This is a genomic window from Enterocloster bolteae (genome assembly GCF_002234575.2).
Classification (GTDB): domain Bacteria; phylum Bacillota; class Clostridia; order Lachnospirales; family Lachnospiraceae; genus Enterocloster; species Enterocloster bolteae.
This window is the reverse complement of the sequence record NZ_CP022464.2, coordinates 115,344-230,686: the sequence shown is the minus strand read 5'-3', so window position 1 is coordinate 230,686 and position 115,343 is coordinate 115,344. Positions and strand designations below refer to the sequence as shown.

At 47.1% G+C, this 115,343-nt stretch carries 104 protein-coding genes, 5 tRNA genes, 3 rRNA genes, 1 other RNA gene and 7 pseudogenes (2 of these 120 cut by a window edge); 48 read left to right on the top strand and 72 right to left on the bottom strand.

Features of this window, described 5'->3' with window-relative positions:
• The 6 genes from CGC65_RS01165 to CGC65_RS01140 all read left to right on the top strand — a co-directional run.
• Positions 1–7, top strand: the final stretch of a protein-coding gene (locus CGC65_RS01165) for a DUF6100 family protein (protein ID WP_022272114.1). The gene continues 671 nt to the left of window position 1, outside the view; only the last 7 of its 678 coding nucleotides appear in the window; the start codon falls outside the window, past its left edge; it ends in the stop codon at positions 5–7.
• Between the two features lie 124 nt (positions 8–131).
• On the top strand, positions 132–1,235 hold the full coding sequence (locus CGC65_RS01160) for a hypothetical protein (RefSeq protein ID WP_022272115.1): 1,104 nt from the start codon (positions 132–134) through the stop codon (positions 1,233–1,235).
• Positions 1,232–3,172 carry a VirD4-like conjugal transfer protein, CD1115 family gene (locus CGC65_RS01155; protein WP_039897521.1) on the top strand — a complete coding sequence of 647 codons (1,941 nt, stop codon included), beginning with the start codon at positions 1,232–1,234 and terminating at the stop codon, positions 3,170–3,172. Before CGC65_RS01160 ends, CGC65_RS01155 begins: the two co-directional genes overlap by 4 nt.
• 32 nt (positions 3,173–3,204) lie before the next feature.
• Positions 3,205–4,197 carry a S1 RNA-binding domain-containing protein gene (locus tag CGC65_RS01150; RefSeq protein ID WP_007037856.1) on the top strand — a complete coding sequence of 331 codons (993 nt, stop codon included), beginning with the start codon at positions 3,205–3,207 and terminating at the stop codon, positions 4,195–4,197.
• A 125-nt stretch (positions 4,198–4,322) separates the two neighbouring features.
• Positions 4,323–4,949, top strand: a complete 627-nt coding sequence (locus CGC65_RS01145) for a DUF6088 family protein (RefSeq protein ID WP_235622268.1) — start codon at positions 4,323–4,325, stop codon at positions 4,947–4,949.
• Positions 4,933–5,847, top strand: coding sequence for a nucleotidyl transferase AbiEii/AbiGii toxin family protein (locus tag CGC65_RS01140; protein ID WP_007037858.1), 915 nt, complete (start codon positions 4,933–4,935; stop codon positions 5,845–5,847). The genes CGC65_RS01145 and CGC65_RS01140 overlap by 17 nt, the downstream gene beginning before the upstream one ends.
• 65 nt (positions 5,848–5,912) lie before the next feature.
• On the opposite strand, the gene CGC65_RS01135 is transcribed toward CGC65_RS01140, so the two are convergent.
• Positions 5,913–6,671: a hypothetical protein gene (locus CGC65_RS01135; protein WP_007037859.1), complete on the bottom strand. Its 759-nt coding sequence runs from the start codon at positions 6,669–6,671 to the stop codon at positions 5,913–5,915.
• Between the two features lie 130 nt (positions 6,672–6,801).
• Between CGC65_RS01135 and CGC65_RS01130 the strand changes: the two genes are divergently transcribed.
• The 16 genes from CGC65_RS01130 (at position 6,802) to CGC65_RS01055 (ending at position 18,678) form a co-directional block, all read left to right on the top strand.
• Complete coding sequence (locus CGC65_RS01130) at positions 6,802–7,110, top strand: helix-turn-helix domain-containing protein (RefSeq protein ID WP_007037860.1); 309 nt, start codon at positions 6,802–6,804, stop codon at positions 7,108–7,110.
• A 261-nt stretch (positions 7,111–7,371) separates the two neighbouring features.
• Positions 7,372–7,776, top strand: a complete 405-nt coding sequence (locus CGC65_RS01125) for a DUF4320 family protein (RefSeq protein WP_007037861.1) — start codon at positions 7,372–7,374, stop codon at positions 7,774–7,776.
• A 10-nt stretch (positions 7,777–7,786) separates the two neighbouring features.
• On the top strand, positions 7,787–8,278 hold the full coding sequence (locus CGC65_RS01120; protein ID WP_007037862.1) for a hypothetical protein: 492 nt from the start codon (positions 7,787–7,789) through the stop codon (positions 8,276–8,278).
• 67 nt (positions 8,279–8,345) lie between these two features.
• A complete protein-coding gene (locus CGC65_RS01115) occupies positions 8,346–8,918 on the top strand; it encodes a DUF6550 family protein (RefSeq protein ID WP_007037863.1) in 573 nt (190 codons plus the stop codon).
• Positions 8,919–9,007: 89 nt separating this feature from the next.
• Entirely contained in the window at positions 9,008–10,699 is a 1,692-nt protein-coding gene (locus CGC65_RS01110; protein WP_007037864.1) for a DUF8193 domain-containing protein, read from the top strand.
• The gene (locus tag CGC65_RS01105) at positions 10,671–11,144 is read left to right on the top strand and encodes a prepilin peptidase (RefSeq protein WP_007037865.1); all 474 of its coding nucleotides are present in this window, start codon (positions 10,671–10,673) and stop codon (positions 11,142–11,144) included. The genes CGC65_RS01110 and CGC65_RS01105 overlap by 29 nt, the downstream gene beginning before the upstream one ends.
• A 134-nt stretch (positions 11,145–11,278) precedes the next feature.
• Entirely contained in the window at positions 11,279–12,145 is an 867-nt protein-coding gene (cpaB, locus tag CGC65_RS01100) for a Flp pilus assembly protein CpaB (RefSeq protein ID WP_007037867.1), read from the top strand.
• 4 nt (positions 12,146–12,149) lie between these two features.
• The gene (locus tag CGC65_RS01095; RefSeq protein WP_007037868.1) at positions 12,150–12,935 is read left to right on the top strand and encodes a hypothetical protein; all 786 of its coding nucleotides are present in this window, start codon (positions 12,150–12,152) and stop codon (positions 12,933–12,935) included.
• On the top strand, positions 12,928–14,292 hold the full coding sequence (locus CGC65_RS01090; RefSeq protein WP_007037869.1) for an ATPase, T2SS/T4P/T4SS family: 1,365 nt from the start codon (positions 12,928–12,930) through the stop codon (positions 14,290–14,292). The genes CGC65_RS01095 and CGC65_RS01090 overlap by 8 nt, the downstream gene beginning before the upstream one ends.
• A complete protein-coding gene (locus tag CGC65_RS01085; protein ID WP_007037870.1) occupies positions 14,292–15,212 on the top strand; it encodes a type II secretion system F family protein in 921 nt (306 codons plus the stop codon). The genes CGC65_RS01090 and CGC65_RS01085 overlap by 1 nt, the downstream gene beginning before the upstream one ends.
• Positions 15,213–15,221: 9 nt before the next feature.
• Positions 15,222–16,100, top strand: coding sequence for a hypothetical protein (locus CGC65_RS01080; RefSeq protein ID WP_007037871.1), 879 nt, complete (start codon positions 15,222–15,224; stop codon positions 16,098–16,100).
• A 186-nt stretch (positions 16,101–16,286) separates the two neighbouring features.
• Complete coding sequence (locus tag CGC65_RS01075; RefSeq protein WP_039897559.1) at positions 16,287–16,508, top strand: DUF6133 family protein; 222 nt, start codon at positions 16,287–16,289, stop codon at positions 16,506–16,508.
• Between the two features lie 81 nt (positions 16,509–16,589).
• On the top strand, positions 16,590–16,937 hold the full coding sequence (locus CGC65_RS01070) for a hypothetical protein (protein WP_007037874.1): 348 nt from the start codon (positions 16,590–16,592) through the stop codon (positions 16,935–16,937).
• Positions 16,938–17,078: 141 nt separating this feature from the next.
• Positions 17,079–17,483 (top strand): zinc-finger-containing protein, encoded by a 405-nt coding sequence (locus CGC65_RS01065; protein ID WP_007037876.1) that lies wholly within the window; start codon positions 17,079–17,081, stop codon positions 17,481–17,483.
• A 23-nt stretch (positions 17,484–17,506) separates the two neighbouring features.
• A complete protein-coding gene (locus CGC65_RS01060) occupies positions 17,507–18,064 on the top strand; it encodes a sigma-70 family RNA polymerase sigma factor (protein WP_227129227.1) in 558 nt (185 codons plus the stop codon).
• A gap of 23 nt (positions 18,065–18,087) precedes the next feature.
• Positions 18,088–18,678 carry a hypothetical protein gene (locus CGC65_RS01055; protein ID WP_007037879.1) on the top strand — a complete coding sequence of 197 codons (591 nt, stop codon included), beginning with the start codon at positions 18,088–18,090 and terminating at the stop codon, positions 18,676–18,678.
• Positions 18,679–18,738: 60 nt separating this feature from the next.
• Here CGC65_RS01055 and CGC65_RS01050 read toward each other — a convergent pair whose 3' ends face one another.
• Positions 18,739–19,785: a toll/interleukin-1 receptor domain-containing protein gene (locus CGC65_RS01050; RefSeq protein ID WP_007037880.1), complete on the bottom strand. Its 1,047-nt coding sequence runs from the start codon at positions 19,783–19,785 to the stop codon at positions 18,739–18,741.
• A gap of 310 nt (positions 19,786–20,095) precedes the next feature.
• Here CGC65_RS01050 and CGC65_RS01045 point away from each other — a divergent pair, with 310 nt between their 5' ends.
• From CGC65_RS01045 to CGC65_RS00990, 12 genes are all read left to right on the top strand, one after another.
• The gene (locus CGC65_RS01045; protein ID WP_039897526.1) at positions 20,096–20,518 is read left to right on the top strand and encodes a single-stranded DNA-binding protein; all 423 of its coding nucleotides are present in this window, start codon (positions 20,096–20,098) and stop codon (positions 20,516–20,518) included.
• 108 nt (positions 20,519–20,626) lie between these two features.
• Entirely contained in the window at positions 20,627–21,478 is an 852-nt protein-coding gene (locus CGC65_RS01040; protein ID WP_007037882.1) for a hypothetical protein, read from the top strand.
• Between the two features lie 26 nt (positions 21,479–21,504).
• Entirely contained in the window at positions 21,505–23,301 is a 1,797-nt protein-coding gene (locus CGC65_RS01035; RefSeq protein WP_007037883.1) for an AAA family ATPase, read from the top strand.
• A 19-nt stretch (positions 23,302–23,320) separates the two neighbouring features.
• Positions 23,321–23,584, top strand: coding sequence for a helix-turn-helix transcriptional regulator (locus tag CGC65_RS01030; protein WP_048928879.1), 264 nt, complete (start codon positions 23,321–23,323; stop codon positions 23,582–23,584).
• Positions 23,581–25,659: a vWA domain-containing protein gene (locus CGC65_RS01025; protein ID WP_007037885.1), complete on the top strand. Its 2,079-nt coding sequence runs from the start codon at positions 23,581–23,583 to the stop codon at positions 25,657–25,659. Before CGC65_RS01030 ends, CGC65_RS01025 begins: the two co-directional genes overlap by 4 nt.
• 37 nt (positions 25,660–25,696) lie before the next feature.
• Positions 25,697–26,359, top strand: coding sequence for a hypothetical protein (locus tag CGC65_RS01020; RefSeq protein WP_007037886.1), 663 nt, complete (start codon positions 25,697–25,699; stop codon positions 26,357–26,359).
• A 76-nt stretch (positions 26,360–26,435) separates the two neighbouring features.
• Positions 26,436–26,957: an AbrB/MazE/SpoVT family DNA-binding domain-containing protein gene (locus CGC65_RS01015; protein WP_050773535.1), complete on the top strand. Its 522-nt coding sequence runs from the start codon at positions 26,436–26,438 to the stop codon at positions 26,955–26,957.
• A 47-nt stretch (positions 26,958–27,004) separates the two neighbouring features.
• Complete coding sequence (locus tag CGC65_RS01010) at positions 27,005–27,271, top strand: hypothetical protein (RefSeq protein ID WP_039897527.1); 267 nt, start codon at positions 27,005–27,007, stop codon at positions 27,269–27,271.
• 44 nt (positions 27,272–27,315) lie between these two features.
• Entirely contained in the window at positions 27,316–27,810 is a 495-nt protein-coding gene (locus tag CGC65_RS01005) for a hypothetical protein (protein WP_048928880.1), read from the top strand.
• 333 nt (positions 27,811–28,143) lie between these two features.
• Positions 28,144–30,171, top strand: a complete 2,028-nt coding sequence (gene ligA / locus CGC65_RS01000) for an NAD-dependent DNA ligase LigA (RefSeq protein WP_048928881.1) — start codon at positions 28,144–28,146, stop codon at positions 30,169–30,171.
• Positions 30,172–30,317: 146 nt separating this feature from the next.
• Entirely contained in the window at positions 30,318–31,679 is a 1,362-nt protein-coding gene (locus tag CGC65_RS00995) for an ATP-binding protein (protein WP_007037891.1), read from the top strand.
• A 107-nt stretch (positions 31,680–31,786) separates the two neighbouring features.
• Entirely contained in the window at positions 31,787–32,122 is a 336-nt protein-coding gene (locus tag CGC65_RS00990) for a hypothetical protein (protein WP_007037892.1), read from the top strand.
• A 49-nt stretch (positions 32,123–32,171) separates the two neighbouring features.
• On the opposite strand, the gene CGC65_RS00985 is transcribed toward CGC65_RS00990, so the two are convergent.
• From CGC65_RS00985 to CGC65_RS00970, 4 genes are all read right to left on the bottom strand, one after another.
• The gene (locus CGC65_RS00985) at positions 32,172–32,396 is read right to left on the bottom strand and encodes a DUF5348 domain-containing protein (protein WP_007037893.1); all 225 of its coding nucleotides are present in this window, start codon (positions 32,394–32,396) and stop codon (positions 32,172–32,174) included.
• A 24-nt stretch (positions 32,397–32,420) separates the two neighbouring features.
• Entirely contained in the window at positions 32,421–33,053 is a 633-nt protein-coding gene (locus tag CGC65_RS00980; RefSeq protein WP_007037894.1) for a recombinase family protein, read from the bottom strand.
• A 186-nt stretch (positions 33,054–33,239) separates the two neighbouring features.
• Positions 33,240–33,425: a helix-turn-helix domain-containing protein gene (locus CGC65_RS00975; protein WP_007037895.1), complete on the bottom strand. Its 186-nt coding sequence runs from the start codon at positions 33,423–33,425 to the stop codon at positions 33,240–33,242.
• Positions 33,418–33,870: an RNA polymerase sigma factor gene (locus tag CGC65_RS00970; protein WP_039897531.1), complete on the bottom strand. Its 453-nt coding sequence runs from the start codon at positions 33,868–33,870 to the stop codon at positions 33,418–33,420. Before CGC65_RS00970 ends, CGC65_RS00975 begins: the two co-directional genes overlap by 8 nt.
• Before the next feature lie 437 nt (positions 33,871–34,307).
• Between CGC65_RS00970 and CGC65_RS00965 the strand changes: the two genes are divergently transcribed.
• On the top strand, positions 34,308–34,658 hold the full coding sequence (locus CGC65_RS00965) for a helix-turn-helix domain-containing protein (RefSeq protein ID WP_048928882.1): 351 nt from the start codon (positions 34,308–34,310) through the stop codon (positions 34,656–34,658).
• Positions 34,659–34,762: 104 nt separating this feature from the next.
• Here CGC65_RS00965 and CGC65_RS32765 read toward each other — a convergent pair.
• The 16 genes and pseudogenes from CGC65_RS32765 to CGC65_RS00880 form a co-directional block, all read right to left on the bottom strand.
• Positions 34,763–34,906 (bottom strand): annotated as a pseudogene (locus CGC65_RS32765) (IS110 family transposase); the annotation flags it as partial.
• Positions 34,894–35,640, bottom strand: a pseudogene (locus CGC65_RS00955) (reverse transcriptase domain-containing protein); the annotation flags it as partial. The pseudogenes CGC65_RS32765 and CGC65_RS00955, both read right to left, overlap by 13 nt.
• Before the next feature lie 89 nt (positions 35,641–35,729).
• Entirely contained in the window at positions 35,730–36,497 is a 768-nt protein-coding gene (locus CGC65_RS00950) for a ZIP family metal transporter (protein WP_007037899.1), read from the bottom strand.
• Between the two features lie 113 nt (positions 36,498–36,610).
• A pseudogene (locus tag CGC65_RS32370) lies at positions 36,611–36,817 on the bottom strand (ABC transporter ATP-binding protein); the annotation flags it as partial.
• Positions 36,818–37,139: 322 nt separating this feature from the next.
• Entirely contained in the window at positions 37,140–37,676 is a 537-nt protein-coding gene (locus tag CGC65_RS00940) for a DUF3592 domain-containing protein (protein ID WP_007037902.1), read from the bottom strand.
• Between the two features lie 247 nt (positions 37,677–37,923).
• On the bottom strand, positions 37,924–38,802 hold the full coding sequence (locus CGC65_RS00930; RefSeq protein WP_007037904.1) for a DUF3137 domain-containing protein: 879 nt from the start codon (positions 38,800–38,802) through the stop codon (positions 37,924–37,926).
• A 10-nt stretch (positions 38,803–38,812) separates the two neighbouring features.
• Positions 38,813–39,757, bottom strand: a complete 945-nt coding sequence (locus tag CGC65_RS00925) for a hypothetical protein (protein WP_007037905.1) — start codon at positions 39,755–39,757, stop codon at positions 38,813–38,815.
• A gap of 15 nt (positions 39,758–39,772) precedes the next feature.
• The gene (locus CGC65_RS00920) at positions 39,773–41,095 is read right to left on the bottom strand and encodes a hypothetical protein (protein WP_007037906.1); all 1,323 of its coding nucleotides are present in this window, start codon (positions 41,093–41,095) and stop codon (positions 39,773–39,775) included.
• An 18-nt stretch (positions 41,096–41,113) separates the two neighbouring features.
• Positions 41,114–41,920 (bottom strand): hypothetical protein, encoded by an 807-nt coding sequence (locus CGC65_RS00915; protein ID WP_007037907.1) that lies wholly within the window; start codon positions 41,918–41,920, stop codon positions 41,114–41,116.
• A gap of 15 nt (positions 41,921–41,935) precedes the next feature.
• A complete protein-coding gene (locus tag CGC65_RS00910; protein WP_144233044.1) occupies positions 41,936–42,871 on the bottom strand; it encodes a hypothetical protein in 936 nt (311 codons plus the stop codon).
• 28 nt (positions 42,872–42,899) lie between these two features.
• Entirely contained in the window at positions 42,900–43,820 is a 921-nt protein-coding gene (locus CGC65_RS00905; protein WP_007037910.1) for an LptM family lipoprotein, read from the bottom strand.
• 28 nt (positions 43,821–43,848) lie between these two features.
• Positions 43,849–44,619 carry a hypothetical protein gene (locus CGC65_RS00900; protein ID WP_039897534.1) on the bottom strand — a complete coding sequence of 257 codons (771 nt, stop codon included), beginning with the start codon at positions 44,617–44,619 and terminating at the stop codon, positions 43,849–43,851.
• 31 nt (positions 44,620–44,650) lie between these two features.
• Complete coding sequence (locus CGC65_RS00895) at positions 44,651–44,890, bottom strand: DUF2442 domain-containing protein (RefSeq protein WP_007037913.1); 240 nt, start codon at positions 44,888–44,890, stop codon at positions 44,651–44,653.
• 94 nt (positions 44,891–44,984) lie between these two features.
• Complete coding sequence (locus CGC65_RS00890; RefSeq protein ID WP_007037914.1) at positions 44,985–47,456, bottom strand: winged helix-turn-helix domain-containing protein; 2,472 nt, start codon at positions 47,454–47,456, stop codon at positions 44,985–44,987.
• Positions 47,457–47,700: 244 nt separating this feature from the next.
• Positions 47,701–48,960, bottom strand: a complete 1,260-nt coding sequence (locus CGC65_RS00885; RefSeq protein ID WP_235622269.1) for an ISAs1 family transposase — start codon at positions 48,958–48,960, stop codon at positions 47,701–47,703.
• Between the two features lie 25 nt (positions 48,961–48,985).
• A complete protein-coding gene (locus CGC65_RS00880; RefSeq protein ID WP_039897536.1) occupies positions 48,986–49,567 on the bottom strand; it encodes a hypothetical protein in 582 nt (193 codons plus the stop codon).
• A 269-nt stretch (positions 49,568–49,836) separates the two neighbouring features.
• Between CGC65_RS00880 and CGC65_RS00875 the strand changes: the two genes are divergently transcribed.
• The gene (locus tag CGC65_RS00875; protein ID WP_007037917.1) at positions 49,837–50,643 is read left to right on the top strand and encodes a LytTR family transcriptional regulator; all 807 of its coding nucleotides are present in this window, start codon (positions 49,837–49,839) and stop codon (positions 50,641–50,643) included.
• Between the two features lie 43 nt (positions 50,644–50,686).
• On the opposite strand, the pseudogene CGC65_RS00870 reads toward CGC65_RS00875, so the two are convergent.
• From CGC65_RS00870 to CGC65_RS00850, 5 genes and pseudogenes are all read right to left on the bottom strand, one after another.
• A pseudogene (locus tag CGC65_RS00870) lies at positions 50,687–51,760 on the bottom strand (DUF4368 domain-containing protein); the annotation flags it as partial.
• A 1-nt stretch (position 51,761) separates the two neighbouring features.
• Positions 51,762–52,300: pseudogene (locus CGC65_RS32365) on the bottom strand (CHC2 zinc finger domain-containing protein); the annotation flags it as partial.
• A 267-nt stretch (positions 52,301–52,567) separates the two neighbouring features.
• The gene (locus CGC65_RS00860; RefSeq protein ID WP_007037922.1) at positions 52,568–54,310 is read right to left on the bottom strand and encodes an ABC transporter ATP-binding protein; all 1,743 of its coding nucleotides are present in this window, start codon (positions 54,308–54,310) and stop codon (positions 52,568–52,570) included.
• The gene (locus CGC65_RS00855) at positions 54,311–56,113 is read right to left on the bottom strand and encodes an ABC transporter ATP-binding protein (protein WP_007037923.1); all 1,803 of its coding nucleotides are present in this window, start codon (positions 56,111–56,113) and stop codon (positions 54,311–54,313) included.
• A 135-nt stretch (positions 56,114–56,248) separates the two neighbouring features.
• Positions 56,249–56,866, bottom strand: coding sequence for a TetR/AcrR family transcriptional regulator (locus tag CGC65_RS00850; RefSeq protein WP_022272192.1), 618 nt, complete (start codon positions 56,864–56,866; stop codon positions 56,249–56,251).
• 297 nt (positions 56,867–57,163) lie between these two features.
• Here CGC65_RS00850 and CGC65_RS00845 point away from each other — a divergent pair, with 297 nt between their 5' ends.
• Positions 57,164–57,775 (top strand): class I SAM-dependent methyltransferase, encoded by a 612-nt coding sequence (locus tag CGC65_RS00845; RefSeq protein ID WP_007037925.1) that lies wholly within the window; start codon positions 57,164–57,166, stop codon positions 57,773–57,775.
• A gap of 470 nt (positions 57,776–58,245) precedes the next feature.
• Here the strand turns inward: CGC65_RS00845 and CGC65_RS00840 are convergent, their stop codons facing one another.
• From CGC65_RS00840 to CGC65_RS00805, 8 genes are all read right to left on the bottom strand, one after another.
• Positions 58,246–58,590, bottom strand: coding sequence for a heavy-metal-associated domain-containing protein (locus tag CGC65_RS00840; protein WP_007037926.1), 345 nt, complete (start codon positions 58,588–58,590; stop codon positions 58,246–58,248).
• Between the two features lie 36 nt (positions 58,591–58,626).
• Positions 58,627–58,917: a hypothetical protein gene (locus tag CGC65_RS00835; protein WP_007037927.1), complete on the bottom strand. Its 291-nt coding sequence runs from the start codon at positions 58,915–58,917 to the stop codon at positions 58,627–58,629.
• 96 nt (positions 58,918–59,013) lie between these two features.
• Positions 59,014–61,041 (bottom strand): heavy metal translocating P-type ATPase, encoded by a 2,028-nt coding sequence (locus tag CGC65_RS00830; protein ID WP_007037928.1) that lies wholly within the window; start codon positions 61,039–61,041, stop codon positions 59,014–59,016.
• Positions 61,042–61,163: 122 nt separating this feature from the next.
• On the bottom strand, positions 61,164–61,496 hold the full coding sequence (locus CGC65_RS00825; protein WP_007037929.1) for a DUF6110 family protein: 333 nt from the start codon (positions 61,494–61,496) through the stop codon (positions 61,164–61,166).
• 274 nt (positions 61,497–61,770) lie between these two features.
• A complete protein-coding gene (locus CGC65_RS00820) occupies positions 61,771–62,214 on the bottom strand; it encodes a Fur family transcriptional regulator (protein ID WP_050773536.1) in 444 nt (147 codons plus the stop codon).
• A 99-nt stretch (positions 62,215–62,313) separates the two neighbouring features.
• Positions 62,314–62,469: a FeoB-associated Cys-rich membrane protein gene (locus CGC65_RS00815; RefSeq protein WP_007037931.1), complete on the bottom strand. Its 156-nt coding sequence runs from the start codon at positions 62,467–62,469 to the stop codon at positions 62,314–62,316.
• Between the two features lie 18 nt (positions 62,470–62,487).
• Positions 62,488–64,476 (bottom strand): ferrous iron transporter B, encoded by a 1,989-nt coding sequence (feoB, locus tag CGC65_RS00810; protein WP_039897539.1) that lies wholly within the window; start codon positions 64,474–64,476, stop codon positions 62,488–62,490.
• 120 nt (positions 64,477–64,596) lie between these two features.
• The gene (locus CGC65_RS00805) at positions 64,597–64,809 is read right to left on the bottom strand and encodes a FeoA family protein (RefSeq protein ID WP_007037933.1); all 213 of its coding nucleotides are present in this window, start codon (positions 64,807–64,809) and stop codon (positions 64,597–64,599) included.
• Positions 64,810–65,040: 231 nt separating this feature from the next.
• Between CGC65_RS00805 and CGC65_RS00800 the strand changes: the two genes are divergently transcribed.
• Positions 65,041–65,406: a metal-dependent transcriptional regulator gene (locus tag CGC65_RS00800; protein WP_022272189.1), complete on the top strand. Its 366-nt coding sequence runs from the start codon at positions 65,041–65,043 to the stop codon at positions 65,404–65,406.
• Between the two features lie 38 nt (positions 65,407–65,444).
• Here CGC65_RS00800 and CGC65_RS00795 read toward each other — a convergent pair whose 3' ends face one another.
• The gene (locus tag CGC65_RS00795; RefSeq protein ID WP_007037935.1) at positions 65,445–65,996 is read right to left on the bottom strand and encodes a DUF3793 family protein; all 552 of its coding nucleotides are present in this window, start codon (positions 65,994–65,996) and stop codon (positions 65,445–65,447) included.
• A 22-nt stretch (positions 65,997–66,018) separates the two neighbouring features.
• A complete protein-coding gene (locus tag CGC65_RS00790; protein ID WP_007037936.1) occupies positions 66,019–66,450 on the bottom strand; it encodes a flavodoxin in 432 nt (143 codons plus the stop codon).
• Between the two features lie 581 nt (positions 66,451–67,031).
• Here CGC65_RS00790 and CGC65_RS00785 point away from each other — a divergent pair.
• Positions 67,032–67,238: pseudogene (locus tag CGC65_RS00785) on the top strand (IS110 family transposase); the annotation flags it as partial.
• Positions 67,239–67,271: 33 nt separating this feature from the next.
• A pseudogene (locus CGC65_RS32360) lies at positions 67,272–67,547 on the top strand (transposase); the annotation flags it as partial.
• Positions 67,548–67,728: 181 nt separating this feature from the next.
• Here the strand turns inward: CGC65_RS32360 and CGC65_RS00775 are convergent.
• The 9 genes from CGC65_RS00775 to CGC65_RS00735 form a co-directional block, all read right to left on the bottom strand.
• Positions 67,729–68,097, bottom strand: a complete 369-nt coding sequence (locus tag CGC65_RS00775; RefSeq protein ID WP_007037940.1) for a hypothetical protein — start codon at positions 68,095–68,097, stop codon at positions 67,729–67,731.
• 5 nt (positions 68,098–68,102) lie between these two features.
• Positions 68,103–69,020 (bottom strand): ParM/StbA family protein, encoded by a 918-nt coding sequence (locus CGC65_RS00770; protein WP_007037941.1) that lies wholly within the window; start codon positions 69,018–69,020, stop codon positions 68,103–68,105.
• Between the two features lie 85 nt (positions 69,021–69,105).
• Entirely contained in the window at positions 69,106–70,353 is a 1,248-nt protein-coding gene (locus tag CGC65_RS00765) for a CHC2 zinc finger domain-containing protein (protein WP_048928883.1), read from the bottom strand.
• Positions 70,354–70,420: 67 nt separating this feature from the next.
• Positions 70,421–71,440 carry a hypothetical protein gene (locus CGC65_RS00760; protein ID WP_007037943.1) on the bottom strand — a complete coding sequence of 340 codons (1,020 nt, stop codon included), beginning with the start codon at positions 71,438–71,440 and terminating at the stop codon, positions 70,421–70,423.
• A 73-nt stretch (positions 71,441–71,513) separates the two neighbouring features.
• Complete coding sequence (gene recD2, locus CGC65_RS00755) at positions 71,514–73,775, bottom strand: SF1B family DNA helicase RecD2 (protein ID WP_039897543.1); 2,262 nt, start codon at positions 73,773–73,775, stop codon at positions 71,514–71,516.
• On the bottom strand, positions 73,759–74,151 hold the full coding sequence (locus CGC65_RS00750; RefSeq protein WP_007037946.1) for a DUF7768 domain-containing protein: 393 nt from the start codon (positions 74,149–74,151) through the stop codon (positions 73,759–73,761). Before CGC65_RS00750 ends, recD2 begins: the two co-directional genes overlap by 17 nt.
• Positions 74,152–75,189 (bottom strand): YqaJ viral recombinase family nuclease, encoded by a 1,038-nt coding sequence (locus CGC65_RS00745; RefSeq protein ID WP_007037947.1) that lies wholly within the window; start codon positions 75,187–75,189, stop codon positions 74,152–74,154.
• Between the two features lie 85 nt (positions 75,190–75,274).
• Entirely contained in the window at positions 75,275–76,207 is a 933-nt protein-coding gene (locus CGC65_RS00740) for a DUF5688 family protein (RefSeq protein ID WP_007037948.1), read from the bottom strand.
• Between the two features lie 10 nt (positions 76,208–76,217).
• Positions 76,218–77,375, bottom strand: coding sequence for a hypothetical protein (locus tag CGC65_RS00735; RefSeq protein WP_007037949.1), 1,158 nt, complete (start codon positions 77,373–77,375; stop codon positions 76,218–76,220).
• Positions 77,376–77,924: 549 nt separating this feature from the next.
• Here CGC65_RS00735 and CGC65_RS00730 point away from each other — a divergent pair.
• Positions 77,925–78,200, top strand: a complete 276-nt coding sequence (locus CGC65_RS00730) for a helix-turn-helix domain-containing protein (RefSeq protein WP_227129233.1) — start codon at positions 77,925–77,927, stop codon at positions 78,198–78,200.
• A gap of 91 nt (positions 78,201–78,291) precedes the next feature.
• Positions 78,292–79,473: a tyrosine-type recombinase/integrase gene (locus tag CGC65_RS00725; protein WP_007037953.1), complete on the top strand. Its 1,182-nt coding sequence runs from the start codon at positions 78,292–78,294 to the stop codon at positions 79,471–79,473.
• 185 nt (positions 79,474–79,658) lie between these two features.
• Here CGC65_RS00725 and CGC65_RS00720 read toward each other — a convergent pair.
• The 24 genes from CGC65_RS00720 to CGC65_RS00605 form a co-directional block, all read right to left on the bottom strand.
• Positions 79,659–79,730 (bottom strand) — tRNA-Cys (locus CGC65_RS00720).
• Between the two features lie 93 nt (positions 79,731–79,823).
• Positions 79,824–79,895, bottom strand: a tRNA-Glu gene (locus CGC65_RS00715).
• A gap of 21 nt (positions 79,896–79,916) precedes the next feature.
• A tRNA-Asn gene (locus CGC65_RS00710) sits at positions 79,917–79,989 on the bottom strand.
• Between the two features lie 167 nt (positions 79,990–80,156).
• A 23S ribosomal RNA gene (locus CGC65_RS00705) occupies positions 80,157–83,048 on the bottom strand.
• Positions 83,049–83,314: 266 nt separating this feature from the next.
• Positions 83,315–83,387 (bottom strand) — tRNA-Ala (locus CGC65_RS00700).
• Positions 83,388–83,461: 74 nt separating this feature from the next.
• Positions 83,462–83,535 (bottom strand) — tRNA-Ile (locus tag CGC65_RS00695).
• Positions 83,536–83,542: 7 nt separating this feature from the next.
• Positions 83,543–83,660: ribosomal RNA gene (gene rrf, locus CGC65_RS00690) — 5S ribosomal RNA — on the bottom strand.
• A 65-nt stretch (positions 83,661–83,725) separates the two neighbouring features.
• Positions 83,726–85,257 (bottom strand): 16S ribosomal RNA (locus tag CGC65_RS00685).
• The 16S, 23S and 5S rRNA genes sit together here with 5 tRNA genes alongside, the layout of an rRNA operon.
• A gap of 576 nt (positions 85,258–85,833) precedes the next feature.
• Positions 85,834–86,556: a CvpA family protein gene (locus CGC65_RS00680; protein WP_007036336.1), complete on the bottom strand. Its 723-nt coding sequence runs from the start codon at positions 86,554–86,556 to the stop codon at positions 85,834–85,836.
• An 18-nt stretch (positions 86,557–86,574) separates the two neighbouring features.
• Entirely contained in the window at positions 86,575–87,402 is an 828-nt protein-coding gene (locus CGC65_RS00675; protein WP_002565853.1) for a Cof-type HAD-IIB family hydrolase, read from the bottom strand.
• Complete coding sequence (locus CGC65_RS00670; RefSeq protein ID WP_002565852.1) at positions 87,399–89,927, bottom strand: tetratricopeptide repeat protein; 2,529 nt, start codon at positions 89,925–89,927, stop codon at positions 87,399–87,401. The genes CGC65_RS00675 and CGC65_RS00670 overlap by 4 nt, the downstream gene beginning before the upstream one ends.
• Before the next feature lie 46 nt (positions 89,928–89,973).
• Positions 89,974–90,570 (bottom strand): recombination mediator RecR, encoded by a 597-nt coding sequence (gene recR / locus CGC65_RS00665; RefSeq protein ID WP_002565851.1) that lies wholly within the window; start codon positions 90,568–90,570, stop codon positions 89,974–89,976.
• Positions 90,570–90,926, bottom strand: a complete 357-nt coding sequence (locus tag CGC65_RS00660; RefSeq protein WP_002565850.1) for a YbaB/EbfC family nucleoid-associated protein — start codon at positions 90,924–90,926, stop codon at positions 90,570–90,572. The genes recR and CGC65_RS00660 overlap by 1 nt, the downstream gene beginning before the upstream one ends.
• 42 nt (positions 90,927–90,968) lie before the next feature.
• Entirely contained in the window at positions 90,969–92,651 is a 1,683-nt protein-coding gene (dnaX, locus tag CGC65_RS00655; protein WP_002565849.1) for a DNA polymerase III subunit gamma/tau, read from the bottom strand.
• Positions 92,652–92,728: 77 nt separating this feature from the next.
• Positions 92,729–93,808: a 6-phosphofructokinase gene (locus CGC65_RS00650; RefSeq protein WP_002565848.1), complete on the bottom strand. Its 1,080-nt coding sequence runs from the start codon at positions 93,806–93,808 to the stop codon at positions 92,729–92,731.
• A gap of 270 nt (positions 93,809–94,078) precedes the next feature.
• Positions 94,079–94,340, bottom strand: an RNA gene (gene ffs, locus CGC65_RS00645) — signal recognition particle sRNA large type.
• 107 nt (positions 94,341–94,447) lie between these two features.
• Positions 94,448–96,670: an alpha-galactosidase gene (locus CGC65_RS00640; RefSeq protein WP_002565847.1), complete on the bottom strand. Its 2,223-nt coding sequence runs from the start codon at positions 96,668–96,670 to the stop codon at positions 94,448–94,450.
• A gap of 17 nt (positions 96,671–96,687) precedes the next feature.
• Positions 96,688–98,400, bottom strand: a complete 1,713-nt coding sequence (locus CGC65_RS00635; RefSeq protein WP_002565846.1) for a glycoside hydrolase family 13 protein — start codon at positions 98,398–98,400, stop codon at positions 96,688–96,690.
• Positions 98,401–98,442: 42 nt separating this feature from the next.
• On the bottom strand, positions 98,443–101,727 hold the full coding sequence (locus CGC65_RS00630; protein WP_002565845.1) for an alpha-mannosidase: 3,285 nt from the start codon (positions 101,725–101,727) through the stop codon (positions 98,443–98,445).
• Positions 101,728–101,853: 126 nt separating this feature from the next.
• Positions 101,854–102,696, bottom strand: a complete 843-nt coding sequence (locus CGC65_RS00625; RefSeq protein ID WP_002565844.1) for a carbohydrate ABC transporter permease — start codon at positions 102,694–102,696, stop codon at positions 101,854–101,856.
• A 4-nt stretch (positions 102,697–102,700) separates the two neighbouring features.
• Complete coding sequence (locus tag CGC65_RS00620; protein ID WP_002565843.1) at positions 102,701–103,606, bottom strand: carbohydrate ABC transporter permease; 906 nt, start codon at positions 103,604–103,606, stop codon at positions 102,701–102,703.
• A gap of 150 nt (positions 103,607–103,756) precedes the next feature.
• A complete protein-coding gene (locus CGC65_RS00615) occupies positions 103,757–105,151 on the bottom strand; it encodes an ABC transporter substrate-binding protein (protein ID WP_002565842.1) in 1,395 nt (464 codons plus the stop codon).
• Between the two features lie 61 nt (positions 105,152–105,212).
• The gene (locus tag CGC65_RS00610) at positions 105,213–106,397 is read right to left on the bottom strand and encodes a trans-sulfuration enzyme family protein (RefSeq protein WP_002565841.1); all 1,185 of its coding nucleotides are present in this window, start codon (positions 106,395–106,397) and stop codon (positions 105,213–105,215) included.
• Between the two features lie 93 nt (positions 106,398–106,490).
• Positions 106,491–107,174, bottom strand: coding sequence for a FadR/GntR family transcriptional regulator (locus tag CGC65_RS00605; protein ID WP_002565840.1), 684 nt, complete (start codon positions 107,172–107,174; stop codon positions 106,491–106,493).
• A 319-nt stretch (positions 107,175–107,493) separates the two neighbouring features.
• Between CGC65_RS00605 and CGC65_RS00600 the strand changes: the two genes are divergently transcribed.
• The 5 genes from CGC65_RS00600 to CGC65_RS00580 all read left to right on the top strand — a co-directional run bounded on the left by CGC65_RS00600 (position 107,494) and on the right by CGC65_RS00580 (position 113,389).
• Positions 107,494–108,171, top strand: coding sequence for a Crp/Fnr family transcriptional regulator (locus CGC65_RS00600; protein ID WP_007036342.1), 678 nt, complete (start codon positions 107,494–107,496; stop codon positions 108,169–108,171).
• Positions 108,172–108,446: 275 nt separating this feature from the next.
• On the top strand, positions 108,447–109,853 hold the full coding sequence (locus CGC65_RS00595) for a YfcC family protein (protein WP_002565838.1): 1,407 nt from the start codon (positions 108,447–108,449) through the stop codon (positions 109,851–109,853).
• 37 nt (positions 109,854–109,890) lie between these two features.
• A complete protein-coding gene (locus tag CGC65_RS00590; protein WP_002565837.1) occupies positions 109,891–111,081 on the top strand; it encodes a M20 metallopeptidase family protein in 1,191 nt (396 codons plus the stop codon).
• An 18-nt stretch (positions 111,082–111,099) separates the two neighbouring features.
• On the top strand, positions 111,100–112,017 hold the full coding sequence (locus CGC65_RS00585; RefSeq protein WP_002565836.1) for a dihydrodipicolinate synthase family protein: 918 nt from the start codon (positions 111,100–111,102) through the stop codon (positions 112,015–112,017).
• A 16-nt stretch (positions 112,018–112,033) separates the two neighbouring features.
• Positions 112,034–113,389, top strand: a complete 1,356-nt coding sequence (locus tag CGC65_RS00580) for an FAD-dependent oxidoreductase (protein WP_002565835.1) — start codon at positions 112,034–112,036, stop codon at positions 113,387–113,389.
• A gap of 83 nt (positions 113,390–113,472) precedes the next feature.
• Here the strand turns inward: CGC65_RS00580 and tadA are convergent, their stop codons facing one another.
• Positions 113,473–114,207: a tRNA adenosine(34) deaminase TadA gene (gene tadA, locus CGC65_RS00575; RefSeq protein ID WP_002565834.1), complete on the bottom strand. Its 735-nt coding sequence runs from the start codon at positions 114,205–114,207 to the stop codon at positions 113,473–113,475.
• Positions 114,208–114,301: 94 nt separating this feature from the next.
• Between tadA and CGC65_RS00570 the strand changes: the two genes are divergently transcribed.
• Positions 114,302–115,000 (top strand): anaerobic ribonucleoside-triphosphate reductase activating protein, encoded by a 699-nt coding sequence (locus tag CGC65_RS00570; protein WP_002565833.1) that lies wholly within the window; start codon positions 114,302–114,304, stop codon positions 114,998–115,000.
• A gap of 198 nt (positions 115,001–115,198) precedes the next feature.
• Here the strand turns inward: CGC65_RS00570 and CGC65_RS00565 are convergent, their stop codons facing one another.
• Positions 115,199–115,343, bottom strand: partial view of a DUF6128 domain-containing protein gene (locus tag CGC65_RS00565; RefSeq protein ID WP_039896993.1) — the 3' end only. 2,447 nt of this gene lie beyond the right edge of the window; only the last 145 of its 2,592 coding nucleotides appear in the window; the start codon falls outside the window, past its right edge; the stop codon is at positions 115,199–115,201.

Below are 115,343 nucleotides of genomic sequence, written 5' to 3'. Positions count from 1 at the left end.
CGGCTGAAAGTTTCGACTCCGGTAAAATCTGTCACAGGATACATATAATCTACCATTTTCGGGCTAAAGAACGCTCGGGTTTTACCGGAGTTTCAGCCGAATATGGTTAAAACCAACAGGAGGTGATTACTTTGGATACTTCGACTGCCGCCTACCGGATCTTAGAAATAACTGCCATTTCCGGTGAACTTCCCTGCGATACCCTTTCTCGGATTCATATAGGAGAAAGCTATGGAGAGAAGTTAATCACGCGCCTTAAAGAAGACCGGCTCATCAAAACCCACTATAAAGATAAGCTGCGCGGATACCGACTGACTTCCAGAGGAAAGAAACTGCTCCTTGCCCAAAATCCGGAGCGTTTTTCCTTTTATCTGACTGGAAGCAGTGATACCAATCAGCCACGAAGCGACTACCCCAGAAGGCTACGGCTTCACCAGACTTCCCGTACTTACTGCCTGATGCTTGGTGCGGGAATCACTATATTCCGGGATAAAAAACCGGCTTTGTTTTCCGGAGTTCCGCCAGATGATACTCATATACTTCCTTTCCCTGTCTTTTATCAGTCCAGAGAGCTGAAGGAACTTGGTATGGAAACAACAAAGATTAACAACTCCAGAGCCATTGGAATCCTTTTAACCGAAAGTCTGATATTTCCAGTCTTCTATACAGGAAGTACTGTGATGAAATGGGAATATAAAACAGAGATTCGTCTGAAGGCTCTGCTCTCCCATCATATTACACAGGGGGTACTATCCGATCATTACTGCCACAAAATTCCTATCCACGCACTCTTCATCGGTAGCAATATGGAAACTGCTGTGAAACTGATGACCAGTACCGGTGGGGTCCGGCACAGCCTGTTTACGCTTGATACCAGTTTTGACTATTTCCACTTTATCCCTGACAGCCATGCCGGTGAAATTCTTTTAAAGATTTTGTGCAGCCCGACCATTGGCAGACAGCTGACTGTTCTGCTTCTTTCAGACTTAGAAACCGTTAATCCGTCCATTAGTATGGAACATGATGCAGTCCGAATGGGACAGCCGGTTCTTCTGGCTTATGATTTTGATATGCTGCGAATCTCCCGTTTTATCACCGCCCTTAAACTGCAAAGACAGACCGGACATCTCATCTGTTTTGACTTCCAGAAGGAGGCGCTGCTTCTCTACTGCGGAGATGCCGTAACCATCAGTACCATTGACCTTGCAAAATTTGAAAGGAGGTTTTTCTCATAGACAATAAAAAACACTGGATTTCACTCATTGCTCTCCCCATCCTGATTTTTACATTGCTCTATGCAGGCGGGTATCTGGCGCAGTTTCTGATCAACTACCAGAGCTGGTCAGCGGCAGGGAATACCCCTGGAAATGGAACCTCTCCGTCCTTTCCTTCCGGAACACTTTCTTCCTGCTTCTCTGCTCTTACCGTATTCCCGTACAGCTTATACGGAATCCTTTTATGCCTCATAAGCTTCGGACTGCTGGTGTCTATGGTGATGCGGATGGGATGGGGAAGCAAAGAAGTCCATGATACAGAGCGCAACCTGATCTATTCGGATAAAGGAACCTACGGAACCTCTGGCTTTATGACAGGCAGTGAACTGCATCAGGTGCTCATGCTGGTATCCGATATCAGAACCTGCGGAGGAACAATTCTTGGACGCATGGGAAACAAAGCAGTCTGTCTGCCGGAAGACACCCGCATGAATCGAAATGTTGCTGTATATGGTGCCAGTGGTTCCATGAAGAGCAGAGCTTATGCCAGAAATGTCATCTTCCAGTGTGTCTCCAGAAAATATAAAAACGGACAAGGGGAAAGTCTTATCATCAATGATCCAAAATCCGAACTATATGAAGATATGGCATCCTATTTGGAAGAAAACGGATATGTGGTCCGGGTCTTTAATCTGGTAAATCCGGAGCATTCGGACAGCTGGAACTGTCTGAAGGAAATCGAAGGTCAGGAAATCATGGCACAGCTCACAGCCGACGTTATCATCAAAAATACCGGATCCGGCAAAGGCGATCACTTCTGGGATAATGCGGAACTGAATCTGCTGAAAGCGCTGATTCTATATGTTGAACGCGGATTCCCGGAAGAGGGAAAGAATATGGGACAGGTTTACCAGCTCCTGACTATGTGTTCTGAAAAGGAGCTGAACGGTCTGTTTGATCTGCTTCCTGTCACGCATCCGGCAAAAGCCCCTTACAATATTTTCCGCCAGGCAAATGACACCGTAAGAACCGGAGTTATTATCGGTCTCGGCTCCCGCCTGCAGATTTTCCAGAATAAACTGATCCGGCAGATCACCAGCTACGATGAAATCAATCTGACCCGGCCCGGATACGAAAAATGTGCCTATTTCTGCGTTTCTTCTGACCAGGATTCTACCTTTGATTTTCTCTCATCGCTGTTTATGAGCTTTGTATTTATCAAGCTGGTTCGCTATGCAGACAAATATGGAGACAGCGGACGTCTTCCGGTTCCTGTACATATCCTGGCAGACGAGCTTGCCAATGGCGGCGTGATTCTGGATCTGACGAAAAAAATCAGTACCATCCGCAGCCGGGCTTTAAGTATCAGTGTCATGTTTCAGAACCTGCCCCAGATGCAGAACCGTTATCCGGATAATCAATGGCAGGAAATCATCGGGAACTGCGATACCCAGCTGTTTTTAGGCTGTACTGACGAACTGACTGCCCGTTTTATTTCCGACCGTTCCGGAGAAGTCAGTATCTCTGTCAACAGCCAGGCAAAGCAGCTGAATACCTGGCGTGTATCTAACTACACCCCGGAGTACAGAGAAACCAGCTCCGTCGGCAAACGAAAGCTTCTTACTCCTGATGAGGTACTGCGTCTTCCACTGGATCAGGCTCTTGTCATCCTGAGAGGCCAGAAAATACTGAAAGTGGAAAAATACGACTATACCTTGCACCCGGAAAGTAAAAAGCTGAAGCCCCGCAAGGCAGTGGAGCATATCCCGGCATGGCAGAGTAATTCCACTGAGGACGACAAAGACTTCATCCGTTCGCTGAAGCCACCTCCCTCGCCTTCCCGAAAAAGAGAGAAAAGCACCGCTCCGGATCAGTCCGGTAAAAAGCATTCATCCCCGAAACCAACCGACTCGGACTCTTTCTTTGTCGCAACTGACAAGGAATCCATTATGTCATAATCGCAAACCATTTAGAAAAGGAGATTTTAGCCATGGCAAATAAAGAAATGACTGCAGAACAGACTACTGCAGAAGTAAAAAAGGATACCATTGATGCTCCAGCTCTGGAGAAACGTTCTCTTACCGCATCCATTCTTACTATTGACTCTGACAGAGCTGTAGAAACTCAGGAAAATGTCGAGGATACCATCTGGCATGACCTGCAGAACGCATACCGTACAAAGAAAATCTTAACAGGACAGCTGGGCGGCATTGAACGCATGGAGGGCGGCGGAACCATTGCCATTGTCTATTACAAGAAATTCCGTGTGGCAATTCCTTTGACTGAAATGATGATCCATCTGCCAGAAGACGAATCCCATAACTACGGTGAGCTGTCACAGCGGCAGAATAAGATTCTTGGAAATATGCTTGGCTGTGAAATTGATTTTATTATCAAGGGTCTTGATAATAACAGCCGGAGTCTGGTAGCCAGCCGTAAAGATGCCATGCTGAAAAAGCGGCAGATCTTCTACCTGCCAGATGCAAATGGAAATTCCCGCGTCTGTGTGGATCGTGTTGTTCAGGCCCGCGTGGTCGCCGTCGCCGAAAAGGTAGTCCGGGTAGAAATCTTTGGTGTAGAAACCTCTATTCTGGCTCGCGACCTTTCCTGGGACTGGCTTGGCAACGCCAACGAGATGTTCCATGTAGGAGATCAGATTCTGGTCCGTATCCTGGATATCACTGCAGATGATCTGGAACACATCTCCGTCCGCGCTGATGTGAAGAGCGTCAATGGCGATACCAGCAAAGCAAACCTGAGCAAGTGTAAAATCCAGGGCAAATACGCCGGAACCATCACTGATATTCATAAAGGGACCGTCTTTGTCCGCCTCTCCATTGGAGTCAATGCCATCGCCCACAGCTGCTATGACAGCCGGACTCCCGGCAAAAAGGATGAGGTCAGCTTCGTCGTTACCAGAATTGATGAAGATCGGAATGTGGCCGTTGGATTGATTTCTCGAATTATTCGGCAGAATATTTAATAGTCATCCGCTCCCTCACCTCCATGTATAAATTCATACAAATCGGTCAAAAATAATCTTGTCATATTTATTGACCTTTTAAGTATAAATATAGTATTATGGAGGTGAAAGGAGTGGATGAATGTATGCTGAAAGAATATCTGGAAAAAACCTATGGACGCAATGAACCGATTTTCATCAATGAAATCCGTTTGGAAGGCGTGAATGACAATTCTCTTCGTCAGTCTTTTACCAGAATGGTCAAAGCTGGTGAGCTGGCTCACTTTGATACGGGTGTCTATTACCTTCCCAATTCATCACGCCTGCTGAAAAAAAGCTATCTGGATCCTATGAAAGTTATTATGCGCAAATATATTAAAAACTCCGATGAAACATATGGATACTTCTCTGGTGCTGCATTCGCCAACCAGCTGGGTCTGACATCTCAAATGCCTGCTGTTTTGGAAATTGTTTCGAACCGTGAAACCACCAAAGGACGGATTCTTACCGTTGGAACACAGAAATTACGCCTGAAATGCTCCACCATCCCAATTACTGATGAAAACGCAGGGTTACTCCAGTTTTTGAATGCCATTTCCCAGGCAGAAAAGTATTCTGAACTGACAGATGAAGAGACGGGACGTGTTTTAAGAAAGTATGCCAGACAGCAGAACTACTCCAGGAAGCTTTTATCTCTTGCGCTTCCTGCTCTGACAGGCAATACTGCTAAAAAATTGATTGAATGGGGAATTATCTATGAATTTGCATCGTGATCCGGAGGCATTTGCAGAACTGGTAACTGCTGCCTCCAGCGAATTACATATACCTGTTGGTATTATTGAGAAAGACTATTATGTGACACTTGCCCTCCGTGAACTGAATTCCAGAATCAAGGGCATGGTCTTTAAAGGAGGAACCTCTTTAACCAAGTGCTATCAGGTCTTAAACCGCTTTTCGGAAGACATTGATATCTCCTATGCTGCTTCTGAGGGTGTTCCTGGTGAAAGCAGAAAAAGGCAGCTAAAAAAGGCCGTTGTCTCCGCCATGGAAGCCCTGCAGTTTCCAATTATAAATCTGGACGATACACGCAGCCGGAGAAGCTACAACTGTTACCGGGCCACTTATCCCACTCGCTATGCACCTATAGCTGAATTGAAACCAGAATTAATGATTGAGACTTATATTGCCCTTTTGCCATTTCCCACTGTGACTCGAATGGCAGATAATTATATCCATCGTTTTTTAAAGGAAACTGACCAGGAGCATCTGGCTGAAGAATTTGATCTCATGCCCTTTTCTATCACAACACAGGCTATCGAGAGAACCCTGATTGATAAGGTTTTTGCTATTTGTGATTATTATCTTGCCGATAAGGTAGAGCGTCATTCCAGGCATCTCTACGATATTTATCAGATTCTGGATCATACCTCTCTGGATGAATCCCTGATTCCTTTGATTCAGGAGGTACGCCAGCTACGCAGCCCGCTTGCCATCTGTCCGTCTGCAAAAGAAGATGTCTGTATTCATGACATTTTGACTGAAATCATTGAAAAGGATATTTATAAGGCTGATTACGAAAATATTACCAGAAACCTTCTGTTTACAGATCTTCCTTATGAAACCGCAATGAAAGGTCTAAAAAATTTCTTGAATCAAGGATATTTTAAATAATCTATCATCCGAAATTAAGGCAGCCCCATATGCGGACTGCCTTACCGTTAATATTCCAGTTCCTATTACTCCCCAACAATCTTCACAAACAACTCCTGAAACGCTGTGTTCCGCGCCTCCATTGCCTTTGCAATCGCATACACTCCATTTGTCACATCATACTCTCCCAGAGATTCCTTTATCCCATCTCCGAAAACCGACAGCAGACTTTGAATATCCCTGTATTCTCTTACCAGGATTTCCAGTTCCGTCACCAGATCCAAAACCTCTATCGCTCCTTCTGTCTTATGAATCATCTCTGCAGCATCCGAAGCCCCAAGAACATATCCTGTATGCTTCATTCTCCCTCTTACCTGCAGTTCCACCTTCTGGAACTCTAGCAGCTTGTCCCTCACCACTTCAGCATCTGCATCTTCCAGCACTTCTTCCAGAATCGTATCTGCTCTTTTCTGCAGAGCCTGCAGCTCCTTATCCTTTTCTTCCTGCTTCTTTAGACGTTCTTCAATATCCCGTCCAGCTTTCATAATCCACGCTCCCAACTCCATCTGGCTTTCTGTCTTCCACAGACAGCTATATCCATTTGCAATCATGTAAATCCGGTAATATTTTTCACCTTCCATCTCCACATCATCCAGAGCATTCTCTATATCATCCTCATAGAAGGTAATCACTCGCTCCTGACCATAGAGGCAATATGTCACATCAATACAGTTTGTATCCCTGCAGCGGTCATAACTCTTTACCTCAGCTTCCGGAATCAGAACCTTCATCAATAGATGAACCTCCTGACTCGACATTTCTTCCGACATCCTCCTGTACTCCATCCCATTTCCTCCGTTTTTCTGAGCCAATTACTACAGTTAATTGTTAAAATTATACGATGTGCGGCATTATAATACAACAACTGATTAAAGTAAAATAAGCGAAGAACGATAGTAGAGAAGGAGGCATACCATGTTCGATATCAATGAAAGAATCATAGAACTTCGGATGGAACGTCACTGGTCGGAATATCAGCTTGCAGAGAAATCCGGAATCGGACAGTCCACCATCTCTTCCTGGACACGCACAAAATCTATGCCCACTGTCCCAAATCTGGAGAAAATCTGCAACGCTTTCGGAATCACACTTTCCCAGTTTTTTGCAGACAAAGAAGAACGCACGGTTTCTCTTTCCCCTGTACAGCAGGAAATGCTTCACAATTTTGACCGTTTGACGCCGGAACAACAGGAAAATCTGATCCGCTTTCTGTCATCCTTCTGATCTGCAGGCGCTCCTGATGATAGTTTCTCCGTTTTCTATACCATCATTCGGCATCTTTATCATTGGTACGAACATCCCTTAGATAATACAACAGAATTATGGCACAGTTCTGTCATAAAAGCCAGAATAACTGGCACTGTTTTGCAATTTACACGGTAAATCCTACATGATAAGATTGGTACTGTGAAAAGTTATAACACAGACTTAAAGCAGAGAAAGTTCCCTCTTTCCCTGCTTTTTTCTATTTCAAGGAGGTGTGCAATGTTAAAAAATGAAAAGGGAGAGGCTTCCTACATCAGCGTCTTTATATATATTCTGGTGGCAGTGATCCTGATTGCTTTTATTATCAATGTTTTCCGGATTATCAGCGCCAAACAGCAGATGGATCATGCTGCGGATCAGCTGGTAAAACAGATTCAGCTGGGAGGCAGCGTCAACGGTGAAACGGATGCACTCTTTGCGTTCCTTTCCGGTGAAATATCAGGTGCCGACCAGCTGGACTATCATGTGGAGTGCTCCGATTCCACAGACAAAATCCAAATTGGCAGCCCGTTCTATGTTACCGTTACCGGACGCTGCAGTCTGGGCGGCTTCTGGAATTTCCGCTTAATCAATATCACGATCCGGGCTACCGGGGCCGGTGTCAGTGAACATTACTGGAAGTAGGAGGGCACTTATGATAAAACGATTGTTCTGGGATGAACGGGGAGACCTGTCCTTTTTTACGATTTTCGTCATTCTATCCATCAATATGGTAATGGCTTTCCTGCTTTTATTTGCCACCATTCGGATTGAATGCATCAATATCCGCAACGCTGCAAAAATGGAGCTGAACAATGTCAGCGCCCGAATCTATGCGGATACCTTCCACTCTCAGCGTGAAGCCAATCTGGATTCCTATATGGGAGACCTATACTTCAGCTCTGCCTACCAAGACGCACTCCGGACAGATTTTATCCAGGGACTGACAGACCGAATCGTCCTGGAAAATGAAAACTACACGCTGTCAAATATCCGGCTGGATTTCAGTCAGCATGGAAATGACAGCGGAAAAATTGAATATATCTTTTCCTGCGATGCCCAGTTTCGCTTCCAAATGTTTGGCGAAGCGTTTCCTCCATTCTCCAGGCACATTACCCTGACCGGATCGCATAACACAAAATATTAAATTTTGTTGGCTTTTCTTTTATAGCAACGTATATAAGGAAAAAGAACCTCAGAAAGGAGACTTCTCAATGAACCATAAAAAAGGACTGGCAATCTTCCTAAGCATTGCCTGTGCAGCTATCCTGGGCAGTGTATTCCTATTGGGAAAAAGCCCTGAACATACCTTTACTCCTGAAGTAACAGAATCCGTCTCCAGTAACTCCTGGGAAGAAAGGAACTCTCAAACAGATTCCGGCCATGTCATGTCAAAGGAATCTGCGGATAAGACACTCCCGGAAGACAGCTCTGCAGAAGATCCTGTTCAGACAGTAATCTCAGAAGATACCGAACAGGTTATTACCGAACTGACCCCCATAGAGGATAAGGCTCAGGTGCAGGCGAACACAAAGCCAACAGCACCTCCTCCGGATGAAGAAAAGCAGGGGCGGCTTCCGAAATGTGATATGCTGCCAAATGCCCAGACTTCTGTTCCTGAATCCACCCCGGAAGAAAGCCCTCAGAAATCTTCCGAAAATGTTTCCCAGGGACAGGACGGACAGGTTTACGATCCTGTTTTCGGCTGGATTGCTCCATCCACTTCCCAGGGGCAGGTTATTGACAATGATGGAGATATCAATAAGCAGGTAGGAACGATGAACTGACATCCTGAAAGGACTTGGCTAAAATACCAGGTCCTTTTTTGCTGCTCGAAAACCTGTCACCACACAAATATTCAAACGAAAGGAGCACTATGAAACGATTCCTGCAAAAGGCAGTCTGTCTGATTCTGCTTTTTCTTCTTGCCCTCCCCGCCAAAGCCTATGCGTCAAACGGAAGCGGAAATATGGATGGCGGCGGATCCGGCATGGGCCAGGGAACTTCCACCAACTACTGGACACCTGGATATGATGGAGTCCGGATCACTGTGGTGGATGCATCCTCCGGCTCTGCTGTCAGTTCCCCAGTGGACTTTTCCAACAAAACCTTTAACAAACCGTTGGTCCACTTTGCCAAAAAGAATAAATTTCAGTATCTGGCCGGTGCTGCCCTTGAACCTGCCGGTGGTTCTTATGTATATCAGATTCCAGCTGTTGCCATGCCCTATATTATGACCAGCAACTCCAAGCCTGCCAATATCGAAAATACCAGAAAATATTTTTGTTCCGAATATGCAGCGCAGATGGTTGCCGATGCCACCGGTGTATCCTACGACAGTCTGATCAGCGGAAGCTATAAGCTGGTTGTGGAGCCAATCGGTTATTTTACCTTTAACGGTACCTTTTATGCAATGACCGCAACGGAAGGAGCGCTCTATAACCGGCTCTCCGGAGGAGCCCTGGCTAGCAAACTTCCCAGTACGGTCCACCGAAACCTTCCTCTGGCTCTTTTCCTGGAGACTCCTGATTTGGGAATACCAGCCTGGACCGGCAGTTCAACTGCCTATGTCAATGATGACCAAATCCTGTCTTCCCTGGGGATTGGAATTGTAAGCTATGAAGGTCTTCCCGAAATTGGTCTGGAAGCTCCTGACGTCACTTACCGGGTAAATACCGATGTCATCACCAGTATCACAGTAAATACAAACCGTGAAATCAATCCTGATAATCCAGCCAACGTAACCTTCCATATCAACGGCAGATCCTATACGGTAAACAACATTGTGATTCCAGAGGGCGGTTCCCAGATTGTCTGGGTTAAATGGCATACTCCCTCCGAACCCTGCCGGATTACGATCAGCGCATCCCTCCACAGAGCTACCACTGCAAAAACCAGCTTCATCGCAGATATTGTGGATCTGAATGAAAATATTCCGCCTGATCCCACTGCCACGGATACGAATCCTCGTTTTTCCGTTCCATCCATCCCCTCTAATCCGCAGAATACATCGGCAGCATGGAGTGTCTGGTACGCCTACTGGTTTCCTGACTGGGATTGGTGCGATCACGGTGATGAGGGCGGACATTGGGTAGACAATGGCTGGTGGGAATTTGATACTCACAATTATTCCGCTTCCCTTTCCGGAACCATGAATATTGCACCGGATGATATTGTTCCTACTGCACAGGGCGATACCATGAAAAGCGGGTACGGAATTAAGGAAATAGCATCTGCAAGGCTTACGATAAATGCCCCTGCAAGCCACTATGCTCCTGCTCAGACTGCAGTATCCTACTTTCCTGAATTCCAGTACCAGAATTACTGGCGGCTCTTAACCTGCAGCGGAGGAATGGCGGCTACCTTCCGATTTCAGCCCAATGAATTTTCCACCTACAACCGGCAGGTTCACTTCAGTCCCATATGGTTCCCGGATCATACCAGCTACACGGTCTATACCTATGTGATTGATGCATGGACCCCTGCAGGTATGCTGTCTTTAAACTTAAATGATTCCGTACAGATTGATGGGAGCTTATATGATGACTGGTATTCAAAACGTGAATAGCCTGGAAGCTGGCTATTATGCAGCCACTCTGATTTTTATTGGTTGGTTTGCTCTGTATGATTTCCGCCGCCACCTGGTCCGGAATCAGGCACTGGCTATCTTTTTCTTCTGGTGTCTTTTGTCCCTGCCGCTGACCGCATCGACCAGCCTGCTTCCTGTCAGTCTTCTGATCCTGCAGGCTGTTATGGGTTTTCTAAACGGCGGACTCATCTTATTGGCGGCAGCCTGGATTACCCATGGCGGGATTGGCGGCGGTGACATTAAGCTGGCGGCTCTCCTGGGACTGCTCTTTGGAACCCGTGGAGTCTGTCTGATCCTGTTTATTGCCGCCATATCGGCACTCGCTTTTGTTCTTCTAATCAGTGGCAGAAACCGTTCATCACCCCTGCGCCTGCCCTTTGTCCCATTTCTTTTTCTGGGTTCTGTGCTGTGGGTATTTTTATAGGAGAAAATCATATGCTGCTTTTTATCTCGTCCGGTCTTTTACTGGCCCTTTTCCTTGCCTTCCTTCTGGGTTCCGCCTTAATCGAACAGGCAAGAGCATTTTTAGATCAAAACCGCTAAAGGAGAGTATGAAACATGAGAATCAATAACCGATTTATCTATGGCATCATCAGCATTCTGCTTGCTGCTGTCATTGCCTTTGTTGCCATTCCTGTTGTAACCAAAAAGACCAGCAGCACTCTGGAAATTGTGCGTGTTGTAAATCCATTAGAACGGGGACAGCAGATTACTGCCCAGGACCTGGAGCTGATTGAAGTCGGCAGCTATAATCTGCCTGCCTCTGTTGCAATCCGTCTGGAAGATGTGACAGGTACTTATGCCGCCGCTTCCCTCATGCCCGGAGACTATATCCTGCCAAATAAGGTCAGTTCCTCTCCTCTGTCTTCCGATCCTGCGCTCTATTCCATTCCTGATGGTATGGTTGCCATATCTGTTACCACACAGACGCTGGCGACTGCTTTATCGGATAAACTTCAGTCTGGAGATATTATCCGCTTTTACCACTATAATGACGAGCATGAGCAGCTGAATCCCGTGGAAGACATTCCGGAACTTCGCTATGTAAAAGTTCTGTCCGTCACAGATTCCCAAGGACTTGATATTGACTACACGCAGCCCTTAGAGGAAGATGAGGAAAAACTTCAGACAGCCACCATAACCGTTCTGGCATCTCCTGAACAGGCTATGCTGCTGACCCGTTACGAAAATGAAGGAATCCTCCATGTAGCCTTAATCAGCCGGGGAAACGAAGCACTGGTAACAGAACTCCTTCAGCGTCAAACCGACATTCTGAATGAACTGTATCTTGTACCGGAAGAATCTTTATTTGAAACCAATGCGGAAGATTATATGGAGTCGGAAGAAAGCCCTTCCGAAGAAGAAACTGCCTTACCAGAGGAAAGCCAGGAAACCACATCGGAAGCTGACGAAAAGGAGGAATAACTATATGGCAAAAATCATTACTGTCTGGGGAAACCCAGGCTGTGGAAAATCCATGTTCTGCTGCATCTTGGCCAAAGTTCTTACCGCCGGCAAACAAAAGGCAATCATTATCAATGCAGATCCTGCCACTCCCATGCTTCCCGTCTGGATGCCTGATCGAATTCTGGAGCAGGACGCTTCTGTCGGAGGCGTCCTTTCCTCGCTGGACATCAACTCTGCCCTGATAGCGGAGCGTGTGGCTGTGCTCAAGGATTATCCTTTTATCGGAGTCATGGGATATGCCGCCGGAGAAACACCTTTCTCCTATCCTGAGCTGAAATATGACCGAATCAAACTTTTAATTTCAGAGGCTTCCCGACTCGTGGACTATATAATTCTGGACTGCAGTTCCAGCGTTGTGAATTTCTTCACTCCTACTGCAATTGAATCTGCCGATGTGGTTGTGCGAATCCTCACACCGGATCTGAGGGGCATTAACTACTTAAAGGCCCATAAACCGCTTCTGACAGATGCAAAGTTCCGTTATGATGAACATCTGACCTTTGCCGGACTTGCCCGCCCATTCCACGCACTGGATGAGATGGGCCATTTAATCGGAGGCTTCGACGGAATTCTTCCCTATGCCAAGGAAATTGAACGCTGCGGTACATCCGGAGAGATGTTCCGGGCTCTCGCATATTGTAACCAGCGCTACATCAATTCCATGAAACTGGTTCGCCAGCGGCTGGAAATTGGGGAAGCGTCACAGGAAGCAGATGCCGCGCAGGAGGAGGAAATCCTGAATGAATAGCCTGAATGAATTATTCTTTAATCACTCCGCTGCTGAGGGCATGACTTATGAGGATATTCTGGACGATGTGCAGAAATACTGTACTGCCAACCATGCGGATACCCTTTCTGGGGAAACCGATCCGGAGCAGGCAAAAAAGCTTCTCAAAGAATTCATTCTCCAATACCTGATAAAATGCAGCTATGGAGTAGAAGGAATGTCCTCCGCCGAATTATGCGAAAACCTCTACGAGGATATGGCAGGCTTCTCTTTCCTGAAAAAATGGATTTACCGGAAAGGTGTGGAGGAAGTAAATATCAATGCCTACAACGATATCGAGGTCATCACCAGCGGCGGACGCTCCATGAAGATTCCGGAGAAATTTCAGTCCCCACAGCATGCCATTGATGTCATCCGAAGGCTTTTAAGCACCTGCGGCATGGTGATTGATGACACGATGCCTTCCGTTATTGGATATCTGGACAAAAATATCCGAATCTCTGTAGACAAGACTCCCATTGTAGATGCCGATGTTGGAATCAACGCCTCCATCCGTATTGTAAACCAGCAGTCCATATCCAGAGAAAAGCTTATCGACTCCGGTTCTGCCACAGAAGAAATGCTGGATTTTCTGGTCTGCTGTATCCGCTATGGTGTCTCGGTCTGCATTGCAGGCTCCACCGGCTCCGGAAAGACCACGGTAATGAGCTGGCTTTTATCCATGGTTCCAGACAACCGCCGCCTGATTACCATTGAAGAGGGCAGCCGTGAATTTGACCTGGTAAAAAGAGATGCGGATGGTAAAATCCTGAATTCTGTTGTTCACCTGCTGACCAGACCCCATGAGAATCCGGCGCTTGATATCGACCAGGATATTCTTCTGGAACGTGTTCTCCGAAAACATCCCGATGTAATCGGTGTCGGAGAAATGCGCTCTGCCAAAGAAGCCTTATCCGTAGCAGAAAGCTCCAGAACCGGTCATACCGTTGTAACTACCATTCATTCCAATTCTGCGGAGGCAACCTACCGCCGTATGATGACACTGGCAAAACGGAAATACAATATGGCTGACGATATCCTGATGCAGATCATGGTAGAGGCATATCCCGTCGTAATCTTTACAAAACAGCTGGAAGACGGTTCCCGAAAAATCATGCAGATCATTGAAGGAGAGGACTATACAGACGGAAAACTTCAGTACCGTACTCTTTATCAGTACAATGTGGAAGATAACCGTACAATAGCCGGAAAAACACAGGTGTTCGGGGAACATAAGAAACTAAATCCTTTTACAGATAACCTGAAGAAACGGCTGCTGGATAACGGCATCTCCCAGCTGGAACTCAAAAAACTTATGGATGAAAGGAGGGAACCCTGATGCAATGGATACAGATCATCATTTTTGTGCTGCTCCTAAGCGGTTTTTTTACACTTTTCGATATCCGCTTCACAGATCTGTTGAACCTTCTTGCCGTTGGAAAAAAGAGTACCCTGAACGATGACATCGATGTACTGCTTGGTAAACCGGCCAAAGGCTTTTTCAACCGGGAAAGTGTGGAGATTGAACAGCTTCTGAAATCAACCGGCCGTGAAAACCGATTCACTATGGTTAAACGAATATCTGTCCTTTTGTTTTCTCTGGGAGCTGTGGTATCGCTCCTGCTAAACAACCCGTTCCTGATTCCGATTCTGGGTGCCGGCTTTGCACTGGCTCCGGTCTGGTATCTGCGTGCTACTGCATCTGTTTATAAGAAGCATTTGAACGAAGAACTGGAAACTGCCATCTCCGTGGTAACAACTTCCTATCTGCGAAGCGGAGACCTGATGAAAGCCGTAAAAGAGAATATCCCCTACTTAAATCCACCTGTAAAGGGAAACTTTGAGGCTTTTATTACAGAAGCAGAAATGCTGAATGCCAATATGATTTCTGCAATCAACTCACTGAAAATGAAGATTCCCAACCGGATTTTCCATGAATGGTGCAATACTCTGATTCAGTGTCAGTCTGACCGCAACATGATGAATACGCTTACCTTTACGGTTCAGAAATTCAGCGATATGCGGATTGTTCAGACAGAACTGGAAGCAATCATCAATGAACCAAAGCGTGAAGCATTTGCCATGATGTTTTTGGTTCTCTGCAATATCCCGCTTTTGTATGTCCTCAATCAGAACTGGTTTGAAACTCTGATTTTCACCCTTCCGGGCAAAATCACACTGGCAATCTGTGCTGCTGTCATCCTGTTTTCTTTTACCCGGATTATGCAGCTTAGCAAACCCATCGAATACAAAGGATAGGAGGCTCTTATGACAGGACTTTTGATTTTACTGGCAGCCATCTTCACTGGCTGTAGCTGCTACTACCTTTCCTGCGCTTTTGCGGACATTCCCACAGTACGCACCTCCAAAGCCATGATGACCACCAGAAAGCAGACCGGATCCGGCAGTGAAAAACTGTTCGATGTCTACCTTACCAGGATTGCCAGACTTCTGGCTCCCGTTATCCGCCTGGATCCGGTAAAACGCGGGAAGCTGCAGACCACACTGGAAATTGCAGAGCTCTCTCTGACACCGGAAGCTTATACCGCCAAAGCATTTTTAAGTGCCCTGGCAGTGGCATTTCTGTCCCTGCCGCTATTTCTCATCATGCCCTTACTGGGATTTCTGGTTCTTGGACTCTCCATACTGATGTGGTTCTCCACCTACTATGGAGCCTTTGATTATGTAAAAAAACGAAAGGTTCTCATTGAACAGGAGCTTCCGCGTCTGGCCGTCAGCATCCAGCAAAGCCTGGCAAATGACCGCGATGTACTGAAGCTCCTGGTTTCTTACCGTAGGATTGCTGGGCCGGAACTTGGCAAAGAGCTGGATACCACCATTGCCGATATGAAAACCGGCAACTACGAAAATGCTCTTCTACGGTTTCAAAACCGGATCGGCAGCACCATGCTGTCTGATATTGTCCGGGGCTTAATCGGAACCCTCAGAGGCGATGACCAGCAGATGTATTTCCGAATGCTTGCCTTCGATATGCGCCAGATGGAACAAAGCAATCTGAAGAAAGAGGCTGCCAAGCGTCCAAAACAGATGCAGAAGTATTCTATGATGATGCTGTTTTGTATCCTTCTGATCTATGTTGTTGTTCTGACCGTGGAGGTTATCAGCTCTCTGGACGCATTTTTCTGACATAGATGCTGCAGCCATCCGATTCAGAAAGGGGGGATGCCATAGTAAATGCTGCAGTTACCCCTGCCGTTTTTCAAAAATAGGGCAGAGAAAGGAGATGCCTATGAAAAATTTCTTTTGGATACCAACTGTTCTGTTGCTCAGCGGTATCACCACCATCACAATTTTAAAAAGGAGAAGATCATCATGAAAAAAGCAATTTATCGTTTTACATCACCGGCCCGCAATTTCTGCACCAAAGCCGGACAGTATCTGCGCAATCAGAGAGGCGATTTCTATATTTCTGACGGTGTAAAGATCATTATCGCTGTTGTTCTCGGGGCACTGCTTCTGGCTGCTCTTACTACCATTTTCAACGATACGGTTATCCCTCGTATCACTCAGGAAATTGAAGGCTTGTTCAGCTAAATCATTTGCCCGAACCGTTATCCACAAAGATGACAGTTCGGGCTTTCTCTTTTCCACATTTTATGAAAGGAAGATAGCTATTTGAAATCTCATCACGAAATCAGTATTCCATACGAAACTCTGGTACGCTTTCTGGAATCTGCAGAAGGAAACTACCGAAATGCCCTCTATATCCGCTGCAGCGCCTGCCGCTATCACAGAGAAGAACACTGTGGGGATTTTCTGTTCATTCCGGGACATGACTGTGTTCCGATTCTGTTCCCCCTTGCAGATGCCATGGATGTGATCGGACATATCGATCCTTCCGACTGTGCCGGAATCCTATCCAGCACCGCCTTTCTGCACCTTTATCACCAATGGCTGATTCTCCTGACAAATACGGATGAAATCTGTCCTTTTCATCAGATTCTCCATCTTACTAATTCATGACTGCCATATTATGGCAATTTGTTCTTAATAGGAACGGCTTTCACTTCCAGCCTACTACAAAAGAAAATCCCGTTCTTCTACAATAAAACCAGGCAATACACAAATATGCGTAAAACCATTTAAGGAAAGGAGGCCCGCCAAATGAAACGTAAATCTCAAACAATCTTCTGCCCCTATTGCGGAAAACCTGCCATACTTCGAAAGGCATCCGACATTTACAAAACGCACACCCTTGAAGAATATCTCTATGCCTGCAGTGATTACCCTGCCTGTGATGCTTATGTGGGTGTCCACAGAGGAACATTACTTCCAAAAGGGAGCCTCGCTAATAAAGAGCTTCGTCGGAAACGCATTGTGGCCCACCGTTATTTTGATTCTATCTGGAAGCACGGAATCCTGAATCGGAAAAATGCATATTTCTGGCTTCAGGATATCTTCGGACTCACCAGTGATCAGGCACATATCGGTCAGTTCTCTGATTATATGTGCGATCAGGTTATCTCTGCAAGTAAGCGGGTTCTGGAAAATAATAAAATTGCCTGTTAGGGCGGAAAGGAGACAGGATGAGTATGACATCTACTGTATCAAACACCGTTCATCCGGAAGAATATCTGCATCTGGTGGATACGGTTATCTCTCTTTATATCACACAACGCATAGATATTGCTGATATGGAATATGCCGATCTTTATCAGACCGGCTGCCTCGCTCTCTGCCATGCAGCTGCTACTTACGATCCGGAACGGGAAGCCAGCTTTTCCACTTATGCCTCCGTCGTAATCCGTAACCGGCTTTATGACTATTGCCGCCATGTAAACCATGTTCATTCCCAGCTCCTCTATCTGGATGCTCCGCTGGCAGATGACTCAGAGACGGCCTATGTTGATCAGCTGCAGGCACCCTCTGAATCTCCCGCAGAGCTGTTTCCTCTTCTTCAGATAATTCAGGAGGAATACAGCGGGATTGCTGCCAAGGGAGTCAATGCTCTTCTTTTACAGGCCAGTGGATACTCCAGTAAAGATATTGCCGCCATGTATCATGTAAAACCAAATCACATTTCCGCATGGATTTCGCGGGCCAGAAGCCGTCTGCAGAAAGATCCAAGGGTTCTGGCTTTTGCCCAGTAAAACCGGAAGGGAGTTGAATCAAAATGCTGACCTTATATACCGCTGTTGGAAAGCTGCAGATAAGAAAAAATTCTGCCGGAAAAGAATATCCTCTGGTAATGGTTGGGGAAAAAGAACGGACATTAACTCCGTATGAAATGCTGTTATGGTCTTCTCTATCCTGGAATATCCTGACTTTCGATGAAACACGGGCTTTATTCTATGAAAGAGAACAGGAAATGCATATCCTAAGCGATCTTGACTTTGAATATTACCTCAAGCGCCTAATATTTCGCGGGCTGGTAGTGTCCGGAACAGGATACTCCGGTATCAGCGCCCTGCACCAGCTTCTTGCACCGCTTTATGTTCACTCCTGCGCCGACAGACTTCTGGAGAAGCTGGCTGCTCTAGCAGACATGGTATGTCTTCAGCACTATCCCCTCCGCACTGCAGTCCGCATTTTCCGTAAGGAGAAGCTCACTGTGGAGGAAAAGCTGCTGATCGGGCGCTGCGGACCCAAGCGAATTGCTGCCTCTGAAATTCTGGAATATGGGGAGGCACCGGATCAGCATCGGATGGCGGCGGTGCTAGCCGGGGTGTATTTGAAGCGGCAGGTAATATTTGAGACTTTCTAATTCTTTTCAGAAATAATAAGTGCCAGATAATAGAAATCTCTAAGTCTGGCACTTGCTATTTTATCTTTCCAAGTATGGAGTTATATGATTCTTCCAAATATCTTTTACAACATCTTCTGTTGTCATTCCATTTTGCCTTCCACCCAAGGACATCATGGATGACAAGCATAGATTTCCGTTTATACATTTAGCACTATACATGCCATTCCATGAGTGATTTCCTCCTACCATAGAAAACGAATCATTTGAAAATCCTATATTCCATGCCCCAAAACTATTATCCAAGAAAATCTTTAATGACTTAATTGTTCTTCCATTTTTATAAAACTGGTAGTAATAATTTCTAGAATCTATCATCTCTGCCATAATTTGAAAACATCCATATTTTTCTTCTAATTGTTTACACAAATCAACCATTATTTCATTAATCTCATGAAAAGCTTTTGACATAAACTGATTAATTTCCAAATCTGTCGGTTCAGCATTATCTGCTCCCGCAAAAATTCCCATGGATTCAAATATTCTCTCAGAAACATGTTCTGCTCCGCTTTGCCTTTGAGATTTCCGGATAATATTCTTATCCGCTAAATGCTCTTCTATCGCTGTACAAACATCACTTATGGAAGGATTATTCATATCCGAAACCAGATCGAGAAAATCCGCTATATTAGCAGAAATATCCTGTCTTCTTTTCAAATCTTCGCCAAGTCTTCCAATATTCTGTATTCCGATTCCCTCTAAATCATGTTTCAGTTCTTCATATTCTGCCTGCCAATGCTTTACATAACTCGCGCGTATTGCTGGCTTGTAAATACCTGTATGCACAACTGCAGGAAATATTTTATCCTGATACTGCCTATCCCTCATTACTTCAAGAACCTCATACATACAGTTTGCGGATTTTAAATAAGCATCTGAAATCAACAATATCATATAATCCATTTTGGGAATTGACTGCATATACTGTTTGATACTTCCCCATTTCCTAATATCTAATTTATCACGATGCAGATTTATCTCAGGATCCTTTGCCAAATGCATCTCTATATCAGAAGCAATCTCCTCATCTGCCCAACAATACGACAAAAAAATTTCTACTCTACCCACTCTTGTACCTCACTTTTCAAGTTTATCGCACTTCATCCGTACTTGTTTAATATTAGCATATTTCTCACTTCTCGTCTACTTAATATAGACTTTTAAAATTGACAACCGCTATATCTTGTGGTAACATAATCTTGTAATTGATTTTTGTGACTGGCTGACTGCCACCACACGTTGTTTAAGTTGGAATGAAGTGTCAAAAGATACCATCTCTATAGATGGCATTTTTTTGGCACTTTTTTTATTTCCAAATATGCCTCTGGCATATCACAATCACGGCACACACGCTGATATCAGAAAGGAGACAAGAATTATGAACACCCCCGTAACAATCATTACCACAGGCCGCGTCACTGCAGATCTGGAGCTGAAGACCAGCCAGAACGGACGAAACACCAAATTTGTTCAGTTCAGCCTGGCTGTCAACAAAGGCTATGGTGAAAACAACCGCCCTAACTACTACAAATGCCTGCTCTTTGGAGAAGAAGCCCAGCGCATCATTGATGCCAAGGTAAAGAAAGGCAGTCTGATCCAGATTGTCGGAGACCTGGATCTGGAAGAGTTCAAGAAACGCGATGGCTCTGCCGGCTGGAGTGCCCGAGTCACATTGTTGTCCTGGAACTATGCTCCTACTAACCGCCCGAAGGAAGATAGCCTTCCCGAAGAAAATAATGCAAGAGACAACCAGTTTATCCCTACCGAAGACTGTGGTGAGAATGGCCTGCCGTTTAATTAAAAAAACGGTCACAAGAGGAATTGCAAAAAGCATATCCCGCTGATGCAGTTCCTCTTTTTATGTTCTGAATGAACTCACAATCCCCTAAACAACCGAAAGGAGTATTCCATGAAATCCTCTCTCTTTACAAAAGGCTTCAAAATCTTAATCGTCACTCTGCTTCTGCTGGCTGTACTATTTAACCGGTCTCTGGCTCAAAAACTTATGCTGGCCACAATCCTGATCTGGATGTTTATGGTCATTGTAAGGTTTTTGAAGCCAACGGTCAGAAAGCTGATAGAAAACTGGTACGCTGACAGACAATACCGAAGGAATATTACCCCCTTAGTTCTGTCTGCTCCCATGCCGGATGAAGCAATATCCTTTTCGCCGGTTCCGGAGCCAGAGCCTGCTTTCTCTGAAGCAGAACAGAAACGGATGCTTCAGCATATCAGTCTGCGGATTACAGAAAAAATCAAATCTGCATACCCGGATGCTACCTGGCGCTGGGCAGACTCTCCTGATCTGACTGCAATTCTGGACGGAAAAACCTTCCGGATACAGGTCGATGATATGGCGGCCTTCACTCATGCCGATATACGCTTTGACCGCTATGCAAGAATCCGGATCACACCTCTTTCAGTGGGAGAATTTGCTTCATCTGCTGATTCAGGAAAGAAAACACCCTCGGAAGAAGATACAAAAGAACCTGCAGTTGTTGATGTAATATCCTGGTATGAACTGATTGGCAGACAGATGCTGGAATCCGTTATTACAGACCTGAATGCCAACGGACACAGCCGCCTTTCTATCAAGGAAAACGGAGATATCATCATCACCCGAAACAAAAAAGAAGCGTTAAAAGGCACTCTGGATCAATTTCCTCCCAAGAACTACTGGAATGAATTCCTAAACCTTTTAGAAGAACAGGAACTGCATGGAAAGGTCGAAAAAGACCGCATCATCATTTCCTGGGTTTAAATTATCAATGAAAGGATGAAACACAAATGGCAAAAACACCGTTATTCCAAAACTGGAGCTGGAAACGCACACTTCCGGAACCCTTCGACAAAGAGGACGCTGTCAGCACTGCTTCCTATAGCAAATACTGTATCGGTTCTACCAAGAAAGCAACTCTGCATTCTGCAGCACTCAGTGCAATCCTTGCCTATATGGACATGGATACTGCAGTCACACCCGGCAGTACATCTGAATGTGCTTATGGTACACAGGGAGAAAAACTGGTTGCTGAATATCAGAGCCGTACCGGAGAAATTCACGCAGTCATCTTTAATAAGACCAATCGAAAATTTGTAGCAGGGCGCTTTGACATTGCTGATCCTTCTGCAAATACAAAGGTGTACAGCATCAAAGACAGCGGTAATACAGGAACTGCACTGTTCTTTGCGTTGCTTCCCCTTGCACTGAAGGATCTTGAATTCAAAGAACAATATGACAAGCTGGCCTCCTGCAAACAGGCAGGATATCCAGATATGGAAACAGCGGATGAAGCTGCTTACATTCTCTGCGACAACTTATACCGGAGAATTGAAAATGCTGATAATCTGGGAAATGACGGAATAAAAATCGTTGTGCCTCCAACAGGCAATATCCAGCAGATTACACCTCTGAACCTGACAAAGGGAACTTACTCCCCTACCAGTGTTCTGTTCGGCACCTTCCGCATTTTCAAGCCCGGCTCATCCGTAGCTGCATCCATTCACATTGACAAAGACCATTTTTCCGGCAAATATTCATTTTCCAGCCGAACCTTTTCCCCAAAAGAACAAATGCAGATCCCCAAACTGGAAGACTGGTACATCATTCCTCCGGAGGTAGACAGCATCTGTAAACACATACAATTAACCACTGCTGGAACCCAGCCTATGCGTAACTTTCTGCTGCGCGGACCTGCCGGAACCGGAAAAACAGAGGCTGCAAAAGCAATCGCTGCCGGACTGGGACTTCCTTACCTGTTTTATACCTGCTCTGCCAATACAGAGATTTTTGACCTGCTGGGACAAATGCTGCCGGATACGAATAGTTCCGCCTGCAGTCTTCCTGAAGAGTATCCATCCCTGATGGACATTCAGATGGATCCTCCCAGTGCTTTCTATAAGCTGACAGGGCAGTATCAGGAAGGTATCACCGATGGCGAAGTCTATGACAAACTGGTAGAAACCATCACACTGCGAGCAAAGCAGAAAGAAACCGACAGCAACCAAAATGGACAGCATTTCCGCTATGTGGAGACGCCCTTAATCGAGGCAATCCGTAAAGGCTATGTGATCGAAATTCAGGAGCCAACAGTTATCGCAAATCCCGGTGTCCTGGTCGGTTTAAACGGATTGCTGGACCGCTGCGCCAGCGTGGTTCTTCCCACCGGAGAAGTTGTCAGACGCCATCCTGATACGGTAGTCATTGTCACTACCAACATCAATTATGCCGGATGCCGTGACTTAAATCAGTCCATTATTTCAAGAATGAACCTGGTAATCGACCTGGATGAACCAGATATGGATACCCTGGTAAACAGAGTGACTAAGATTACTGGATGCACCGATACCAGTGTAGTTGCAGAAATGGCAAAAGCGGTGACAGAGATTTCCGAACATTGCCGTGAAACCATGATTAGCGATGGAAGCTGCGGTGTCCGGGAACTGATTTCCTGGGTCCAGTCCTATATGGTCAGTGGAAATGTTTTGGAGTCAGCCAGCTATACAGTACTCTCCTCTGCATCCAGTGATCCTGAAAACCGGGCAGAAATCTTCTCTACCTGTCTGGAAGGAAAATTTGCCGCATAAAAAGGAGGTGAACCAATACATGAATGATATTACAGAACAGGAAATGACCCGTTATTTTTCTAATAATCTGAGGTTGCTGAGAAATGGGCGCACACCGCCCATCTCTCAGCAACAGCTGGCAAACCAACTCCATGTGGATCGGGGACTGATTGCAAAATATGAATGCGGCTTGCTTTTACCGCCCGTTCATCTTGCCTTTCTCATCTCTCGCTACTTTAAAATCCCTATGGAGGCGCTTCTTGCAAAACCGCTCAGAACAACAAGAAAGGAAATCTGCACATGAGAACATCGCACCGCACAATCCGGAAGCTGATCCGGGAAGAACAGTCAAAAATTACAGACGAACAATTATTTTCCTCTCAGCAGTTCTCTGCCTATATGACAGACATTGTCGAGACTGCAACCAAACGATACCGCAGAAGAAGCAAGGTAAAAATGCACTGGGATCCTTTTTCCAATTCAGATGTTGCACATACCGATAACCGGCTGATCCATATCAATGCCGCGAATTTCCTTACCAGAAGTTTTCCCACCAGGAGTCTTCAGGCAGACAGCATCATCGGACTGGCCGGACATGAGGCAGGACATATCCTGTTTACGGACTTTACCATGCTTCAGATCCATATGCAGGCACTGGAGGCCGGAAGCTTTTATCCGGCAGAACCTGGGAATCTGACTATGCTTCAGTCCCTCAGCCTTCAACAGATAAAAAACTATTTTGAAGAAAAAGATGAAGCGGTGATTCAGGCTATCCGTCTGGTTACCCACAGTCTGGTAAATACGATGGAGGATCTCTACATAGAGGCCCGCATGATGGACGCCTTCCCCGGTTCCTTTAAAACAGGTATTCTGCTGAACAATTTAAGATTTTCAGAAGATATTCCCTCTGTCACAGATGAAATTGCAGAAGGGCATCATGAAGTATTCATCATTATAAATCTTCTGATTCAGTATGCAAAAAGCGGTGACTTAAACAATGCCGACGGCTACAAGGGGAAGTATCTGGATACATTATACGAATGCATCCCATTTCTGGATGATGCAGCCTATGACGAAGATGCCAAAGCCCGCTATCAGGCAGCCAATCAGATGCTGGTTCTTCTATGGCCTTATATGCCGTCTCTCATTGAACAGGTTCGGGAAGACCTGAAAAACAAAACGCATCATGCGGCTCAAGCTGCAGAAGAACAACTGGCTACGCCGCCCAAAACACTTTCTGGAACCAGCAAGCCGGTTCCATCCAAAACGCCATATAATCACACTCCATCTTCAGAAGATGAAGAAAGAGAACGCCTTCAATCTGCTCTTGATTACGAGACCGGGCGTATTGCTCTGGAGAAGACAGATGAGATATCAGAGGGCGACAGCGGCGGTACATCCTATGACCGCAACTTCTCCGGCTCCGGCTATGTGTCCCAGGCTGCAGAAGATATGCAGCGTATTGTCTCACAGTTGGCTGAGGAATCTGCAGCTATCCGCTACGAAGAAGAATTATCCGAAGAGCTCCAGGATGAATCCAACCGTATTTCCTACGGAAACATCCATAAAGGAATACATATCCATATCAACCGCATGGGATATGTACCGGAAGAATACCGAATCAGCTATCAGAAAGTATTTCCTGCCCTCCATCCTATTTCCAAACGACTGCAGAAGCAGGTTTCCCAGATACTGATCGATTCCAAAACCGGCGGCAAGTTAGACGGTCTCCCCTTTGGGCGGCGGATCAATGCCCGAAATGCAGTCAGAAATGACGGAAAACTTTTCTACAAAATCCGCCTTCCCCATGAACAGGGTGACATTGCTGTCTGCCTTCTGATTGATGAAAGCGGCTCCATGTCCAGTCGTGACCGAATCACCAAGGCCCGGTCTGCAGCCCTGATTATCCACGATTTCTGTGTGGCACTGGGGATTCCGATTGCCATCTATGGGCATACGGAAGATTATGACGTAGAGATTTATTCCTACGCAGAATACGATTCCCAGGACGGAAAGGATGCATACCGACTCATGGATATGTCTTCCCGCTGCGGAAACAGAGACGGCGCTGCCTTGCGTTTTGCTGCGGAACGTCTGATGACGCGGGCCGAAGATCTGAAGCTGCTGTTTTTGATTTCTGACGGGCAGCCGGCCGGTGACGGTTATTACGGTACTGCCGCAGAAGCAGATCTGCGCGGAATCAAGCAGGAATATTCCCGGAAAGGGATTCAGCTTTTTGCCGCCGCAATCGGAGATGACAAGCCTAATATTAAACGCATTTATGGAGATGGTTTTTTAGATATATCAGACCTAAACCGGCTTCCGGTTCATCTGGGAAACCTGATTATCCAATACATTAAGCAAAAACACACTGCCTGAGCCTTAGCTTTTTATGCGGTGTCAGAAAGGAGAATCTATGAGTGGACATATATCCGATCAAATTGTTGTCTACAAAAATGACAAAGTGCTGGTAGAATTACGGGACAAGCTGAAGGTTGCTTCTGTTGCCAACTATGCTCATATCCATGCAACCGGTGAACAGACTGGCAATGGAACCAAGCGTACTTCCCTTATCGGGATCCTGATGAAGGACTATTCAAAAGGAACCAAAGACCAGGCTGTTACTGTAACAGCCAATGTCTCCCCGGAAGAGATACGCTTCCTCTTCAGCCGTCTGAATGCAGGATTCCCTGCTGTTGATTTTAAACAGGAAAAAATATTCGGGGATCCGGACAATACTGGCCATTCACAGGTGACAAAGCTGCGGATTATCCGGGCGGAAAAAGACAGCCGGGGAAACCAGCGTAATAACCCCTGGTATATTGAGATAGAAAATGGAAAAGGCATCGCGGTTAAAAACTCAAAAGGCGGCACTTATATGAAGTCTAATTCCTTTTCCGGAAATGGGAAAGCATCTGCCAACTTAAATGATCTGGAGATGTTTCGACTTTTATGCAAGACCGTTTCCTATATCGATGCCTGGGAAAAAGCCATCGGTCCATCTCTCATCATACAAGCCAAAAATATAATTAAAAAGAACCAGGAAGATGCACAGAGACATAACACCTCTGCCGCATAATAAACACAAGGGAATGCCGACATCGGTGTTCCCTTTTCTTATAAAATCGCCTGCTTCAGGCGGGAATGGAGAAATAATGAATTCAGGAATGATAAGAAGAATTGATGATCTCGGGCGTATTGTTATCCCAAAAGAAATACGGAAAAACCTGCACATACAGGATGGGGAGCCTCTGGAAATCAATGTAATGGACCGGAGTATCATGCTTACCCCCTATTCACCGCTTCCGGCTCTGAGCATTCAATCGGATCTGTTTTTAAGGGTAATGGCAAAGGAATTAAAAACCGGAACAGCGATCTGCAGTTCCACTGCCATTCTCTCTTACCGGAATGTCAGTCTGTATCGGGACTGCAGCCTTTCTGACGAAATCCGCAGCCGGATACAGTCACAGCAGCAATATGAATACGATCCGGAAAAGCCTATTTATCTGGAAACAGCCCATATCTGTCCGGTAAACGCCTTGTATCTCATTGGGACACCGGCAAAGCCCATAGGTGCCGTGGTACTGATCCGCAAAAATGACATAGATCTCTTACCAGAGCAAAAATCCATTGCCCGGATTGCTGCCCAGATTTTAACAGAACTCACGAAGGACTAATCTCAAGCAATAATATTATCAAGAAAGAAACGATTGGAGGAACGACTATGTTTAGAATAAATAAAAGCAGACAGCTTGATCGAAGACCCCTTATTCCATCAAAAGGACATTTTTATGTGACCGGTTATTTAAGTTCTCCCGTCAGCAAAGGACAGCCTGCAGAATACATTTATAACGGAAATCGGATCCGAACTTCCACTGTTCTTCAGATTTTAAAAGCCAGTGATGAATTTATTACCTTTGAGACCTTAAATTCCATCTATACAATCAGTTATCTCAAAGTATCTGCAGAGAATCGTGTTCTTTGTGCCTAGAGGTACGGCAATCAAAAAATAGCTCTGCTGAAAAGGAGATGTCCATGATAGAAAAAGCAGTAAAATCCTGTTTGGAAACAGAAAAACAGCTGAAGGATCAGATGGCTACTCTGAAAAAGAATCGTGACAATGTCCCTCTTGATGTACTGAAAACCAAATATAAGAAAGGCTATACCGCACTCTGCGAGGATCTCCGTCTTTTGACAAGTGACTTTATCAAGTCCATCGTCCTCAAGGATATTGCCGTTATGCCAAAATACATGCCGGATGTAGTTCAGATCATTGAAACAACAGTTAAAGACTCTGGCCTATTAAAGGAGTGCTCCAAAGCAGTCTATCGGCAGCAGGATTTTGAGGAATTAAAAAGCTTGGCTGAACAGCTTCGGGAACTGGCGCTAAAGGCCCTGGATGAGTTTTACATGAAGCATATCGGACTTTACATTGCTCCGGAATGCCTGAAGGAGCCTTATCCGCCGCCATATTACTTAAACCTGGTAACCAATCAGTATTATGACGGAACCAGGTGGGCAAAAATCTAAGTCTATATATTGTATTTATCTTTTTCAAATAATCCATATATTGTATTTTTATTGACCTTTTCTATATCTTGTGGTATTATAATCTTGTTATTGATTTTGTGTTTTCAGAATTTGAGAAGGAACACACGCTGTTTAAGTTAGTACGAAGTCAGAATGCATTGAGATTTTTTTCTCATGTCTTCTGACTTTTTTATTTGCAGCCAGACTGCACGTTGCGGGAAAGAATGATTCTACTATGAATTCTTCTGTTCCCGCTTTTTTATGCGGCGGGAAAGGAGGAAGAATTATCTTTCAAACACATTCAATGACAATAAAAAAATAATGGAGGCGCATATGAAACAAAATCAAAATGAACATCTCTCCCAGGAGGCAATACGCATTCATCATCTGGTGAAACAGCTCAACCAGTACCGGCACGAATACTACAACATGAATGCTCCCAGTGTATCCGATGCAGTCTATGATTGTCTTTTCGATGAATTAGATGCATTAGAAAAACGAACCGGAATTATCCTGAGTAATTCTCCGACACAGACCGTCGGATATCAAGCTGTCAGTCAGTTAGACAAAGTACACCATCCGATACCACTGCTCTCTCTTGACAAAACAAAACAGATAACAGAAATCCATGATTTTATGAAAAAGCAGAAATCCCTTCTTATGCTGAAGCTGGATGGACTTACCATCAAGCTCACATATGAAAATGGCCGGCTCATTGAGGCTTCTACAAGAGGCGATGGCGATGAAGGAGAAATCGTTACCCACAATGCTTCGGCTTTCCGGAATATTCCTTTATCTATTCCTTACCAGAAACGTCTTGTTATAAGTGGAGAAGCATTTATCCACATTCATGACTTCGAACGGCTGCAAAATACCCTATTGGACAGCAATGGAAACCCTTACCGAAACGCCAGAAATCTGGCCGCCGGCTCTGCTCGCTGTCTGGATGCCAATATCTGCAAAGAACGTTCTGTTTCCTTCTATGCATTTCATGTTCTGGAAGGACTGGACGAATCTTCGGAGCTTTCAAAAAGCCGCGAAGCACGCCTTACAGCATTACATCCTCTGGGATTCGACATCTGTCCTTTTCTGGTACTTTCATCAGAAGCATCCCTTGAAACACTGAATGAAGCCATGGCAACGCTCCGTGATCTGGCTTCTGAACTGGATATTCCCATTGACGGCCTGGTTCTCCGATATGATGACCTGCCTTACTCTGTCGCCTGCGGGCGTACCGGACGTTTCTATAAAGACGGAAAAGCTTTTAAATTTGAAGATGATACATTTAAAACCATTTTTCGTTCGATTGAATGGCAGACTGGACGAACCGGAGAGATTGCTCCCGTGGCACTGTTTGATCCGATTGAAATTGACGGATCTACTGTATCCAGAGCAAGTCTGCATAATCTGACATTTATTCAAGATCTGGAACTCTATCCCGGATGTCGGATTCTGGTATCCAAACGAAATATGATTATTCCCCATATCGAAGAAAACTTAGATCGCGGCCACTATCAGGATATGACACCCAGAACATGCCCCTGCTGCGGCAGTCCTACCCGTATCTATTCCAGAAGTTCCGGTTCGGAACGGATTGTACAGACACTACACTGCGATAACCCAAACTGCAGCCAGCAGATTCTTCAGCGCTTTGTTCACTTCTGTGAAAAGAAAGCTATGAATATCATCGGTATTTCTGAAGCCACCTTAAAACAGTTTATTGACCTGGGCTTTCTGAAATGCTTTCAGGATATTTATCACCTGGATCGCTTTTCAGATCAAATTGCTGATATGGACGGATTCGGTAAAAAATCCTATGAACGGCTCTGGAACTCCATTAACGAAAGCCGCAATACCACCTTTGTCCGTTATCTGGTTGCCATGGATATTCCCATGATCGGCAGAACTGCCAGCCGGAAACTGGAACAATACTTTCACGGAAATCTTTTGGAACTGGAGCTTGCAGCTATGAGCCGATTTGACTTTACCTGCCTGGAAGACTTTGGTGAAACTATGAGCAGCAATATTATCGAATGGTTCCATGACCGTGAAAATCTTACCTTATGGAGAAACTTACAAAAAGAAATGCACTTTAAAGAAAGAGAGGAAACTATCATGACAGAAACTAAAAATAACCCATTTGCAGGATGTACCATCGTAGCAACCGGAAAGCTTGAAAACTTTACCCGTGACAGCATTAACAGCAAGATCATCAGCTTAGGCGCCACCGCCGGAAGCTCCGTCACAAAGAAAACCGATTACCTGATCTGCGGAGAAAAAGCCGGCAGCAAACTGGCGAAGGCACAGCAGCTTGGGGTAAAGGTTCTGAGCGAACAGGAATTTTTAAATATGATTGCATAATACTGAAAGCGTATAAAATGAAGCGGGAAGGGACAGCATAGGTATCTTCCCGCTTTTAATATACCGTAAAGAGAGCTATTTTCTACTATATTATCTCTCCATGTTTTGTTATAATAGAAATAATCGAACGAAAGGAGCGCTGAATTATGTATCTGAAAAGAATCATTTACGATCAGCTTCTGGATTGGAAGAATGATACCAGTCACAGTACCCTGGAAGTAAGCGGGGCGAGACAGGTCGGAAAAACATACATTATCAATAAATTCGCAGATGAAAATTTCAGGCATAAAATCTATATCAATCTGTTTGAACAAAGCGGGCAACAGTTTATGGAGTGCTATAAGCAGGCCACTTCCTGGACTCCCGGTACAAAACGCCCAGAACACCCTCTTCATGATGCCTTTCGCCTGTTTGATATCGAGTTTACTGATTCTGACGACACTGTAATTATTATTGATGAGATTCAGGAATCCGCTGAGATTTATAACCGGATCCGGGAATTTACCAGACAGTTTAAATCCCACTTTATCATTACCGGAAGTTATCTTGGAAAGATCTATGAATCGGACTTCCGCTATTCCAGTGGTGATGTCACGACAATTCCCATTTATACGCTGTCCTTTGAAGAGTTCCTGCTTGCCTACGATTCTGCTTTATATGAACAATATCAGAATCTGTCACTGGACACCCCTGATTCAGGCAATATTTACACCCTCCTGAAGGAAGCTTACGACATCTACTGCCAGGTCGGCGGATATCCGAAAGTGGTGGAGACCTATCTGGAGACACGCAGCTTTGAAAAGGCTCAGGGTGTCCTGATTAAGATTATCGACACCTTCACCAACGAATCTATCCGGTATTTTACGGACATCCTGGACACAAGAGTCTTTACCCAGATCTTCCTGTCTATCTGCCGTATTTTAAACCGTGAAAGCCGGGGGCTGAAAGAAGACAGTATCAGCGAAGAACTGCAGAAACTGGTAACAAGAGACTATTCAAGTAATATATCAAAAGCAGTCTGCAACCGAGCCATCAGCTGGCTGTATTTTTCCGGTATCATCGGTTTCTGTGCAAAGATTACGGAAATGGATGTTCTGGATTTCAAGCCTGCAAGCCGCTGCTACTTTATGGATCTCGGCCTTGCAAACTACTATCTGACACTAACGGGAACCGATGCTGCAACGCTTTCCGGTACCCTGAATGAAAACTTTGTTTATATCAATCTGAAGAAACGCCAGGACTTCCCTGCTGAGATTGCTTTTGAAACACCTGCCTTCGCCACCTATAAGGGTGGAGAAATTGATTTTGTCGCCCAGACCTTAAAAAACCGCGTCCGCTATCTAATCGAAGTGAAAGCCGGTAAGGGTACTGCGACAACATCACTTAAGGCATTAGAGCACGGAAAAGCAGATCATCTGCTCTATCTGAAAGGGGATACCAAAGGCGGAATAGACAAAAAGGTTCGTACACTGCCGATCTACCTGCTGGAACGGTTCAACTTTCAATAAATTATTAAAAAGCAGACAGCCAGAACATGAGACCGATATTATTATTTATTCTCATGCTCTGGCTGTTTTGATTTTCGTGTTATACTAATCAAAAAGGAGACTAGCTTATGACTGAATCCATGAACCAACTTATCCCAATTTTTGAAGACATCATCAAGGCAAACAACTTCATTACCTTTGCCTACAGTTCCCTGGATGACCGCTGGTTTTATCTCAGCATGAAAGCCGGTGATGACTATGATTCCACAAAAATCCTGGGAAATCTAAACCAGGCCTATGCGTATATGCTGGAAGAATGTCAATACTACTGGCTGAAACGCAACAGGCTCCTGCAGCCCGACCTTACCGTCGATGCTATCATTGCTTCACTCTCTCCGGAAATTCATGGTCTTCTGGACGCATTCCTGGAGCCATATGTAAAAGCAGCTGAAAAGTTCCTTTAAACCCAAGAGCAGGACAGTGACCAAACATTACCGGCCACTGCCCTGCTCTTTACCTTGTTCTTACTTCCAGTCCCTCCATCTTCAGTCCCGGTAAACCCACCAGATACCAGTCCTCATACATCTCAACTCTGGCCGGAACCCACACATCATTCAGACAGAACTCAAATACCTCCCCGCAATGGATTCCGCCATAATTTACGGTCTCTCCATCGCAATCATAACAGAAATCGTATCTGCCGCTCTCCTTGTCATAAAATAATGTTCCCTGCTTCATCGCTTGAACCTCCTTGTTTATCCATTAAGTACCTCCATCCTCTAAATTACTTGAATTTTCTTCATACCGTTTTGCCAGACGATAGAACGAATCTTTCTTTATCCCCATCTGCCGCATAGCCTCTGATGCTGTTACTTCTCCTGCCGTCCACTTGGGATACCATTCATCCCAGTTTTCAGGGAACTGTACCTTCGGTCTGCCAAGATGCCTGCCTTCTGCCTTTGCCACCTCAATCCCCTGTCTCTGCAGCTCATGGCGCTCCGCCCAGTCTTCATCAGCCACATAAGCAAAAACAGCCAGCACCACATCGGTAATCAATTGCCCTACCAGCTCCTTGGACTGTGTGGTGTCCAGGATCGGCATGGATGTTACCTTGATATCAGCTCCGATCTCCTTCGTAATGTGATGCCACTCCTGATAGATTTCTCTGTAGTTTCTTCCGAAGCGCTTCAGTTCCGTTACCACCAGCAGATCTCCTTCCCGCAGAACCGTATCCACTAGGGATCGGTACACCTTTCGTTCAAAGGATCTGCCGCTCTCCTTTTCCACAAAAATATCCCGCTCCTCAATCCCTTCCGCCTTCAGTATTTCAATCTGCCGCGCCAGGTTCTGGTCCTTCGTGGATACACGCGCATACCCGAATTTCTTTACTGCCATTTTTCAGATGCCTCCTTTCCAACTGTCGCAAAAGGTAGGGTTCTGTTTTTGCAACATCGCAAAATTATTTTCCAACCTTTAGCGACAGTTTTTCTCTATGTTTCCTGCCGGTAAATACCCGTCTCACAAGGTTTACCTTTAGCGATAGGTATTCTATACGGAAGAAAGGGGCTGAAAGCAACAAATTTATATCCGGAACTTCAAAATGCACAAAAGCAGCGTATGACAAAGCTCTTGGTAGAGATCCTCATCAAATACACCGAAGTCCAAGGCATTCTTTACCAGCAATGGCCGGAACATCTGATAGATAGTTTCCACTGCCGCACTGTCCCCGGATTTTGCCCGACGCAGTAAATTTTCAAAATCACTCATATCGCTTCCCCTCCAGTTCTTTTCTGATCTTCCGGATCACATAGTAGTAAGCCATCTCTGCCTGCTTCTCTGACATCTCCATCCTCGTCCCAATCTCTTTGAAATCCAGTTCCTCAAATACCCTTGCGATCAGAATTTCCTGCTCTCTCTTCTTTAATTTGATTATTGCGCCAATCAGCTTTCCTTCTTCCAACACGCGAATCAGCTGCTCTATGGATGGAGTCTCATTATACTTCCAGGGCAGATGCTCCAGCTTATACTGGCGATATTCCTGTTCAAAGTCCGTATAGCTTCTTTCTAATACGCCAGGACGCTCAGCCTCAAATTCCGTCTGTTGATGCTTTCTTTCCATATAACTGATTCGTTTATTTTTTACTGCAGTTACCAGATATGCTGTGAATCGGTTCTGGACGCTGCTTCCCTGCTCTGAGCCGTATTCTTTCATCTTATCCTCCTGAATTGAATTTTTCTGCTGTCTTTTCAATTCGGGAAATTGGAGGTCCCCGGCTCCGTGGGACGATAAAATATACAAACTGTAGAAAAGGGATACTGATAACAAATTTGATGTTATCAATACCCCTAAAAAAGGATTGTTCTCTCTTATTAAACTTGAATGATACTTCTAATCCTACTTCAAAAATATTCTCTTGAAAAATCTGAATTTTTTTCTTAGAAAATCATTCCTTTTGCTGTTGATGAGAATATTTCTTCTATGTATATGTTCTTTCCTGCCACCTACTCTTAATCGCAGATAGCTCTCCCCTCAAATGATCTATATCCCCGTTATCCGTTTTCACGAACTATCATTCCTATAATTATAGAACGATAACCGCGTATCTTTATCTAAACCAGAACGATAGAATGATTTTGAGGTGAACGATTATGCAAGTTTATAATTCTGATTTATGTTTAAAACTTGGCAGGCGTATTGCTGCTGCCAGAAAAAATTGTCATATGACTCAAGAACAGTTATCCGCAAAAGCCCATGTTACATCCAGACATATCAGCGATATCGAACGTGGTCTCATCAGTCCTTCCTATGATGTCCTGCGTTCTCTGATCATTGCTTTGAACATATCTGCCGACACTCTGTTTTTTCCCGATTATGAAGAAACAGATCCAATTTTTCGAGAGTTAACCGCCTGCTACCGAAAATGCCCAGAAAGCAAGCGTACTGCATTAGTCCAAACTGTAGACTTTTTAATAGAAACTATCCTTATTGACGAAAAATAGTTGGGATTGAAAATGAGAAGTAGGTGGTATTCATTACCTTAAGCATACAACAACCAAGCCATCTTTCGGTGACTGCTTTAAAAATTGAATGTTAAGAAGTTGAGGTTATGCAGTTCAGGATGCTTTGAGCTTTTAATCACATCGTTTGCGCACTGTACCAAAAGCAGTTTGATATAGCATCCGCCTTTGGAGACCCGGACAGATTTTTTCTTCCCTGCATTTTCATTGTTGGTAGGAGTAAGAGCGGCTCATGAGAATATTTTGCACTGCTTTCCAAAAGGCATTTTGCCGCGCGTTCACTCTTTGCCCGCAAGACCATATCGTCTGCGTAACGAATGCGCGGTACTCTCCTTCACTGAAATTCCCAGTCAAACTCATTTAGATACACATTCCCTAAAAGCGGAGAAATATTGCCCCCCTGAGGAGAACTTTCCTCCGTTCTCCATCACTCCGCTTTTCAGATAGTTCTTAATCATCTGTATCACCCGTTCATCCTTGATTTCTTTTCTCAGTAGATTGAGCAATGTCGTATGATTCAGGGTGTCAAAGTACTTCGACAGATCTAGAATTACCGCCTGTGTGTATCCCTGTTCTGCATACTTCTTTATTTTCTGAATTACGTCTTTTGCCCCTCGTCCCAATCGGTAGCCAACGCTATTTTCCGAGAATCGCGGCTCATAGATTGGTGTAAGTTGTTGTGTCATTGCCTGTTGAATGGTTCGGTCTATGTCGGTAGGTATGCCAAGCTTCCTCACTTCTCCGTCTGGCTTTGGGATCTCCACTCTTCTGACCGGTGATGGAGTGTATTTCCCTCTCCGGATTCTCTCCACCAGTTTGTGATTGTGTTCCCTCCACCATGTCAACGCCGCCTCTATGGTCATTTCATCTACTCCCGGCGCTCCCTTGTTTGTCTTCACGCTTTTGTAGGCTCTGTACTGTCCCTTTCCTTCCATATCTGGTTAAATGAGTGGTGCGCTCTCACATACCCTTTTCACTACCCATATGCATATATGTAATAATTATTATTCCCGAAAAAGAAACAAAACACTTTTTCGCATCATAAAATTCCACCTACCCAAAAAAAATATCAAGAATCATCATCAGTACAAACCCAATTGAAAATGCAATTACTCCAATATTTGAATGCTTCCCCTCTGACATTTCAGGTATCAGTTCCTCCACCACAACATAAATCATTGCTCCAGCTGCAAAACTCAGGAAATATGGAAGTATCGGTGTAAAAGTAGATGCCATCAACAATACTAATATTGTTCCTATAGGTTCAACTACTCCCGACAACATCCCCAAAACAAATGCCTTTTTCTTTTCCAGCCCGCTATTATGAAGCGGAATAGCTATAATTGCACCCTCCGGAAAATTCTGGATTGCAATTCCTATTGCCAAAGCTAAAGCCGCTCCTATGGTAATACCAGACTGCTCTGCCTGCATTGCAGCCAGCACAACACCAACTGCCATTCCCTCTGGAATATTGTGAATCGTAACTGCAAGTAACATCATGGCATGTTTTGACAAGCCACTTTTTATTCCCTCCGGTTTATCACTATACATATGTAAATGTGGAACTACCTCATCAATGCACAGTAAAAATCCGATTCCCAGTAAAAATCCAACTGATGCAGGAACAAAAGCTAACCTCCCCATATTTTCGGACTGTTCCATCGCAGGAATAAGAAGGCTCCACACAGACGCTGCCACCATAACTCCTGCTGCGAATCCCGTTAAAAGTTTATCAATTTTTTTCTTCAAAGACTTCAGAAAAAACACACATGCCGAACCTAATACTGTTCCGGCAAAAGGGAGCAAAATTCCTATCAGCATACTTTCTATCTCCTTTTATGGTTAGTTAATTCTAACTCACATTTATTCTATCACTACTATGCTGATCTGTCTATCTAAATCCATATCCCGAAAATTTACCCAAAATATGCAGCCTATAATTTCCAGCTCACGGTCTTCTCTCTCTGGCACACAAATCTGCGGTATATTCCTTCCTCCTTCTTCAGTTGCTCATGCTTTCCTCTCTGAACGACTTTTCCCTCATCCACAACCAGAATCTGGTCTGCATTTTGAACAGTCTTAGTTCTATGTGCAATCATGATAATAGTTTTTGCTTTCATCAGTTCATCAATAGCTTCCATTCTTGGCGTCGTTTGCCTATACCATGGAAGATGCTGCCGATAAATTTCCCAAGGACATTGCAGCCATGGAGCAGAATTTGAAACGGCTGGAAGAAACAGGAGCAGAAATATTTTTTCGCGGCTCATGCTACGCTCCTTTCGTCCTATTCCGGTGATTTTTTACAGAACGAAAGGGCGGCGGGGAGCGACAGCCGCATGAATTTAAATAGAAAAAGCTATAATTAAAATGCGCCTGACTGCAAAACGCAGTCAGGCGCAAAAACACAATGTAGGAACCCCCTGTATTCATTTACAGATCAAAGGGGATATTCCATGCTTGATATCAGGAAATGGTGATATTTCCAGTGAATGTCATGATCCCGAAAAACAGCAGGATTAGAGCTCCGAAGAAGAACAGGAATCCGCCCAGGACAGGTTTTCGCGGCCTGTTTTCCGTAATGCGTTCCGGCTTAGCCGGGTCATAGTATCCCATCACCTGCCGCCCCAGATCTCGCTTGCCGGACAGCGATTGACGGCTCGAGTACCGATAGGTCGTGCCATTCACTGTGTACTCATAGGTCGGCAGATAGTACGTCTCCCGGCGCAGCCGATCACTGCCGTCCTTTTGGTGTGCCCACCGTTCATCGGCCGATTCCTCGATCCATACCACCTTCATCATCGTGGTGCCTGTGTACCGCCGCACGTCATCCTCGTATTCCTTCTGTGCGCTTTTTCGACGACGGACACCAAGCCATGCCATCAGCACGGCCGCGAGGAGAAAGCCAATGCCCGCTGTGATATACTGCATATATCCTGCGGGCCATGCCACAAGCGCTACTGCAAAAATGAAACCGATTACGATAACTTTGATACTCTTCATACGTTCTCCATCCCGCCGCCATGGGCGGAGATATCCTTTTATGATACCGGTGGTTGGTTCCGCACGGCATCCACAAATAAAATGGTCAGCCCGATATAAGCGGCGCAGGCTACTGCCAGCAGAACGCAGAGGACGACACAGACCGATTGAACCGGTTTCCGCAAGTAACGGCGGGAGAGAGCTATCCCCAGCAGCGACAGCAACAGCAGCACCACAGCAAGCCAAAGAGGCATATTGCTCACCTCCCTTACACACCGCGGAATGCGTCGATCATATCCGTGAACCAGCGCAGTTCATGGGCAAAGCGCTGCCGCAGCTGCGCTGGATTTTCATAGCCTTTGCCGATGTCGAAAAAGCCGCGTCCGCTGTGAACGGCGATATACACCCTGCCGTCGGGGTTGAGATTTACAGCAAATTTACCGATGGAGGAATCCGCCAGTGCCAGGATGCGCTCCATGCGGCCAAGGGTCAGGATGCGAAGGGCTGCCGCTTCATCGTCGCTGCTCAGATTGAAGCGTTTGTCGAAGACCTCGCTGCCTGTTTTGATGGTTTTGGCGCTGAACAGCTTATCCAGCCTTTCTCTCGGCCAGATGGTCAGCCATGTCGGAAATTCTTGTCCCAGCTCACACAGCATCCACTGACCGGTGTAGACAGGCTGCTCGTTCTTTTCCCACAGGCCCGTTTCCTCCCGCTGGACCTCGTTGACCTCCGTCAGCCTGACGGTACACAGCTCCGTAGTCAGGCCACGATATGTTCCCCGAACATACCCACTGCCGCTGCAATGGGTGTGTCTGGGCAGGGGTATGTTCGTGTCCTCTGCGTCCAGAAGATGCGGCGTGGGGCTCATCTGCACGTTTTCAAGGGCAGCGCTTACGATGTCCGGTGCGATGGCATCGAAGGCCTGCTGGCTTGCCTTGTCCTTGGACTTGCCCTGCACCATCTGCCCCAGGCCAAGGATCACGCCGCCGATGACGACCAGCACAATGTTGCCGCCCAGAATGATGCCTGCGATGGCGACCACACCGCCCACCAGCGAAAGGAGTTTTCCGCCCAATTTGCCGCTCTTGCTTTTGCGAAGCTGCCGCGACAGATGTTCATCCGTCATGTTCCTGCTTTTTTCTTCCATATTCTTCTCCTTATTCTGTCGTGCCGGTCAGCGCGGGACTTTCCGTTATCAGATCCAGCAGATTGCCCATACCGGTCAGCGAGGCGATGAACCACTTGCGGATGCCGTCGATGTCCCGCAGATCCAATTCCTCCGGAATGCCCGCAAACACATACCGGGTGTTCAGGGCCAGTGCCAGATCGCCGTCACGGAGGATAAGACCGCACAGCTTGGAAGTTCTGGAAGATGCCTCCAGCTTCTGTACCAGATCACGAAGCTGCGGTGTGACCTGATCGTCCGCCTCCCGGTCATCCGCCGTATGAGCGGAAAAGTGCTTCCGGAAGGCGGCAGGTTCGGTGATGTCGTCCTTCTTCCTCTCCTGGAACATGTCGTTCAGGGCGATGTCCAGCGCCGGGTCACAGATGTCCTTGCAGCGGACCACGATGCCGCGGAACAGCGTCTCGGTCCGGGTTATCCAGTTGTCGTTGTTGGGACCGGACTTTTCCTCCACGGTGCGGCGCAGCTCCACGTTAGCCGCAGAGAACCGCAGCCCCTTGTGCTCGCCCTCGTGGAAGTCCGTCACAGTACACTCCGTAAAGGAGACCACCGATAGCTTTGCCGCCTCCAGGTACGCCCAGTCGATGGGCAGCGTGGCCGGCTCCGGCTCCGGACCGAAGGCTTTTGTCAGTTCCGTGCGGAAGAAGCCGCCCAGCTGCTGCTGCATCAGGGCTTTTTTCTTTTTCTGGGCGGGCTGTGCCACCAGCAGGAACAGCGCCACACCGGCAAAGACCAGAATGCAGATCACAATGATATTGCGATACACAAACGTCATGATGCACCCGGTGATTACCAGAATAACGCCCAGCAATATGCCGATGCTCTCCGTTCTCTGATAGCTTCCCAGCTTTTTTGACAGCTCCGTGTCGGTCATGCGCTCGGCGCCCACCGCGTCAAAGTCATTGCGTTTCTTTCTCATAGCTGTCCCCCCTCATTAGTAGCAAAGGCTGAAATATAGGCTGCTGTAAGGGTCAACGGTGTCGATATCCATGATGGCAGCTTCGGGCGAAATGCTGTCGAGCTGCATACGTTTGGCAGTGTCCTTGTAGCTGCCCGGCTGTGCCTCGGCGGCAAAGACGAGCCCGTTATACTCCTCCGGGAGATAGACGGAATAGCTCTTGGTCAAAACCTGCGCCCAGTCGCCCACGTTGTACTGCCAGTTGGTTGAGTAGGCGAATTCAATGAGATAGCTGTTTCCCTGCCAGCTGACAGTGTGGAGATAATAGTTGTCCCCGCGCTGGCTGTTGCCGTAGGCCGTTGAAGTGGTGAGCCACATACCGGTGTAGAAGTCATATAGCTCACTGCTGGTGACAGTCGTATACTGCTGGTCAAAGTTGGGGATGGAGTCCTCCGGAATGTAGCAGATGGCGTCAAAGTGCAGCTCGCGGATGCCGTCGTGGGTGTAGTCGCCGTTCTTCGTGATCTCCCAATAGCAGTCGGCGGTGTTATAGCCGTCGCCAAGCCCCGAATAGCTGCAAACCCCATTTCCCAGCAGGAATGTCCCCATCTCCACGGCGGCATTAATCTCAAGGCCGTTTCTTGCGAAGTACGGCTCCTGAGACTGGATGCCCTCCACAGGCAGGAGCGTGCCGTTGTTCACGCTGTCGATGAGGTCGCCGCTGACGGTGCGGTCCAGCTGTAAGGTGTCACCGCTGCCGTCAAAGTGGAGCGTCACGCCGTTTTCATCCACCCAAAGCGTACCGTATTCGATCACTTCATCCTGATCGTTTACAAATTCCCATGTGGCGTCATCGCAGATGCGCAGCCAGAGGTTCTTCCCTTGATACTCCCAAAGGCCCACATACTCGCCCAGGTCACCGCCGCTGAGAGCAACGGTGGAAAGATCCTCCCGGAAGACATAGCGCTCCACCGGGTCCCAGATCCAGACCAGCTCGGTGGCGTCACCGTTTTCGTGGATGAAGCTCACCAGAACATCACTTTCCCCGTCACCGTCCATATCGTCAAAGGAGATGGCGTTGAATGACTGCTCCGCGTCGGGGATGTTCATGGGAAAGGATACGCTGTCAAAGAGGACCTGCTCCGGCAGATCCCGGTAGAAGGCCGCGCTGCTCTCACACACTGTGACCAGCACATCCACACTCTCGCCGTCATGGGCAATGGTGCCGCTGCCAACCACCACGCCGGTCGTGCGCCAATCATCTCCCGCGACATCGTCAGAATTGCCGCAGGCGGCAAGGCTCAGGCAGAGCGCCATGGCCGGCACAGGGATAAAAATATGTTTCCATCGATTCTTCATGGTTCTCCTTCCTTTTTATCACTCCATCAGGTAGTAAACACCCTCATCGCCCCAGACCAGAGCATCCTCGTCAAACTCAAAAACCCGGTACGACACACCGTCATACAGGGTGGAATCGGCGTAATAAGTGCTCACCTCGTCCGTGGAGTAGGAGAATGTGCCGTAGTCCATTTCCGCGGCCTCAGCGCCGGGAGCGCGCTGGTAATAGCTCCAGTTCCCATTACCGTCGATGACGATATAGGTCTCAGCCGAGAGGTCGCCGTCATAGTACCAAATGCCCTTGAATTCCGAGACATTCCGCTGGCAGAGGTCGGAATCCCAGCTCCAGTAGGAGTCCGGGTTTCCGTCTAAACGGCCGTTCCAGTCGGACACATCGTCCCCCGAGGGATCAGGCTCGTCGTCTTCATGCCAGAGGTACTCCATCCCTTCGCCGTAGTTGAAGTAGCCGTAAGCGGCGCTGTAGAGCTGGCCGTCCTCCATGTCGATGCGGCTGCCGGAATCGTCCAGGTTGCTGTAGGCATAGATAGCCTCCCACTCCGGCTCATAGCGGAGGTAACCGTCATCCATCACTTCGCCGCTGAGGTAGAGGGTCCAGTTGCCCTCGGCATCGAACTCCATAGAGTCGTAGTCGTTGTTCGCTTCGCCCAGCCAGATACCCTCGAAGCCGCTGAAGTCGTTGACGGTGTCCTCGCTGACTCCGCCGCCCAGCCCCTCGTTGGGGTCGTCCTGTGGGGAAATCGCTTCTTCCGTATTGCCACAGGCTGTACACAGCAGGGAAAGCAGCAATACCAGTCCTGCCAGAAGATATGGCTTTTTTCTCTTCATGTGATATTCCTCCTCTTATTCTTCATCGCTCAAAGACAGCTGCGAAAAAATATTTTGATAGATCTCACTCATATCCGCCGCAGCATCGGGGAGCGCGCAGAAGCCGTAAAGATAGGTACAAACGTCGGTGTCCATGGCAAATACGGTCCATTCCCGGGTGTCTTCGTTCTCGCCGGCAGTATAGGTTACGATGTAAACCGGATAGCTTAAATTTTTGCTGTATTCCTCATTTTCTTCGGCGGACAACAGCTCATAGGTATCCGTATCACTTAAAGACAGAGCGCAGGCCGTCAGATAATCGTCCAGTTCCTGCACATCCGGAACAAAACAGCTTTGCTCCGCTGCGTTGACCACAAGGAGCTGCCCATCCTCGGTGATGTCCTCATAGCGGTAGGTGCCGTTGTCATGATTCTCAGAGAGCAGGTTCTGCATATTGGTAAAGGGTAGTGCGCCGCCCATCAAAACCGGGATGCCGTTCTGTGAGATCACATCACCCCGGCCGTCGCCGTCCGCAGCGTATAGCTCCACGATCTTCTGGTCGTAGGTCTCCGGGTCGTAAGCGGTGTCCAGGAAGAGGGCGATGCTTAGATCCGGCGGCGAGAAAATGAGGAAATCGCCGTTTTCAAAAAAGGTAGGGGAACTGGGATCGTAGTCCGGGTTGACAGGCTGGCCGTCCTCCCCGTAGAATTGAAGGTGGAAGCCTGCGTTCAGCTGTTCTTCCGTGTACTCGCCCAGGTCGATCCCAGCGCTTTCGCCTTCCTCCAGCGTGGTCTCCAGGCGGTTTTCGCCCCAGTCCTCCTCCGAGATAAGACTGATGCGGAGATCCGTGATGGGATATGTGCTGCGGTTTACCACGGTGATCTGCATGGGATACTGCTTTGCACCGCAGGCGGCAAAGCTCAGACAGAGCAGCGCAAGGGCGAACATCAAAAGGTGTCTTCGTTGTCTCATTTCATTTTCCTCCTTCTTCCGCGGGGCTTCAGATGTCCCAACTATCCATCCAGTTTGCGCCCCAGTCAACAGCGGGATCATATGGTTCTTCGGGAATCCAGCCTGCGGGATAGATGAGGCCGTCTTCGTCGTGGTAGGCAAGGCCGTCTTCGCCGATGGTGTAATCGTTGCCCAAAAGGTAACGGTTCACGCCGTCGTAGTACCAGATATAGAAGGTGGAGTATTCGTCTTCATAAAACTCCGCGTTTTCCATATCCGTGTAGGCGTAGAAGTCGGCATTGCGGTAAAAGACGCCATCAAAATGCTGATCGTCCCCGTAGCGGCCGAAGCGTTCGGCGGAGAGGGTGAAGCTGTTGCCGTCGTCACCGGGGCAGAGGTAGGCGCGCGTCCCGTTGTCGTAAAGATAGAGGCCCATACCCTCGCCCTCGTCGTTCATGGTGCCACTCATGGAATAGTCCGGCGAGCAGGCGATGTACTGCATGAGGGACGAGTTGATGACGATGGTCTCGCCCAGGGCATTTTGCCACATGCCGTCCCAGTTGCTTATGTCCCATTCGACGATCTCCGCCTCGTCGTCGTGGAGGAAGGTGTTTCGATGGATGGTGAGTCCGCTGCCCTCGCCGTTCCGGTTTGGCAGCAACACGCCGTCGTCGCGCAGGAGGAAGTTGTAGAGAAGACCGTTGAAGAAGATCATCGGCCGACCGCTCGCCTCGGACAGTTCGAATTCTCCGCGCCCGCCGAGTCCCCAGCGAGTGCGGTAGGCGTAAAAGCCCTCCGTACTGTCAAAGTATAACTTCGCGGTGCCGTCGATGCTCCACATCCCGTCGAGAAATTCCATATCCATGACGGTTTCATAGCCGCTTTGCGTATCGTCAGATTCGGTGTTGCCGCAAGCGGCAAGGCTCAGACACATAAAAAGCGTCCATACAAGAGCAAAAAGCTTCTTCATTTATATCGCTCTCCTTTTTTTGCAGAGCTTACTCTATCTTCTGATAGTAGTCATATTCGCCGCCCCAGTAGATCACGTCGCCGCCGACAAGTGTGAAGTCGTAGACCACATCCGTATGTATGGTGGAAATGGCAAAATACTGTCCTGCACCGTCTTGATCCACCTCTATGGTGCCGCAGTCTACCATGGTGGGGTCCCCGTCATCGCCGGGCCGCTCCAGCAGCTCCCAGCTTCCGGATGCGTCGAATTCAATTATGCTGGCCGCGCCTGGGTCACCGTCCTGATACCATACGCCGGCGAAGAAACCGTAATCGCCATCACCGATGTTCTCGCCCGGCGCATCGCCGGTCACCTGCGTAAAGGTGCCAAGCTCGGCTACATGCAGGGCGCCGTCCTCGTCGAACCAGCTGCGGTAGGCCATGCCGTCGTGCTCGTTATAGAAATAGTCATAGTCATAGTCCGGTACGAACTGGATGAAGCCGCTGGCGGTCATGTCTTCGTCAGCATCGTACAGCGCAAAGCGCACCTCGTCACCCTCATCGTTGTTGGCAGCGACCAGCGTGCCGCCGTCCTCACCCGTCCACGCGCCGCCGTAGAGGTAGAGGTTCGCCATCTGTTCGGAGTCCTTGACCAGTCCCTCGAAGGAATCCGGAACGCCGTATAAATTGTAGTCGCTGCCGTCATCGCCGTAGTCTTCGTTGCTCTCAACGTAGTCTTCGCTGCTCTTGCCGCAGGCGGCAAGGCTCAGGCACAGCACCAGCGCCAATGCAAGAGACAGATGTTTTTTTAAATATTTCATCGTGTTCTTCTCCTTTTTTAGATAAACAGTGTCAATGTTCCTGTTCTGCCATGGCCAATATCTCATCATGGCTCAACTCCACATCGCCGAAGCGGACAAAGATACCGTTGGTCACAGCGCTGTTCCACACCCGCGCATCTGCAAGCGGGCGAAACCGGATCTTATCAAGATACGGCTTCATATCCAGCAGCAGCCGGCTGCCGGATACAAAATCCACCTGCAAAACATGGTTGGGCAGCGGTGTGACAGATGTGAGATACCTTCGGTTCAAGTGCGTGCCCTCCTTTCCGCAAAAATAAAAATCCACCGTACAAACATTGTACGGTGGATCCTATGGGATAACCATTAACCAAAGGTTAGGTCTTTTATCTGAGCAGCTCGGCAAGCAGCTTTCGTTTGGTTCGGGTGTCGCCCTCGATATGAAGCTTGGAATAGATCTGGTTGACATACTGCTTGACGCTCCCCTCGGAGAGAAAGAGCTGTTCCGCGATCTCGCGGTTGCTGAGGCGCTGCGCCATCAGCTCCACGATCTCAAATTCCCGCGGTGTCAGCACGTCGAAGGCTGCCGGGCGCGTGCCGGCTGCGTTTCGCGCCGTTGCCGCTTCGCCAAGCTCAATGATTTTTGAGAGCAGGTCATTTTTTACCTCCCGTTCCAACAGAGGCTTCAGGATATCATAGTTTTCTACAAACGGCATCACAAGACCGTCCGGTTCGGCGTCGGAAAGTGCCTTTCTCAGCCATGCGTGGGCTTCCTCGCTCTTGCCCAATTTCTCATAGGCTACCGCTGTCTGGATGCGTAGGTGCAGCGCCACCAGCGCATAGTGCATGGCTTCGCAGACCGGCAGCAGCTCTGCGCTATACCCCACCACCCGGACATAAGCACCTTGGGCAAGATACACCTGGTTTTCGATCATTTCCATCATAGGCTTACCCGGCGCAAGCATATTGATATCAGAGAGCCGGTGCTGCGAAAAGATTTCAGGGATACTGTCCGTTTCACCCCGCAGCGCATGGTAATAGGCACTGGTGGCGTTCCAAAGGTTGATCCATGAGGCATCGTGATAGCGCAGCAGCGCCGCGTATCGCTCCTCAAAGGTATAGCGCTGCTCCACATCGGTATGCAGCGAGAGCCGCCACGACAGAAAGTCGCAGCAGAGTGCCATGTTGATCTGCCCGTTGTCTTTGACCTGCGCATAGGCACGCTCCAGTTCGATGTGCGCATCGGTGAAGCGGCCCTGGCAGAACAGCGCCTCGGCGCGCATGATGGTCTCCGCGCCCTGCCCGTGGTGGTTGGTGACCTTATAGTAATGGGGCATACACTCGTCCATCTCGGCAAGCTCGCTTTCGAGTTCTCCCGGTGCGCGGTAGAACATCATTAGAACGGACGGCGAGCCAAAAGTCCAGCCACCGCTATTCTGGATGCTGATGGCGGGGCGGGACATCTGCACGCTGGCGCTGCGGTGCAGGCGGCTCATGGCGCTGATGTCGTTGTAGCAGAGAAAACTCAGAATGAGGTCGCATTCGCCCAGCAGGTTGCCGCGTTCTTCTTCGGACAGCTCCGGGTGCTCCTCGATGGCCGTTAGCAGCAGCGCCTTCAGCTCCAGCATTTTTGGGATTTGCCGCCATGTGAACATCCGGCGCATCAGTACCAGAATGGCGAAAGGATAGGCCTTGAGCGTTTCGGCGGGGCATTTTTCCAGCGCGTCGAGTACGTCCTCGGGCTTCAGCGACGCAAGCAAAATGCCCGCATCGCTGCGGATGACGCGCAGCAGCGCGTCGTAATTCTCGCTCTTCCTGTAAGCGGCAATGGCATGGAGATACTGCCGGTGCTGCTCATACCAGAGGCCGAAGCGCTCCCAATAGAGCCGCTGTGTTTCAGCTTCCATTGCCAAGAAGCAACATTCGGCGCACTCCTTCATCATGTGGTGAAAGCGATAGGTCACACCGTCCGGCAGGTGCGTGACAAAGGCGTTCTGCTCCGTCAGCACAGAGAGAATTTGCCCCGCGTCCCCGTTGCCTGTGACGCACTGCGCCATTTCAACGGTAAATTCATCAGCAAGTCCCATGACAGCGAGAAACTCCCGCTGTTTTTCCGGAAGGGGATCGATCATGGCGGCGGTAAAGGTGGCGTAGATGTCAGAATCGCGGCTGGGTAGCACGCCGCGCTCGGAGAGCGTTCGCAGATTCAAATATACGGCGGAGAACCAACCCTCGCTGGAATAGAGAAGGCTTTCGATCTGCGCTTCGGAAAGCGCTGTTCCGCAGCGATGGGCATAGACGGCGAGCTCCGTGTGGTTCAGGCGCAGCTGCTCCGTGCCGATCTGATAGACCTTTGCTCCCAGCCGCACCGTCTCCGCAGCGGGCAGAAAACGATCCCGGCTGGCGACGATCAAATGCACATTGATGGGCAGCCTGTTTGCAAGCATACAAAGAAACAGCGAGGCGCGTCTGTCCGTCAGCAGGTGGAAATCGTCAATGAAGATGTAGCAGGATGTTTCTCCCGCCAACACATGGCAGAGGTCATCCACCAGCAGTCCGCCGCCCGCTGCGTCCGTGGGGCAGGGGTATTCCCGCAGAAAGGGGAAACCTGCGTGGGCAAACGCCTCCTGTACGCTTTTCCAGAAGATGGCGAGGTTGCCGGAGTATATGCTGATGCGGATGATTTTCAAGGTTTCCGCCTTGGCGCGCTCACCCAGATACCAGTTCACCGCCGTGGTCTTTCCGTAGCCCATGGGCGCGACCACGGTCGTCATAGCGCAGCGGGAAATCGGCCGCAGGCTCTCTTGCAGCCGCTCAGATATGTAAATGGTATTCAGGTTCCATTTCGGTTTTGGCATGGTCAACACCTCCGTACGAGTAACAATCTGTACAAATATTATATACAAATATCTGAATCGTTTCAAGCGTAGACGGCAAGCGAACAGGGTTGTTTCATGAACTATCCATGAGCAGATCTAACTTATTACAATCTTGTTATCACATCTCTCATTTTGTTTCCAATTAATTAGCCCTGTAAAAAAGCGCAAACTAACTCTATATCCCTTTACAGGACTTTTTTTCAGTGGTATTCTTTCTATATAGTCAATACAGACTGGCTATCCCTTGAAATACATACCGTTCCCGCAAGGCGGCATTGTCACAAAAGCAGTCCATCATTTCTGTCATTATATCTGCCAGACCTGTCTCGTACATCGCCAGGCGTAAGATGTTGTATGCGTATTTTCTGATGAGTGACAGGTTGTTTCGGGACTTTTTGGCTGGCGAACGATCTTCCCTGAATGTATCGTCCAGCACATGATGGAGCCGGTTCTCTATTGACCAGTGCATTCTTTTTATGCTTCCCAACTCCTCTGCCGTAAGGATCAGGTCTGATATCAGTGCCGTACACTGGACATCTTTCCCAGTCCCCTCTTCGGCAGAAGGAGCCGGGACTCTTCTGGAGCCTTTTTCCAAAAACTCTTCCTTTGATGGAGTTACATCATTCCCATGGCTGTCTTTTTCGCTGGGTATTCTTACCTGCTTGATCCGCCCAATACTTTGAACGTGCGGCCATTCTTTTTGGCTTTTGGTCAGATTTGAGGCATCTTTACATATCTGGCAAGTCCTATACTCATTTCTGTCCCGGTTTTTTTCTATCCGGATGATTTCTTCATATTTCTCAAGATACTCCCTCATCCCAGAATCCAAAACTTCGCCTTTTTTCCTTTGGACATCTGCCGCCTCCAGTTTATCCATGAACGTATGAATCTCCTCATAAGCCTCTGGCTGGTTTTTCTTTACTGTCAGCGCAAAATGTCCTCCCTGTTCATGAATCTGTTCCATGATTGCAGTCTGTGTCCCAACAGCATCAATCGTTACAATGCTCCCACTGATATCCAGAAGCTTTAATAATTCAGGAATCACCGTAATCTCATTCGTCTTTGAATCTACCGGAAGCTGTGCAAGCATCAGTCCCCGAACCGTTTCTACTACATTCAGCAGCATCGGGGTTGTCTCACCTTTCGTTTTTTCCGTTGCACCACACAAGGCTTTCCCATCAACAGCAAGATGGGTATTCCTGGAGTCCACAATCTCGCCGACCCACTCCATAAAAGCATACAAAGCTAATTCCTCATCAATGCCACACAGCATCCGGGTAATGGTGGAAGGTGAGGCAATCCCGTATTTTAATTTCATATGTTTCCGCAGCTCTTCCAGATGGGTTTTGCACCATTTCAGGCTCCTGCGGATCGTTGTCCGGCCACAAAGGAATCCGAGGGTGACACATACCAGCATTTCTGCAAGATCGTGTCTTTTCTCTCTGCCGCATCGATAATCCGGAATCTGTCTGAAATAATGGATCAGCTTTTCTGTCAGAACCGTCCTTTCAGCACATTTCCAATGCCACCTGTATTTTCTCCAGAAGTCCCTGCTGTTCCTCATTAATTTTTGAAATGATTTCCGTTTTATCCAGGCATACTAAATAGATAGTCCCTAACTGACGTAATTCTTCCAGACTAATGCCCCGTTTTTTATAGATTCTGCGGGACAGGGACGCTGTCTGGGCTGCAAACTGATATCGGAAATCTGATTCTTTTTTCATCATCCGTGTTTTTTGGATATAAGAGGTTGGGGACTGTTTTAGAAGAATAATGGAAAGTACATCCTGCCAGTCATCCCCCAACGGTTTTTTCCAATCATCCGGACACAGCTCCCAGACGGCTTTTGAAAATCCGTATTCCCATACTTCTGCATCTGTTAAATCTACTTTTCTTTTATTGCTTTGTATCACTCCTTCCGGAGTAATCACACCGATATAAGTATCTACTGGCTGCGGATACTTTTTTCCTTTCACGCGTCGGGATGTTCTTTTATAGAGATAATACGAATCGCCTCTTTTCTTCACGGTAGTTCCTTTTGTCCGATGCTTCTGAACCCAATCCGGGTACTTTTTCTCAGTTACTGGCATAACATCCTCCTTTCCATATAGGTAGAATACACCTATACTATATAGATAGTATACCTCTACAAGAACAAAAAGTCGAGAGTTACACATGTTTTGTATAACATGCATAACCCTCGATAATATCTGATCTTTTTATCTTTTAAAAAATCATTCATGAAACAACCCTGCACCAATGACGTGTTTGGTGTAACGAATCGTGTGCTTCGCCTTGCCCTTTTCTCCGACCTCTGCTAAAATGGAAACAGAAGAAAATACACAAAGGTGGTTTGTCAATGGCGGTTAAAAAAATTGAGTTGGAAGAAGTAGCGGCACTCACAAAAGAATTGTTCCACGCCCACTATGCGGGGGACTTAGAGCAATGGTTTTCCTACCTCTGCCCGGACAGCGTTTACCTCGGCACGGGAGAGCCGTTACTATTTGGCGGCGACGCAATCAGGGAACATTTCAAAGGCTTTTCTGGGAAAGCCATCAACATCATACAGGAAGAATATTTCCCGCTTTCTTTGAGCGACAATGCAGTGCAGGTGTGCGGACAGATTTTCTTGGAAAGTTTGGAGAAGTCTTTTCGTATTATCAACCGTTTCACAATCAGCTACCGTATCATCGGCGGGGAATTAAAAATGGTACACCAGCACAATACCTATGAATATATGCAGCCCAGTGAAAGCAGAATTCTGAACTTAGATATGAATACCATGCAGTTTGTCCGCAGTCTGCTTTTGGATCGTCCCTCCGGGCGGCGTATGCCGGTACGCAGCGGGACACAGACCATTTTTGTCAATCCGAATACGGTTTTATATGTACAGAGCCAGCGCAGGAAAACCGAGTTCGTCTGTATTGACAGAGTGATCTCCTGCAACAGCTCCATTGGGGAGATTGGAATGGAACTGCCGGATTTCTTTTATCCGCTTCGCCGTGGCTATCTGGTAAACACGCTGTTTATCGTGGCAATCCGGCGTTTTGAAGTGGAATTGATCTCTGGGATCTGTATTCCCATCCCCGCATTGACCTACCAGCAGGTAAAGCAGGATTTACTGAGGAAACAGTCTTTGCCTCCCCTTAATCTTTCAGACAAATAAAATCAGGCGATATGCCAAAACGCATACCGCCTGCGGCGTTTCCTTATCCTTCCACCGGGATTTCCCCGACAAAGTTATAAACGATTCGGACTTCCTGCACTTTCTGCCCGTCAATCTTTTCGACTTCTCCCACCAGAATCTTGCCGATGAGCCGGTTCAGCACCGCTTCATCCAGTTCTTCAATAGCTGCATAGCGCCGGATTTCTTTAATGAAGGTGCGGACTTCATTTTCCTGTTCGTCAGAGTGGCGCATCATCAACATCAGGTCTTGCGGACGATTCTGGTTGGCTTCCTGCTCCTGTTCCAATGTTGCTGTCAGCTTCATAAAACGCTGCTCGGTCAGGATTCCTTTTGCCTTATCGGTATATAGGTTCAGGAACATCTCATCAATTTCACGATTCCTGCTTTCCAGTCGTTGACATTCCTTCTGTGTCTGGGAGGCATCCAGAAGATACCGCCGTTCCATCCGGCTGCTCAACCGCTGATAAAAGGCGTCGGCATCTTTGAGAGCAGTCTTTGCCAGCTCCTGAATGTCATTCAACACAAGGTTATATAAATCTCTGGCTTCGATCTTGTGGCTGGTACAGGCGTTCTTGCCCAGCCTGTTGTAGGTCTGGCAGATATAATACGCCTTATCAATCGGTTCCCGCTGTTCGCCGGTAAAACGGTTCTTTCCGGTTCTGCCAACCTTTTCATACCGCACCTGCATGGACTTTCCGCAGGTCGCACAATAAATGATACCGTGGAACAGGTTATAAAAGGGGCAGGAGTTGCCCTTCATAATAGTTGGTCTGCGGTCAATGATTTCCTGCACCTGCTCCCATTCTTCCGGGGAGATGATTGCTTCATGGCAATCCTCAATGATTTCCCAGTCCTCACGGGGGATAATGTCATAGGTGTTGGAGCGAATCCCTTTCTGATGTGTCCGGCAGACCAGATGTGCGCCCTTATAAAAGGGATTTCGCAGGATATAGCTGATCCTTGCACTTCCCCATGAATAGTAATTTACATCACATTCTGTATTGCTTTTTACTCTGATGATCGGGACTTTATCATCCATGAGCTGTTTTGCGATCCGCATACAGTCCCAGCCATCCAGCGCCATACCATAGATTTTACAGAAGAAGATCCAGCAGATATTCGATATATGGCTGCCTGTGCAGCGCCTCCACAAACAAAGGACTCCAGCCGTCCTCCGGCTGTTTGGGCGCATATTCTTCTTTCCATCGTTCCAACAAATGCCGGTAATCACACAGTACCCGAAAGCATTTCTGCTCCGCCTGCCGGTATCGCATTTCCTCGCTGATTTTTCTACTGATCATTCTTTTTTGTGGCGGATTGTGACCTTTACGGTCAAAGCTGATCGAGAAGTCCTCTGCCAGCTTTAAGGCAGCTTCTTTACTGCTTAGTCCAAAAAGGCGGGAAGTGAAATCAATCACATCTCCATCTGCCTGACAGGCAAAAACAATGGTAACCGTCTGTCCACCTTCATACTGGGATGCCGGTCATCGTGAAACGGGCAGCAAGCCATCCCGTTACGTCCTACTGAAATTCCATAAACCAAAGCAGCCTGCCTTGTGGTAACAGACTGTTCTACTGCTTCAAATACATTCGTTTCTTCTACCTCCAAACAATGCAAAAGGCATCCGGTTTCCATAGAAAATCAGATGCCTCACAATTCCATATCCTGTTTTCTTGTTGGAGCGATCCGTCCTTCACGCTCCCAGCGTTCCCGGTTCTCCCGGTCAGCGTCCAGTTTGCCTTGCGCCAGCTTCTCTTTGCCACAATGTCAAGTGATGAATTAAAAAAACAGGTCACTATCAAAGAAATTTATCTTTCATAGCGTACCTGTTTTTTGAACCTTAAGCTTTCTTATACACAAAAAGCCTGAGAGAACTTTTAAAGAACTCTCAGGCTAAATCGCCTAATTTAATCTCCACCCGGCGCTTTGTCGTTGTAGATCCACCATACGATGGTAAAGACCGTTTTTGTTCATCAGTTCTGCCGGCGTTCCTTCTTCCGCCACCCTGCCATCTGCCAGAACAATAATTTTATCGGCTGCCTCCACTGTACGCATCCGGTGAGCGATCACCAATACTGTCTTTCCGACCAGCAGACGGGAAAGTGCCCCTTGAACCTTTGTTTCATTTTCCACATCCAGACTGGCAGTTGCCTCGTCAAGGAGGACGATGGGTGCGTCTTTCAACAAAGCTCTTGCAATAGAAATACGCTGCCGTTCACCGCCAGAAAGCTTCGCTCCGTTCTCTCCAATGGGGGTGTTGTAGCCCTGGGGAAGCCGATGGACAAACTCATCGCAGTTGGCCGCTTTGGCCGCAGCCCGCACTTCTTCATCCGTTGCGCCACGCTTACCAAGACGAATATTTTCCATCACTGTATCATCGAACAGCACCACATCCTGAAACACCATAGAATAATCCCGCAGCAGTACCTCTGGGTCTACGGTAGAAATATCCACACCTCCTACGCGGATCACTCCTTTGGAAATGTCCCACAGCCTTGCAGCAAGCCGGGCGCAGGTACTTTTACCGGAGCCGGAAGATCCTACCAACGCTGTGACTTCGCCCTCTTTAGCAGTAAAACTCACATCATGCAAAACTTCTTTCTCATCATAGGAAAAACCCACATGCTCAAAGACAATATCATACCCCTTTGGCTCAAATTTTTCCGCGCCTTCTGCTGTGGGAGTGTCATAAATTTCATTCATACGGTCAGCCGACACCTGAGAAACAAACATTTCCGCAATAAGCGCAAGACTTTGATCAAATGGTGCATAGACACGGGTAATAACAAGCAGGAACAGGAACAAAAGCATGAAATCAATGCTACCGGACAATATCAAATTCGCACCTACAAGAATGGTTGTTGCCACGCCCAGCCGCATGATAACGCTCGCGGCATTTACAAAAAGGCCAGTTCCCAGTTCACCCTGAATCGTAACCCGTTCATGTTCGTCAATTTTCTGATTCAGTCCGTTTAGATACCGTTCCTCCTGGTTTGTGGCACGAATCTCTCTAACATTTTCTAATGCTTCCTGAATACCATCTGATACCCGAACAGCAGCTTTTTTCGTCCGTTCTGCATTGCAGGCAGCAATCTTACGGCTGCCAAACAGCAGACCAAAAGCTACCGGTACACCCCACAGACAAGCAATCGCCAATCGCCAGTCGTAAACAAACAGGCACACGGCAATGATTGCTGTAGAGATGTAAGCGCCATACAGATACCCCAGCACATGAGACCAGACATGTTCCATCCGATTTACGTCTCCCATAATGGTCTCGGTTAAGTCTGCTAAATCCCGTTTGCCAAAATACCCCAGAGGCAGTTTACGAAGCCGTTCTGCCAGACTGAGACGTGTAGTTTTGATCTCATTATATACCAGCCCATAGGTAGCTTTGTATTGCTGTAAATGGGTCACGAAGGACAGGAGGATAAAGAGAACCAACGCCCCGATGACAAGCACTGAACCGGGAAGCGGACTTCCTTCTGTCAAGATTCCCATAAAACCAGACATTACCAGATACAGAATGCTGACGCCGCCCATAACAACCAGATTCACGATCACTGTCCAGAATGTGCCTTTCTTTGTGTTCCGGACACCCTGATCGGTCAGGGCATATTTTCGCTGAAACTTCTCTCCAAACATTTACTCAGCCTCCTTTTCGCTGGTGATTTTCCACTGAACTGCCTTGTTATAGTCAGTCCACATCCGGGCATACAGACCGCCCGAAGCAGTCAGTTCCGCATGAGTACCCTGCTCGGCAATGTGCCCTTCTTCAAGAACGATAATCTTATCAGCGCCTACAACAGTGGATAGACGATGGGCGATCATAATAACAGTGCGGCCTTTTGTCAGTGTAGCAAAGGCTTTCTGAATCAGCACCTCATTCTCAGGATCGGCAAAAGCGGTTGCCTCGTCAAGAACCACAATGGGGGCATCCTTCAAAATGGCTCTGGCCAGTGCGATGCGCTGTTGTTCACCACCAGAAAGATAGGTTCCTTCGGTGCCGATCTGTGTATCAAGACCATCTGGCAGTTTATCAAGAATATCCTTGCACTGGGCAGCCATTAGCGCAGCCATCACCTGTTCTCTTGTCGCTTTCGGGCGGGAGACCCGGACATTTTCCAAAATAGAGGCTTTGAACAAACGGTTATTCTGGAATACAAAAGCCACCTGATCCATAAGGACATGAGGATCAATCTGGGCAACATTTACTTCACCGACTTCCACCACACCGGATGTCGCATCCCAAAAACGTGGAATCAAGCTGGCTGCCGTTGTCTTTCCGCCGCCAGACGGACCCACCAAAGCCACGGTCTGACCTGGCTGTGCTGTGAAGGACACATGAGAGAGAGCAGGGCTTTCCGCTCCGTTATAAGTAAAACTCACATCCTTAAATTCTACTTTATTACTACGAGGGGTCTGCGGGTGACTGGGTGCTTTCAGGGTAGGTGCCTCCATCACCTGATTGATACGTCCCAAAGCGGTACTGGCCAGCATAATGCCGGAGGAAGCAAACATTATTTTTGCAAGCGCAGTAGAAATGATGGCTGAAAATACGGCATAAAAAACGAAATCAGAAACAAATCCAGCAAAACTGCCGTTTGCCAGTGCGCTTGGAGCAAGGAACAGCGCCACTGGAACCAGAAACACAAAAGCTCCTTCGGTAAAAGTTAAATTGACAGACTGAGGAACACGGCATACATCTGCCTGATAATGTTCGGCTTTGTTGCTGTAATCTTCAATCGCCTCCTGAAACGCCTTGAACGAGTAGACCGTCTGCTGGAATATTTTAACTACAGGAATCCCTCTTACATATTCCGTTCCCGCTTTCGTCATGCGATCCTGAGCCGCCTGATATTCCGCCATCAGCTTGGCATTTTTACCTCCCATCATGGAGAACATGGCAATTACTGAAATGACCGCCGACAAAAAGCAGGCTGCTCCCATGCGCCAATCAAAGAGAAACAGTAGAACCAGCATCGACAAAAACAACACGATAGTACCTACAATGTCTGCCAGATTATGTGCCAGCAATGTTTCGGTGTCGGCTGCCGCAGCATCCAGCCGCCCGCGAATCAGACCGGAAGCGTTGGAATCAAAAAAACCCAGCGGAGCCTTCATTATATGAGCAACTCCTTGCTTTCGTATGTTGGAAGCTGTGCGGAAAGCAGCTAGGTGGGTACACATCAGACCTGCAAAATACAGGATAATACCGCCTACCGCAAAAGCAAAAGCAATCCAGCCGTATTTGGATATATTCTGTGCCTGCGTCCACTCTGGTGCTGCGGCAATTAAATTCCGGGCTGTCAGCCAGATGCAGATGTAGGGAGCCATGCTGAAAAGCATGGACAACGCCGATAGAGCCAGACCTAAAAAGGTCAGGCCTCTGCGGCTGCCTGCATAATCCAACAGGACAGCCACATCGTTCTTTTTTTCTTGTTTCATTAAATGACCTCCTTATAGTGAAATTATATGGTTAGTTTAGGCTAACTCAAAGTTAAAAAAATAGGGGATACTCTGTGACGCTCTGCTCATTAGAGAGAGCAGAGCGCCCCCGATCTATCGTCATCGTATCCCATGTCATGGCGACATCAGTTTTAGCCATCCGGCAGTATAAAACTCCCGGAGTTGTTCCACATCCCGCAAGGCCTGTTCCTGCGGAATATCGTGAACCACAATCTCAACAAGACCGCCCAGCATACCACTGGCAATGATATGACACAGAGACGGGCTTAATTCGGGGATGCTGTATCCCAAGCGGCAGAGTGTCTCCATGTACCTAAAGGTGCTTTCCACTTCCAGTTCCACCATGTTATGAATAAAGTTTTCATAGGAGGTGCCTTCTGCGCCGCAAAACAGCAGCTTTACCGGTTCCCTGTGCTGGCAGACATATTCCACCATCCAATGAATGTAAGCTCCTGATTCCACGCCCATATGTTCCGGTTGCTCCTCTGCGGGAAGTTCGGAAAAGGAAATATGCGCATTCACATATTTGCTCATCAAAATAGCGGCATGCGGTTCTACAATGGAGGCAAACAAAGCCTCCTTACTGGAAAAATAGCCGTAAAAGGCTCCTGTGGTTACTCCGGCGTGTTTCACGATCTGCCGCAGAGAAGCCCCGAGAAACCCTTTTTCTAAAAACTCATCCAAAGCAGTCTGTTGTATTTTTTCTAATGTATCTGGTGCTTTTGATTCCAAGATGTCCTCCACATAACAGTGCTATGTAACGATGTTATAATACAGCAGACAGATACGTTTGTCAAGACTAATAGCAGTTTTTTAATAAATCAAGTTTTATTCATAAAAACGACTTCTGTTCGCCACCAATGTCAAGTGGTAAACTCAATTTGTGCTGTGGAAAGATAGTTGGGTGAGAATCCGCCGCAGCGGTTGAAAAATTCATGATCCGATGTTATACTGTTGGTTAGATATTCCTAACTACTGATAGCAATCACTAGTAGCGAAAAATCGGAAGTTGAAAGGGGGAACATTGCAATGAACTTTTTTGAAAACACCCGTAAGCCGCAAGGCTTCGGTGGGAAATTGATGGCGAAGATGATGAACAGCGGTCACGCTAGGGTGTCGCAATGGGGATTCTCAAATATCTCCGCAGAGCCAGATGCTAAGGTGCTGGATGTCGGCTGCGGAGGCGGCGCAAATATTGCGATTTGGCTGGACAAATGTAGAAACGGTCATGTGACAGGACTGGACTATTCGGAGATCAGTGTGGCAGAATCTCAAAAGCTAAACATTGCCGCCATTAAGCAGGGAAAATGCAGGGTGCTTCAAGGCGATGTATCATCGATTCCCTTTTCTGATGAGGTCTTTGATTATGTCTCCGCTTTTGAGACAGTTTATTTCTGGCCGGGTCTGAAAAAATGCTTTTCCGAGGTAAATCGCGTTCTGAAAAGCGGCGGAACATTTTTGATTTGTAACGAGAGCGATGGAACGAATGCCTCAGATGAAAAATGGACAAAGATAATCGGCGGTATGAAGATTTATAATCGTGATCAGCTTGTTGCTGCTTTAAAAGAAGCGGGTTTCACAGAGATAAAAACATATATAAATGCCAAAAAACATTGGATGTGTATTGCCGCAACAAAATAAATAACTTCCAGTTTATCTGGAGTTGGACAATGTGATAAATCAGGAATTTCGGAGGAAATCAGCAATAAATCATCAATTAGAAAAGGGACATTTAAATTTCCATTGCCGAAATGTAAAATCAGGATTTGATAAGGAGAAACTGATTATGAAGAGATGTATCAAAGGTGGGTTTTCAGTATTAAGTGGGTTTGTTGGCGTTGTACTTCTATCCTCAAAAATGGGGTTCTACTGCGTAACAAAATGCAGACAGAAAAGCAGAGAGCCAACCACACTTCCAAAAATAATTAACTCTCTGCTTCTTTTGTCCCCCATCTGTCAACGTTAGTGATAATTTCACTTATCGCACAATGTTGAAAATCAGCTTTTGCGAATCATTTTCACCGGTTCATATTTTCTCAAAAGTAAAACATCCTTGCTTACTAATAAATTCTTTATCACATCTTGCAACTAACTTCAAATTGACTATCTTATTAATCCACAACTTTATAACCAATTCTTTCGATTGCTTCTTTGATCAGGTTATCTTCAACCGGCTCTGCATAAGAAATAATTACAAGTCCCTGTTTCAACTTCACTTTTGCAGAAAGCTCTGGTATGGAATTAACTGCCTCCATTACACGATTACTGCAATGTTCACAATGCATTCCTTCCACTTTGAACGTTTTCTTTTGAATCACCCTTTTCAATTTTTTCTTCTTTGGCTTATAAGAACTGCCCCCACAACACCCACCATGGCCTTTAAAATGCCTGATGGTGGGTATGATTGCCAGTCCAACAGCAATGATTAGTAAACATATTATTATAAAATTCTCCATTTTGTACCCTCTTTTCACCGACTCTTTGAAACAAACTTATTCTATACTCTTTAATGCTTCATCCATCGGTATTTTCTTTATTCTCTTGAAACTCAAAACTACAACAAACAAATATCCCATCAGTATAAAAGCAAACATCTCTATATATCTGGATGCTGACATCACAAAATCAAACCATCCGCTGTACCCTTGCATCATTGCTTTCCATACTTCTTTTATTACAATACTTTCAAGCCATACACTCAAAGCATCTGGCAAAAGCAGTGCAATTGTAGTTGAGAATATATACAGTCCTGCAATTTTCCTATCGGTGTCAAGGGCAAGCACGCTGGATTTCTAAGCTCTTTTCATAGAAAAATCTCAAGCGAATGCTCGGGACTTTATCTACAGTCTGAGATGGGATGATTATCCCACTTTATCTTCCTATGACAACAGATTACGCATGTTCTTCAGCGCAATAAGCAATGTTGAACTATTATGCAGTAAAGCTGATGTTGTTGGTTGAAGCACTCCTCCTACACCCAGCAAAATCAATAATGTATTAAAGCCTACAATAGTACGGTAATTTTTATGTATCCGCTTCATAAGACTGTCACTTAACATTTTTAAAGTAACAATCTGTAACAGATCATCAGATCCAACAGTAATGTCTGCTATCTCTCTTGCAATCTCTGCTCCATCGCTGATTGCAATTCCAACGTCTGCCGCCGAAAGAGCCGGAGAATCGTTAATTCCGTCTCCTATCATAATGACTTTATGTCCATTAGCCTTTGCTTCTTCTATAAAGTTCGCTTTATCTTCCGGAAGTACCTCAGAATAATAGTTATCTACCCCAACCCGCTCTGCAATTGCTGCCGCTGTTCTTTCGCTATCCCCGGTCATCATAACAATCTGGGATAATCCCGCCTTTCTAAGAGCGTTCACAAGCTCTGCCGCTTCTTCTCTCAGAGGATCTTCAATGAGAATAACTCCTGCCAGCTCATTTTCCACAGCAAGATACAGATGCGAATACTCTTTCGGAAGCTGTTCAAATATTGCCTCTTTTCCCACAGGCACCCGGCACATCTCATCCTCAAACACAAAATGTCTGCTTCCAATAATTGCCCTTTTATCGCCAATCGTCGTAGCAATTCCATGTGCAACGATATACTCCACTTTGGAATGCATTTCTGCATGTTCCAGGTTGCGTTTGGATGCTTCATCCACAACCGCCTTTGCCATGGAGTGGGGAAAATGCTCTTCCATGCATGCCGCCATTCGCAATATCTCATCAGAAGATAATTCATTAAAAGATACTGTATCTACCACTGAAGGCTTTGCTTTTGTAAGAGTTCCCGTCTTGTCAAATACAATGGTATCTGCCTCTGCAATCGCTTCTAAATATTTTCCACCTTTTACAGTAATATTATAAAGGCTTGCTTCACGAATTGCAGACAATACAGATATTGGCATTGCAAGCTTCAATGCACAGCTAAAGTCTACCATCAGAACAGACAATGCTTTTGTTGTATTTCTTGTGAGAAGATAAGTAAATGCTGTGCCAGCAAGTGTGTATGGAACCAGACGATCTGCAAGGTGTTCTGCCTTGCTTTCCACTCCTGATTTTAATTTTTCGGAAGCTTCAATCATTGTAACAATTTTATCATATCTTCCGGTACCACCCACCTGCTTTACTAAAACTGTAACCTCCCCTTCTTCAACAACGGTTCCTGCATATACATAGCTGTCCTGACTCTTTCTGACTGCTGCAGACTCTCCCGTCAAAGCAGCCTGATTTACCATTGCTTCACCAGAAACCACGAGTCCATCAAAAGGAATCACATTCCCCATATGAACAACTACCCTGTCTCCGGCAACAATCTCATCTACAGAAACCAGCACCTGCTGTTCTTCTCTCACAAGCCATACTTTACTAATATTTAACGACATGGTTCTTGCAAGATCATCCACCGATTTCTTGTGTGTCCATTCCTCCAACAATTCTCCTACTCCAAGCAAAAACATAATAGAAGATGCCGTATTCATGTCGTTTCTTAACATAGATACACCTATTGCAGTAGCATCCAGAACCGGAACCTCTATTTTTCCTTTTACCAGATTTCCAATACCTTTCCAGATGTATTTTGCAGCGCATACCGTTGTATAACATGCCTGCAACGGATACGGCAGCAATAGCTTTCTTGCATAATGAGAAATAACCTTACCTATCAGCTTTTCCTGATAAGTATTGTTTAATTCTCTTCCAGAATTTTCAAGCAATCCATTTGGTACTTTTACATTCTCGTATTGAAAACGCCTTAATATATGAATAATATCTGCACGCTCTCCTATATACGAAATCGTTACATCCGCCGTCCTGTCATATACTTTAACAGCCTGAATTTCTTTTATGTTATGTAAATAATAGAGAAGGATATCTGCCTGTTCACAGCTTATTCTCTCACCTATCATATGTACTCTCATTCTTTCTTTTGTTTCATGTAGAATTCGAAACTTCAAAATATCACCTTTTTTCTATTAAATCATGAAAAACACCTGCAAAGCATGCAGGTGTCCATTATCTGTCAATATCATTACTCAGCAGCAGCTTCTGTTTCATTCAATGTCTCATGTAATGTTTCTTCCGTCACGTCATCCAGAGAATCAAATTCTGCTGCTTCTTCTGCCGCTGCACGTTCCTCATTGATTGCCTTTGCATCGGCATAGATGTCTTCCGCATTTTCCTGAACAGTCGAAACAGTCTTCATCACACATTCCTTCGCCCGTAACACTGCAGCCGTACAATTTGTATATACCTTCTTTGCATCTTTGCTGGATAAAATTTTTATTCCTGCTGTACCAAAAGCAACTCCTGCTGCAAAAATACCTGTTTTCTTCCAATTAATACACTCTAAACATTTTAACATAATAATCCTCCTCTTATCTGTGCTTATAACCGGTATAAAAAGTCATAAACAAGCAAACAGCTAATGCCCATGCCCAAAATTTATGATTCTTCATTTGCATACCAACTTCTTTCTTTTTTTTTCAGTATATCCCCTGTTTATCTTTTATTTCAAGTGCTTTTGAATCTATTGATATTTTTTCTCAATAATATAACTTTTATTGTCGAAATTTTTGAATTCAGTCAGTTTATTGATATTGTTCTGTCTCTATATTCTAATGTTCCAATACATATTTTCATTCTGTATTTTCATCTTTCAGCTCCAGGCTTTTCAGTTCCTGATTTTCAACAAACCCAACGCATTTCAATCCGCATTCTACCACCCGCTTCCATTTTTGCTGCGAAAGTTCAATCTCCGTTTCATCATCCAATACAATTCTGCATATTTTTTCTTTACCATCCCAGTTTTCACAATGAATCTGCGACAGTTTTTTCCAGCTGATCGCTCCAATTTCCTCTAATGTATTTACCATTCTGTATACCGTAGCGATTCCAATATTGCTGTCTTTTTTATGCACTTCACAATATATTTCTTTGCAGGAGCTATATTGCCCATTTAAAATAATATCTAAAAGTAACATTCTTTGACTTGTGATTCTATAATTCATTGCCCGCAAGCGTTGTATGATTTCCTTCTTTCGTTTATCGTTTGTAACTATTTTATTTTCTTCTTTTTCCACCAGCTCACCTCCAGTCAAAAGCTTATACCGCACTTGCTTTATAAACTTAAGGCAGGCAGATGAATGTCCCATCCGCCTGCCTTATAAATCGTGCGTTTTTTATTCTTTCAGTTCTCCACAATGGCAATGTTTCTTACAGTTTGATGCATTGGGACACCCAATACAGGCATACCCTTTTTTCTTTTCTTTTACGATGTAACAAATACTGAATGCAAGAATTGCCAGTATGATAAGTACAATAATAACATCTGCCATGTGAATCCTCCCTTTCAACTAATCAAGCGCATACTCTGCCTTCAGCTTCTTGTTCGCATGAATACACAGATATGTTATAAATGCTGCTATTATCAGCACTGCAATCAGTCCGCCAATAAAGCCTGCTCCAAGAGAACCTGTTGTAATTAATGTACCTGCCTGATATACCACAAATCCAATCACATAACCTGTCGCAAGCTGGAAACCGATTGCTCCGGCAAGCCACTTACCGGATTTCATTTCCGAATTCATAGCTCCAAGTGCCGCAAAGCATGGAGGTGTGAATAAATTGAACATCAGATAAGCAAGAGCCGCTACCTTTGTAAGTCCCATAATCGCTGCCACTTCACTGCCGCCTGACACAAGCGCCAATTCATCTGTATCAATAAAGTTAGTAATGCAGAATACTGTTGCAAGTGTACCAACGACATTTTCCTTTGCGATAAAACCTGTAATTGCTGCTGCGGCTAATTGCCAGCTTGCAAAGCCTACAACAGGAATAAGTAATACTGCAACTGGAGATGCAATCATCGCAAGAATGGAATCTGAACTGTCTTCTGCTGCCACTACAAAACCCGGTGTAAAAGTCGCCATAATCTGCACTACCATATTGCAGACAAGAATAATAGTTCCTGCTTTGATGATATATGCTTTTCCACGCTCAAGCATTGATTTGCAGGCAAACACAACAGACGGAACCTTGTATTCGGGAAGCTCCATAATAAAGAAACTCTTTCTGTATTTCATTCCTGTAATCTGCTTGATCAAAAGTGCTCCAAGAAGAATTAGTGCAATTCCCACAAAGTACATGACCGGTCCTACCCATTTTGAATCCGGGAAGAAAGCACCTGCAAAGAGTGCAATAACCGGAAGTTTCGCTCCACATGGCATAAATGTACAGAGCATCGCTGTTGCCCTGCGTTCTCTTTCATTCTTAATGGTACGGCACGCCATAATGGCAGGTACACCGCATCCGGTTCCGATGACCATAGGGATAACCGATTTTCCCGAAAGACCTACTCTCTTAAAAATCGGGTCAAGTACAACCGTTGCCCTTGCCATATAACCGCAATCCTCTAAGAGCGCAATCAGGAAATACATAACCATTACAAGCGGAAGGAAACCAACTACCGCTCCAACACCACCAATAATACCATCAACTAAAATCGCCTGCAAAATAGGAGAAGCATTTTCTACTTTACTCGCAACAAAGTTCTGAAATGTTTCAATCCAGCCTGTCAGAATATCTGCAAGCCATGTTCCAAGTGTTGACTGTGAAATATAAAACACAAGCCACATAACTGCCGCAAAGGTGATGAGTCCCCATACAGGATGAGTGACAATTATATCAATGGCATCATCCTTTGATTTTTCCTTTGTCAGTGTCTTTCTTACTTCCACCTTCGACACAATTTCATTTACAAAGGAGAATCTTTTTCTGTCCGCTTCCTCAACTTCTTTTTTGTCCGTAAGATCAATATTTCCCTGTATGTACGGAGCCTTCTGTCCCTTACCGGCTACACTTGTTGCAGCCTGCATAACTTCCCTTAATCCATTTCCGGTTGTGGATATTGTCTTAATGACAGGACATCCCAGTTTGTCTGACAATGCCTTCTCATCAATTTTCGTATCCTTTTTGGCATTAATATCGGTTTTGTTCAAAGCCACTACAACCGGTATTCCAAGCTCCAGAAGCTGTGTCGTAAAAAATAGACTTCTGCTCAAGTTAGTAGCATCTACAATATTGACAATAACATCTGGATGCTCGTTTTTTACATAAGAACTTGTAATGCTTTCCTCTGATGTAAAAGGAGACATGGAATACGCTCCCGGAAGATCCACTGCAACCAGTTCCTCTTCCCCTTCATAATAATTCTTTTTGACCGGATGCTCCTTTTTGTCAACCGTTACACCCGCCCAGTTTCCGACATGCTCACTGCGTCCGGTCAGGGCATTGTACATGGTTGTCTTGCCCGAGTTCGGATTGCCCGTCATTGCGATTCTCATTCTCATGCTTCCTCCCTTGTTATATTTTTCTTATTTTCATTAGCTTTCGCTAACTATTATGTATAAAATAATGCGGCTCACATCACCTATTACAAAGTAATACCTGCCGCTTATTTTTAACTATACCTCGATGGCATCAGAGAGCTGGCTGTCTATGTTATATCTGCCATCCTTAATGGACACCACCATTCCGCCATGTTTGCGTGAAATCACTGTGATTGGTTCTCCACTGTAACATCCAAGAGAAAACAAAAAAGCATTCAGTTCTTCATCCTTGGTATTGATACTGTTTACGATATATTCTTTTCCTTCCGTAGCATCTGTTAATTTCATACAAATCATCCTCTCCGATAAGAAGATTTCATACAACTTATCAAAATTACCGCTCTATAATTTTCGTTAGTCTTTTAAAACAATGTTTAGTGTATGCTATCTTTCATGTTTTGTCAATATTTTTTTCAATAAAAATATGTTTTTCCCAAATTTTGTTTACAGAGTTTTTTTCAAGTGTTATACTAACTTTAGTTATATTTTTCTAACATCAATAAGGAGAAAATGCTTAATATGAAACGAACTGAATCACAAGAGAATTATTTAGAAACCATTTTGCTGCTTAGTAAGAAAAAACCGGTTGTCCGTTCTGTAGACATTGCAAACGAATTAGGTTTTTCCAAGCCCAGTATCAGTATTGCCGTAAAAAATCTGAAAGAACATGAGTACATCACTGTTACTCCAGAAGGGTATATTTATCTCACACAGACAGGGTTTCAGATTGCCCAGAATGTCTATGAACGACATCAGGTTCTCACTGATGCCTTAATGAAATTAGGTGTTCCGGCTGAAACAGCCGAAGAAGATGCTTGCCGTATTGAACATATCATCAGCGATGCTACTTTTACTGCAATCAAAGAACATCTTCATACAAAATAGAGTTCTCAAATCATAGAAATGTGATTTGAGAACTCTATTTATAATGCAACTGCTAACTTATCCAAAGTACTGCCTTTCTCCATTCTCATGCAGTAATCTGCTGTGCATTTTCTAAACCGGTTAAATCGTTTCTCCGCCTCTCTTTCATCCCCATATACTTTCCATGTTCCAACAATTTTATAATTCTGAGCCTTATTCTCAATAAACCCTTTTACATCTTCTGGTGGATAACCTAAAAACAATCCTATTTCATGTGGAAACACTTCACATTCTCTTAATCGCTGAGCAAGGCACACAATACATCTTTCAGGATTTGATACCGGATATTTTAGATTTCTAAGCATTTCCAGCAAGTCCTCATTTGTAAAATCAACCTGTAAGCAATTCGGACGATATACATATATAAGCATTCTGTTCTTACTTTCCCTTAATGGAATTACACGAACCCCTTTGGGGGTCAATGATACATTTAACTGGCGAATTTCATCCATTGCTATTTCATGATTGACAAACTCGGCAGTAAACAAATTTCCTGTCTTTATTCCAGCCAGTGTCGGTGCGCTCTGCGAGACAAATAATTCCTCAGACATCTTATCCCTCTGCTATGAATAATTACATGTTCGCTAACGCTTTTCCAGCCTCCCTGCATTCATCGATAATTTCCTGAGACGGCTCATTATTAGCAATAATACCTTCGCCATTTAAAACGGTTGCGCCATCCGATGCAATACGATCTTCCCAGTCTTTCATCCATTGACCATCGCCCCAGCCATATGAGCCAAACAGTGCTATCGTTTTTCCGTTTATTTGACTATCTAAATCGCACATAAACGGCTCCATGCTTGCTTCTTCCAACTGTTCTGCACCCATAGACGGACAACCTAATGCAAGTGCCTTTGCTTTTTTCAGTTCTTCTATATCTGCCTCATCAACATTCCATACGGTAACCTCTGCACCATTTTCTTTCGCACCATCTGCAATTGCCATTGCCATTTCCTGTGTATTTCCTGTACCACTCCAATATACTACATATACATTACTCATTCTTTTCCCTCGCTTTCTGCTTTTAATTAGTTGTATCTAACTCAAGATAAATATAACTTACTTCATATCAAATGTCAATATTACTTATCAATAGTTTTTATCGTCAGCAAGCAGCAGAAACGGCATATCGAGCAAAATGCACATTCTATTCCACTTCGATGTTTTTTCCTTCTCCCTGCAAGGCATAGCAGATACTACGCCACTATGCCCTGCAAACACTTATTCTTACCTTTTAGCGAAAGGGCAGCTCTCTGTCCAGCTGTCTGCTTTCTTCTCTTGCCATACTCTATGATGCTGCCTGCTCCATGCCCTCCAATATCGCTTCTCTTATATCCTCGTATTATAAAGTAGTAGTGTTTATAGTCCCTCTCCAAGGACTGTATGCTATACTGTTGGAGATACTGTGGGTTGTTGCTTCACATCCTACCACTCGATGGTTTTAGAAAGGCTACAACCACAGTCTCTTTGTATATTTGTTAATCAGTTAGATACCGCATGACGGTTTATTTAGAACGAGGTTACAATCGCAAGGAGTACCTGTGGCTCTAAACAGTATCAAATTTATTCAACGGAGATTTCTTATGATTTACGTTGGAATTGATGTTGCCAAAGATAAGCACGACTGCTTTATTACAAACTCAGATGGTGAGGTATTATTCAAATCTTTTACCATATCTAACAATCGTGAGGGGTTTAAAACCTTATTTCAAAGAATTGGATCCGTATCAGATGATTTAACCAAAGCAAAAGTAGGACTGGAAGCCACCGGACACTACGATTACCGTTTATATAGCCGTTCAAAGAAATAATGTAAAACTGCCCCCTATTTTTCAACTTGTACCACAGATCTCGGTACAGTCAGGATCAATGCAAGTGCTTATTATCCCTCATTTTATCGAAACAGCAAGAAAGTAGGGACCAGTAATTATCTGAGGGTCATGCGCCTTAGAAAGATATGGGCAGGAGGGACATTTGCAGTTTTAAAACGGGAACATAAACTAAATAAAATCCAGAAAAGAGGCCTTCAGAAAGCAATCGAAGAATACCTCTTATCAGCAACGGCATTAAATCTAAAAAGGCTGGTAAAAGCGGTTTAGATAACCAAATTTACCAGCCTTTTGGAGTTGTTTATAGCATTTCAAAAAATACGAGAGCCTGAAAGTTTTCTATGACCTCATTATCCATTATAACATTTCTCGGTAGACCAGCTTTTCTAAAGTATGATAACCAGATATATACTGTAGAGATTATTCTTACTCCCGCCTACCGCCTTACAATTTATTTTCTAAAATCTTGTAATGCCATAAAGATTCCGGCTATATCATCTTCTTTCATCTCCTTTTCGTCTACCCCCATTTCATCACTTTTATAACGTTTACCCTCATTCTGATTTCCATATTCCTCTTCAAATCTATTCTGGTTTTGCTCCTCCAATATTTTCCGTACAAACTGCTCCAATTCCCGATAATCAATTCCCACAGAAGTATTCCCTCGATGCAATCCTCGACTCTCATACGCCAGCACCGCCCTCGCCAGATACTCCGCCTTCCCATGTCCCAGCCGGTTCAGTATCCCTGCCACCTTCACATGATCCGGATTTTCCCTGTTGAAGCCAATATTAAAGATAAACTCATTCTTCTTAGCCATAAACCTTACCTGCCCTTCTGCAGCCGGTAAAGAATCCCATACCCCTTTGCATTCGCCTGAAGTTCCGGAATAAAAATACTCTTTCCCACCTTTCCGGAGCTTCGGATATATCTCTCCAGCAAACTGGCACCACCACCCACAAAGACAACACATCCTGACTTCAGATCCATATTCCTCTCCCGCAGACTTCCCAGAAAATCCTCTGTAAAAGTTTCTGCCATCTCCTGCACAATCCGGACAATCCCCGGTTCATAATCAGTATCCTTACCCAGAATCATCTGATCCATGTCCGTCTCTTCCAGCAGCACATCATACTCTGCATTGATACGAGAAGAAATGCTGTTATACAGCTTAATCACACCATTATCCAGTGAATCACAGACCCCCAGATCCGGCTGCCCGTTCCGAAGCATCAGATAATCCAGCGTGAATCCTCCCAGATCGATGACAATTACCTTCACATACTCCTTCAGCTTCCCATAAATCGTCATCGCAGCCGCATAGTCCTGGGGAAATGCCACCACATCATTGATACAGAACGAATATCGTTTTCCCCGATAAGTGACATTCTGAATCTCATCACGGCTCAGATATTTTTCAAACTTCCGATACAATCCCCCATAATGTTTCGGCGGCAGCCCTACTGGCAGGTTGACCTGAATCAGCCGGTCAGACAGATTCTCCCGCTCCAACTCCTTTACAATCGAAAATAAGGTCAGATAAAAGAATCTCTCATCCTGTGTCTTATCTCTCTGGTAAGGAATCCTCTGCCCTGTAAGTGCATAATATTTTCCCTGGTAACTCATATAATCTCCGAATGGCGGCTGTTTCTCACTGACAGTCAGACCGGAGGTAAAAATAAGGTTTTCCGTTTTCATGTTGCGGTTTCCATGATCGATAGCAATGTTTTTTTCCTGATACATAATATAAATCTCCTTTACGTTTTTCTATCTATACGGATGAAATACGCAAACACCAACAAATATGCGCAAAAAAACCGGACCTCTATCAAAGAAGTCCGGTTCCTGCTTTTCTCTGCTTTTCAGATTCTTCCTTCTTCTTCAGGGCATACAGATAATCATCTACCCCTTTTCGCTTTTCTTTCCAGATTCCCTTTTCATTCATATCCCAGGTAAGGCTGCTACTCTCCAGACCGTTCTCTTCACAAAGCCGATACAGATTTCTGCAGCCCCGCTGGATATTATCCAGTTTAATCTTTTTCCTGGGACAGTCTATGCTTCCAAAACCATTTTCTCTAAGTTCACACTTACTGCAGACCTCCTCTTTATAATCACGCCTGCATAGAACCGGCAAATGTTTGTCCATATCATAAGCCTCATAAATCTTCTTTGTCCCTGTCTGTTTCAACCGCTCCAGCACCGGAGAAAGATTCCCATACAGATTAACTCCTGCAACAGCTGCAAAGGTTCTTCCAGACAAATAATGAGATAAATCTGCTTTTAAAGGCCCTTCTGTCACAAATACACACGCCTGGCCTTCCTGACCAACGAAATGCACCGGACTTCCTGAAGTGATTCCCTGCTGATAATTAGCACTGGAAAACCAGACATACTTTCTGCCGTCATAAGGATGGTCCAGCCGGATCTGCATCGCTGTAATCAATCCATCCATATTTCTGACAGGAACCAGAAAACCTGCGTTCTTAGCGCTGAAATTGACCGTCCACCTTCCCTCCTTATCCTGATAAAAGCCAGGTACTCCCTGTAAAGTACAGCCAGCCTTCAAAAGTCTCTCTGCCAGCTTTCGATACCCAAATACAAGGGTACTCTTATAGCCGTTTTCCTCAATCTTTTCCTCTGAAAAACCACGTTCCAACAGATTTGTTCGATGACTTTCTGCCAAAGGAAGCATTTCCAGCATCCGTGTATAGGTTTTATTACACGCTTCTATTCCTGCCGCTTCTGCCTGTGGTATTTCCGGAATCTTCTGTTCCACTTTTTTCGCCTGTATCTTATATGGTTTTTTCTCAGTCTCCCTTCCCAGTAATTCTTTAATCTCACTGCAGGCTGTTCCATGATCCACATGGTACAGTTTCCCATACAAGTCCAGCATTCCCCCTGACTCTCCGCACCGGTTACAGCGGAATACATTCTTTTTTAGATTCAGATTCATTTTTCCCTTTTCATCCTGACAAAAAGGGCAGTATGCCTCCCAGCTGATACTTCCTCTGCGTTTTATCTGCAGCCCGACCAGGCCTGCAACATCCGCCATATTAAATGGTAAATCCTCTCTCACGAATATTGCCTCCTTTTTTCAGAAGCAGCCTGTGTAGCTCAGGCTGCTTCTGAGTTTACCGTAAGGTTTATGCTGCGTTCTGTGCCGCATCCAGAAGGTATTTTGCCGCTGCACGAAGCAGATTATCCGGCCCCTTATAATCATTGACATACCAGTTCAGGGACTGCGGCTTTTCAAGCGCAAGCTGTCCCAGAGTCTTGCCTTTGTAAAAACCGGCACTGATTACCACTGCAACTGCCATTTCCTGGTTCAGCATTTTATAGATCTGTTCAACCGGTTGCTCTCTCTGGATATTAGAAAGAGCTCCCTGCACCATTGCCTGGCGATCCCGAACCGGGTTCTGCGAACTCTGCAGCGGATTCTGAGGTCGATTCTGGGTTTGACTCTGTACCGGCTTCTGTACTGAACCTGCACTGCCTCCGCCAGCCATCTGCATTGCCGGCGGAATGGAGCCGGCAGTATTTACTGCAGTTGTATCTGCATACTGCTGGTTCTCATTCTGATCCATGTAATCACGGATATCATACTGCCCCGGAAGCTGAACTTCTTCATCTGGCACAGCTCCAGTTTTCATTTCCTGAAAAGTACCGGCATCCTGAACGTTTTCTGTGCCAGCATCTGCAAAATGCTCAATCCCGGCATCTACAATCGCCGGATCAGTCTCTCCTTCCAGATCTGCAAACTGAAGTCCAAAGCCTGCATCCGCCAACGCACGTCCTACAGCCGCCGTTTCTGCCAATTCCACATATTTATTTCCAAACTGGTCATCCCCGGTCAGATACTTCTGGGCCAGTGCATTGGCAATGAAACTCTCCTCCGGATCATTTCGATCCAGATATACCTTAGCCTCCACAATCGCTACCTGATCTGTTAATTTTATTAACTTCTTTACAATCTTTCCATTGGGGTACTTCAGGCGGAACCACAATTTACGGTACACCACATCCAGATAATATTTCACACCCTGTCCATCTCCGGCCAGTTGGCGCATATATTTTCTGGGATCAAAACCTTCCACCTGATTCAGTTCCTGAATCCCCTGGATACTCTCATACATACTTCCCTGATTCAATATCTGCTCACTCATTCTTGTTCTTCTCCTCTCTGAAAGGCAGATTCCTATGTACCATAAAGACAGTTCTTCTGCCGAATACTTGAAATTAAAAATTCATTGCAATCTGTTCATATTTCGTTCTGTCCGCGTCCGGCAAAGGTACAATCTTTTCCCTGCTTTCCAGTGCATACCGTTCTTTCAAGATCATTTCTCCTAACCTTGTATTCCGCTTATCACTCTCAGTGTTGTGGACAGCCCTGTAAACCGCCTGCTTACTTCCCACTAAAATCAGCTTTACTTTGGCTCTGGTGATTGCTGTGTAAAGAATATTCCTGCGTAGCATCTTATAAAACATCGGCATCCACGGCAAAATCACCACGGAATATTCACTTCCCTGGCTTTTGTGTACCGTCGTGGCATATGCGTGTTCTATCATCTCCATATCTTCACTGGAATATTCCACGCACCGGTTATCCGGAAATTCAATTCGAGACACTTCCAGGTTATCCTCATCCAGATAAATTCCTGTGATAAATCCCGTGTCCCCATTACTGATCTCATTTTTATTCTTGTTATGGATAACCTTGTCCTTCTCACGGAAAATTCTGCCCCGCACTTTCATTTCTGCTTTTCCAGGCATTTTCGGATTCACCAGATTCCAAAGCCGCTCATTCAAAGCGTTGACACTGACCGCACCGCTCTTCCGATAAGGCGTCAGCACCTGAACCTGATCGATTCCCAACTCTGCTGTCATCCTCCTGTACTCTCTCTCGACGATCTCTGCCGCACACTCTGCATTATCTGCAGGTAAAAACACAAAATCTTCTCCATATTCCAGAGCTGCACTGTTATTTAACATTTTATAAGCATTTGCGGCAATCAGGCTTCCTTTTCCCTGACGGAAAATCTGATCCAATACAGTAACCGGTACGGCTCCGCACTGAATCAATTCCCGGAACACATTTCCCGGTCCCACACTGGAAAGCTGGTTCACATCTCCAATCAGAACTACTCGTGTTCCTCTTTTTATCCGGGTAAAAAACTCATAGGCCAGCCTCATATCCACCATGGACATCTCATCCACCAGGATCAAATCTGCTTCCAGAAAATCACATGATTCAGATTCCATTTCCTCACTGACCAGTCCCAGGGCGGAATGCATGGTGCTGGCATCCGTACAGCCTGTACACTCTGCCATCCGTCTGCTGGCCCTGCCTGTGGGAGCCATCAGTAATACAGAACCTCCTCTCAGCTTTTCATGGATATAAAGAATCACTTTTTCAACTGTGGTTTTTCCGGTTCCCGGCCCGCCTGTAATAATAGTAAACAGAAACGAAAACGCATTTTTCACTGCCTCTTTCTGCTTTGCAGCCAGACAGATTCCCAGTTCCTCCTGTGCTTTGGAAAGGAATTCTTCCAGCTGTTCCGGCTCCTTTTCCTTCTGCATCAAAAGAGCTGCCAATGCTTTGGCCGCTTCATGCTCATACCGATAATACTTTTCGGCATATAACACTCCACTTTCAAAATGCAGCTTTCCTGCCTCAACCATCTTATAGACAGACTGGGCAATCTCCAGCTCTGTGACCGTCCCCTTTTCGTATCCATAATTCAGTTTTTCATAGACTTTTTCCTGAAATAGTAGTTTTTCCTGGAACAAATGTCCTTCCTGATTCTCCTGCTCCATACAGTATTCAATACATCCCTCAATCCTCATGGGATCTTTGGGACTGCAGCCGGTTTTCCTGGCAATCTCATCCACAGTCAAAAATCCGAATCCGGAAATCTGGCAAAGTGAAAAAGGCTGGTTCTGTACTATCTCCAATGCCTCATTGCCAAAAGTTTCATATATCTTCCGAATTTTCTTCGGTGTGATCTGAAATGGGGATAAGAATGCCGCAAGGTCACGGAGCATATGCTCTCCCTGATAAGATGTCAGGATTCCTTCCAGCTTTTTAGGCGTAATCCCCTTAATCTCCAGTAAACTGTCCGGATAATAATCCAAAATCTCAAAGGTTCTTATTCCAAACCGCCCTACAATCTGCTCCGCCATCTTCGGTCCAATTCCTCTTATCATTCCGGAAGACAGATAGGAACGGATTCCTTCTTCTGTCTGAGGTCTGATTTCTGTAAAGGATTCTACAGAAAGCTGAAGACCATATTTAGACTTTACCCATCTTCCATTCAATTCTACCTCCTGATCTTTCTTAGCAGGAAGTTCTGTACCAACTGCAGTAAAAATGAACCGGTCTTCTCCTCTGTATTTATTTCTGGCTCCTTCCGGAACCTCTGGGTCTTCGGTTGAATAACAAAGTACACAGTAGCCATCATTCTCATTCCGAAACCTTGTTTCCTCATATCTGCATCTCATTTTTTCTCTCCTGTTTCCGATATGTGCTGATATAGAATCCCCTCCGATTTTCTCTATAAAAATAAATCGGAATCTGCTTCTTTTCAGCTGCCTCTATTTCCTTTTTCATCCCGCTGCTGATCACATCCCCACACACAATCAAACCGTCACACCAGCTTAAAAGCACCTGACCGATTGCCAGTCCAAGGCTTCTTTCCCTCTGGCTCTGATCATCTAACAGTTCCGGAAGATATGCATGGGGTGCAATGGCTCTGCAGGAAAAGGACTGGCTGATGCTCTCCATGTAATGTCTCGCCTGCAGCATATTCTTCTGTATTTCTTCTTTTGTAGATGCTGACAGCGGAGAGCAGATATAGTACATTCCTTTTTTCAACATTTACGCTGCTCCTCTCTTCACTGAAAAGCGCCTGCTTTCCGAAACAGTCACATAATCATCATAGATATCCGGATGATGGAGCTTCAGCCGCTCCAGATTTTTCTTATCAATTCCTGTCCGGTAAACCGGATTATAAGAAATAATATAGGATTCTGCAGTACCCTGCAGATGGGCCTTGCAGTTTACACCCATTGCTTCCACCACCTTACAGTAGGCAGTTTTCATCTCTGTCTCCAGGCGCTTTGCCTCTGCATCAATCTCACTCTTTTTATCCTTCAGTTCCAGATAACGCTCTACAAAACTCAAATAGCTGCTTCCCAGCTTGATTGCATCATTATCAGGCTCTGCCGGCCCGCAGAATTTCCGGATGCTTTCCAGAACCAGATCCGGCTTTTCTATATAAGGCGGCTCTGTTCTCTTCAGGATATTCTCCATCCAGAAATTCTCCTCTTCTGCAATCAGATCTGCTTCACTGTCAAGATCCCTGTCCATTCTGCGGATAATGAATTCATCTTCATTGTTGCCGTAAAGGCAGGCAAAATACACTACATTCAGATTTACCACCGACATATAATGCCTTCCCTGATACTCATAATTGACCGGGACAGAATTGTTGGCCCATTTATCCTGGCAATGGTAATTCGTAGTCTTGCATTCCAAAATACCAAAGGTTCCATCCGGAAATTCAATAAAGAAATCCACATCTGCCACCATAAAGGGATATAACGGATGTCGGAACATCTTGCGGATCGGGAATACGGTAAGACCTGTTTTTGCCGAAAAAATCTGCGCCACCAGATCCTCCAGACGGTGTCCTACCTCTTTGGCTACCCAGTTGGATTCTTCCTCTTCCAAAACCGATTTGATTCCCAGCTTATCATAATACAAATCCCTCTTGGTACAGAACGGTGACTGCCCCATAATAGCAGCCGCATCCGATCCGCCGATTCCCTTGCGCCGATAATTCAGCCACTCTTCTTCCGTAAGTCCTTCTGTGCTTACCAGTACCTCCGGCTGATAATTTAAGTTCAAACTCATAAGCTTTATTCTCCTTTCCAAACGCAGAAAGACGGATATAACATCCGCCTTCCCGCTTTTTCCCTAAACTATAGCAACATTTTTATCATTCCACTCTCTGAATCTCTTTCTTTTTCCAGTCATACAGATATACACTGTCTGACAAAACATCTTCTTCTGGCACTTCATTTCGATTGATCTCCATAACCATCTCCCTCATATCTTTAAAATCCATCCTCTTCTCATGCTTTAACAAAAGAACTTCATGGATACTGGATGGAAGTATTACCACATTGCATCCCTGGCTCTTCGCAAAATCTTCCAGAGCGGAATCGTACAGCATACAGGAAGCTCCGAAGGTCTGACTACGATTTGTCATCACATACAGCGCAGGAGCATCCTTTGCCATCTCCTTGATTAAGAAGACATCTTCTTCATCTATTTCTTCTCCATGCTCCAGAATACCTTCCAAAAGAACATTCTTCAATGTATGCACACATACCGGAAACTGTCTCTCCATATTCTGTCTGGCAATTTTAAATAATTCCTCTTCTGTAATCTTCCAGTCTGCCAGATTGTAATTAAAGATTTTTGTTGTCATTACCCCATCCGGGTTACTGTCAATAACAATATAAAATACAATTGCCAAATCCAGATAACGGATATATGGTCTTTCAGCAAGTTCCTCTTTATTGGCATCATAATTTACCAGCTTAAACCGGATTAAATTCTTAAGATTTCCCAGATTATGGAGGTTAAAACTTTCTGCCCATTTCATCAAAGGCATTGGAATCGACTCCAACATACTTTCTGCAATCTGATGAGCCACCGTTTCTACATCTATATTTCTCTGAAAATACTCTTCCAGATAGAATGTGCGGCCAATTTTTTCATTTCTTTCTCTGACCGTAATTCCCAAACGCTCGCAATGATTGTTTTTCATCGTCTTCTGTATCTGCACCTCATAATCTTCACCCAGCAGTTTCTGAACCTCCTGGCAAGTCTTCATTACTCTGCAATCCATATTCTCGTTCATCATCTTTCCTCCTCTACCATTTCACTTCCTGAGCCAGATCATAATCCTTCCAGTTTATGCCCAGTGCTCTTGCTATTTTTTCTTCCATCTTCGTAATTCTGCTTCCTGATTCGCCCTCAGTCTCCAACATAAAAATCACCTCTGATATCCCATAATAAAGCTCATGGGCTGTACAGGGGTCTTCTCCATACTGTGATTTAAACATATCGGCAGCTTCCATCGCATATCTCTTTGGTACGTCCAGACGCTTCATAACCCCTACCATACAGTTAATCGGATGATAAATCGGAATCATCAGAAGCCTGGACAGCTTTCCTACTGCCAGCTGATACTTTCCATACGTCAGCTTCAACTGCTCCTCAAACTTCTGAAGCGTTGCTCCATTCTTGTGTTCCAATCGCAGCGGATCGCCCAGTGCAATGGATTTCTTACCTGCACCGAACATCAGCATCGGATAGATATTTACTCCACTGTCGCCTGTATTGGAAGTCGTTACCCGAATGACCGGCTTTAATTCCATATCCGTCGGATTCAGTCCATAAGCAGCCAGTTCCGCCTTGTAGACAGAAAGAAGTTTTTCTTCCCCACCGATTTCCCAGATTGCGGAAGCCCTTGTATGATCGTAAAATCCTCCCAGATAAGAACAGCCTGGAAATGTCTTCTGCAGATACTCTACCGACATGGCAAAAATCTGTTCCATATCAAGAACTGCATAATCATGACCATCACCGCCCAGCACCGCTGATACTTTCCCAGCTGAAAACCGGAGCAGTGCGTCCCCTTTTGCGACCTTCAGACAATCATTCAGGATTCTGGCATATACATTCTTATCCACCTTTCTAAGCGCTGGCCCGGATATTCCTGCCCGGTTTAAAATAGACTGGATTGCACAGCTTCTTACCGGATAATACTGCCGCTTTACCTTCAGCAGCATCCCTGTATTCTGCAGGGTGTCCTCCAAAATTCCAGGATCCTGCCCATTTCTGTCATACTGCTCCTGCAGCTCTCCTGCGATTTTACTGTCTGCCTCAAAAGCGATCAACCGCAGATCCTTTGACCTTCTTCTGTCCCAGGAAGATACGCGGCCTATCTGCTTTAAAAAGGCCATAAAATCTTCCTGCTTTGCAAACATGGTTTCAAACCCGTCTGCATACATTCTTGCTTCATTCATTTCTTCATGCCACCTTTCTTTTCATTTTTCCAGCGCTCTATGCGAACCCTTTCAGGTATTTCTGGCAACAAAAAAGGAAAGACACCCGATTTCTCTGTTCTGTCTTTCCCGACAACGTATGGAAGTATCCACAAAATCACCTGTCCAGACTACGGTTATCCACCTCCTGAACTAAAAAAAGTGCCAAAAGTATGCCATATCCATCTATGGCTCTCCTTTGACACTCATTTCCATCTTAAACAACGTGTGATGCCACATCAGGCATATCACAAAAATCAATTACAGCTTCATACTACCACAATATCTTGATTATTGTCAACGCAAATAAACTAAATATGGATTTTTAAAATATTTTCAAGTAAATAGAAACTCCCATATCCTTATTCATCAAATTGCTGTTTCAAAACGATGCAGACCGCGATTGAACGAACTTTGACAACTCAATAGCATACACTCACATGAATACAGGTTCCCCGGACAGCACCCACTGCCTTTGGATCAAATGTACACCGTACAGCCTTTACGCGGCCGGGAAGGGCGCAGGAAGCGGTGTGGGAAGGTATGTGGTTCTTTCACACAATAATAACCGCGGAGGTGATTCTTATAATAACAAAAAAACAACTGGATCTCTGCCAATATGACGATTTCAGGAAGTACAGCATAGAAGAAATTTCTCAGATGCTGGGAATTGGAAAAACAAAAACAAGAGAGTTGCTGCAGAGCCGATTGCTTCCTGTAACCAAGGTGGGACGTGATTACTTTACCTCTCCCCAGGCAATTCAGGAATTTCTGAAAAAAAACATTGGAAAAGAACTTTATTTTTAAAGTTGTCAACAGACCCTAACCATACTATAATAACTCTACAATAGTTGACAGCTCTGCGGATAAGGTATTTCTTATTCCGAAAGGAGCTTATATGACACAAGAGAAAAAAGCAAAACCCCGGCGTGGCAAAGGAGAAGGAACTGTTTTTAAAAATAAGCGGGGAACCTGGACTTCCAGATATAAAGGCAAAGAATTTACAGGAAAGACCAAGGCAGAAGCAGTCGCCAAACGTGATGAGTACAAACTATTGATCCTGACCGGTGCAGATGCTTCAGCAAAATTAACAGTTGCAGAATATGGTAAAAAGTATCTTTACTACAAAGAACAGCAGGTAAAAAGAAAAAAATTAAAGAATACCACCTATGACCGGCTGGAAAGAACTTTTACGAATCAAATTCTCAGCAGCGAAATTGCGAATACCTTGATGTCGAATCTGGAAGGCACAGCAATTCAGGATGCCATTGATGATATGTCGGAGGAATTAAGCTTTTCTACCATCAAAAAAGCATATCTCTTTCTTCAGGCAATGATTGGCTATGGAAAAAACATTAAGGATTTTCCTGATGATTATGACCCTCTTTCTATGGTTGAACTGCCTGACGAAACCGCTCTGAATGTAAAAACCAAGGAGATAGAGATTATTCCTGATGAATCACTGGACATTCTAAAAAAGGTTGCGATGGAACTCAAGCCCGACGGCTCACTTGCCTATCGCTACGGTCCTCTTATCATCTTCGGTTTGAATACCGGACTTAGAGAGGGAGAGTTACTGGCACTTTCCAAAAAGGAAATCAATATGTTAAACGGTCGGCGTTGTTACCATGTATCCGAAACTGTCAGTACAGTAAACAATCGGGACAAGGATCCAAAGACTAAAACAAAACGGATCTTAACACCGCCAAAGTACCCCCGCAGTGTGCGCAATGTTCCTTTAAACAAAGAGGCAGATGCCTGCCTGCAGATTATGTTAGATACTTACGGAGACCATAAGTTCCGGAATGATCTAATCGTAGCAACGCAAAACGGGAAGCTGCCAACATCCCGCAACATTCAGACAAGTTTCGACCGCATCCTGAAAAAAGCCGGATTGCCACATTATGGTACACATGCCCTGCGTCACACATTTGCTACACGCCTTCTCCGTAAAACGCAAAGTCACCAGGAAATCAAGGCTGTTGCGGAGTTACTGGGTGATGATTACCATGTTGTTGTCAAAACTTATCTGCATACCGAAGAGGAAGGAAAAAGTACATTGGTAGATTTGATTGCTTAAAAAATCTCCACCTTATCTCCACCTTATGGAACAAATTTATATGGTTTTAAACGATTTTAAACGACACTTGAAAAAATCAGAAAGATTGAGAAATGAATAAGAAAATGAGCATAAGGCAAGGGTCTAAAATTGCTCCCCTCAATTTTTGGCAAGAAAAAAACCTTGAAATATCAAGGTTTCTTGAGAGGCGCAGACCGGATTTGAACCGGTGGATCGAGGTGTTGCAGACCTATGCCTTACCACTTGGCTACTGCGCCGTATTTAATTTTTATGGCTTGAAATAACTGCTTAGTAAGGTGTTGCAGACCCGTGCCTTACCGCTTGGCTACGTCGCCATATTAACTTATAAATGACCCCAAGGGGATTCGGACCCCTGTTACCGCCGTGAAAGGGCGATGTCTTAACCGCTTGACCATGGGGCCTTGCATATATAAATTAAAAAACTCCCCGAGTAGGACTTGAACCTACGACAGCGCGGTTAACAGCCGCGTGCTCTACCGACTGAGCTATCGAGGAATAGGCTGATGCTCTCCGATTTCCTATTATACATGATAATAAAAAATTCATCAAGTACCTTTTGAAGATATTATATGAAAAACCTGCATTAATTATGCAGGTAATACATACCTTCAAAACCACATATTGAATTCCGATTGTTTCACAAACCTTTTTCCCTTAACCTTCTGGATAAGCCCTCGACCGATTAGTATTAGTCAGCTCCGTACATTACTGCACTTCCACCTCTAACCTATCTACCTCGTCGTCTTCAAGGGGTCTTACTCGCTTTCGCGATGGGATATCTCATCTTGAGGGGGGCTTCACGCTTAGATGCCTTCAGCGTTTATCCCGTCCAGACTTGGCTACCCTGCCATGGCCTTGGTAGGCCAACAGGTACACCAGCGGTCTGTCCATCCCGGTCCTCTCGTACTAAGGACAGCTCCTCTCAGATATCCTACGCCCGCGCCGGATAGGGACCGAACTGTCTCACGACGTTCTGAACCCAGCTCGCGTACCGCTTTAATGGGCGAACAGCCCAACCCTTGGGACCTGCTACAGCCCCAGGATGCGATGAGCCGACATCGAGGTGCCAAACCACTCCGTCGATGTGAACTCTTGGGAGTGATAAGCCTGTTATCCCCAGGGTAGCTTTTATCCGTTGAGCGATGGCAATCCCACTTTCATACCACCGGATCACTAAGTCCTACTTTCGTACCTGCTCCACCCGTCGGTGTCGCAGTCAAGCTCCCTTATGCCTTTGCACTCTTTGGATGGTTTCCAACCATCCTGAGGGAACCTTTGAGCGCCTCCGATACCCTTTCGGAGGCGACCGCCCCAGTCAAACTCCCCGCCTGACATTGTCCCCCGCCCGGGTCACGGGCGCAGGTTAGAAACCCAATATCGCAAGGGTGGTATCCCAACATTGGCTCCACACAGACTGGCGTCCATGTTTCAAAGCCTCCCACCTATCCTGTACATGCAATACCGAATCCCAGTATCAAACTGGAGTAAAGCTCCATGGGGTCTTTCCGTCCTGGCGCAGGTAACCAGCATCTTCACTGGTATTTCAATTTCACCGGGTGCATTGTTGAGACAGCGCTCAAATCATTACGCCTTTCGTGCGGGTCGGAACTTACCCGACAAGGAATTTCGCTACCTTAGGACCGTTATAGTTACGGCCGCCGTTTACTGGGGCTTAAATTCAAAGCTTCGCTTGCGCTAACCTCTCCTCTTAACCTTCCAGCACCGGGCAGGCGTCAGCCCATATACCTCACCTTACGGTTTTGCATAGACCTGTGTTTTTGCTAAACAGTTGCTTGAGCCTATTCTCTGCGGCCACATCTCTGTGGCACCCCTTCTCCCGAAGTTACGGGGTCATTTTGCCGAGTTCCTTAACAATGCTTCTCCCGCCGGCCTTAGGATTCTCTCCTCATCTACCTGTGTCGGTTTACGGTACGGGCATGTATCACACAATAGCGGCTTTTCTTGACAGCCGGAATCACACACTTCGCTACTTTAGTTCGCTGCGCGTCACGTCTTCGGATTGCACGGCGGATTTGCCAACCGTACTCCTACCTCGCTTGCCCCGGTATTCCCATTCCCGGGATGTGTTGTCCTTCTGTGTCCCCACAGTTCTGATGATACATGGTACAGGAATTTCAACCTGTTGTCCATCGACTACGCCTCTCAGCCTCGCCTTAGGCCCCGACTTACCCAGAGCAGATCAGCTTTACTCTGGAAACCTTGGATATTCGGCCTGGAGGATTCCCACCTCCATCTCGCTACTCATTCCGGCATTCTCTCTTCTTAACGCTCCACGGCTCCTTATCGGTACCGCTTCTCCGCACTAAGAATGCTCCTCTACCAATGTACTTACATACATTCCTAAGCTTCGGTGTTGTGTTTCAGCCCCGGACATTTTCGGCGCAGGACCTCTCGACTAGTGAGCTATTACGCACTCTTTGAATGTGTGGCTGCTTCTGAGCCAACATCCTAGTTGTCTTTGAAATCCCACATCCTTTTCCACTTAACACACACTTTGGGACCTTAGCTGTAGGTCTGGGCTCTTTCCCTTTTGACTACCCAACTTATCTCGTGCAGTCTGACTCCCATACATCATTTATGCGGCATTCGGAGTTTGATATCCCTTGGTAAGCTTTGACGCCCCCTTAGGAATTCAGTGCTCTACCTCCGCTAAACTAATATGAGGCTAGCCCTAAAGCTATTTCGAGGAGAACCAGCTATCTCCGGGTTCGATTGGAATTTCTCCCCTATCCACACCTCATTCCCACCCTTTTCAACGGATGTGGATCCGGTCCTCCACGGAATTTTACTTCCGCTTCAACCTGGACATGGATAGGTCACCCGGTTTCGGGTCTGCCTGTACTGACTTGACGCCCATTTGAGACTTGGTTTCCCTTCGGCTCCGAGCCTTAAGCTCTTAACCTTGCCAGTACCGGCAACTCGCCGGACCGTTCTACAAAAAGTACGCGGTCGCACCTTAACGTGCTTCCACAGCTTGTAAACACAGGGTTTCAGGTTCTTTTTCACTCCCCTCCCGGGGTCCTTTTCACCTTTCCTTCACAGTACTATGCGCTATCGGTCACTAAGGAGTATTTAGCCTTGGAGGGTGGTCCCTCCGACTTCCCACAAGGTTTCTCGTGTCTCGTGGTACTCTGGATCCTGCTGCTTCCTATTGCTTTCGTGTACGGGGCTTTCACCCTCTCTGGCCTGACTTCCCAGACAGTTCCACTAACAAATCGGTTCACGTTTGCAGTCCATAACCCCAGCATGCACGCACGCTGGTTTGGGCTCTTCCCATTTCGCTCGCCGCTACTTTGGGAATCGATGTTTCTTTCTCTTCCTCCGGCTACTTAGATGTTTCAGTTCACCGGGTTCCCTCTGCATGGCTATGGATTCACCATGCAGTGACTGAGGTTTGCTCAGCCGGGTTTCCCCATTCAGATATCTCCGGATCAAAGGATATTTGCTCCTCCCCGAAGCTTTTCGCAGCTTATCACGTCTTTCATCGGCTCTTAGTGCCAAGGCATCCACCCTGCGCTCTTTATAGCTTAACCAAATGATTTCCCGCCGCGGGTTGCTGCGGGTCCTCTAAACGTCCATAGCGTTGGACGCTTTGGTTCTAGGTTTTCATAAATGCTTTCGCATTTACAAGTTTGTTTTTTCCATACAATCTCTTGTATGGCCTCGGATGTCTTGATATTCTGATTTAGAATATACAATTCATTTTTATTCAATATGCGGTTTTCAAGGTACGTATGATATGCTTCCGTTTCCTCTGAGATTCCAGCATAAGCGTCTTCCCTTTGGTCACTTCAGCAAATGGAGATGGAGAGATTCGAACTCTTGACCCCCTGCTTGCAAGGCAGGTGCTCTCCCAACTGAGCTACACCCCCATAGGATGTGGGTCTTCCCTCTTCTTTCAGAGGCAATCCCTATTAAATTATGATGTCTGTCTGATACAGACTAGTGGGCTTAAGTGGACTCGAACCACCGACCTCACGCTTATCAGGCGTGCGCTCTAACCGGCTGAGCTATAAGCCCGGTTAAAATCCGGCAGCCACCTGCTCTCCCATGCCGTCTCCAGCATAGTACCATCGGCCGCTTAGGTCTTAACCATCGTGTTCGGGATGGGTACGGGTGTTTCCCCTAAGCGCATCGCCACCGGAAATTCTTTGTGTCCTCTTAATTGAACACTAAACAGTATATAAAACCCTTACTTCTTCTTCCTTAGAAAGGAGGTGATCCAGCCGCACCTTCCGATACGGCTACCTTGTTACGACTTCACCCCAGTTACCTGCCCCGCCTTCGGCAGCTCCCTCTCTTGCGAGTTGGGTCACTGACTTCGGGCGTTGCTGACTCCCATGGTGTGACGGGCGGTGTGTACAAGACCCGGGAACGTATTCACCGCGACATTCTGATTCGCGATTACTAGCGATTCCAGCTTCGTGTAGTCGGGTTGCAGACTACAGTCCGAACTGGGACGTTATTTTTGGGATTTGCTCCACATCACTGCCTTGCTTCCCTTTGTTTACGCCATTGTAGCACGTGTGTAGCCCAAATCATAAGGGGCATGATGATTTGACGTCATCCCCACCTTCCTCCAGGTTATCCCTGGCAGTCTCCCTAGAGTGCCCAGCTCTACCTGCTGGCTACTAAGGATAAGGGTTGCGCTCGTTGCGGGACTTAACCCAACATCTCACGACACGAGCTGACGACAACCATGCACCACCTGTCTCTCTTGCCCCGAAGGGAAGGCGCCGTTACACGCCGGTCAAGAGGATGTCAAGACTTGGTAAGGTTCTTCGCGTTGCTTCGAATTAAACCACATGCTCCACCGCTTGTGCGGGTCCCCGTCAATTCCTTTGAGTTTCATTCTTGCGAACGTACTCCCCAGGTGGAATGCTTACTGCGTTTGCGACGGCACCGAAGGGCTTTGCCCCCCAACACCTAGCATTCATCGTTTACGGCGTGGACTACCAGGGTATCTAATCCTGTTTGCTCCCCACGCTTTCGAGCCTCAACGTCAGTTATCGTCCAGTAAGCCGCCTTCGCCACTGGTGTTCCTCCTAATATCTACGCATTTCACCGCTACACTAGGAATTCCACTTACCTCTCCGACACTCTAGCAAAACAGTTTCCAAAGCAGTCCCAGGGTTGAGCCCTGGGTTTTCACTTCAGACTTGCTTCGCCGTCTACGCTCCCTTTACACCCAGTAAATCCGGATAACGCTTGCCCCCTACGTATTACCGCGGCTGCTGGCACGTAGTTAGCCGGGGCTTCTTAGTCAGGTACCGTCATTTTCTTCCCTGCTGATAGAGCTTTACATACCGAAATACTTCTTCACTCACGCGGCGTCGCTGCATCAGGCTTTCGCCCATTGTGCAATATTCCCCACTGCTGCCTCCCGTAGGAGTTTGGGCCGTGTCTCAGTCCCAATGTGGCCGGTCACCCTCTCAGGTCGGCTACTGATCGTCGCTTTGGTGGGCCGTTACCCCGCCAACTGGCTAATCAGACGCGGATCCATCTCACACCACCGGAGTTTTTCACACCGTACCATGCGGTACTGTGCGCTTATGCGGTATTAGCAGTCATTTCTAACTGTTATCCCCCAGTGTGAGGCAGGTTATCCACGCGTTACTCACCCGTCCGCCACTCAGTCAATCGAATTCCATCCGAAAACTTCCTTCAATTGCTTCGTTCGACTTGCATGTGTTAGGCACGCCGCCAGCGTTCATCCTGAGCCAGGATCAAACTCTCATGTTTAAAAGTTGATTCCAGGTTTCAGACTACTTAGCTTGGCTAGTTATCTTTAACCTTCATTACTTGGTTTTGTTCTGAATTTTCTCAAATCCAAAGGCCTAAACCAGACCTTTTGTTTTTAGAATTTTCAGGGTTTTACATACTGTCTAATCTTCAATTATCAAGGTTCTTTGTTGTCGGCTGCCTCAGCAGCAACTTTGATAGTTTATCACATTTGCAACTGTTTGTCAACAACTTTTTTTATTTCTTTTTTGTTGTCTGTCTTAGCAGCAACTTTTATATATTACCATATCTGTTACTGTTTGTCAACAACTTTTTTAACTCATTTTTTCGAGTTGTCCTACCGTTTTTCGCGGTGGACCTTTAATATATCACTACTTTATCAACTTGTCAAGGGAATTTGTTCCATTTTTTTATACAATTTTCAACTTTATTTTCGCACCACTAAATGTGCTTATTTTTTCTGTATATTTCTATATTTTGTGGTTAATAAAAAAATCGCTGCTTACAGATGTTTCCATCCCCTCCCAGCGATTTGTTTTAATTATATATATTAAAGGAACAATTATATTTTTTCTTCTATAGAATACCCCGGATAATACCGCCCAGTACAATGTTAATCAGATTGTACTGATATAAAAACCGCAGCCAGGTACTTGCGTTGATCTGTTCCTCCAATGTCATTCCCAAAGGTGTGGCGGAAAAAATTCCCACCAAAAAACAGCCAATCCAGAGAAACAGAAGTCCCTGGATTAATCCCAGTACTGCACCTGCTATATGATTCAATCCATACAATATAGGCAGCCGCGCTATAAGATCCAGCCACCGCACCACCAGATGAATCAGAATATAGACCACTGCAAACAGGATGATGGAACTAACTGCATTGATGAGAATGTCGGCCAAATATGTGCTGACATATTCAGCAAACTGGTCCACTCCCAGCATATGATAAAACTCGCTGTTATTGTTTTCAAGCAGTGTTTCCTTAACGGATTGGGGAAGATTCAGGTTCTCAATGGCAATGCGCTGCGCTGCCGGAAGCTCCGTGTTTTCCGCGGATGGTTCCTCCCAGCCAGCTGCATCCAGTATGGCCTCTGCCGCGCTCTGGCGTATGGACGGATTATCCTTGATAAAATCCGTCATATACGGAGTGGCAATCTTCACCAACACAATGGTAAGTATCAGCGCTCCCAGGGATACGCACTGCTTCAGCGCTCCCCTGTAATGTCCATACAGCACCATACCAATGAGAAAAACTCCTGCACCGGCAGACAGCCAATGTTCTAATATCATGTCCATATAATTTCAGTCTTTCTTTTAGTTGAATATCAGGCGTTCTATGGCGTCCGCAACTCCATCCTCATCATTTGTCAGCGTAATCTGATCTGCGGCGTTTTTAGCTATGTCCAGTCCATTTCCCATGGCAATGCCCACTCCGGCTGCTTCCAGCATGGAGAGATCATTTTCCCCATCGCCAAATGCCATGGTGGCCTCAGGGGCAATCCCAAGATAATCTGCCAGCCACATAAGCGCAATACCCTTTGTGGCTCCCAGAGCATTGATTTCCAGATTATTATACAGGGATGAACTGATGACAATGCCTTCTACAGCTGATAGCTCTTTTCGCAGCGGAACTATGTCATTCACATCAGCCAGATATACGTTGACTTTCTCCACATCCTTCTTACATTCTGTTACGTAATTCAGGATATTGGGAACAACATCCCTGGTAGAGAGCACCATCTTCTGAATCACAGGACTCAGGCCGAAGTCTTCCATATGTCCGATGAACTCAGGCTGGGAAATCCCTCTTCCGTCTATATACGGATCATACATCGCCCTGTACCTTTTAACGATGTCCATGACTTCCAATGCCTTTGCATTGGATAGTGTACACCGCTTCAGACTGGTTCCCTTAACAAGGTCCGCTACTGTTCCGCCGTTGGTGGATATGGCATAGTTGACTCCCGGCAGAGACCGTACTTCCTGCGTGATACCATCCACTGCCCTGCCTGTGGTCGGTACAATCTGTATGCCCATACGGGCGCAGCGCTCCAGTGCCCTGCGGTTGCGCTCTGACAGGTTTTTCTGGCTGTCCAGCAGGGTGCCGTCAAGATCCAGTGCAATCAAACCTATGGTCATCATATAAAATGCTCCTCTTTCAATATCAGAAGACCGTCCCTGTCATACTTGGACGAGAATATTCCTGTTATCCGCTTTATGAAGGATGGATTCTCCGCTTTATCAGCAGCTTCCTCTATCAGGTCCTCAGCATTTACCTTTGTAAGGGGTACGCCGTCTTCCTCCATAATTTCAATGCGCTCATAGAGGGCCAGCATGCTCTTTCCTGATATGCTGCAGTCAATATCGCTGGCATATTGACATGCATACTGGGCAAATTCATCAATATCCATCTCCTGCTGGTCATCATAATCCGGTTCTTCCGGCTGAGGCAGAACCGGCGGGGTTTCCGCCGCCTTAAGGGAGACTTCTTTATGTTCTTCCCTGGGGGCAGCCGGCTCCGGGCGGCTCTCTTCCATTTTCCTGCGCTCCGGCTTTGGTTTCTGTTCTGTTCCTGCTTTACGTTCTGCGGCCGGCTTCTGCTCTGTCTCTGGTTTTGGAAGGCTCCTGATGGCAGCTGGTTCCGCTACCGGCTGAACCTTGCCCGCAGCCGGTTCTTCTGTCCGTCTCAGAGCTGTCCTGGGCGCAGCCGCCTCTTCCGTCTTCCGAAGCTGCACAGGACGTACAGGGCGGTCATCTCCTTCCGGCGCCACATAAGCAACCTCTTCCGGCCCCATCTTCCCTACATATTCAAACCGTTTGGCCAATCCCGGATATACCTTATGGATACGGGCCAGGTTACCCGCCACGTCTATAAGGACTACATTCATACCGGTCTCATCCCTGGCCATCAGCTGGTTCAGCTCCTGGAGGGTGGATTCCTCCATGGCGCCCGCCTGTTCAATAATCAGGTCCTTGCCTGTTAACTTGTCCGCAATGGCAAATACACCTTTGCTGTTAAGCTTTTCCCCTGTTATCTTGGCGGCCTGGTTCTTAGCCCCTGTCTCCTTATGAATCTTCTTAAGAAGTTCAATGGCCTGGTCCAGACCTGAACTGGAATACTCGGCTTCTATCATGAAATGATGGGATTCCTGGACAGATGACTCTCTCCCCAAATCCTTTATATCGGTCAATACACGTGTCTGGGCAGATGTTGTCTCCGGCCTGTGACGTTCGTCTGATATCCTGGACATCTCCTTTGCCAGATTTGCCTGAACCTCCGCCTCATGCATTCTCGCCCGCACGGCTTCATCTGACAGAATCCGGGGCTTATCCGGCATCCACTGGGACTGTGGCTCCTTTAGCGGTTCCTCTCCTTCATCCGAATCCTCAGACTCTATGGTAACCCGGGTGTGTGCGCCCTCATCCTCATATGGTTCCTCTGCCCCAACAGCAATCCCGTGGTGTTCCTCCGGATACCCGGCCTCGGCGCCGTCCTGCGTATCTTCCTGCACATTCTGGTCCGGATATTCATTTCCGTAACGGCCCTGCCGTGCATATACCTCCTCAGAACCATCTTCATCCGTATAGGAATCTTCCTGATATGCCTCTGCCTGATATCCGCTTTTCTGATAATCACGCTCTGAATAATCGTCCTCCGGGTATCCTGCTTCTGTATATCTGTCATTCTGATACTCATTCTGGGCATACCGGTCATTCCGATACCCGCGTTCTGTGTATCTCTCCTCCGTATATCCGTCTTCCGCATACCCGCTTTCCGGATATCCGTCCTCTGCATACCCATCATTTGGGTATCCGTCTTCCGCGTATCCGTCTTCTGCGTATCCGTCCTCCTGATACCCGCCTTCTGCGTATCCACTTTCCGAATATCCGTCCTCCGGGTACTCCGCTTCGGGCTCCGCTGCAAAAGCAGCCTCCTGGCGGGCCATGTAGGACTGGGGAGAGACTTCCGTTTTCTTCTCGGGCACGGGTTCATAATCCGCAGGCCTTTTTCCGGCGCGGTACTCCTGCTCCACTGCCTTGAGACGGGCCTCATACTTATCCCTGTTTTCCACCAGATCCATCTGGTACTTTGTCAGAGGCGCAAACTGTATCTTAAGCTCCATGGCCTTCTCCACATATTTCCCAAGGCCGAACATAAGCATAATCTTATCGCAGGTCATGATGCAGAGTTCTCCCATACCAGCCTCCGCATACAGCTCTGCCAGCTCATAGATCCATTTTTCATCCAGTTCAATGTTGCAGTACTGTTCCAGGGTATGAATCAACTGCTCCGCGGGCGCTCCCTTAGCTCCCAGAATCAGGTAGCGCAGGATATACTGTCTGGGATCATCCGGCGCCAGATCACAAAACTCCCTGTAGTAATCCTCTGCCTCCTGGAAACTGCCCTCCTTGATAGCCAGCTCCGCCAGCTTGAACAGCAGGCGCTTTCCTATGGGCGCCCGCTCAAATGCCAGCAGCAGAATATCCTTGGCCTCCTGGTACTCTTCGTTCTTCTCATAGATGGTTGCCACCATGGACAGAATGTTTACATTCCTCACTCTGCGCCAGTCTATGGTATCGGCTATCTTCATGGCCGTTTCATAGTCCCCGCGGCTTACCATCTTCTTAATCTGCTCAACTTTTATGTTAAACTCGTATTTATCCATCTTTTGCATCTCCCTATCGCTAGTTCCCGGTATGGAAATCTGCTGTCTAAAGTTCCGTCCTGCCTTCCAATGCCCGAAGAAGTGTTACTTCGTCTATGTATTCCAAATCTCCGCCAACGGGTACTCCGCTGGCAATTCTGGTCACTTTAATCCCTGTAGGCTTTATCAGCTTGCTTATGTACATAGCTGTGGTCTCGCCTTCCAGGCTGGAATTGGTCGCAATGATGACTTCCTCTACATCCGACTGGAGCCTCTGCATCAATTCCTTCAGCTTTATATCCCCCGGGCCAATCCCCAGCATAGGAGAAATGGCGCCATGCAGCACATGATAAACCCCATCGTATTTGCCAGTTTTCTCATAAGCAGCCAAATCCCTGGTATTCTCCACCACCATAATGGTCTTATGATTCCGCCTGTCACTGCTGCAGATAGGGCACAATTCCTTGTCCGTCAAGGTGAAGCATTCCTTACAATAGCGCACGTTATTCCTGGCGCCTGTCATGGCTCCCGCCAGCTCCTCCACCTGCTCCTTCGGCATGTTGATAATGTGAAATGCCAGGCGCTGGGCCGACTTGGCCCCAACTCCGGGGAGCTTGGACAGTTCCTCTATTAACTTGGTAATCTGACTGCTGTAATAATCCATTAGAAGGGAAAACCTCCGCCCAGTGCTCCGCCTAAGCCGCCTGTCAGCTTGGACATGGCCTCGCTGCTCTCAGCCTCCATCTGGCGGAATGCCTCATTGGTGGCTGCCACAATCAGGTCCTCTAACATCTCGATATCGTCCGGGTCCACCACGTCGGGAGACAGCTTAACAGATACCACTTCTTTTTTGCCGGACACGGTCACACTGACCGCACCGCCGCCGGAAGCAGCCGTGTATTCTTTATTTTCAAGCTCCTTGGTGGTCTCCTCCATCTGGCGCTGCATACGCTGCGCCTGCTTCATAAGATTATTCATGTTGCCAGGCATTCCGCCTGGAAATCCGCCACGTTTTGCCATGGTGTATTATCCTCCTATTATTTCCACTTATTCATCTTTATATTATTCATCTTCATATGTAATATCCATATGAATCTTTTCTTCCAATTCTTCCTGGGTCACATAAATCGTATTAAGGCGCTCCCCACGGCCGGCCAACCTTGTCTTAAAGTAAATGGACCTGCCGAAATTAGCTTCCACATAGCGCTCCAGTTCCCCTATCACAGTGGGCCGCTTACCCATATCGTAGTTCATGGGATCCATAAACACGATGGTCAGGCAGCCTTCTCCCCCAGGCTCCACCACAGTGTCCCGCAGATACGACCTGGCGCCGCCTCCCATGCTGCGGACTATCTTGGCCCATTCGTTTCTCACCAGCTTCAGGTCTTCCAGCTGGGCCTGGGGAAGAGCCACCTTTTCGGGTGCAGCCCCGGGATCTGCCTGAAGTCCCGGAGCATACGGCGCAGCTGCCTGGGGTACTGTTCCCCCATCCGCCCCCGGTCCGGCTCCGGTCCGGGGCGCCTGTCCGGCAGGCGCGCTGCCTGCCTCCTGATAAACAGCTGCCATGGGGATGGCCATGCGCCCTGCCTCCAAATCCTCCATCTGGGCTTCCAGATCTCCCAACCGCTGCAGGATGGCATCCAGGTTTGGCTCCATGGAAGGACGCGTCAGCTTGATAAGCGCCACTTCCACCAGCACCCGCTTCTGGCTGGCATAGCGCAGCTGGTTGGACAATTCGGAAAAGATACGGATATACCGCATCAGCGTGGTTCCGTCTGTCTTGCCCGCATCGCTTCTCAGCTGCTTTAAATTCTCCTCCGACATATCCACCAGACCCTCTGCGTCGTCCGCGCTCTGGATTAAAAGAAGGTTTCTCATATACCATATAAAATCGGTGACAAACTGGCCCAATTCACGGCCCTGAATCACAATCTCCTCCAGGCTGCATATGCAGTCTTTTGTCCTGCCCTCCACAATAGCGCCGAACATCTGGCTGAACACACCGGAATCCACTGCCCCCAACACCTCCAGGGCATTGTCATAGGTCAGCACCTTCCCGTAATGAAAAGCCACACACTGGTCCAAAAGGCTTAAGGCATCCCTGAGGGAACCGTCGGCCGCCTTTGCCACATAGAGAAGCGCCTTGTCCTCCACCTGTATCTGCTCTGCCTGAGTCAGCTCCCTCAGGCGGTTTGCTATGGTCTCTAAGGATATGCGTTTAAAATCATAGCGCTGGCAGCGGGACAGAATCGTAATGGGAATCTTATGCACTTCGGTGGTGGCCAGTATGAAAATCACATAGGAGGGAGGTTCCTCCAGTGTTTTTAACAGAGCGTTAAAGGCGCCTATGGAAAGCATATGGACCTCGTCAATAATATAGACCCTGTAGCGTCCCTCTGTGGGAGGATACTGCACCTGTTCCCTTATATCACGTATGTTCTCCACACCGTTGTTGGACGCGGCATCTATTTCCACCACGTTCATGGAGGAACCCGACTGAATGGACCTGCAGGTGGGACACTCATTGCAGGGACTCCCGTCCACCGGATGTTCGCAGTTCACTGCCCTGGCAAATATCTTGGCTATACTGGTCTTACCTGTTCCCCTGGTACCGCAGAACAGGTAAGCATGGCCGATTCGCTCCGACGTTATTTGGTTTTTCAGTGTCTGCACAATCGGGTCCTGGCCTTTTACATCCTCAAAGGAAACCGGACGCCATTTGCGGTATAACGCCGTATATGACATATTAGGCAACTCCTGTTATTCTATCTTGTTTATATAAATTTATTTCTAAAATAACCTTTATTTTGATTATTATGCTGTTATTCATCGCCAAAGCTGATGCCCACCATCTTGGCTTCCTTAATCATGGAACACTCCGGGTCCACCGTCTTAAGTCTTCCTGCAACCTCGGAGAGAGGCACCTGGGTGATGTCGTTGTTTTTCACCGCCACCATGTAGCCATACTGCTCCTGGGCAATCAGCCTGGCTGCCGCAGCGCCCAGCCTGGTGGCCAGCACGCGGTCATAGGAGCATGGCTCACCGCCTCGCTGCATATGGCCGGGAACCGTAACCCTAACCTCGCTGCCGATGACTTCCTGTATCTTGGCCCCGATTTCATAGGCCACAGACGGATATACCACTCCGCTTTTCTTCTTTTCCTTCAGTTCCTTCTTGCTCATCTTGGCATCTTCCCTGGAAATGGCGCCTTCGGCCACTGCCAGGATGGAGAATCGCTTGCCTGCCTTGGACCGCTTGGTCAGGGCATCGCACACAATATTGATATCATATGGTATCTCCGGAAGAAGTATAATGTCCGCCCCGCCTGCAAGACCTGCATACAGGGTCAGCCAGCCCACCTTATGTCCCATGACCTCCACGATGAACACCCGCCCGTGGGACGCAGCCGTGGTATGGATACAGTCAATGGCATTGGTGGCAACATCCACCGCGCTCTGGAACCCAAATGTCATATCCGTTCCCCACAGGTCATTGTCAATGGTCTTGGGAAGGGATACCACGTTAAGTCCCTCTTCGCTTAGCATGTTGGCTGTTTTCTGGCTGCCGTTCCCGCCCAGCACGACAAGGCAGCTGAGCTTCAGCTTTTTGTAGGTGTGCTTCATGGCCTCCACCTTATCCAGTCCATTCTCATCAGGAGTGCGCATGAGCTTGAAAGGCTGGCGAGAAGTTCCGAGAATGGTACCGCCCTGGGTGAGAATCCCTGAGAAATCTGATGATTTCATGATCTGATAGTCTGCATACATAAGTCCTTTATATCCGTCTTCAAATCCAATTATTTCCACGTCATCAAACATGTTATATAAGGACTTTGCCACACCTCTCATAGTGGCATTCAGTGCCTGGCAGTCTCCGCCGCTGGTCAGCATCCCAATCCTTCTCATATTGCACTTCCTCCTTATAGAGTTTCTTCACTTTCTGTTATGTTTCCTGGGAATGGTTCTATTATACCCATTTTGTAATTATAACGCAAAGGTGTTATCGGGGCAAGTATAAATTCGGCCAACCGGGCAGCCTCATGCAGGCCAGCCGGCCAGCCGCAGAATCCGGGCAGCCGGCCGGCTCCGGGGAAACGCGCCGTGCAGAAATACAAATGGGACATAAATCCGGTGATACAGTGACGTATCCTCAGATTTATATCCCATTTTTAAATTCCACGCACCTTGCTTTGTGCTGCTGCCACGAACGTTACTCATGCAGTTAACTCAATCCAGGCTGCCTCACGGCACACGGGAGGTTCCGCTTAGTGCTGCTGCATTCCTGCCCTGACACGGTTCACGGATTCCCGTTGCGTAAGACCCAGACGTCAACGCCACTTACACAAGGCAGCTTCGCAGCAAACAGCCCGAGGCAAGGTATCACCCCTGCTGGAGCGGATTGCAGGTACAGGGCACCGCTATCTCCCCGGCTGCGTGGAAACTTTATGACATATTAGGCCGTACATACGCAGATGTATCAGCAAATGCCTGCATGGATATCTGCTGAAAACTGCCTGTTAAGTATAACCTGCCCGGAGGTTTTTGTCAAGGCTGTGCCTCCACCAAAAATAACCGGGACAGATAATCTCCCTGGGGCACCGGACTGGTCCGTACGCCGCTGGCCCCATCCGAAAGAATCAGCCCCGCACTCATTAGTTCATCCCCGTACGAGGTATAGTCCATTCCGCTGACCCGGTACATGGTCCCCGGATTCAGTCCCTTTAGCACCAGCCGCTTAAAACCGGTATTCACAGGCTGCAGGAACCGGAAATAAGCTGCAATGGCCTTGTTTTCGTCTTCCGATACCACAATCCAGGCAGCCTCATTTCCCTCAAAGGGACTTATAAGCCGGTAGAACCTTCCCTGCTGAATCAGTTTCCTGTGTTCCTTCATGAACCGTATCTGTTCCTTTACCTGGTACTGCTCCTCCTCTGTAAGCAGGTTCAGATCCAGTTCATACCCAAAGGTACCAAAAAAGGCTGCCGCTGCCCTGGAAGCCAGGGGAACATTCCTCTGGGTCTGGTGGTTGGGTATGGCGGAAACATGGCTTCCCATGGAGCTGACCGGATATACCAGGCTGGTTCCGTACTGGATTTTCACGCGCTCCACCCCGTCTGTGTCATCGGAAACCCAGCCCTGGGGAGCGTAATACAGGATGCCCGGGTCAAACCTGGCGCCGCCGCTGGCGCAGGATTCAAACAGAACATGGGGGAAATCCCTGGTGAGCCGCTCATACAGTTTATAGACTCCCAGTATCTGCCTGTGGTACACGGTTCCCTGGTACCGCGCATCCCGGCCCGCTGAAAACAGGTCGGAAATACTACGGTTCATATCCCACTTCACATAAGACACACCGCCGTCCCCCAGTATCTCCTCCATTCTGTCCCCTATGTATTCCACCACCTGGTCCTTTGAAAAATCCAGCACATACTGGTGTCTCCCCGTACACACCGGCCGGTCCGTACTCCCTAACATCCAATCCGGGTGGGCGCGGTAAAGACAGCTGTCCCTGCTGACCATCTCAGGCTCGAACCACAGGCCGAATTTCATTCCCATGTCCCTGATTTTACCTGCCAGCCCTGTTATCCCATCGGGCAGCTTATGCAGGTTGGGATACCAGTCCCCCAGGGAAGTGGTGTCATCGTCCCGCTTTCCAAACCACCCGTCATCCAGCACGAACAGCTCTATGCCCAGCTCCCTTGCCTTGTCTGCAATGGAGAGAATCTTTTCCTCGTCAAAATCCATGTATGTGGCTTCCCAGTTATTAATCAGGATGGGCCTTTCCCTGTCCCTCCAATACCCCCTGGCAAGCCTGGTCCTGTAGAGCTGGTGGAACGCCTGACTCATGCCGTTTAAGCCGTCCCCTGAATATACCATCACTGCCTCGGGCGTCTGGAATTCCTCCCCCGAACAAAGGGGCCAGTCAAATCCCTCCGGATGGATTCCCATGGTCACCCGGACCGTATCCATGGTATCCACCTCTGCCTGGGCCAGGAAATTACCGCTGTATACAAGGCTGATGCCTATTACCTCACCGCTGTCCTCCCCGGCATCAGGCCGTTTCAGGCAGATGAACGGATTGAACTGGTGGCTGCTGTGTCCCCTCATGCTGTGTATGCTCTGAACTCCCCGGTGAAGTCCATGGCAGTCCACATAGCGTTCCCTGCACCAGGCCCCGGTCAAATCAACCATCTGGTAACGCGGATCCGGCAGGTCCAGACTCAGGCTCATGGCCCGCTCCAGGCAGACCGGCTCCGGACCGCGGCAGATAAACCGGGCGCTGCGGGTAAGCACAGGCATGTTTTCATAGATTGTATAGAGAAGCACCAGTTCCATACCTGCCACAGGATCCTCCAGATATAGCTCCAGTGTCTGTGCCTCCTCATCCTGCTCCACATAAACGGCAGGCAGGCCCGGCAATTCCGGTTTTCCCCCTTGGATGGTGTGGCTTTTGTATACAAAACAGCTGACCCTGCTTCCATTTTCCCTTCTGATTCCATAAGCCGGATACCGCATATCCCCGGTTCCAAAGGCCGGATATTCCTGTCTGATATGCTCCAGTGAAAATGTGGTGTCATCCTCATAGACACAGGGCGCCATATCCCTGTGCGCAAACTCCAGCAGATGGCCGAAGCTCTCCCTGTGCCGCAGCCGTTTCCCATAGTAGAGCTGCCCCAGCTGACCGTTGGGAAGGCATGTCATGATATAACTGATTTTATCGTTGTACAGATGGAACTGCCTTGATTTTTCTTCGTATATAATGCCCATATAGAATCCTCCAGCAATTATTGCGTAAGCACAATGGCTTCATAGGGTCTGAGGCAGATATCCTCCTCTTCATGCAGGGCCGGGCCGTTTCCCCGGAACGTGCCGCTCTGGTCCGGGTAATTGCCGATAAGTACGTTATCTGTTCCCAGGTCCCGGCAGGAAAGACCGCAACTCTGTGTCTGGTCCGTAAAATTGCACAGTACCGTCAGGCGCTCATCCCCCAGTGTTCTTTCATATGCATAAACGGACCCGCTTTCCTCCAGCAGCAGCCGGTAAGTCCCATACACCAGGATATCCATGGTATGCCTTAACTTTATCAGCTGCTTATAGAAGGACAGGACGGAATCACCGCGTCCGGCCTGCTCCCTTGCATTGAGCCAGGTATAATTGGGATTTACCCCAAGCCAGGGCGTCCCCTCTGTGAATCCTGCCTGGGCCGTATCATCCCACTGCATGGGCGTCCTTGCATTGTCCCGTCCCATATGGTTGATGTAGCGTATCATCTCCTCATGGGAAATGCGCCCGCTGCCCACCATCTCACGGTATACATTATGAATTTCTATATCCTGGAAGTCCTCTATGCTGCTGCCCTGAAAATTGGTCATTCCCAACTCCTGTCCCTGGTAAATATAGGGCGTCCCCTTCATCATATAGAGACAGACTGCCAGCATTTTGGCGGACAGTTCCCAGAACACGGGGCTGTCATTGCCAAAGCGGGACACCGCCCTGGGATAATCGTGATTCTCCCAAAACAGGCTGTTCCAGGCCTTTCCCTCCAGTTCTGTCTGCCACCTGTTCAGCACTTCCTTCAGCTCTCTCAGACAGACCGGGTTGTCATTCCATTTTCCAAATGGCCCGGGATTCAGTTCCACATGTTCAAAATGGAACATCATGTTCAGCTCATGGGACTCATATCCCGCATACTGCACTGCCTCCCTGGTTCCCACACCCACGCCCTCTCCCACGCTCATCCAGTCAAACCGGGACAGGACCTCCCGGTTCATCTCCTGTAAGAATTCATGTATTCTGGGGCCATTGGCATAATAGGGCAGACCATCGCCATAGGGATTTCCCTCTTTCAACACCCCGTCTGGAAAGCGCTGGTCCTTGGACAGCATGGATATCACATCCATTCTGAAACCGTCAATCCCCTTGTCTCCCCACCAGGCCATCATATCATATATTTCCTGCCGTACCCGGGGATTTTCCCAGTTCAGGTCAGGCTGCTTCCTGGAATAAATATGAAGGTAATACATGCCGGTCCCTTCATCGTATTCCCAGGCCGGCCCGCGGAAGCGGGATGCCCAGTTATTGGGCGGGCCTCCGCTGACAGGAGCCTTCCATATATAGTAATCCCTGTAGGGATTATCAGGAGAACGGCGGCTCTTTACAAACCAGGCGTGTTCATCCGATGTATGGTTCACAACCAGGTCCATTACCAGCTTCATCCCTTTTTCATGTATCTCTGCCAGAAGCCTGTCGAAGTCCTCCATGGTGCCGAACACATCCATGACAGCCTTATAATCGCTGATATCATAACCATTGTCATCCCCCGGCGACTGATACACCGGGGAGAGCCATATTACATCAATTCCCAGATCCTTAAGGTAATCCAGGCGGCTCCTGATACCGTTCAGGTCGCCGATGCCGTCACCGTTGCTGTCCTGGAAGCTTCTGGGGTAAATCTGATACACCACGCATTCTTTCCACCATGCCCTCTGTTCTTCCATGTGAATCCTCCCTTACATTCCGATTCCTGATTATCCGGGACCTTACGCACGGACGGGACAGATGCGGTATGTCTTAATCTCATAGGGTTTTATGAAATCCTTAAACCTGTATCCATCTGTCTCAATGGGCCTCAGTGGCCTTTCCAGCAAATCACATTCCTCCACCCGGGAAATTTCAAATCCAAGTTTTACCGTCATAGGCGTCCTTGTATTGCGGTTTTCATAGATACGCAGGATATATCCATTCCCATTCTCCGCCTTTTTCATCATTTCCACAAAACAGTCCGGCTGGTCCACGGACACCATGCTCCAGAACCCTCCTGCTCCTTTGGCGGGCACCAGGGCGGATACCAGGGGCGAATTCAGGTCATAGGCCATTTCCACGGTTCTGGCTTCCTGCCACCTTCCCTTGTGGGGATAAATGGAATAGGTAAATTCATGGAAGCCTATATCCGCGTTCTCATTGGGATAGGTCCCTGATTTAATCAGGGTCAGCCCCATTTCCCCGTCCTTGATGCTGTGTCCGTATTTACAGTCGTTAAGCAGGCTGAGTCCCAGGCCGTTTTCCGACAGATCCGCCCATTTATGGGCACATACCTCAAATTTGGCCGTATCCCAGCTGTGGTTGCTGGTGGTCTCCCGTTCCACATTGCCGAACTGTATCTCATAGGCGGCCTTGGTGGCGTTAATCCGGGCCGGGAAATAAACCCTCAGCAGAACATGATGATCTCTCCAGTCTGCCCGGGTCACAAAGTCGATTCTGGGCAGATTGGGGTAGAACACGATATCCTGCTCCACAAGGGAGCCCGCAAACCGGTGAGAGATGGACATCACCGTCCGCACCGGCCCCCACTCCTTTAAAACCGGCGCTGTCACATGGTCTGCATTGTACGGCTTTCTCTGATAAAACATATCCACATCCCAATTGTCCCAGTTCATGGGGCGGTCCTCAAAGGTCAGGAGCTGGTTTCCCACACGCCCCTCTTTTAACAGCTGGCAGCCTGTCTCCTTTTCAACCAGGGAAACAAGCTCCATCTTATCATTAAACGCAGCCCTGTACCAGTCATTTTCAAAGAAGCCGGGCCATGGGCGCGGGCATTCTGCGTCAAATCCGGATGGTTCCGGGTCAGGCCCGGGGTGTTCTGCGGCGAGCACAGGATGTTCTTTGGCAGACCCGGACGTTCCCTGGTTCACACTATCCTCTGCCCCCACAAGGCTGTACACAGCATAACCGCAGGAAGGAATCCCCTTTGCGTGGAATATAAGCGTATCCTCCCCCACATACTGGACCGGAGCCCTGTATCCCAGGCAGTCGCAGGCATATGCCGCCTCCCCCCGGGCCACACCGGACACTGTTACCGTGTCCTCCCGCTCATATCCCTGTGTATTGAAAACAATAATCTTATGTTCTTCCGGTTTTTGTTCTTCCGGCTCCTCCCGGCTGGTATCCTTATCCTGACCGCAGATCCTGCTTCCCATGCCTTCTGCCAGATGAAGGGCTGTCTCTGCGCCGGATTTAAGTATTTCCTCATATTCCCGGTCCGTCTGTTCATAGACAGGCCCGATGGCGCTTCCGGGAATAATGTCATGGAACTGGTTTAACAGGATGATATCCCACCCCCTTTTTATGACGCCGGCAGGATATTCCAAACCCTTAAGCTCCGCCATGACTCCCAGAGTCTCCAGCTGTTCGTACATCTGCTCGCTTTTCCGGTTATAGCGTTTGTTTTTTCCCATAGAGGTCAGCGTACCCCTGTGGTACTCAAAGTAAAGCTCCCCATCCCATACCGGCATGTCCGGTCTGGACCCAATGTCGTGATGAATCCGGTCAAAAAAGGTCCGTTCATTTTCCTGGACCAGTCTGGGAATGCCCGGAAGCCCGTACTGCAGACGCTTTGCCTCCTCTAACATTTCCTTTGTGGGTCCGCCTCCCCCGTCGCCAAATCCAAAGAGCATTAACGTGTCCTCTGTCAGGTCCCTGTTCTGGAACCGCTTGAAGGTTCCCAGCGTCATATTGGGATTGACAATGCCCGTGTATGTGGTGGTGTTCCTGGTGTCGGTAAATGACACATTTAATCCCAGAGTCTTATCAAAGTCGCAGGCAGTAGGCATGAATACAAACACCCTGCTGCCGTCGATTCCCTTCCACATGAAGGTATCGTTGGGCAGCTGGTTAAACTGGTTCCAGGCAATCTTAGTTGTCAGGAAATAGGGAATTCCGCACTTTTTCAGTATCTGCGGTATGGCGGCGGAATAGCCAAATACATCCGGCAGCCACAGACACCTGCTGGAAATGCCGAATTCCTCCTGGAAAAACTGCTCTCCCTTTATGATTTGACGCACCAGTGATTCCCCTGCGGGCAGGTTGCAGTCCGACTCCAGCCACATGGCGCCGTCTGTCTCCCATCGCCCTTCCCTGACCCGCTCCCGGATGCACTCATAAAGTTCTGGTTCCTGTTCCTTTACAAACTGGTACAGAATGGGCTGGCTGGACATGAATTTGTAATCCGGATACCGGTCCATCAGCTCCAGTACCGTGGAAAAGCTCCGCACAGCCTTCTCCCTGGTCTGTTCCACGGTCCACAGCCACGCAATGTCAATGTGGGTATGGCCGATTGCGCTTACCACAGGCGAGGCTGCATTCACCTTCTGGTAAAATTCCTTTTCCACGATTCTCTCCATCTCCTCTATGGATTGGTAGAACCGGGATGAATACGGCTCCCTTAAATCCAGGGCATCAGCAGCCGGCCCCAGCTTTACCAGAATCCGCCTGTAATTTTCCTCATCCGGTTTTTTAAGAAGCCTGGCTGCCTGTACCGGCACCAGAAAATCATAGTAAGCTTTTTCCACCGCGTCATCCACCCGGACCAGCTCCGTGCGGATTATCAGGTCTCCCGGCACGCTGCCGCTGTAGGCCAGAATGGCAATATCATACCGCTCTCCTGCTTTGGCCCCGGAACTTATTAAAATTTCCCTGTGGTTTACATCTACTCCCTGGACAATATTTCCGTTCAGATAAAACAGCATCTGGGGATTGGTGGCATCCCACTGTCCTTCCCTTCCCGTGGTGATCAGGAATTCCACATGGGCCCCGTCCAGATGTGGCGGTATCTCAACCGTTGTCCTGTACCACCTGTGGCTGTCCAGACACGCCCATGGTTCTTCTATGGAACAGTCCTCCCAATCCAGGGTGCTGCACCAGGGACTGCCTTTTTCCTTTCCTTCCATCCGCTTATAACAGCTGACCGGAATCCTCACCGGCCTGCGAAGCCGGTCCAGATCCTCCGCCAGACGCTCCATCCGCTCCAGTTCAAATAATATGCTCATCTTCTTCCTCCTTATCCCGGACCAAATCATCTGTGTCCTTATGTTACCACGGGAAAAGCCGGGGCCGGCGGACAAATTTGATATCTGTCCGCCGGCCCCGGCCGGTTCCTATGCAGGACAGCACGCTTAACCTTTAACCGAACCCGCCGTAAGCCCTTCTATCATATATTTCTGGGCAAAGGCAAATAGACACATGGTAGGTACCAGGGACATGATGGTTCCTGCTGCCATCTCGCCCCATTTGATATCATATTTAAGAATCAGGCCGTTAAGTCCCACCGGTATGGTCTTGAACTTATCCACATCTATAAACATGACAGCCATAAAAAGTTCATTCCAAGAGTTGATAAACGCAAAAATAAATGTTGCCGCTATACCGGGCATGATAACCGGCACCACCACCTTAAACAATGCCTTAAAATAGCCGCATCCGTCTATCCAGGCAGCCTCCTCCAGGGATTTTGGCACGCTGTCAAAAAAGCCGCACAATGTCACCACGGAGAAGGGAATCATCATATTCGTGTAGAGCATGGCCAGGCTGCGCAGGTCGTTGAGCATCTTCGCCTTTGCCAGAAGCTGGTATAAGGGCGCCAGCATGATAAACATGGGAATCATCTGGGTGACCAGGAAAAACAGCAGAAGTACGTTCTTAAACCGGAAATGGAACCTGCTTATGACATAACTGGCCAGTATGGCAATAAACACCGCGCAGGTGGCTGCCACTGCCGAGGAGAAAAAGGAGTTAAGCATATACCGGCCGAAATTCCCCTTCCACAGCATGGCCACATAGTTGACCGCGGACGCAGGATTGGGCAGATACCGTACCGGAAACGCATAGATTTCCCCCTGGGACCCTTTTAAGGATGTGAGAAGCATCCACACAAAGGGAAACATGGTCAGCACAAGGAAACATGCCAGTACCAAATATTTTAACAGGCTTTTAAGCCTTCTCTTAGTTTTCATTGTCATGATATCATGCCTCCTCGTCCGTATACTTGGTGGCAACCAGATAAATGGCTGCAAATACAATGAGGAACAGGATACACAGCACGCCCACCGCTGACGCCAGGCCGTAATCCAGACTCTGGACCAGCTGCATCATGTAGGACGTAATGATGTTGGAGGACCCCGCAGGCCCGCCCTGGGTCATGGAGTAAATCAAATCCGGGAAATTGAAGATCCAGATAACCCGCAGCAGCACCGTCAAAAGCAGCACGGAACGAATACAGGGCACCGTGATGTTGGTAAACTTCTGGTACGGGCTGGCGCCGTCCACATCCGCTGCTTCATACAGGTCTTCCGACACGCCTCTTAAGGCTGCCGTAATCATAATAGTAAAAAATGGAATTCCGTACCATATATTGGCTATGATACAGGAGTAAAGGGCCGTGTTCTTGCTGGCCAGCCATCCCACCGGCTGGCTGATTAAATGTATCCTCATGAGCAGGTCATTGATAACCCCTGAGGTTCCGTTGAACATCCAGCGCCACATGATGCCGATAATAAATCCCGAAACAGCCCATGGAAAGAAAATCAGCCCCTGATAAAGGCTGGAACCCTTAAATTTCTTCTTCAGAAGCAATGCCATGGCAAATCCCACCGTAAACTGGACAAACAGGGAGATTCCCACCCATTTAACCGTGTTGAGCATGGTGGAATAGAAGGTATTGCTGGTGTTGTGGGCAAACAGCTTACTGAAATTTTCCAGACCCACCCACTTGATATTCTTGACATTCATCAGATTGTAGCTCTGGAATGCCATCAGGGACCCCTTTATCATCGGATAGTAGGTAAATATCATGGGAAACAGTATGGCAGGAAGAACCATGATAAAGATAAACCGGGCTCTCCTCATTTTTAATTTCGACGTTTGTTTCATGCCATCCCCTCCTTGCCGGCTGCGTGTGCCGGCTTCCCCGGCACGGCGCGCACAGCTCTGTATCCGGAAGTGCCGGGAGCAGGTCCCCCGCTCCCGGCACCCTCCGGTTCTTACTGCTTGTGTTTCATTCGTTCTCTGGTCAATCCGGCCTTACCACTTCTGGCCCTCATCCTTGTAAGCCTGGGTCCAGAACTCATCTAACCACTGCAACAGCTCATCATCCGTGATTTCATCCGTCAGGTATTTCTGGTACATGGTATCAACCTCTGTCTTGTAGGTTGCAAATGCCTCGTACATCTGCGGATATGCAGCATGACGGTATACATCCGGCTCCTTTGCCATATCCATATACATTGCAAAACGTCCCTCGGAGAAATAAGGATCCTTTTCAGCAGCGTTGTTGTGAATCGGGATTGTGGAGTAGTTCTTGGCAAAGTATGTGTTATTCTCGGAATTAGATAAGTACAGCAGGAAATCCGCGGTCTCATCCGGATGTTCTGTAAAGGATGTCATACCCCAGCCTGCGAAGCCGTTGGGGAATACTGCCTGGCCGGACGGTCCCTTGGGGAATGGAACCAGCGCCCACTGGTCATCCTGCATGTCTGCGGAACAGGTAGCGATTACTTCCGGATCCTGAATCAGCATGGCTGTGGTACCGCCCACAAAGCCCTGAACCATCTCTGAGAATCCCCACGCAATGGAGTCCGTGGGACAGGTGTTCTTAAACAGGTCTTTGTAGAAATGCAGCGCCTCCTTTACCTCGGGCAGTGTAAAGATAGTAGCTCCGTCCCCATCCTTTAAGAAGTAAGCCGCATTGGGATCTGCCACCTTATCCGTACCAATCCAGCTCCAGTAAATGGTATCCGCATACTGATAGCCGCTGGGGCCGCCGCGGAAGGAGTAGCCGAATCTGCTGTTAGCCGGGTCTGTGATGGCAAGGCCTGCATCATAGATGTCCTGCCATGTCTCCGGCTGGTCAAGCCCTTTCTCCTCAAACCAGTCTGCGCGGTAGAACAGTCCTCTCTGATAGAATCCGTAAGGAATCAGGTAAGCGCCTCCCTTGAGATAATGAATTACCTCGTCAGCCGATTCAGTCAGTGTGCCCTTCTCATCCCACGCGTCAATGTACTTCTGAAGATCGGCAATCCATTCATTGGTGGCATACTGGGTCACAGTGGAATCACGCACCTCCACGATGTCTGCGCCGCTGCCGTTCATAAGCATCTGGGTAATCTTGGCATCTGCATTCTCCAGCGGCGGGGAAATAATGTCAATGGTAATATTTGAGTGCTCAGCCTGATACTTGTCCGCAATCTCCCTCAGAACAGCTGTCCTCTCAGGGCTGGTAAGGGACTCCACCAGGGTGATGGTGACGGCTTCACCGGATTCTGCCTTCTGGCTGTCCGCCTCTTTTTTGCCTGCATCTGCCGCCGTGGACGCCCCGCTGTCTGCTGCTTTTGTGGCATCCGGAGCAGCACTGCCGCCTCCGCATCCTGTCAGCATCACTGCCGCCAATGCCATTGCTGCTAATTGTTTCTTCTTCATCTGTTCTCCTCCTTTTTACTGCTTGATTTTCACTGCTTCTTGTTGCTGTTCCTCTATGCTTCTATATCTTAGCAAGAGCTGATTCCAAATCTGAAATCAAGGCCTCTGTACCTTCCAGTCCGCAGTGGATGCGGATAACATTCTGACCTGCCCCCAGTACCCGGCACGTCTCCTCATCCAGTCTGGCGTGAGGCAGGAACACAAGGCTCTCAAACCCGCCCCATGATACGCCTATCTTAAATATCTTAAGGCTCTCTGCCACCTTGATTGCATCCTCTGTGGTTCCGTGAATCTCAAAGCTCATAAGCCCGGTGTTGCCAGTCTGCTGCTGCTTCATCAGATCATACTGGGGATGAGAGGGGAGTCCGGGGTAATTCACCCTTTGTACCTTTGGATGGGCCTCCAGGAATTTTGCCACCTCCATGGCTGCGGCCTGGTGCGCCGCCAGCCTGACCTCCATGGTCCGCAGGCCCCTTATCATGAGCCATGCCTCCATAGGGCCCACGATTCCGCCCAAAAGTTCCCTGTTGGCCGTCAGCTTCTTCATGAGCTCCTGGTCCTTTACCGCCAGCATACCTCCGATGATATCGCTGTGTCCGCCAATGTACTTGGATGTGGTGTGCATCACGATATCCGCCCCCATATCCAGGGGCTGCTGGTAGATCGGGGTACAGAACGTATTGTCTATGTATACCAGCGCCTGGTGTTTCCTGGCAATGCGGGACACGGCCCGTATGTCCTGAAGGGAAAACAGCACAGAGGACGGGCTCTCCAACACAATCAGGTCCGTGGCATCTGTCACAGCCTCCTCAAATTCCTCCACCCTGTCACCGGTCACATACGTAAGGGTAATGTCCAAGTGCTCCGTACAGTATTTGCTGAGGAAATCCTTTAAAGGCCCGTATGCATTGTGAAGGCATACCACATGGCTGCCTGCCTTGCAGGCTGTAAGGACTGCCGTGGTGGCAGCCGCCATACCGGACGCAAAAGCCAGGGCTCCCACGCCGTGCTCCAGAGCCGCTATCTTGTCCTCCAGTATGCGCACCGTAGGATTCTGCACCCTCCCATAGCAATATTTGTGCTTGTCTGTCCGGTCAAAGTCGTAATAATCCTCAAGCGTCTCAAATACATTGAGGGAATTCATGAATACCGGGGGAACGATAGCATTGTAATAATGCTCGTACTCTTCTCCATAATGGGCCGTGATTAGCTTTGTACTTTTTAGGTACTCATTCTGATTTGTCATATTGTTACCTCTCTCCTCCCTGGCTATTTGTAAAAAATATACAATCCTATATGCTATATGCTATAATATAGGTTGGGATATACTTATAAAGTATCAGCGTTGATTCCGAATATCTCTGTACACAGCATCCAAAAGTTTTTCATTGATCGCCTGTGCCTTTTTGACATTCTTTTCGCAGATTGCATTATAAAGCTCCTCATGAAGAGGAAGGCTTTCTAAAAACGGGTCCTCCATGTTCAAAGGAAATTCCCAGAACTTATCCATGACACCGCTGATGGACAGAATCAGCTGATACATAACCTGGTTATGGGACAAACGGTAGATGGTATAGTGAAACTTCTTATCCTCTGCTGTCTGCTGCTCTCCCCGGCGGAATTTTGCCATCAGCACCCTTGTTATGGCTCCCAGTTCTTCTAACTCCTCCCGGGTTGCGGAATGGATCACCATGCGCAGTATCTCCCGCTCTAATATCTTGCGTACCTCCAGGGTGTCCAGGAGAAGCTCCTTCTCCTTGGCAAAATCAATCAGTCTCAAAAGGTCATTGACCTCCTGGCTTCCCACATAGATACCCTTTCCGTTCTTAGCTTCCAGCACATTCCTGGCTTCCAGCGTCTTCATGGCTTCCCTGAGGGACGTCCTGCTGACCCCCATCATCTCTATCAGTTTTTCCTGTGAGGGAAGGCGGTCGCCGGGTTTTAAACCATTTTCCTGGATGTAATTCTGTATATATCGGATTATCTCTGACTGAAGAGATGTACGCTGTATTTTACTGTTCATTCTGCTCACTCTCATGATGTTTTTTGTTCAAGTTTATAATATTAACCTTACCACCTATGGCATGTATTGTCAATAATGAATTATATCTTCGTGTTGTTTCCTAATTATATATGCATATTATACAACTCCATTTTCCTGTCCGTTTTAAAACACTGTCAGAATTTTGCATGATGGGCCGGCGGCCCGTGATGAGCCGGCCCAAAAAGAACCCCCTTTACAGGTGAACAGTGCTTGTGCTATAATTTACAGCAATTAGTTCTTTTATAAACTCACGAATCGCAGCTTCTATAGGGATATGCCATTATTATACTTGGAGTGAATGGAGATGCAGTTGGATAATTCTAGTTTTACTCTGCCAAATAAAAGAAACGCGGTATTAGAACGACTCATTGAATGTCATGGAGAAACATGTGTATATCCTGCAAGAAAGATATTTCTGACACCAGGCCAAACACTTCAAGGGGTATATTATATCATCACAGGCAGAACACGCCATTACATGATTGGAACAGACGGAACCGAGAAGATACTGTATACGCTTTCTGACGGGTGGTTTTACGGCGAAACACCGCTGTCGCTTCGGGAGTCAACCGGATTATTTTCTCAGGCAGAAGTGGAAACCCGTGTCCGTATTATTCCCTATCAGGATTATGAGATACTGCTTGATACTAATAAGGTTTTCCGTGAAGCCATTCTTGAGAGTTATTCAAAAAAAATGTTAATTATGCGCCATGAAATTGAGAGCCTGGCTTTTAATTCCTGTAAAGATCGCTTAAAACGCTTATTCTGTTCCACAGCTGATACGTCCTGTCTGTTAGAAAACAAGTGGTATAATCTGAAGGTACATTACACACAGCAGGAGTTGAGCGCAATTATCGGCAGCTCCAGAATCACAATCAGCAAAACCATAAAGGAATTATGCAACGAGGATTTTATTCGTATTTTGAACCGGAATACACAGATTAATGCTGCTGCATATAATAAGGTGATGCAGTAGTAAATCTGTCGAACTTTTATAAATATTTTGTATAGTAAATGTAAAAATATATCAAATTATACATCAAAAGACTCATGTACTTTTTCATGAGTCTTTTTTGTGTGAACTGTTTTTAAATCAATGTACAAAAAGATGCATTTTATATGTTTTTTCATTGTAACTTAGGAAGCAGTAACATTACTAAATGTATGCTAGAATTATTTCCATAATTATTTGACAGAAAGGTGGGTAGAATTAATAATTTCAAAAATCAGTTGACAATAGGAGGAAATGGTATGAAAGAAGGCAATAAAAGATCATGGTTCCCGAACGTATATACAATCTTGTTTTTGTTAGCAATTGTATCGGCCATTTTAACATGGATTGTCCCCGCGGGAAGCTACGAGCGTGTGACAGAAGAAAATGTAACAAAGGTTGTAGCCGGCACTTATCATGTGATTGGTCAGAATCCTCAGGGGCCATGGGAAATCTTTCAGGCCCTGGTAACAGGTTTTAAAAATCAGTCCAGCCTTATTTATATGATTTTGTTTGTAGGCGCAGCTGTTTACATGATTACAGAAACAAAAGCAATTGACACAATTTTTATGAAACTGGCAAAGGCCGTAAAGGGCAGAGAAGAAATAGCTATTTTCTGTGTTATGTTTTTCATGTCCATGGGCGGTGCCACAGGTGTGTTCGGAAACGCAACCCTTGTTTTGATTCCCATTGGAATTTTCCTGTCACAGGCCATGGGATTTGATAAGACCCTGGGATTTTTCATGATTTTCTTCGGACAGTTCGCTGGTTTCAATGTGGGCTGGGCAAATGCGGGCGTATTGGGCGTGGCGCAGGCAATCGCAGAGGTACCGCTGTTTTCCGGTTTTAGTGCCAGGGTAATTTTCCATATCGTAAACTTTACATTGAGTTATGCGTTTGTTATCTTCTATCTTCACCAGATCAAAAAAGACCCCTGCAAAAGCCTGAATTATGAGCAGGGCCTGAAAACAAATGATATCATGGGCTATCAGGACGGCGAGTTAGGCGATGCCCCTGTAACAAAGGTTCAGGTGCTGTCTATGCTGTGTATGGTGGCAGGTCTGGCTGCGGTTGTAATCGGCGCATTGAAGTTTAAATGGGGCGCGGACAAAATTTCTGCAACATTTCTGGTGGTTTGCCTCCTGATCGGATGTGTAAGCTGTAAGGATATAAACGTGGGTTTCAACCGTTTCATTAAAGGCTGCGCAAGTACGGTAGGCGCTGCTTTCATCGTAGGCTTTGCAAATTGCCTGACTGTCCTCATGAGCAACGGCATGATTCTGGATACAATCGTATATTGGCTGGCAAAGCCAATCAGCCACATGGGTGCTGTCTTAGGCGCCGGCTTCATGTTCCTTGCCAATGCTCTTATTAACTTTTTCATTTCTTCTGGTTCCGGCCAGGCTGCAGCTGTTATGCCAATTATGGTTCCAATCGCAGATTTAACGGGTATTACAAGACAGGTTGCTGTACAGGCCTTCCAGTTCGGAGACGGATTTACAAACTGTGTCATTCCTACCATCGGTACCTTGATGGGAGGTCTTGGTTTTGCAGGTATTTCTTATGGAAAATACTTAAAGAAGGCAATGCCTCTTATTCTTGTTCAGATTACGCTGGCGTTCTTTACACTCATGTTTTTACAGAGCATAGGCTGGACCGGACTTTAAGTATTGAAGATACAAAGGCAGCAAGAAGGAGAATCACATGACAATACATGAATTAGTAGCTTCACTAGAACCTGAAATTAATGCAGTCCGCCAGCAAATCCACGAAAATCCCGAGCTGGGCCTTAAAGAATATAATACAAGCGCTCTCATAGAAAAAGAACTGCGTGAAAAAACTCATGTTGACAGAATAGAGCACATCGGTGAAACCGGACTTCTGGTGGAAATAAAGGGAACGAAACCGGGCACCGCCCACTGCATCGCACTTCGCGGAGACATGGACGCCCTCCCCATAAAAGAAGACGAGAGCCACGAACTGCGGAGCAGGACAGACGGCATAATGCATGCATGCGGACATGATGTACACACATCCATCCTGTTGGGAGCAGTGAGAGTTCTGGAGCATTACAGAAATCAGATTGCCGGATCCATTCTGTTCTTTTTTCAGCCGTCAGAGGAAACGCTGCAAGGCGGAAAACTGTTTGCTGAAAGCCCCAAAATCGACTTCCATACCATTGACGGTGTGGCTGCCCTGCATGTAACACCTGACTTATGTGCCGGAAAAATCGGGGTACGCTATGGCGCAATTCTTGGAAGTTCAGACGAACTCACCATTACCGTAAAAGGAAAGGGCGGTCATGGGGCCCATCCTGACACAGTTATCGACCCCATCCTGTTAGCTGCCCAGATCGTACAGGCACTGCAGATGCTGGTTTCCCGTGAACTTGCGGCAGACGAATCCGGTGTTGTCTCCCTCTGCTCCATCCAGGGCGGAAATGCATTTAACATCATACCTGATTCCGTTGTATTAAAGGGTACCATCCGTGCCCTGGACCCAAAAGTCCGGGAGCATATACTAAAAAGAATCCCGGAAATATGCAAGGGTATAGCCGCTGCCGGACGCGGTGATGCAGAGGTGAACATCAAACTGGGGCCTCCTCCGCTGGTCAGCGACAGCCAATGGGTCGATCGGGTAAAACGCTGCGGCAGCAAACTTCTAGGTCATGAGAATGTAATCGAACTGGCTCATCCAAGTATGGGCGCCGAGGATTTTGCATTTGTAATGGAGAAGGCACCTGGGGTTTTCGTTAGGTTTGGTTCGCGAAGCGAAGGCGGTCCTTATGGCGGGCTCCACAGCCCCCACTTTTACTGTGACCGGAAAGCTCTCACCACAGGTATCCTGACACTTGCTGGTATTGCTTTGGATTTCTTTGATGTGGATTTTGAATAATAAAAAAGGAGATAAGCAATGGTCCAATTACACGGCTCATGGGTAGCAATGCCTACCCCATTTACAGAGGATGACAGAATTGATTTTAAGGGCTTTGAAACCCTGATTGACCGTCAAATAAAGTATGGAACTTCACAAATTTTTATTCTTGGTTCAGCAGGAGAGGTAACCCTGCTTACATTGGAAGAGAAAAAAGCCATTGTACATGAAGTGATTAAGATTGTAAACGGAAGAATTCCTGTATTTTTCAGCGCAGCGTCCATGACCACGCAGGCAAGCGTAGATTTTGCCAGGTATTGTGAACAGGAGGGGGCTGACGGGGTCATCTTTACGGTTCCGCCCTATGTTTTGATTAACCAGACAGCCGCTTTTATTCATATGGATACCTGCATGAGCTCCGTAAGCATACCCTGCGGTATCTATAACAATCCTTCCAGACTCGGCGTTCAGATTATGCCGGAAACAATTAAAAAGCTGTCCGACGCACATCCGAATTTTGTAGTGGATAAGGAAGCCCTTCCAAATGTGGAGCAGCTGGTTCAGGTACAGCGCCTCTGCCAGGGCAAAGTTAAGATTATGTGCTGCGATTTCCCGAAATATTCGATTGTACTTCCAACCCTGGCTGTAGGCGGAACCGGAACAGCCAATATCGGCGGTAACATTATTCCGGAGGAAGCGGCATTGTATTCCCGCCCCTGGACGGATATGAACATCATTGAGGAATGCAGAGAGAATTATTTTAAATGGTTTCCTCTTCTTCAGGCGCTGTATACGTTCTCTAATCCGGTTGTGATTAAAGCGGCTTTAAATATTCTCGGCCTTCCGGGAGGACATCTGAGAAAACCTTACCAGGATTATGCCGGAACCAAATTAAAGGATCTTGAAAATTTGATGGGTGAAATGGGTGTCATTGACAAATATGGAGTAAAGAATTAAAAACCGGAGGTTCAACATGGCAGAGAAACTAATTGTTATAGGAGGGACCGCTGCCGGCCTGAGCGCGGCATCCAGAGCCCGCAAAGAAAAACCTGACATGGAGATTCAAGTCTTTGAAAAATCCGGATTTGTCAGCTATGGAGCCTGCGGTCTTCCCTATTTTGTAGGAGGACTAATTCATGATATCAATGACTTGGTGGCAATCAATGCGGAATCGTTAAAAAACATGCGGAATATATCCGCCTGGATACACCATGAGGTGCTTCTCATTGACCCGGAAAAAAAGGAGGTCTCTGTAAAAAATCTGGATACAGACCAGGTCAGCATACATTCTTATGATAAACTGGTGATTGCCACAGGCGCAGTACCAGTGGTGCCTCCTATTCCCGGAATTCACTCGGATGGGGTATATTATCTGAGGAACATGGAAGATGGCATCCGCCTGAAAGCTGCCGCAAGAGAACATGGGCGGGTCTGCATCATCGGCGGCGGAGCTATCGGACTTGAGGCCGCCGAGGAGCTAAGAAACGCCGGGCTTTCAGTATCCGTTTATGAGCAGTTTCCAAGGCTCCTTCCATTTTTAGACAACGCCTTTTCCCAGGCCCTGGAGGATACGCTTATAAAGCACGGCATAAACGTACACACAGGCACACAGATAGCCGAAATCCTTTCTGAAGACGGAAAAGCCAGCGGAATCCGAACCGCTTTTGGAGAGATCGAACCATCCGATATAATCCTTGTATCAGCTGGGGTAAAACCGGCCGGTGCACTGGCAGAGCAAGCCGGACTTGCGCTGGGGCTAAAGGGCGGAATTATCGTAGATGACGAGATGCGTACAAGTCACAAGGATATCTGGGCCTGCGGAGACTGCGTGCAGATGAAGAACAGGATTACAGGAAAACCAGCTTACGTCCCCCTGGGCACAACCGCCAACAAGCAGGGGCGCATTGCAGGCGGTAACGTGGCAGGCGGACATGATACATTTAAGGGAATATTGGGTTCCATGGTCACAAAAGTGTTTGAGCTCTTTATCGCCGCGACCGGCCTGTCTAAGGAGCAGGCAGCCGGAGAGGGCTATGATGCCATATCGGTCAGCATTACGAAGGCAGACCGCGCTTCCTACTATCCTGGGGGCCGCGATAATCACATCTGCCTGATCGTTGATAAAAAAACAGGCCGCCTTCTGGGCGCCCAGGGCATCGGAAGCGAAAGTATCGCCGGAAGAATTAATGTGTTGGCAACTGCAATTACTTGCGGTATGACAGTGGAAGAGATAAATGAGTTAGACTTGGTTTACGCTCCTCCTGCAGCCCCTGTTTATGATCCCATCCTCATCGCAGCAAACCAGGCAATGAAAAAAATCACAGAATAAATAGTAATGGTTCAGGACGGCACTCCTTATCCGGTTTTTTGGTTCAGGGAGATATGCCGTCCTGCACGGTTATAATAAGAAAATTATTTTTTGCGTTCACGCAGGCTCTGGAAGAAGTCCGACATCAGCTTGGAACACTCCTGCTCAAGCACCCCCTCGGTCACCTCCGCCTGATGATTAAAGCCCGGCACATGGAGCATGTCCAGCACAGACCCCGCACAGCCGGCCTTGGGGTTCATGCAGCCCACTGCAATCCGGGGTATGCGCGCCTGCACAATCGCCCCTGCGCACATGGGGCATGGCTCCAGCGTTACATACATGGTGCAGTCCTCCAAACGCCAGTCTCCTATTTTTTTGCATGCCTTTTTAATGGAAATAATTTCGGCATGGGACAGCACACTTTTATCCGCATTACGCCGGTTATATCCCCTGGCAATAATCTTATCCCCGCGGACAATCACGCATCCGATGGGCACGTCTCCGATGGCGGCCGCCTTTTGGGCCTGTCGAAGCGCCTCCCTCATAAATCCCTCATCCTTCTGTCTCTGCCTCAATCGCTGCTCTTCTGCCGCAAGAGCTGCAAGTCGCTGCTTCTCCATTCTCTTTTCATAATTTCTGCGCCGTGTTTCCTGCCCCTTTAAACGGGCTGCTTCTATTTCTGCTGCTTCTCTGTTGCGGTTTTCCCGGTTTGGCATTAGGGGTTCCTGGCTTGTTTCTACGGTTTTCTGATTTAATTCTATTCTTTTCTGATTTGACGCCATATTTTCCTGTTTTAATGCCATATTTTTCTCTCCTATATCAGATGGCCCTTTTGCCATGAATTGATTCCTCTTTTTTTAAAGCTTTATGTATGTTATACTTTTTTATTATATAGAATAAACCAAAATTTGAAAAGGGACAGGTTAAGAGGCCATGAAAATATGCGGACTGCAAAAGACTACGCTGCTGGACTTTCCGGGCAGAGTGGCCGCAACTATATTTACAGGAGGATGTAATTTCCGGTGTCCATTCTGCCATAACAGCGGGCTTCTGGGTTCAGACGCAGAAGAATATGAATGCCAGGAGGATATTCTGGCATTCCTGGAAAAACGCAAACGGGTACTGGAAGGTGTTTGTATCACCGGAGGCGAGCCCACCCTGCAGCCGGACCTGGAGGAGTTCATACGGAAGGTGCGGAGCCTGGGACTGGCAGTGAAGCTGGATACCAATGGTTACATGCCTGGAATATTAAAAGATTTGTGCGCCAAAGGGCTTTTGGATTGTGTGGCAATGGATATTAAAGCCGGGCGCAATCACTATGAAGAAGCAGCCGGAGTTTCCGGCCTTTCCATGGAACGGATAGATGAGAGCATCGAATTTCTTCTGTCAGGCAGCATCCCCTATGAATTCCGGACAACCGTTGTCCGCGGTATTCACACCTCTGATGATTTCAGACAGATTGGACCGTGGATTAAGGGGTGTCCGGATTACTACCTGCAGTGCTTCACGGAGTCCGGGGAAGTACTTGTTCCCGGACTCTATTCAGACTTTTCAAAAGATGAAATGATGGCATTCGCTGATTTGGTGCGCCCCTATGTGGGGCAGGTTTCCCTGAGGGGAATTGATTACTAGAGCGTGCTTTGTCCTGAGGATGCAGGGAGGGTCATACCTCCGGCGGATTCCTTATGGCAGACAGCTGGAATGAATTTTCAAACGCGTCCTAAGCAAATTAACGGATTCCCGCAAAGTTTAGTACAGTGTTAAATCTAATGTATCCTTGATTTTCACCCCTTCCGGCGCGGTCTGACTGCACCGGTAGGGGTGACTTTTTTAATCCTGGTTTTCCAGCCGCACATCTGTATACCAATATCCAAAGCGGCCGTCCTGTGACGGCTGTTTTCTTGCCAGCACGAAATGCGGGAAGCCGAACATGGATGCCATGTATTTTTCATTGCTGTAATAATTGCCGGGAACC

Bases quoted from the DNA above. Each gene is read 5' to 3' on its own strand.
- CGC65_RS01150 (WP_007037856.1), top strand. From the start codon at position 3,205: ATGGCAAATAAAGAAATGACTGCAGAACAGACTACTGCAGAAGTAAAA.
- CGC65_RS01145 (WP_235622268.1), top strand. From the start codon at position 4,323: ATGCTGAAAGAATATCTGGAAAAAACCTATGGACGCAATGAACCGATT.
- CGC65_RS01140 (WP_007037858.1), top strand. From the start codon at position 4,933: ATGAATTTGCATCGTGATCCGGAGGCATTTGCAGAACTGGTAACTGCT.
- CGC65_RS01135 (WP_007037859.1), bottom strand. From the start codon at position 6,671: ATGGAGTACAGGAGGATGTCGGAAGAAATGTCGAGTCAGGAGGTTCAT.
- CGC65_RS01130 (WP_007037860.1), top strand. From the start codon at position 6,802: ATGTTCGATATCAATGAAAGAATCATAGAACTTCGGATGGAACGTCAC.
- CGC65_RS01125 (WP_007037861.1), top strand. From the start codon at position 7,372: ATGTTAAAAAATGAAAAGGGAGAGGCTTCCTACATCAGCGTCTTTATA.
- CGC65_RS01120 (WP_007037862.1), top strand. From the start codon at position 7,787: ATGATAAAACGATTGTTCTGGGATGAACGGGGAGACCTGTCCTTTTTT.
- CGC65_RS01115 (WP_007037863.1), top strand. From the start codon at position 8,346: ATGAACCATAAAAAAGGACTGGCAATCTTCCTAAGCATTGCCTGTGCA.
- CGC65_RS01110 (WP_007037864.1), top strand. From the start codon at position 9,008: ATGAAACGATTCCTGCAAAAGGCAGTCTGTCTGATTCTGCTTTTTCTT.
- CGC65_RS01105 (WP_007037865.1), top strand. From the start codon at position 10,671: ATGATGACTGGTATTCAAAACGTGAATAGCCTGGAAGCTGGCTATTAT.
- cpaB (WP_007037867.1), top strand. From the start codon at position 11,279: ATGAGAATCAATAACCGATTTATCTATGGCATCATCAGCATTCTGCTT.
- CGC65_RS01095 (WP_007037868.1), top strand. From the start codon at position 12,150: ATGGCAAAAATCATTACTGTCTGGGGAAACCCAGGCTGTGGAAAATCC.
- CGC65_RS01090 (WP_007037869.1), top strand. From the start codon at position 12,928: ATGAATAGCCTGAATGAATTATTCTTTAATCACTCCGCTGCTGAGGGC.
- CGC65_RS01085 (WP_007037870.1), top strand. From the start codon at position 14,292: ATGCAATGGATACAGATCATCATTTTTGTGCTGCTCCTAAGCGGTTTT.
- CGC65_RS01080 (WP_007037871.1), top strand. From the start codon at position 15,222: ATGACAGGACTTTTGATTTTACTGGCAGCCATCTTCACTGGCTGTAGC.
- CGC65_RS01075 (WP_039897559.1), top strand. From the start codon at position 16,287: ATGAAAAAAGCAATTTATCGTTTTACATCACCGGCCCGCAATTTCTGC.
- CGC65_RS01065 (WP_007037876.1), top strand. From the start codon at position 17,079: ATGAAACGTAAATCTCAAACAATCTTCTGCCCCTATTGCGGAAAACCT.
- CGC65_RS01060 (WP_227129227.1), top strand. From the start codon at position 17,507: ATGACATCTACTGTATCAAACACCGTTCATCCGGAAGAATATCTGCAT.
- CGC65_RS01055 (WP_007037879.1), top strand. From the start codon at position 18,088: ATGCTGACCTTATATACCGCTGTTGGAAAGCTGCAGATAAGAAAAAAT.
- CGC65_RS01045 (WP_039897526.1), top strand. From the start codon at position 20,096: ATGAACACCCCCGTAACAATCATTACCACAGGCCGCGTCACTGCAGAT.
- CGC65_RS01040 (WP_007037882.1), top strand. From the start codon at position 20,627: ATGAAATCCTCTCTCTTTACAAAAGGCTTCAAAATCTTAATCGTCACT.
- CGC65_RS01035 (WP_007037883.1), top strand. From the start codon at position 21,505: ATGGCAAAAACACCGTTATTCCAAAACTGGAGCTGGAAACGCACACTT.
- CGC65_RS01030 (WP_048928879.1), top strand. From the start codon at position 23,321: ATGAATGATATTACAGAACAGGAAATGACCCGTTATTTTTCTAATAAT.
- CGC65_RS01025 (WP_007037885.1), top strand. From the start codon at position 23,581: ATGAGAACATCGCACCGCACAATCCGGAAGCTGATCCGGGAAGAACAG.
- CGC65_RS01020 (WP_007037886.1), top strand. From the start codon at position 25,697: ATGAGTGGACATATATCCGATCAAATTGTTGTCTACAAAAATGACAAA.
- CGC65_RS01015 (WP_050773535.1), top strand. From the start codon at position 26,436: ATGAATTCAGGAATGATAAGAAGAATTGATGATCTCGGGCGTATTGTT.
- CGC65_RS01010 (WP_039897527.1), top strand. From the start codon at position 27,005: ATGTTTAGAATAAATAAAAGCAGACAGCTTGATCGAAGACCCCTTATT.
- CGC65_RS01005 (WP_048928880.1), top strand. From the start codon at position 27,316: ATGATAGAAAAAGCAGTAAAATCCTGTTTGGAAACAGAAAAACAGCTG.
- ligA (WP_048928881.1), top strand. From the start codon at position 28,144: ATGAAACAAAATCAAAATGAACATCTCTCCCAGGAGGCAATACGCATT.
- CGC65_RS00995 (WP_007037891.1), top strand. From the start codon at position 30,318: ATGTATCTGAAAAGAATCATTTACGATCAGCTTCTGGATTGGAAGAAT.
- CGC65_RS00990 (WP_007037892.1), top strand. From the start codon at position 31,787: ATGACTGAATCCATGAACCAACTTATCCCAATTTTTGAAGACATCATC.
- CGC65_RS00985 (WP_007037893.1), bottom strand. From the start codon at position 32,396: ATGAAGCAGGGAACATTATTTTATGACAAGGAGAGCGGCAGATACGAT.
- CGC65_RS00980 (WP_007037894.1), bottom strand. From the start codon at position 33,053: ATGGCAGTAAAGAAATTCGGGTATGCGCGTGTATCCACGAAGGACCAG.
- CGC65_RS00975 (WP_007037895.1), bottom strand. From the start codon at position 33,425: ATGAGTGATTTTGAAAATTTACTGCGTCGGGCAAAATCCGGGGACAGT.
- CGC65_RS00970 (WP_039897531.1), bottom strand. From the start codon at position 33,870: ATGAAAGAATACGGCTCAGAGCAGGGAAGCAGCGTCCAGAACCGATTC.
- CGC65_RS00965 (WP_048928882.1), top strand. From the start codon at position 34,308: ATGCAAGTTTATAATTCTGATTTATGTTTAAAACTTGGCAGGCGTATT.
- CGC65_RS00950 (WP_007037899.1), bottom strand. From the start codon at position 36,497: ATGCTGATAGGAATTTTGCTCCCTTTTGCCGGAACAGTATTAGGTTCG.
- CGC65_RS00940 (WP_007037902.1), bottom strand. From the start codon at position 37,676: ATGAAGAGTATCAAAGTTATCGTAATCGGTTTCATTTTTGCAGTAGCG.
- CGC65_RS00930 (WP_007037904.1), bottom strand. From the start codon at position 38,802: ATGGAAGAAAAAAGCAGGAACATGACGGATGAACATCTGTCGCGGCAG.
- CGC65_RS00925 (WP_007037905.1), bottom strand. From the start codon at position 39,757: ATGAGAAAGAAACGCAATGACTTTGACGCGGTGGGCGCCGAGCGCATG.
- CGC65_RS00920 (WP_007037906.1), bottom strand. From the start codon at position 41,095: ATGAAGAATCGATGGAAACATATTTTTATCCCTGTGCCGGCCATGGCG.
- CGC65_RS00915 (WP_007037907.1), bottom strand. From the start codon at position 41,920: ATGAAGAGAAAAAAGCCATATCTTCTGGCAGGACTGGTATTGCTGCTT.
- CGC65_RS00910 (WP_144233044.1), bottom strand. From the start codon at position 42,871: ATGAGACAACGAAGACACCTTTTGATGTTCGCCCTTGCGCTGCTCTGT.
- CGC65_RS00905 (WP_007037910.1), bottom strand. From the start codon at position 43,820: ATGAAGAAGCTTTTTGCTCTTGTATGGACGCTTTTTATGTGTCTGAGC.
- CGC65_RS00900 (WP_039897534.1), bottom strand. From the start codon at position 44,619: ATGAAATATTTAAAAAAACATCTGTCTCTTGCATTGGCGCTGGTGCTG.
- CGC65_RS00890 (WP_007037914.1), bottom strand. From the start codon at position 47,456: ATGCCAAAACCGAAATGGAACCTGAATACCATTTACATATCTGAGCGG.
- CGC65_RS00880 (WP_039897536.1), bottom strand. From the start codon at position 49,567: ATGCCAGTAACTGAGAAAAAGTACCCGGATTGGGTTCAGAAGCATCGG.
- CGC65_RS00875 (WP_007037917.1), top strand. From the start codon at position 49,837: ATGGCGGTTAAAAAAATTGAGTTGGAAGAAGTAGCGGCACTCACAAAA.
- CGC65_RS00860 (WP_007037922.1), bottom strand. From the start codon at position 54,310: ATGTTTGGAGAGAAGTTTCAGCGAAAATATGCCCTGACCGATCAGGGT.
- CGC65_RS00855 (WP_007037923.1), bottom strand. From the start codon at position 56,113: ATGAAACAAGAAAAAAAGAACGATGTGGCTGTCCTGTTGGATTATGCA.
- CGC65_RS00845 (WP_007037925.1), top strand. From the start codon at position 57,164: ATGAACTTTTTTGAAAACACCCGTAAGCCGCAAGGCTTCGGTGGGAAA.
- CGC65_RS00840 (WP_007037926.1), bottom strand. From the start codon at position 58,590: ATGGAGAATTTTATAATAATATGTTTACTAATCATTGCTGTTGGACTG.
- CGC65_RS00830 (WP_007037928.1), bottom strand. From the start codon at position 61,041: ATGATAGGTGAGAGAATAAGCTGTGAACAGGCAGATATCCTTCTCTAT.
- CGC65_RS00825 (WP_007037929.1), bottom strand. From the start codon at position 61,496: ATGTTAAAATGTTTAGAGTGTATTAATTGGAAGAAAACAGGTATTTTT.
- CGC65_RS00815 (WP_007037931.1), bottom strand. From the start codon at position 62,469: ATGGCAGATGTTATTATTGTACTTATCATACTGGCAATTCTTGCATTC.
- feoB (WP_039897539.1), bottom strand. From the start codon at position 64,476: ATGAGAATCGCAATGACGGGCAATCCGAACTCGGGCAAGACAACCATG.
- CGC65_RS00805 (WP_007037933.1), bottom strand. From the start codon at position 64,809: ATGAAATTAACAGATGCTACGGAAGGAAAAGAATATATCGTAAACAGT.
- CGC65_RS00800 (WP_022272189.1), top strand. From the start codon at position 65,041: ATGAAACGAACTGAATCACAAGAGAATTATTTAGAAACCATTTTGCTG.
- CGC65_RS00795 (WP_007037935.1), bottom strand. From the start codon at position 65,996: ATGTCTGAGGAATTATTTGTCTCGCAGAGCGCACCGACACTGGCTGGA.
- CGC65_RS00790 (WP_007037936.1), bottom strand. From the start codon at position 66,450: ATGAGTAATGTATATGTAGTATATTGGAGTGGTACAGGAAATACACAG.
- CGC65_RS00775 (WP_007037940.1), bottom strand. From the start codon at position 68,097: ATGGCTAAGAAGAATGAGTTTATCTTTAATATTGGCTTCAACAGGGAA.
- CGC65_RS00770 (WP_007037941.1), bottom strand. From the start codon at position 69,020: ATGTATCAGGAAAAAAACATTGCTATCGATCATGGAAACCGCAACATG.
- CGC65_RS00760 (WP_007037943.1), bottom strand. From the start codon at position 71,440: ATGAGTGAGCAGATATTGAATCAGGGAAGTATGTATGAGAGTATCCAG.
- recD2 (WP_039897543.1), bottom strand. From the start codon at position 73,775: ATGAGATGCAGATATGAGGAAACAAGGTTTCGGAATGAGAATGATGGC.
- CGC65_RS00750 (WP_007037946.1), bottom strand. From the start codon at position 74,151: ATGTTGAAAAAAGGAATGTACTATATCTGCTCTCCGCTGTCAGCATCT.
- CGC65_RS00745 (WP_007037947.1), bottom strand. From the start codon at position 75,189: ATGAGTTTGAACTTAAATTATCAGCCGGAGGTACTGGTAAGCACAGAA.
- CGC65_RS00740 (WP_007037948.1), bottom strand. From the start codon at position 76,207: ATGATGAACGAGAATATGGATTGCAGAGTAATGAAGACTTGCCAGGAG.
- CGC65_RS00735 (WP_007037949.1), bottom strand. From the start codon at position 77,375: ATGAATGAAGCAAGAATGTATGCAGACGGGTTTGAAACCATGTTTGCA.
- CGC65_RS00725 (WP_007037953.1), top strand. From the start codon at position 78,292: ATGACACAAGAGAAAAAAGCAAAACCCCGGCGTGGCAAAGGAGAAGGA.
- CGC65_RS00680 (WP_007036336.1), bottom strand. From the start codon at position 86,556: ATGGACATGATATTAGAACATTGGCTGTCTGCCGGTGCAGGAGTTTTT.
- CGC65_RS00675 (WP_002565853.1), bottom strand. From the start codon at position 87,402: ATGATGACCATAGGTTTGATTGCACTGGATCTTGACGGCACCCTGCTG.
- CGC65_RS00670 (WP_002565852.1), bottom strand. From the start codon at position 89,927: ATGGATAAATACGAGTTTAACATAAAAGTTGAGCAGATTAAGAAGATG.
- recR (WP_002565851.1), bottom strand. From the start codon at position 90,570: ATGGATTATTACAGCAGTCAGATTACCAAGTTAATAGAGGAACTGTCC.
- CGC65_RS00660 (WP_002565850.1), bottom strand. From the start codon at position 90,926: ATGGCAAAACGTGGCGGATTTCCAGGCGGAATGCCTGGCAACATGAAT.
- dnaX (WP_002565849.1), bottom strand. From the start codon at position 92,651: ATGTCATATACGGCGTTATACCGCAAATGGCGTCCGGTTTCCTTTGAG.
- CGC65_RS00650 (WP_002565848.1), bottom strand. From the start codon at position 93,808: ATGAGAAGGATTGGGATGCTGACCAGCGGCGGAGACTGCCAGGCACTG.
- CGC65_RS00640 (WP_002565847.1), bottom strand. From the start codon at position 96,670: ATGGGCATTATATACGAAGAAAAATCAAGGCAGTTCCATCTGTACAAC.
- CGC65_RS00635 (WP_002565846.1), bottom strand. From the start codon at position 98,400: ATGGAAGAACAGAGGGCATGGTGGAAAGAATGCGTGGTGTATCAGATT.
- CGC65_RS00630 (WP_002565845.1), bottom strand. From the start codon at position 101,727: ATGAGCATATTATTTGAACTGGAGCGGATGGAGCGTCTGGCGGAGGAT.
- CGC65_RS00625 (WP_002565844.1), bottom strand. From the start codon at position 102,696: ATGACAATGAAAACTAAGAGAAGGCTTAAAAGCCTGTTAAAATATTTG.
- CGC65_RS00620 (WP_002565843.1), bottom strand. From the start codon at position 103,606: ATGAAACAAACGTCGAAATTAAAAATGAGGAGAGCCCGGTTTATCTTT.
- CGC65_RS00615 (WP_002565842.1), bottom strand. From the start codon at position 105,151: ATGAAGAAGAAACAATTAGCAGCAATGGCATTGGCGGCAGTGATGCTG.
- CGC65_RS00610 (WP_002565841.1), bottom strand. From the start codon at position 106,397: ATGACAAATCAGAATGAGTACCTAAAAAGTACAAAGCTAATCACGGCC.
- CGC65_RS00605 (WP_002565840.1), bottom strand. From the start codon at position 107,174: ATGAACAGTAAAATACAGCGTACATCTCTTCAGTCAGAGATAATCCGA.
- CGC65_RS00600 (WP_007036342.1), top strand. From the start codon at position 107,494: ATGGAGATGCAGTTGGATAATTCTAGTTTTACTCTGCCAAATAAAAGA.
- CGC65_RS00595 (WP_002565838.1), top strand. From the start codon at position 108,447: ATGAAAGAAGGCAATAAAAGATCATGGTTCCCGAACGTATATACAATC.
- CGC65_RS00590 (WP_002565837.1), top strand. From the start codon at position 109,891: ATGACAATACATGAATTAGTAGCTTCACTAGAACCTGAAATTAATGCA.
- CGC65_RS00585 (WP_002565836.1), top strand. From the start codon at position 111,100: ATGGTCCAATTACACGGCTCATGGGTAGCAATGCCTACCCCATTTACA.
- CGC65_RS00580 (WP_002565835.1), top strand. From the start codon at position 112,034: ATGGCAGAGAAACTAATTGTTATAGGAGGGACCGCTGCCGGCCTGAGC.
- tadA (WP_002565834.1), bottom strand. From the start codon at position 114,207: ATGGCAAAAGGGCCATCTGATATAGGAGAGAAAAATATGGCATTAAAA.
- CGC65_RS00570 (WP_002565833.1), top strand. From the start codon at position 114,302: ATGAAAATATGCGGACTGCAAAAGACTACGCTGCTGGACTTTCCGGGC.